This window comes from Superficieibacter electus (assembly GCF_002915575.1).
In the GTDB taxonomy this organism is placed as follows: domain Bacteria; phylum Pseudomonadota; class Gammaproteobacteria; order Enterobacterales; family Enterobacteriaceae; genus Superficieibacter; species Superficieibacter electus.
In genome coordinates this window covers 1-114,482 of record NZ_PQGD01000019.1, presented here as the reverse complement: position 1 = coordinate 114,482, position 114,482 = coordinate 1, and the positions used below count along the sequence as shown (strand labels likewise).

Below are 114,482 nucleotides of genomic sequence, written 5' to 3'. Positions count from 1 at the left end.
ATAGCCGCGAACGGTTGCCGGTGCAATCAGAAAAGGCTATACGATGCAGCACGTGTTGATGGCGATGTTGCAGGATCTGACGGTGTGCACTCTTGCGGGTGTGTTATCCGGATTGTTCCTGATGTATATCGCCCGCCGCCGTAAATAACGGCGGCCGTTAACCGGGCTGCCTGCCGCACCGGCAACGCGCCCGGAGCCGGTCAGGGGGCAACCCCTGACCATTTTCGCTGCCTGAAGGGCCGTTTTTTCCATGGCGCTCTGCCAGACACTTTGCCACGCATCAACTTACCCTGTAACAGGCCGGGAAAAGAGAAATCCGCTAAGCATTTGTTGCTCAAGCCAGACGGCGGAATGGGGGAGTAGAATAGCGTCACGTCAGTATTCATGCTGACCAGGCGCAACGTTGCGGGGGCTTTAACCCTGGCGGCGTGACTGCTGGAAAGAAAAAACCCTCGCACGTTGTTTTTAAGGCAACTGACGAGGGCAATTCTTATCTCCAGACAAGTTAAGAATAGCCGCGAACGGTTGCCGGTGCAATCAGAAAAGGCTATACGATGCAGCACGTGTTGATGGCGATGTTGCAGGATCTGACGGTGTGCACCCTTGCGGGTGTGTTATCCGGTCTTATCCTGCTGTATATCGCCCGCCGCCGTAAATACCGGGGGCGGTTAACCGGGCTGCCTGCCGCACCGGCAACGCGCCCGGAGCCGGTCAGGGGGCAACCCCTGACCATTTTCGCTATCATTATTGAATGACGAGTAGTTTATTACTGCTTCTTGTGATCAACAGAAGCGACTGTCTCTTTCACCCGCGCCATAAAATACGCGTCCACGTATTTACCGTTACGCAGGGCATAGTTCTTACCGGTTCCCTCAATCTCAAAACCAAATTTCTGGTATAGCGCTACGGCCACAGCGTTACTGGTAAATACCGTTAACTCGATTCGATCAATACGTAGCCAGTTATCGCAAAGACTAATCATTTCACGCATCAGGGCCGACCCCACTCCTCGTTTGCGGAAATCAGGCGCGGTGCTGATACCAATACTGGCGACGTGGCCGCGCCGCGCATTTTGTTCCACGCGCAGTGCCAGATGTCCCACAACCCGATCGTCAATGCAGGCCACCAGATGTCGGAGGCCGGGCTGGGGTTTCAGGCGATCCTGCCATAGCTCAACAGAAGGATGAGGAAGTTGTAGCAGATCAGGATACACCTCGGGATGCGCATTGATTTGACGTAATGCTTCTGCGTCGCGTGTTTCAATGTGGCGTATCACTATCTCGCTCATTCCTTTTATCCTCAGTGAGTTATAAGTCCCCTTTAACATCAATGACTTTCAGAGGCCTGTCAACCGCTAAAATTTTCAAAAAAGGGGTAGACAAGTGCGAATGATAATGATTATTATTGTCATGCATTCAGGGAGTCCTTCACGGAGAACCTGAAAGCACGACATTGCTCACATTGCTTCCAGTATTATCTTAGCCAGCCGCGTGCTGGCTTTTTTTTATCTTCAGAAGAGCATTTCCCGTTTCTGCAAAGCGTTAACTTCCCGCCCCCCATGTGGAGGCTGCCCCTGTTGCCGGCAATACGGCGCGACCTGCCGGATGGCGGCTGCACCTTATCCGGTTAACGGTTTAAAAGTCATTTTTTTCGGCGGGTTAAATTCAGCTCAGGCCCGAGCAAGCACCGCGCTGCCGTGCCACGTGATCAAGCGTCAGCTCAGGCGAGCCACCTGATATGCCAGCTTTGTCAGCGCCTCTGCCAGTGCGTGTGGTGTTGGCGAGGTATTTCCCGGCGAGAGGGTGGTCCTGCGCTCCACCAGAGCGACTGGCAGGATCTGCGAGACAGGATCGTCATGCTCCACGTGAATCAACGACATCAGGCGGGCCACGCTTGCCCGGCCCAGCACTTTGAAATCCTGCTTAATGGTGGTCAACGGTGGAATAAAACAGGCGCTGTCTTCGGTATCGTCATAACCAATCACCGACATCTCCTCTGGCACCCGCAGGCCCGCCTCAGAAAATGCCCGCAGCGCCCCCAGCGCCATTTGATCGTTGGCGACCAGAATAGCAGTGGACGGCGTCTTGCTCTGTAGCAGACGCAGGGTTTGCTCATACCCGGACAGCGAGCTCCAGTCACCGTGCAGGACCGCTGCGGCGCGGAGTTGATAATGCGCGAGCTGCTGCTGCCAGCCTTCAAAACGCAGACGAGCAGAAACCGACGCCAGCGGGCCGGTCAGTAACGCGATATCCCGGTGCCCCTGGCTGACCAGATGATCGACACCAAGACGTGCGCCTGCAAAAGGATCGAAAATAATATGAGGTGCCGGAAGCGTGGGGGAAACGTCGAGAAACAGCACCGGTACGCCACCACACGCAGCCTGTACCATCAGCGCATCCTCATCCTCCAGCGGAATATTCACGATAAGACCGTCAACGCGCTGAGAAAGCAGGCTATTTATGGCGGCTTTGCATGCCTCCAGCCCCGGCTTTTCAACCATCGAAATCACCACATTAAACTGCTGCTCTCCCGCTCTGGATTTGATCGCCGCAGCAATCTGCGAGGGCGCATGTAGAGAAAGATTAGTGATCGCCAGCCCGATAGTCTGGCTCTGCTTTCCGGCTAACTGCTGGGCCACCCGGTTGGGCACGTAATGCAGCGCCTGCATTGCTTGCTCAACCTTAAGCCGGGTTTTCTGAGAAACGTGGCTGGCCTGATTGATCACCCGTGAAACGGTCTGATAAGAGACACCGGCATAGTCGGCGACATCGTACAGCGTGACAGATTTGGGTTTCATGCCGGGCTTCCTTAAAGGTACATGACGGACCGGGCTATTTTACACATATTCCGTGGCTGCGCCGGATAATCAACGTGCCATCCCTCGCGAAAATGCATTAAGGTTAATGTTATTCGACGTCAAAAAAAGGATACAGCAATGACCCTGGATTGCGCATTTATCGGATTCGGTAAAAGCACCACCCGGTACCATCTTCCCTATGTGCTCAACCGCAAAGAAAGCTGGCATGTGGCGCATATTTTTCGCCGTCATGCAAAGCCGGAAGAGCAGCAGCCGCAGTATTCGCATATTCATTTCACCAGCGATCTGAATGAAATCCTGAACGATGAAAAGGTCAAACTGGTGATCGTCTGTACCCATGCTGACAGCCACTTCGACTATGCAAAACGCGCGCTGGAAGCCGGCAAAAATGTGCTGGTGGAAAAACCGTTTACGCCGACCATGGCCGAGGCAAAAACGCTGTTTGAACTGGCGAAAAGCAAGGGCCTGACGGTAACGCCGTATCAGAACCGTCGCTTTGACTCCTGCTTTCTGACCGCTAAAAAAGTGATTGAAAGCGGCAAACTTGGTGACATCGTTGAGTTTGAAAGCCATTTTGATTACTACCGCCCGGTGGCGGAAACCAAGCCCGGCCTGCCCCAGGACGGCATGTTTTATGGCCTGGGCGTACATACAATGGATCAGGTTATTTCCCTGTTTGGCCGTCCCGATCATGTCGCGTATGACATCCGCAGCCTGCGTAATAAAGAAAATCCGGACGATACCTTTGAAGCGCAGCTCTTTTATGGCGACCTGAAAGCGATTGTTAAAACCAGTCATCTGGTCAAAATCGACTACCCGAAATTTATCGTCCACGGTACTAAAGGCTCGTTTATTAAATACGGCATCGACCAGCAGGAAACCAGCCTGAAAGCAAACATTATGCCGGGTGATAAAGGCTTTGCCGCCGATCAAAGCGTAGGTCAACTGGAATACGTAAATGATGAAGGGGTAACTGTCCGTGAAGAGATCGTGCCAGAAACAGGAGACTATGGCCGGGTCTATGACGCGCTTTATGCCACCATCACCACTGGCGCGGCGAATTTCGTCAAAGAATCTGAGGTAATGACCAATCTGGAGATCCTCGAACGCGGATTCGAGCAGGCTTCACCGGCTACGATCACCCTCGCCTTATAACGTAAATCGACTCCTCAAAAGTTGTTCATATTTTTTGAACAGAGGAGTCAATTTTCACCCTCTATGATCCTGTCTGCTTTCGGTCCAGACTTACTCCATCGACAGCATACGGGAGTAAACACATGATCTATTTACGCAACGCTCACGATCGCGGACACGCTAATCACGGCTGGCTGGATTCCTGGCACACGTTCTCGTTTGCCAACTATTACGACGCTAATTTCATGGGCTTCTCAGCGCTGCGCGTCATTAACGATGACGTGATTGACGCCGGGCAGGGGTTCGGTACTCATCCGCATAAAGATATGGAAATCCTGACCTACGTACTGGAAGGCGTGGTGGAGCATCAGGACAGCATGGGCAATAAAGAGCAGGTGCCCGCCGGGGAATTCCAGATCATGAGCGCCGGTACCGGTGTACGGCACTCTGAGTACAACCCGAGTGACAGCGAACGTCTGCACCTGTATCAAATCTGGATCATGCCGGAAAAAAACGGCATCTCCCCGCGTTATGAGCAGCGCCGTTTTGACGCCGCGCAGGGTAAACAGCTGGTACTTTCGCCGAATGCCCGTGACGGGTCCCTGAAGGTGAATCAGGATATGGAACTGTACCGCTGGGCGCTGGCAAAAGATGAGCAGTCGATTCATCAGATTGCCGCCGACCGCCGCGTCTGGGTTCAGGTCGTGAAAGGTGAAGTGACTATCAACGGGACCAACGCCTCCACCGCCGATGGCCTGGCGATTTGGGACGAACAGGCCATCTCCGTACATGCCAACAGCAACAGTGAAATTCTGCTGTTTGATTTGCCGCCGGTATAAATAATTTGCTCAACCTTTCCTGATGGCAGGAAAGGTTGAGCGTCGTCCGTGGTAAACTGAGGAAATGTTTCCCTGTTTACTCTTTGCGGACGATGAAAAAGAAAAGACCCGTACTCCAGGATGTGGCCGATCGCGTCGGCGTGACCAAAATGACGGTCAGCCGGTTTTTACGTAACCCGGAGCAGGTCTCCGTGGCGCTGCGTGGCAAGATTGCCGCCGTCCTTGACGAACTGGGTTATATTCCCAACCGCGCCCCTGATATCCTTTCCAACGCCACCAGCCGTGCGGTGGGCGTCCTCCTGCCGTCATTGACCAACCAGGTGTTTGCCGAAGTATTGCGCGGTATCGAAAGCGTGACCGACGCGCATGGCTACCAGACCATGCTGGCACACTACGGTTATAAACCAGAGATGGAGCAGGAGCGGCTGGAGTCGATGCTCTCCTGGAACATTGACGGGCTAATCCTCACTGAGCGCACCCACACCCCCCGCACCCTGAAAATGATCGAAGTCGCCGGCATCCCGGTGGTAGAACTGATGGACAGCCAGTCACCGTGCCTGGATATCGCCGTCGGTTTTGACAACTTCGAGGCCGCCCGCCAGATGACCGCCGCGATCATCGACCGTGGTCATCGCCACGTCGCCTATCTGGGCGCACGTCTTGATGAACGTACTATTATCAAACAGAAGGGCTACGAGCAGGCGATGCTGAATGCCGGGCTGGTGCCTTACAGTGTGATGGTTGAGCAATCCTCCTCCTACTCGTCGGGCATTGAGCTGATGCGTCAGGCGCGCCGCGAATACCCGCAACTTGATGGCATCTTCTGTACCAATGATGACCTCGCGGTAGGGGCAGCGTTTGAGTGCCAGCGCCTGGGGATGAATATTCCACACGATATCGCGATTGCCGGTTTTCACGGCCACGATATCGGTCAGGTGATGGAGCCGAGGCTTGCCAGCGTGCTGACGCCGCGTGAGCGGATGGGACGCATCGGTGCCGAACGTCTGTTGGCGCGTATCCGTGGCGAGGCCGTAACGCCGAAAATGTTAGATTTAGGTTTCACATTGTCACCGGGTGGATCTATTTAGTCTGACAAATTTGACGTAGCTCACACTTATTCACTTCTGGGATCGATGGTTATTGCTTCTCTGATGGTCCGACAGGACAATGTTACCGATAACTGTTACCCGTAACAATTCATTGAATTGGCTAATCAGTCCTTGTGGGAGGGCGCTTTGAGCACAACTAATCATGATCACCACATCTACGTCCTGATGGGCGTCTCCGGCAGCGGTAAATCGGCAGTTGCCAGTGAAGTCGCACATCAGCTTCACGCGGCGTTTCTGGATGGTGATTTTCTTCACCCGCGTAGCAACATTAATAAAATGGCCTCCGGCGAACCGCTGAACGACGACGATCGCAGACCGTGGCTCCAGGCGTTGAACGACGCCGCTTTCGCCATGCAGCGGACTAACAAAGTGTCGCTGATCGTCTGCTCGGCGTTGAAAAAGCACTATCGCGACCAGTTACGCGAAGGCAATCCGAATCTCTCTTTCATCTACCTGAAGGGCGATTTTGCGGTGATTGAAAGCCGCCTGAAAGCGCGTAAAGGCCACTTCTTCAAAACGCAGATGTTGGTTACCCAGTTTGAAACCCTGCAGGAGCCAGGCGCGGACGAGCGCGATGTGCTGGTTGTGGATATCGATCAGCCGCTGGAAGGCGTGGTCGCCAGCACCATTGAGGTAATCAACAAAGGCAGTAATCAGTGAGTACATTAACGCTTGTGTTAACAGCAGTCGGCTCGGTATTGCTGCTGCTGTTTTTAGTGATGAAGGCGCGTATGCACGCCTTCGTCGCTTTGATGGTGGTTTCCATTGGTGCAGGGCTTTTTTCCGGTATGCCGCTCGACAAAATCGCGGCGACTATGGAAAAAGGGATGGGCGGTACGCTGGGATTCCTGGCAATTGTGGTCGCGCTCGGCGCGATGTTCGGTAAGATCCTGCATGAAACGGGCGCGGTCGATCAGATCGCCGTTAAAATGCTCAAATCGTTCGGCCACAGCCGGGCGCATTATGCGATTGGTCTGGCGGGACTGATTTGTGCGTTGCCGCTGTTTTTTGAAGTGGCGATAGTGCTGCTGATAAGCGTCGCCTTTTCCATGGCCCGCCATACCGGCACAAATCTGGTGAAACTGGTGATCCCGCTGTTCGCTGGCGTTGCCGCTGCGGCAGCCTTTCTGTTGCCGGGGCCTGCGCCGATGCTGCTGGCCTCGCAAATGCACGCTGATTTTGGCTGGATGATCCTCATCGGCCTGTGCGCGGCTATCCCTGGCATGATCATCGCCGGGCCGCTGTGGGGCAACTTTATCAGCCGTTATGTGGAACTGCATGTTCCGGCTGACATTACCGAGCCGCACCTGGGCGAAGGCAAAATGCCGTCCTTCGGCTTTAGCCTGTCGCTGATCCTGCTGCCGCTGGTGCTGGTGGGGTTAAAAACCATCGCTGCCCGTTTTGTGCCGCAGGGCTCTACGGCATATGAATGGTTTGAGTTTATTGGTCATCCGTTCACCGCGATCCTCGTGGCGTGCCTGGTCGCCATTTATGGTCTGGCAATCCGTCAGGGCATGGCGAAAGACCGGGTGATGGAAATTTGCGGTCACGCGCTGCAACCGGCGGGCATCATTCTGCTGGTGATCGGTGCCGGTGGCGTATTCAAACAGGTACTGGTGGATTCCGGCGTTGGCCCGGCGCTGGGTGAAGCGTTAACCGGTATGGGATTACCGATTGCCATTACCTGCTTCGTGCTGGCAGCAGCGGTGCGTATTATCCAGGGCTCGGCCACCGTCGCGTGCTTAACGGCCGTCGGCCTGGTGATGCCCGTCATCGAACAGCTCCACTACAGCGGCGCACAGATGGCCGCGTTGTCTATCTGCATCGCGGGCGGCTCGATTGTGGTCAGCCACGTCAATGACGCTGGTTTCTGGCTGTTCGGTAAATTTACCGGGGCCACCGAAGCACAAACGCTGAAGACCTGGACGATGATGGAAACCATCCTCGGGACCGTTGGGGCGATTGTCGGTGCGATTGCGTTTAGTGTGTTGAGTTAAGTAGCCTGCCCGGCGGCGTTTACGCGCGAGCCGGGCTAACACGTTTTACTTCGGCAGGGCACTTATTTCTTCATTAAATAAGGGGCCAGCGTCGAAGCAAATTCCTTAATATTCTTCGACTGCACCAGCAGTTTGCCCCTGCCGGAGAATTCATTCACCACGCCCTCGCCGGTTTTAAAGCCAAAAATACCGGAGGCCATCTTAATATTATACGAGAGCGTATTTTCCCACGCGACAACGTGGAGGTTATCCACCACCAGCGTATCGTTGCCGTCCAGTTCCAGCTCGACGATTTCACCAAAACCGTTCACCAGCAGCGTGCCTGTTCCGGCCGTTTCCATTACGAAAAGCCCACCAGTGCCGCCGAAAATGGCGCGGCCTGCGGACTGGCTTTTCATGCTGTAAGTCACGCTGCTGTCGCAGGCCAGAAAAGCGCCGTCGTTCAGTCGCCAGGTACTTTTCCCCACTTCCAGCGCTTTGATATTACCGATGCTGCCGGAAGAGATGGCCAGTAGCCCGTCATTGGCCGTACCGGTGGCGGTAGTAACAAAAAAACTTTCGCCGCTGACCACCGAGCGCGCAGCAGCTTTGATGATCCCGCCCAGCATGCCTGAGCCATTCTGGTTCATGTGGCCTTCAAGGTTCACCTTACCGTTATGAAAAACCATTGAACCGCGTTCAATACTGACCTGTTCGCCCATGCCGAGAGAAATTAATACCAGCGGGCAGGAGCCTTCGCTTGAGAGTTCATACTTCATAAGTCACTCCGTTAGTGAATAAGTGCATTCCATTACTGAAGAGATGCGCCTGATACATTGCCGTTGAGGATATTACCGGAACAAATCATATCGTTTCACTCGCCTGTATGAATTATTTTTAGCCGATAAGTCCGGTAGTAGACAGCGACATGAATTTATGCATTTTACAGAACGATCGCGACCTGGCCTTAAGGGGAATTTAGCCAGCGTAGCGCTTTCAGGGTATCGGCAAAATAGATGACTAAATCCTGTAGATGCCTGGACACTTTACCCGCTACCAGCATGACGTCATTGCCATCATTCTCTACACTCAGCATGATACTTTTCCGTCGGCATATCAGGAGTCATGATGATTATTGCCCAGCTTTCCGATATACATGCGTCGCCGAATAATGCCAATCTGGCACGGCTTGAACATGCTCTGGCATGGCTGGAAACGGTGGGGCCGGATGTGCTGATCGTTACCGGCGATCTGACAGATGAAGACTGGCATAAGGGCTACGCAACGCTCGCCGGCCAGTTCAACCGTCTGGCGTATCCCGTGTTGATTCTTCCCGGTAACGCAGATGATCGCGAGGCAATGAATCAGATATGGAAGGGAATGTGGGTCAGCAATGCCCCGGATAGCGCGTTAAATCTCGTTATGGATACCGGCGCACTGCGTTTAATCGGTGTGGATACCACGGTCCCGCACAACGGCGCAGGACGTATTCAGCACCAACTTGACTGGCTGGAGAATACGCTGACCACTGGCGGTGCGACTGACTCAATAATCTTTATGCATCATCATATTTTTGCGAGCGGCATTCCCACGATGGATGAAATTATGTGTGATGGTAGCGAAGCGCTGGCCGATATGCTCCTCCGCCTGCCGCATAAACCGTTGGCTATCGCAACCGGACACGTCCACCGGCCAATGGCAAGCCGCTTTGCGGGTATCCCCGTTTATATCTGCGGCTCAGTGTGCCCAGCTAACCCATTATGGTTTGGCGGCGATAAGGTGCCGCCGGTCAACGATCCCGTTATGCTGATGATCCACCGATATCATCATGGTGTGCTGGTCAGCCATACGGTTGCCGTTTGATTTACGATTCCGCGGGCGTACCCTGATGAAACATCATCTGCCAGCATCCCTTTGCCGACAACACCCAGCACGATGAACGAAGCGCGGCGCGGGTGCCGTCAGGCAAAATGGTGCGGTAAATCAGCGTGGCGCTGTCGTCGCCCGTTATAAGAAGGCGAAAATCTGACGCGATCGGCCCCGGCGCATGAGGTTCCTGGCTAAGCGCGTTGATGGTCTCCTCGCGGTTAACCAGAACGCCGGACCGGGTGATTTCGCTAAAATCCGGATGCAGGAGTGCCTCAAGCCAGTTGCGGTCATGGCGCTGCTGCTGATGGAGGCTGCATTCCAGGTGCGTCAATAACGCCAGCAAATCAGCGCAATCCGTTTCCTTGCCCAGGGGCGCAGAATGGTGAATAACCTCCACTTCTGAATCCAGCCGAATTTCCGGGTAGTGCTCTCGCATCCCTTCCAGCAATACGGCATCAGGCCATTCGTCGGATTTGCCGAGATATTCCGCCACTGATGAAAGCGGCATACGTGCGACGCCGGTAACCCGGACGTTGACGATATCCTGCGGATCGTCGGCGTTGATATAGCACAGCGGACCCGGTGAAATCGTACGCTCACGCCAGCGTATCGTATGACGCTTATGGCCGGCGCGGACCTCCGGCAGCAGGCGTGGCACTATCGACAGCGTTTGCATCTTAGCCTTTCATCCACATCCGGATGCCGTCGAGGAACATCTGGGTAGCGAGCATTACCAGGATTAGCCCCATCAGCCGCTCCAGCGCGTTAACCCCTTTCTCGCCCAGCAAACGCAGGAACAGCGAGGATTGCAGCAGGATCACAAACGTGCCGCCCCAGGCCAGCAGCAGCGCGATCACCAGGTGACCCATCTGATTAGGATACTGATGCGACAGTAGCATCAGCGTCGCCAGCAGCGTCGGCCCGGCCACCAGCGGGATCGCCAGCGGCACGATAAACGGCTCTTCGCCCGCAGGTAATCCAGTACTGTTGCCCGAGGCGCTGGGAAAAATCATTTTGATGGCGATCAGGAACAGAATAATGCCGCCGGAGATAGAGACCGTCTCGGCGCGCAGGCTGAGGAAGGCGAGAATTTTTTCGCCCGCGAACAGAAAAATCAGCATCAGTAGCAGGGCGATAAACAGCTCGCGGATCATAATCGCCCGCCGACGTTTTGGTTCCGTGTGCTTCAGCACCGACATAAAAATCGGTAAATTTCCCAGTGGGTCCATAATCAGGATCAACAAAACGGCGGCTGAAATGATGTCATTCATTAACTAATTTCCCTGATAATCAGTGTGTATTTATTTTTCGTTTTCACAACGATGGTGAGCATGATAAGTCGCTCTTCTGATGGTATGACCATCATTGATTAATTTCACTTGCGACTTTGCCTGCTTTTTGTATGGTGAAGGGTATAACACACCAGGTGACTGGCTTGCACAACAGCACACATCTTCGCAGGAAAAACGCTATGAAAAATGTTGGTTTTATTGGTTGGCGCGGAATGGTCGGCTCTGTCCTCATGCAACGCATGGTTGAAGAGCGCGATTTCGACGCCATTCGTCCCGTCTTCTTCTCTACTTCCCAATTGGGCCAGGCCGCGCCGACGTTCGGCGGCAGCCAGGGCGGTACGCTTCAGGATGCCTTTGATCTTGAGGCGCTGAAGGCGCTCGACATTATCGTCACCTGCCAGGGCGGCGATTATACCAATGAAATCTATCCAAAGCTTCGTGAAAGCGGCTGGCAGGGCTACTGGATCGACGCGGCGTCTTCACTGCGTATGAAAGATGAGGCGATCATTATCCTCGATCCGGTCAACCAGGACGTGATCACCCACGGTCTGAATAACGGCGTGAAAACTTTTGTCGGGGGTAACTGTACCGTCAGCCTGATGCTGATGTCGCTTGGCGGTCTGTTTGCTAACGATCTGGTGGACTGGGTCTCTGTTGCCACCTATCAGGCGGCTTCTGGCGGCGGCGCGCGTCACATGCGCGAACTGCTGGCGCAGATGGGGCAGCTTTATCATCACGTGGCCGATGAGCTGGCGAACCCGGCATCTGCGATCCTGGATATCGAACGTAAAGTCACCACCCTGACCCGCAGCGGCGATCTGCCGATGGACAACTTCGGCGTGCCGCTGGCGGGCAGCCTGATCCCGTGGATCGACAAACAGCTTGATAACGGCCAGAGCCGTGAAGAGTGGAAAGGGCAGGCGGAAACCAACAAAATCCTCGGCACCACCACAACCATTCCGGTTGATGGTCTGTGCGTGCGCGTAGGGGCGCTACGCTGCCACAGCCAGGCTTTCACCATCAAGCTGAAAAAAGATGTTTCTGTGCCGACTATCGAGGAATTACTGGCGGCGCATAATCCGTGGGCTAAAGTCATTCCTAACGATCGCGAGCTTTCCATGCGTGAGCTGACCCCGGCTGCCGTCACCGGTACGCTGACCACACCGGTGGGCCGCCTGCGTAAACTGAATATGGGGCCAGAATATTTGTCGGCATTTACCGTTGGCGACCAGCTTCTGTGGGGCGCAGCGGAGCCGCTACGGCGGATTCTACGCCAACTGGCCTAATGACGTAGCATAAACAACGGGGTGTAATAACACCCCTTTTTTTGCGCTAAACAAGGAGTAACGCAATGTTTCATTTTTTTTCGGGAGAGCAATAAGGCGTTGGCTATGCTTAAGCAAGGTGCTTATACACTTTGGCTGAAGGTCGAACGGCGGAGATGGACGCAATTATGCAGCCCCGTTCAGGTCAAAAAAAGTCGCAACCAGGTGTACGTATACCCTGAATAATTCGTTAAGACGGGTATATACCGCAGGAATGAAGCGACACAAATAAAACAGGATGAGATCCATGTCGAATCATGTAGACAGAGACGTGATTAACGCGCTAATTGCCGGGCACTTTGCGGACCCTTTTTCCGTACTGGGCATGCATCGAACTGATGCCGGGCTGGAAGTCCGGGCCTTGCTACCCGACGCCACTGAGGTGTGGGTCATTGAGCCGAAAACGGGCCGCAAGGTGGGTAAACTCGAATGCCTGGATTCCCGGGGCTTCTTCAGCGGTATTCTACCGCGCCGTAAAAATGCATTTCGCTATCAGCTTGCCGTGATCTGGCACGGTCAGCAGAATCTGATTGACGATCCTTACCGTTTTGGCCCTCTGCTTCAGGAGCTGGATGCCTGGCTGCTGTCGGAAGGTACGCACCTGCGTCCATACGAAACGCTCGGCGCGCATGGCGACACGATGGACGGCGTGACCGGCACGCGTTTTGCCGTCTGGGCACCGAATGCCCAGCGCGTCTCTGTGGTCGGCCAGTTTAATTTCTGGGACGGTCGCCGCCATCCGATGCGCCTGCGTAAAGAGAGCGGCGTCTGGGAACTCTTTGTTCCCGGTGCGCACAACGGCCAGCTCTACAAATACGAAATTATCGACGCCCATGGTCAATTGCGCATTAAAGCCGACCCTTATGCTTTTGAAGCCCAGATGCGCCCGGAAACCGCCTCGCTGATTTGCGGCCTGCCGGAAAAAGTGGTGCAGAGCGACGAGCGCAAAAAAGCCAATCAGTTTGACGCGCCTGTCTCCATCTATGAAGTGCACCTCGGCTCCTGGCGTCGCCATACTGATGACAACTTCTGGCTGAGCTACCGCGAACTGGCGGATCAACTGGTTCCCTACGCCAAATGGATGGGGTTCACCCATCTCGAATTGCTGCCGGTCAATGAACACCCGTTTGATGGCAGCTGGGGCTATCAGCCTACCGGTCTGTATGCGCCAACGCGTCGTTTTGGAACCCGTGACGATTTCCGCTATTTCGTTGATGCCGCCCATGCGGCGGGTCTTAACGTGATCCTCGACTGGGTGCCCGGACACTTCCCGGCAGATGATTTTGGTCTGGCCGAGTTTGACGGCACCGACCTCTATGAGCACAGTGACCCGCGCGAAGGTTATCACCAGGACTGGAACACACTGATCTACAACTATGGACGCCGTGAAGTCCGCAATTATCTGGTGGGCAATGCCCTGTACTGGATCGAGCGTTTCGGCATCGATGCCCTGCGCGTGGATGCGGTGGCGTCGATGATTTATCGCGACTACAGCCGCAAGCAAGGGGAATGGATACCCAATGAATTCGGTGGTCGCGAAAATCTGGAAGCTATCGAATTTTTACGTACCACGAACCGCATTTTAGGCGAGCAGGTACCCGGTGCCGTGAGCATGGCGGAGGAATCAACCGATTTTGCGGGCGTATCGCGTCCGGCAGATACTGGCGGTCTTGGCTTCTGGTACAAATGGAACCTCGGCTGGATGCACGACACTCTGGATTACATGAAGCTTGACCCGGTTTATCGTCAGCATCATCACGATAAGCTGACCTTCGGCATGCTATACAACTACACCGAAAACTTTGTGCTGCCGTTGTCGCACGACGAAGTGGTGCACGGCAAAAAATCGATTCTCGACCGCATGCCAGGCGATGCGTGGCAGAAATTTGCCAGCCTGCGTGCCTACTATGGTTGGATGTGGGCCTTCCCCGGTAAAAAGCTGCTGTTTATGGGTAATGAATTTGCCCAGGGACGCGAGTGGAATCACGATGTCAGCCTCGACTGGCATTTGTTGGAAGGCGCAGACAACTGGCACCACGGCGTTCAGCGGCTGGTCCGCGATCTCAACCTGACCTATCGCCATCATAAGGCTTTGCACGAGCTGGACTTTGATCCGTATGGCTTTGAATGGCTGGTGGTGGACGACAAAGAACGTTCGGTGCTGATTTTTGTTCGTCGCGACCAGCAAGGCAATGAAATCATCGTCGCCAGTAACTTTACCCCGGTTCCGCGCCACGATTACCGCTTTGGCGTTAATCAGGCGGGCCAGTGGCGTGAGGTGCTCAATACCGACTCTATGCACTATCACGGTAGCAATGAGGGTAACGGCGGCGCAGTACAAAGTGACGATATCGAAAGTCACGGGCGTCCACATTCACTGAGCCTGACATTGCCGCCGCTTGCCACCATCTGGCTGGTGCGGGAGGCGGAATGATTGCACTGACAACGGGACAACCGGCCCCGCTCGGCGCACGTTTTGACGGCAAAGGCGTGAACTTTACCCTGTTCTCGGCGCATGCCGAACGGGTTGAGCTCTGTGTATTCGACGAGGCGGGTTTTGAGCAGCGTTTCGATTTACCCGCTCGCAGCGGGGATATCTGGCACGGCTATCTTCCGCAGGCCAAACCTGGCTTGCGCTACGGTTACCGCGTCCACGGGCCGTGGGAGCCTGCGCAGGGACATCGCTTCAACCCGGCGAAACTGCTGCTCGACCCTTGCGCGCTTTTGGTCGACGGTCATCCGAAGGACGATCCGCTGTTTCATGGGGGTCATAACGAACCCGATCACCATGACAGCGCGCCGGTTGCACCGCGCAGCGTCGTGGTGGATTTGCGTTATGAGTGGGACGACGACGCCCGACCACACACGCCGTGGGGCAATACGGTAATTTACGAAGCGCACGTTAAGGGGCTGACGTATTTACACCCGGAGATCCCGGAGGAGATCCGCGGTACGTATAAGGCGCTGGCGCACCCGGTGATGCTCCATTATTTCAAAACGCTGGGTATTACTGCGCTGGAGCTGCTTCCGGTGGCGCATTTTAGCAGCGAGCCGCGCCTGCAACGTATGGGCCTGACCAATTACTGGGGCTATAACCCACTGGCGATGTTTGCCGTTGATCCGCGCTATGCCAGTGAGCCGGCAAAAGCGCTCACTGAATTTCGCGATACAGTCAAAGCGCTGCATAAAGCGGGTATCGAAGTGATCCTCGACATCGTGCTGAATCACAGCGCGGAGATCGACCTCGACGGACCGACCTTCTCCCTGCGCGGAATCGACAACCGTAGCTATTATTGGATCAGAGAGGATGGTGACTACGAAAACTGGACCGGCTGTGGCAATACGCTCAATTTGAGCTTGCCGGGCACCGTTGAGTACGCCCACCAGTGCCTGCGATTCTGGGCTGACGAATGCCATATTGACGGTTTTCGCTTCGACCTGGCCTCGGTCATGGGACGTACACCTGAGTTTCGTCAGGATGCGCCGCTCTTTGAAATGATGAAAAACGATCCGCAATTAGCCTCGTTAAAGCTGATTGCAGAGCCGTGGGACATTGGTCATGGAGGATATCAGGTCGGGAATTTTCCGCCGCTGTTTGCGGAATGGAACGACCATTTCCGCGATGCTATCCGCCGTTTCTGGTTACAGCAGGATCTGACGACGGGTGATTTTGCCTGCCGTTTTGCCGCGTCGAGCGATGTCTTCCGCAACAATGGTCGCCTGCCGTCAGCGACCATTAATCTGGTGACCGCGCACGATGGATTTACCCTGCGTGACTGTGTTTGCTTCAATGAGAAGCATAACGAAGCTAACGGTGAAGAAAATCGCGATGGCACTAACAAAAATTACAGCAATAATCATGGTATAGAAGGACTTGACGGCATTCTTGATGTGATTGAGCGTCGACGGGCCAGCGTCCATGCTCTGATAACCTCGTTACTGCTTGCTCAGGGCACGCCAATGCTGCTCGCCGGCGATGAACATGGCCATAGTCAGCATGGTAATAATAATGCGTATTGTCAGGACAGCGCCCTGACCTGGCTTGACTGGAATCAGGCGAATAAAGGATTGATGACATTTACTGCGGCGTTAATCCATCTGCGCCAGCGCATCCCCGCATTGACCCGCGATAGCTGGTGGCAGGAAGGAGACGGCAACGTGTATTGGCTTAATGCACAGGCGCAGCCGCTAAGCGCCAGTGAATGGCAGGGCGGGACCCGGCAGATGCAAATTCTGCTTTCCGACCGCTGGCTCATTACGCTCAATGCCACGCAGAACGTTGTAGATATGGTTTTACCTGATGGGGAATGGCACGCCATTCCTCCGTTTGCCGGAAAGGATAATCCGGTTGTCATGGCTATCTGGCACGGGCCCGCACATGGAGTGTGCGTATTTGAAAGGTCATAAAAAAGGAGTTCGACATGGTTAGGCTTGAAAACGATGATTTGCTGATGCTGTCGCGCCAGTTGCCAATGAAGTCTGTTGCCCTGATCCTGGCAGGAGGACGCGGAACCCGCTTAAAAGATTTAACGGTGACGCGGGCAAAACCCGCCGTCCACTTCGGCGGAAAATTCCGTATTATTGATTTTGCTTTATCTAACTGTATTAACTCCGGTATTCGCCGGATTGGCGTGATTACGCAGTACCAGTCGCATACTCTGGTACAGCATATTCAGCGCGGCTGGTCATTCTTCAGCGAAGAAATGAACGAATTCGTCGATTTGTTACCTGCTCAGCAACGTGTGCACGGTGAAAACTGGTATCGCGGTACTGCTGATGCAGTCACGCAGAACCTCGACGTTATTCGCCGCTACAAAGCGGAGTACGTGGTTATTCTGGCAGGCGATCATATCTACAAGCAGGACTACTCGCGGATGCTGATCGACCACGTCAAAAAAGGGGCGCGCTGCACTGTGGCCTGCCTGCCGGTACCCAAGGAAGAAGCCACAGCGTTCGGGGTGATGCACGTTGACGAAGACGACAAAATCATCGATTTCGTCGAGAAGCCAGCTAATCCGCCGACCATGCCTGGTGACGACACCAAATCGCTTGCCAGCATGGGGATCTATATTTTCAAAGCTGACTACCTGTATGAACTGCTGGAGCAGGACGATCTTAACGAAAATTCAAGCCACGATTTCGGTAAAGACATTATTCCGCAGATTACCAAAGCAGGCCTGGCCTACGCGCATCCTTTCCCGCTGTCCTGCGTGCAATCAGACCCGGAAGCTGAACCGTACTGGCGTGATGTCGGTACTATTGAAGCCTACTGGAAAGCTAACCTCGATCTGGCCTCTGTCACGCCAGAGCTGGATATGTACGATCAGAACTGGCCGATCCGCACGCATATGGAATCGCTACCGCCAGCAAAGTTTGTTCAGGATCGTTCCGGTAGCCATGGCATGACGCTGAACTCACTGGTTTCCGGTGGCTGTATCATCTCCGGCTCGGTGGTTGTGCAGTCCGTGCTATTCCCGCGCGTTCGCGTTAATTCCTTCTGCAATATTGATTCATCCGTGCTATTACCGGATGTGTGGGTAGGGCGTTCATGCCGCTTGCGTCGATGTGTTATCGATCGCGCCTGCGTGATCCCGGAAGGGCTGGTGATCGGCGAAAATGCTGAAGAAGATGCACGTCGTTTCTACCGTTCAGAAGAAGGCATTGTGCTGGTTACAAGAGACATGCTGAATAAACTGAAAAGTCAGAAAGACGAATAATAACCTTGCGCGGAAGGGGTCCGCGCGCTGTTTTACCGCAAGCGCCAGGGGGCCTTGCGGTGGTGACAGGAGCGATAATGCAGGTTTTACATGTATGTTCTGAGATGTTCCCGCTGTTAAAAACCGGCGGCCTGGCAGACGTGATTGGCGCGTTACCCGCAGCACAGAAAGCGGAAGGAATTGATGCACGCGTACTGCTTCCTGCGTTTCCTGATATTCGCCGGGGTATTCCCGACGCGCAAGTGGTCACGCGGCGCGACACATTTGCCGGACATATAACGCTGCTGTTTGGGCACTATAATGGCGTGGGCATCTACCTGATTGATGCCCCCCATCTTTATGACCGCCCGGGGAGTCCCTACCATGACACCAACCTGTACGCTTATACCGATAACGTACTGCGGTTTGCGTTGCTGGGGTGGGTAGGTTGCGAGATGGCCTGCGGGCTGGACCCGTTCTGGCGTCCGGATGTGGTGCATGCGCATGACTGGCATGCGGGGCTGGCTCCTGCCTATCTTGCTGCGCGCGGCCATCCTGCGAAATCCATTTTCACCGTGCATAACCTGGCCTATCAAGGGCTGTTTTATGCGCATCATATGAATGACATCCAACTGCCATGGTCGTTCTATAACATGCACGGGCTGGAGTTCGAAGGGCAAATTTCTTTCCTGAAAGCAGGGCTGTTTTATGCCGATCATATTACGGCGGTTAGCCCGACTTATGCCCTTGAAATCACGCAGCCGCAGTTTGCCTACGGCATGGAAGGTTTGCTTCGTCAGCGGCAGATGGAAGGACGCCTGACCGGCATCCTCAACGGCGTAGATGAACAGATATGGAGTCCGGAAACGGACTTACTGCTTAACTCGCGCTATGGCCGGGATACACTGGAAAATAAGGCTGAAAACAAGCGGCAGTTGCAAATAGCCATGGGCCTGAAGGTAGATGATAAAGTCCCGCTGTTCGCGGTGGTAAGCCGCCTGACCAGTCAGAAAGGACTGGACTTAGTGCTTGAGGCGTTACCGGGGCTGCTGGAGCAGGGGGGACAACTGGCATTGCTGGGCGCGGGCGATCCTGTGCTTCAGGAGGGGTTCCTGGCCGCTGCTGCTGAACATTCTGGTCAGGTTGGCGTGCAGATTGGCTATCATGAAGCCTTCTCGCATCGCATTATGGGCGGCGCTGACGTTATTCTGGTGCCCAGCCGCTTTGAACCCTGCGGTTTGACCCAGCTTTATGGCTTGAAGTACGGCACGCTACCGCTGGTACGACGCACCGGCGGGCTGGCTGATACTGTTGCGGATAGTTCTCTGGAGAATCTGGCGGATGGAGTCGCCAGTGGCTTTGTCTTTGAAGACAGTAATGCCTGGTCCCTGTTACGGGCGATCCGGCGCGCTTTTGTGTTGTGGTCGCGTCCGTCGCTCTGGCGTTATGTTCAACGCCAGGCGATGCATATGGATTTTAGCTGGCATGTTGCGGCACAGTCCTATCGCGATCTCTATCAACGTTTGATGTAATGACAGGAATCATGTTGATGAATGCACCATTTACTTATGCCTCTCCTGTGCACAGTATTGAGGCGTTAAAGCATTCCATTGCCTATAAACTCATGTTCACTATTGGGAAGGACCCGGCTATTGCGAACAAGCATGAGTGGCTTAACGCAACGTTATTTGCGGTACGCGACCGTCTGGTTGAACGCTGGCTTCGTTCAAACCGGGCTCAGCTTTCCCAGGAAACGCGCCAGGTTTATTATCTCTCAATGGAGTTTTTGATTGGGCGTACCCTTTCTAACGCGCTGTTATCGTTAGGCGTCTATGACGACGTGAATAAAGCTCTGGAGGAGATGGGGCTTAACCTTGAAGAACTGATTGACGAAGAGAACGACCCGGGACTGGGTAACGGCGGGCTGGGGCGTCTGGCAGCCTGTTTCCTCGATTCGCTGGCAACGCTTGGCTTACCGGGCCGCGGTTACGGTATTCGTTATGACTACGGCATGTTTAAACAAAACATTGTCGACGGTCGGCAGAAAGAGTCACCGGACTACTGGCTGGAATACGGCAACCCGTGGGAGTTTAAACGCCATAATACGCGCTATAAAGTGCGTTTTGGTGGGCGTATTCAGCAGGAAGGTAAAAAAAGCCGCTGGATTGAGACCGAAGAGATCCTCGCCGTGGCGTACGATCAGATCATCCCCGGCTACGACACCGATGCCACCAACACGCTGCGTTTGTGGAATGCGCAGGCCAGTAGTGAAATCAACCTTGGTAAATTTAACCAGGGCGACTACTTTGCCGCGGTAGAAGACAAAAACCACTCGGAGAACGTATCGCGTGTGCTTTACCCGGATGATTCCACCTATTCCGGACGCGAATTGCGCCTGCGTCAGGAGTATTTCCTCGTCTCTTCGACGATTCAGGATATTTTAAGTCGCCATTATCAGCTGCATAAAACCTATGCCAATCTGGCGGAAAAAACTGCGATTCACCTTAACGACACGCATCCCGTATTATCAATTCCGGAGCTGATGCGCCTGCTCATTGATGAGCATAAATTCGCCTGGGATGAAGCGTTTGAGATGACCTGCCAGATCTTCTCCTACACCAACCATACGTTGATGAGCGAAGCGCTGGAAACCTGGCCGGTAGACATGCTCGGTAAAATTTTGCCGCGCCATCTGCAAATCATTTTTGAAATCAACGATTACTTCCTTAAGACGGTGCAGGAACAGTATCCGGAAGATATCGGCCTGCTGAGCCGCGCGTCGATTATTGATGAGTCAAATGGCCGTCGGGTAAGAATGGCCTGGCTGGCGGTGGTTGCGAGTCATAAAGTTAACGGCGTCTCTGAACTGCACTCCAACCTGATGGTGCAGTCACTGTTTGCCGATTTTGCCAAAATTTTCCCTACCCGCTTTACTAACGTGACGAATGGCGTGACGCCACGCCGCTGGCTGGCGCTGGCGAACCCGTCACTGTCTGGCGTGCTGGATGAAAATATTGGCCGTACCTGGCGCACCGATCTCAGTCAGCTTAGCGAGCTGGAACAGCATATCGACTATCCGCTGGTTAACCAGGCGGTGCATCAGGCGAAGCTGGAGAATAAAAAACGTCTGGCGACGGTGATTGCTCAGCAGCTTAATGTGGTGGTCAATCCGCGAGCGCTGTTTGATGTGCAAATCAAACGTATCCACGAGTACAAACGGCAGTTGATGAATGTGCTGCACGTTATTACCCGTTATAACCGTATCAAAGACGATCCGACGGCAGAGTGGGTTCCCCGCGTCAACATCTTTGCGGGTAAAGCGGCGTCGGCGTATTACATGGCGAAGCATATCATCCATCTGATCAACGACGTGGCGAAGGTGATCAACAACGATCCGCAAATCGGCGACAAGCTGAAAGTGGTGTTTATCCCTAACTACAGCGTGAGCCTGGCCCAGGTCATCATTCCGGCAGCGGATCTCTCCGAGCAGATCTCACTGGCGGGAACCGAAGCCTCCGGCACCAGTAACATGAAATTTGCCCTTAACGGCGCGCTGACCATTGGCACTCTGGATGGCGCAAACGTCGAGATGCTGGAGCACGTTGGCGCGGAAAACATCTTTATTTTCGGTAATACTGCGGAGGAGGTTGAGGAACTGCGCCGGCAGGGCTACAAACCACGCGATTATTACGAAGAAGATGAAGAGCTGCGTCAGGTGCTGACCCAAATCGCTACCGGTGTATTCAGCCCCGATGAACCGGGCCGCTACCGCGATCTGGTGGACTCACTGATTAACTTTGGCGATCACTACCAGGTGCTGGCAGATTACCGCAGTTATGTGGATTGCCAGGACAAGGTCGATGATCTTTATCGTCAGCCAGAAGAATGGACCAATAAAGCGATGCGCAATATCGCCAACATGGGCTATTTCTCTTCCGACAGGACGATTCAGGAGTATGCGGATCAGATTTGGGGTATTACGCCGGTCAGGCTGTAACGGTGACTCTGGTGGTATGGGGCATGAAAATGCCTCTGTACCCCTAATGCCGGGTGGCGGCTTCGCCTTACCCGGCCTACACAAAATATCGCATTATCAGTAAGTTACCCACCGCCTGTAGGCCCGGTAAGCGTAGCGCCACCGGGCCTACAGGCGGTATGGTGTGGTGCTTACCCGGCCTGCGGTTTAATTGCGGTAATTACATTATTTCAGAAAAGTGCCCGGCCCGATCCTGCCTGCTTATTTTATAATTCAGCCCTCTGAACGGACTCAGCAGGCCTGGCATGAAAAAAGCAAAACTAATGGGGTTGTCGCTACTTCTGGCATTCTTTGGCGTGCCAGCGCTGGCGCAGATTATGGCTTTTGCCGCTGGCGTCGTCGCTGCATTCCTGGCACTTATCCTTGATATCACGAATGCCCCTGTATTTATGCATTATCTCGCGAATGGCATGGTGTTAATTCTCGCAGGGGCTGCCATGTTTATTGCTGGCTGGAAATGTAATCCTGTTAATACTGGTACTATCAGGTTGCTATGCGGCGTGGCAGGGAAAGTTACGCGCGGATAAATATCCCACTCAGGACCCACAAAAAAGCGTTGCTGAAACCATCGATACCCGTGATTTTGACCCTTATATAGCTAATAGCGCGCTGGTCAAATTGCAGGGGGAGCCAGCTTTGCACATCAGTGAACGTTGGCCACGTCTGGATGGAGCGACAGCTGCATACCCTCTGTATGCCTCCGCTTTTTATGCGCTAAATAGCTTCCCCCCGGAAATGAAATCGTATGAAATTGAAGCTAACTATCTGAATAATTCCCGCACGCCGCAGGCATATAAAAATCTTATTGCCAGCAGAGCCGATATTATCTTCGTCGCCCAACCTTCAGCCGCGCAGAAAAAACATGCGCAGGATGAAGGCGTAACACTGATTTATACCCCTTTCGCCCGCGAAGCGTTTGTGTTCATCGCCAATAGAAATAACCCGGTAAGTTCGTTAACCGAACAGCAAGTGCGTGATATTTTTAGCGGCAAAATACATCGCTGGGACGAGGTGGGCGGCCAACAGCGTAACATTCAGATCTGGCAGCGCCCGGCAGATTCAGGCAGCCAGACCGTGATGCTGGCGAAGGTTATGAAAGACACGCCCATGCTGCCAGCGCAAGAAACGGAAGTCGCTACAGTAATGGATGGGGTGATCCATAAAGTTGCTGAGTATCAGAATAACCTGCCCGCTATTGGCTACACCTTCCGCTATTACGCGACGCAAATGAACGCCAATAAAAACGTCAAACTCTTAGCCATTAATGGTATTGCACCGACGGTAGAAAATATTCGCAATGGTTCTTACCCCTATACGGTAGATGTCTATATGGTCACCCGCGAGCACCCAACGCCGGAGACGCAAAAGCTGGTGGCGTGGTTTTTAAGCCCGCAGGGGCAGCAACTGGTGCAGGATGTGGGCTATGTGCCGCTGTATCCAGCATTACAAGGAAAGTCATCATCATGGAACCCGCTATTGAACTAACGATTAAGCTCTCAGGAACCGACCCACGCACTGGCGCGGATATTACGATCGCCTGCTGTGATACAGATCGCTGGCAGGAGGATATTATCCCGAAGTTGATCAATGAGGTGCTGGATAAGGCCGAGGTATTTTCCGGGGAAGCAGGATTAAGCGGATTATGCTGTTGGGATGTTCACATTACGATTGGCCTTAATGCCGATGGTATTTATCCTGGTTTACCAGGCTTTCATCTGTATCAGGATGTGATGTTTTATCGCGGCGGATTAAACATTGCGCCATTACTGGATGCCATATTGTCAGTACCGGGATACTGGGCGACGGTATCGCTGGCTTATTTTCTGTATTCTCAGCGGGACGATATGCTCAGCGCCCAGTCTGGTTTTGCGCTGGGCTTCTGGCTCCAGTCGCGCCAGCCGAGTCAGGACCGATGAGGCTGACTAAAACGGGAAGTACAGAAGCGGATTTCCTGGTTATCGACAGAGGGTGCAGAATGGAAACCGGTGTAATACAGGGAGTTGAGAAAGATGAAAATAAAAGCAGTGTTAGCGACGGTTTTATGCGCTGTACTGGTGACGCCAGCCATGGCCGCCCGGCTCACGGATGCAAATGGTCATGAGATTGGTTCGGTAAGCTCAAACGGCAGTGGCGATCGGACTTATCGGGATGGCGATGGTCATGAGCGCGGCACGTCAACCACCCATTCCAACGGTGAAACCACATTCCGCGACGCTGACGGGCATACCCGCGGAACTGCCCGAAGCAATGGCAACGGTGAGACAACCTTCAGAGATGCGAACGGGCATCGGGTGGGAACCGCCGTCAGCAATGGCAATGGCGAAACAACGTATCGGGACGACGATGGCCATGTTATCGGCACGTCCAGAATCGATTCCAGCGGCAATAAAGTTTACCGCGATGCGAATGGTCATGAAGTAGCCAGTCTGACCAAATGACTCCATTAAAGGGGGGAAGCGCGCTTCCCCCTTTATTCCGTTACGATGCCAGCGACAGCTCGCGTTTCGCCGTATGCTGCAACAGCCACTGTGCCACGCGTGACTGCTGGTCGGCGTCCAGCCACATGCCGAGGCGGGTGCGACGCCAGATGGCATCATCCAGACGGCGCACCCATTCATGCTCGACCAGATAACGCAATTCCGCTTCATAAAACTCGTGACCAAAATCCTCGCCCAGGTCGGCAACCGAAGTCGCGTCGCGAAGGATAATATCGCTGTTGCTGCCATAGGTGCGGGCATAGTGGCGTGCCAGCGCCTCGCTGATAAACGGATAACGGCGACGCAGTTTAGCGGCATAGTCATCACGATCGCTGCCGATGTCGCCGCCGGGCAATACGGCGTCTTTCGTCCACGCCGGACCGATGCCTTTATAGTACGGCGTCAGTTTTTCCAGCGCGTGTTCCGCCAGCTTGCGGTAGGTGGTCAGCTTACCACCGAACACTGATAGCAGCGGCGCTTTACCGCCTTCGTCATGCACGTCGAGGGTGTAATCGCGGGTGATCGCCTGCGGTGAATCAGATTCATCATCGCACAGAGGACGCACGCCGGAGTAGGTCCAGACGATATCCTCACGCGTCAGCTGTTTCTTAAAGTGACCGTTATACACGTTGAGCAGGTAATTGATTTCGTTCTCATCGATGGCGACGCTTTTCGGATCGCCTTTATATTCCACGTCGGTAGTGCCGATGATGGAGAATTCATCCATCCACGGGATCACAAAGACAATACGCTTATCTTCGTTTTGCAGAATATAAGCCTGTTTCTGGGTATGCACGCGCGGCACCACAATATGGCTGCCTTTGATCAGGCGGATACCGTACGGTGAGGGCAGATGCATCCCATCGTCAAAGAACTGTTTCACCCACGGACCGGTGGCGTTCACCAGACCGCGCGCCTGCCAGGTGTATTTTTTACCGCTATCAATATCTTCCGCTTCAACGATCCACAGGCCGTTTTCACGACGAGCCGAGGTGGCGCGAGTGCGGGTAAGCACTTTACCGCCTTTCTGCTCGACCATCTGGGCGTTTGCCAGCACCAGGCGAGCATCGTCTACCCAGCAATCGGAATATTCGAATCCGCGCACGATCTCTGGTTTAAGTACCGATTCTGCGCCAAATCGCAAACCGGTTGAGCCTGGCAGGCTGGTCCGTTTACCCAGATGATCGTACATAAACAGCCCGATACGGATCATCCATGCCGGACGCAAATGTGGGCGGTGCGGCAGACGAAAGCGCATCGGGAAAGCGATATGCGGGGCCATCTTCAGCAGCACCTCACGCTCGGCCAGTGCCTCGCTCACCAGACGAAATTCGTAGTGTTCAAGGTAACGTAGCCCGCCATGAATCAATTTTGAACTGGCTGACGAAGTGGCACAAGCCAGATCCTGTCCTTCCAGCATCAGCACGGATAAACCGCGTCCTGCCGCATCCGCCGCGATGCCGGCACCGTTAATACCGCCACCTATCACAATCAGATCTTTGGTTTCCATGCTGCCACCTCGTTACTTTCGTTAAAGCGCATAAATGCTCGATATCGCTCATGATAGCAAGGAATCGCGCTTTTGGTAACATCAAAAAAACAATTTAGAGTGATATGCATAACATAATGGCGCTTCTCTCCACTTACGACGTAAACTGGGAGCAAGTGACACTTCCGCCCCTGCCCGGGCGGGACGACAAAAAGCGCCAGAAAGAGAAACTATGGACCATTTTGAATGTATTAATGTTGAAGAAGCCCACCAGAAACTGCATCAGGCGAGCGCCGTACTGGTGGACATCCGCGATCCGCAAAGTTACGCATTAGGTCATACGCCGGGCGCATTCCATTTGACCAATGACACTCTCGGTGCTTTTATGCGTGACACGGACCCTGAAACGCCGGTGATGGTAATGTGCTATCACGGCAACAGCAGCAAAGGAGCCGCGCAATATCTTTTGCAGCAGGGCTACGATTGCGTTTACAGCGTTGATGGCGGTTTTGACGCCTGGCATCGCCATTTCCCCGCGGAAGTGGAGCGCACGCTGTTTTAGGCATTGAAAGGCTATGCCGCTATACTGTCTCCTTTTGTGTGGAATAAGCGATCGCCTGCATGTTGATGATCACCTCTTTTAGTAACCCGCGCATCGCGCAGGCATTTGTAGACTATATGGCGACGCAGGGCGTGGTGCTGACGATTGAGAAGCACACGCAGTGGGATATCTGGCTGGCGGATGAGCGTCATGCCGAACGTGTCCAGGCTGAGCTGGCGCGTTTTCTGGAAAATCCGGCCGATCCGCGTTATCTGGCCGCCAGCTGGCAATCCGGGCAGACCAACAGTGGGTTACGCTATCAGCGTTTTCCTTTTCTGAGCACGCTCAAAGAAAGGGCGGGTCCCTTTACGCTTGGTATTTTCGCCATCACGGTGCTGATATTTTTGCTGATGAGCATTATTGGCGACCAGCCCGTCATGATCTGGCTGGCATGGCCTTACGATCCCTCGCTGAAATTTGATGTCTGGCGCTATTTTACTCACGCCCTGATGCACTTCTCCGTGCTGCATATTCTCTTTAACCTGCTGTGGTGGTGGTACCTTGGCGGCATGGTGGAAAAACGTCTGGGTAGCGGCAAACTGGTGGTCATTACGGTAATTAGCGCCCTGTTGAGTGGATTTGTACAATACCATTTCAGCGGCCCGTGGTTTGGCGGATTATCTGGCGTCGTATATGCCCTGATGGGCTACACATGGCTGCGTGGGGAGCGCGATCCGCACAGCGGCGTTTTTTTACCGCGCGGGTTAATCATCTTTTCTTTAATATGGTTGATTGCCGGCTGGTTTGATCTCTTTGGGATGTCGATTGCGAATGGTGCCCATGTTGCCGGATTGCTGGTCGGGCTGGCGATGGCATTTGTCGATTCGCAAAATGCGCGAAAACGAACATAATTTTTCCAGGGATTATTCATGAAACAGACACAGCGCCACGGCGCGATTATCGAACTGGTAAAAAAACAGGGATATGTCAGCACTGAAGAGCTGGTGGAGCATTTCTCCGTTAGCCCACAAACCATTCGTCGCGATCTTAACGACCTTGCCGAGCAAAATTTGATCCTGCGACACCACGGCGGCGCGGCGCTGCCTTCCAGCTCGGTCAATACCTCCTGGCATGACCGTAAAGCGACGCAGACGGCAGAGAAAGAGCGTATCGCCCGCAAAGTCGCGGCCCAAATTCCGGACGGCTCGACGTTATTTATTGATATCGGCACTACCCCGGAAGCGGTGGCGCACGCGCTGCTGGAGCACAGCCATCTGCGTATTGTGACCAATAACCTTAACGTGGCAAACACGCTGATGGTGAAAGACGACTTCCGCATTATTCTCGCGGGCGGCGAGCTGCGCAGCCGTGACGGCGGTATTATTGGCGAAGCCACGCAGGATTTCATCGCCCAGTTCCGGCTTGACTTCGGCATTCTGGGGATCAGCGGCATCGACAGTGACGGTTCGCTCCTGGAGTTTGATTATCACGAAGTGCGTACCAAACGAGCCATTATTGAAAATTCGCGTCACGTGATGCTGGTGGTGGATCACTCTAAATTTGGCCGTAACGCGATGGTCAATATGGGCAGTATCAGCATGGTGAATGCGGTGTACACCGATATCATGCCGCCCGCAGGAGTAATGCAGGTGATTTCGGAGCATAACGTGCAACTGGAGCTGTGTTAGTTCGCCATCTCTTTCACGCTTTCCCAGTTAAGAGTAAAGCGCGCCAGGTATTTACGTAGCCGGTCAGCATCATTAACCGTGGCCTTTTCCTGACGAGAGACATCGAAAAGGCGTCTCCCCGCTTCGGAAATCGTGTTTGCCTGTCGACAGACGGTAATCACATTTTCCAGTTGCATACGATCAAACAGATCCAGTGAGGCCGCCTCCGGGCCTAATAACATTTCGAGTACCGAAGGGCGCTCGTCGCACCAGTGATATTGCAAGCGAGCGATTTCATCGTTCACCGTATCGACCGTAATACGTCCGTTTTCTGCCAGCGTTGCCATGCGAGTGACGCTGGCGGAAAGTTCGCGAAAGTTACCTCGCCAGCTGGCCTGAGGCGACAGGGCGAATGCCAGCCAGATGCGGCGTGCTTCCGTATTGAAACGTACGCTATCGCCGGTGCTTGCCGCGTGACGCTCCAGTTCATAATCGAGGTTAGGCTCAATATCTTCCCGGCGCTGCATTAATCCCGGCAGCTCAAAGGTCCACAGATTGATACGGGCATACAGATCTTCACGAAATGCGCCTTCCCGCACCCGCTGACGCAGATTCTGTACCGTTCCGGCGATGAGCTGGAAATCACTACTGACCTGTTGATCGCTGCCAAACGGATAAAAGCGCTTTTCTTCAATCGCTTTCAGTAGCATGGCCTGCTCGTCAGCCCCCAATTCACCGACTTCATCAAGAAATAATAATCCGCCGTTAGCGCTACGTAACAACCCGGCTCGTTCTTCTTTGGCTCCGGTAAACGCCCCTTTTACATGACCAAACAGTGCTGACATGGCGGTATCACCACGCAGGGTGGCGCAGTTTACTTCGACAAATGGACCACTGAACTGATGGCGTGCCAGCTTTAATTCATAAATGCGGCGCGCGAGAAAAGATTTACCCGCTCCGGTGGGGCCATTGAGCAGGATGGGGGCGCGTGAACGCATCGCCACGCGCTCGATTTGCTCGATCATGCGGTTAAAATGAGGGTTACGTGTTTCAATGCCGGATTTCAGAAAAGTAAGGGTTTCCTGACGTTCTTCAGCAAAGCGACTGGCAATGGCGTTATAACGGCTGAGGTCAAGGTCAATCACCGTCACGTCGCCGGTACTGTGCGGTATATCTTTTTTACGTGGTGGCGAAGTTTGTACCAGCCGGGCGGGCAGGTAACGCGCTTCTGCCAGTAAAAACCAGCAGATTTGAGCAACGTGCGTGCCGGTGGTGATATGTACCAGATAATCCTCTTCATCCGGGTGAAAGGTATGACGGCGAGCGAAATCATGCAGGCAGGCGTATACCTCCTCAAAATCCCACGGATTTCGGATAGTGATTTCCACTCCAGTCACTTCAGTTTCCGGCGATACGCTGGTGAGATCCCGTTTTAAGGTTTCAAACAGCGAACGTGAACGTGCGTCATAGAGTAATTCCAGACGATCAATGATCAGCGTTTCCTGTTGGCATAAACAGAGGGTTGGACGCCATTTCTCCCAGCGTTGGTTACCGCGCCCCACATAATCCAGTACCGTACCAACAAAACCAAAAGCCACCGTTTTTCGCATGACGATAATCCTTTATAAATCGCGATAATTTATTATCGCTTTTTGATGGGTTCTGAAAAACATTCTTTGTGCCCTTTTGCGTTGTTATTTTTTATTTCAATTAATATCAATGGTTTATGTTGGATTCTAATTTCTGGCACGCCAGTTGCAATAATTCTGGCATAGAGAACAACGGAAATGGGAAAACAACATGGCGAATCCAGATTTGTTCCGTTCATTGTCCGGGAACGTGCCGCAGGCGGATACCTGCAATTATCAAAACGCACCGGCTTTTGCTTTTACTCCGCGTCATAAGCTGGCGCAGATGGTGATGACCGGCAGCCTGAACGACACGTTTTATGCCAACGCGCAGGCACAGTTAAGCGATGTGCTGGCGGTGGCGGGCGATCTTGACGATCTGTTCCTGGCGCAGGCGGCGATTTATGGTCGCGAGCGGGGGATGATGAAAGATATGCCTGCGCTGTTGACGGCGATCCTGGCGGCGCGCGGCTCGGCGCTGCTGCCGGTGGTATTTGCGCGAGTGATTAACAATGGCCGGATGCTGCGTAACTTTGTGCAGATTATGCGCAGCGGCGTGACCGGACGGCGCTCGCTGGGCACCCGGTCAAAGGCCCTGGTGCAGCGCTGGTTGCAGCAGGCGGATGAAACGCGCTTATTGCAGGCATCGGTCGGCAATGCGCCGTCGCTGGCAGATATTGTGAAGATGGTTCACCCGCGGCCAAAAGCCGCGTGGCAGGACGCCTTTTTTGCCTGGTTGATCGGTAAACCCTGTGATAACGCGCAGTTACCGGAGAAAACGCAGGCGCTGCTGGCGTTTCGGGAAAACGGCGATGCCACGGAACTGCCGGATGTGCCGTTTTTATTGTTGACCAACGAACCGTTGAGCACCGCGCAGTGGACGCAACTGGCGCAGCGAATGCGCTGGCAGACCCTGCGGATGAACCTTAATACGCTGGATCGCCACGGCGTTTTTACCGATAAGGCGATGGTGTATCAGGTGGCGAAACGGCTGGCGGACCGGGAGCAGGTACATCAGTCCCGTGTTTATCCTTACCAGTTGCTGGCAGCGTGGAGCTGTCTGCAAAACACGATGCCGCAGGCCATTGGCAATGCCCTGCAACGGGCGATGGAATATGCGCTGGAGAACGTGCCGCGCTTTAACGGTCGGGTGGTGGTCTGCCCGGACGTGTCGGGATCGATGAGCTCGCCGGTGACAGGCTATCGCAAAGGGGCCAGCAGCCGCATTCGCTGTATTGATGTCGCGGCGCTAATTGCTGCTGCCGTGTTGCGCCGTCACCCGGATGCCCGCGTGCTGCCGTTTGAGTGCGATGTGGTCAACGTGACGCTCGATCCTCGTCAGCCGGTGATGCGCAACGCGCAAAAGCTCGCCTCAATCGGTGGCGGCGGCACCAACTGTTCCGCGCCGCTGCGCAAACTGCTGAACGAACGTGCGCCGGTGGATCTGCTGATTATGGTGTCAGACAACGAATCGTGGATGGATAAATCGCGGCACGGATCGACGGCGACCATGGAGTGCTGGCTGGAACTGAAAAAGCGCAACCCGCAGGCGCGGCTGGTCTGTATCGACCTCCTGCCCTACGGCACAACCCAGGCGCAGGAGCGTCAGGATGTTTTGAACGTCGGCGGGTTTAGCGACGACGTTTTTACGGTGATCGACAACTTTGTTCACGATCGCTATGGCAGCGAACACTGGCTCGACGAGATCGCGTCAGTCACGCTGTAAACCATATTCAGCGCGGCGCGAAATTTCACGCCATGCTGAAGGCACGAATGCCGGTGGATCTACACACTACGAATGTCCAGGTCGCAGGTTCGAATCCTGCCGGAGTCTGACTCCGTAGCTCAGTGGTAGAGCAGGCTGATCCGCCAACCCTTGTCGTGCCGCTTTATTATCGGCGAATGCCTGTGGATCTACATGTGTTGCGGGTTCGAGTCCCGCCAGAGCCTGGCTCTGTAGTTCAATGGTAGAGCGGTGTATTCACATTAACTTGTCGCCACCTTTAACGAATTTCGGCGAATGCCGACGGATCTACATGGGACAGTAAGGTTGCAGGTGCAAATCCTGCCGGAGTTCAACTCCGTAGCTCAATAAGACAGAGCATACTGATAACGATCCGTCACTACTTGTCGCCACCCTTAATTAAAAATGAGTGTAAATGATGACTTACGAAACAATGACCACCTCAAACGCACCTGTGAAAATGTGGACCCACGGGGTACCAGTAGAAGAGGATGCGCGCCAGCAGCTGATTAATACGGCCAAAATGCCGTTTATCTTTAGCCACGTTGCGGTGATGCCTGACGTACACCTGGGGAAAGGCTCCACCATTGGTAGCGTGATCCCCACCAAAGGCGCGATTATTCCGGCGGCAGTTGGGGTGGATATCGGCTGCGGTATGAACGCATTGCGTACCACCCTAACGGCTGCGGATTTGCCGGATAGCCTGGCCGCGTTGCGTAGCGCCATTGAAGCGGCGGTTCCGCACGGACGTACTACCGGGCGCGGACGTCGCGACGTAGGGGCATGGGAAAATCCGCCTGCCAACGTAGATGCGCAGTGGGCCACATTGCAGCCTGGTTTTCAGTGGCTGACCCAGAAGTATCCCCGTTTTTTAAACACCAATAACTATAAGCACCTGGGAACGCTGGGAACCGGTAACCACTTTATCGAGATTTGTCTGGATGAAGCCGATCGCGTCTGGATCATGTTGCACTCCGGATCGCGCGGAATTGGTAACGCCATCGGCAGCTATTTTATTGAGATGGCCCAGAAAGATATGGAGCAGCATATTGCGCATCTGCCGTCGCGCGACCTGGCATATTTTGAAGAAGGAAGCGAACACTTCGCTGATTACGTGAAAGCCGTCGGCTGGGCGCAGGATTATGCCCGCGCCAACCGTGAGGCCATGCTGGAAAACGTGGTAGCGGCGCTGCGTAAGACCATTACTAAGTCTTTCTCGTTCAGCATGGAGGCCATTAACTGCCACCATAACTACGTGCAGAAAGAATCACATTTTGGTGAAGATATTTTTGTCACCCGTAAAGGTGCCGTGTCGGCCCGCGCCGGACAATACGGTATCATTCCCGGTTCGATGGGGGCGAAAAGCTTTATCGTACGCGGGCTGGGTAACGAAGAGGCCTTCTGTTCATGCAGCCACGGCGCGGGGCGTGTTATGAGCCGTACAAAGGCGAAAAAACTGTTTAGTGTCGAGGACCAGATCCGCGCGACATCACATGTAGAATGTCGTAAAGACGCCGCCGTTATTGACGAAATTCCGATGGCGTATAAGGACATTGACGCGGTGATGTCCGCACAATCCGATCTGGTTGAAATCGTGCATACACTGCGTCAGGTGGTTTGCGTTAAGGGATAAAGAGGATGAAAAGGATAATCGCGCTGAACGGCGCACAGGGAGAAGGCGGTGGGCAGATTTTACGTTCGGCGCTAAGTTTGTCGATGATCACCGGCCAGCCGTTTGAAATCACCGGCATTCGTGCGGGCCGGGCAAAACCGGGATTGTTGCGTCAGCATTTAACCGCAGTGCGCGCCGCAGCGGAAATGTGCGATGCAGAGATCAGCGGTGACCACCTCGGCTCGCAGGAACTGCATTTTACGCCGGGGCCGATCCGTGGCGGCGAGTATCGTTTTGCCATCGGCAGCGCGGGCAGCTGCACGCTGGTACTGCAAACGGTTCTGCCCGCGCTGTGGTTCGCCGATGCGCCGGGCCGGGTGGAAGTCAGCGGTGGCACGCATAATCCGTCCGCACCGCCTGCAGATTTTATCTGCCGCGTCTGGGAGCCGCTGCTGGCGCGAATGGGGATTCGGCAGCACACGACGCTCCTGCGCCACGGTTTCTATCCGGCGGGCGGTGGCTGTGTGGCAACCGACGTCACGCCAGTGAAAACACTTCGCGGCCTTCAGCTTGTGGCGCGGGGCGATATCAGCCAAATGAAAACGGAGGTGCTACTGGCGAGTGTTCCCCATCATGTCGGCAAGCGCGAAAATGACACTCTGGCTGCGCATTTTTCACTGGCGGATCAACAGATCCAGACGCTACCCGGCGATCGGGGGCCGGGAAACACCGTATCGCTTGAGATCGAAAGTGCCCACATTACCGAGCGGTTTATTGCCTTTGGTGAGAAACGCATGAGCGCGGAAGCGGTAGCGAATAAGCTGGTAACCGAAGTGCGTCGCTATCTGGCAAGCCCGGCGGCGGTGGGCGAGTATCTGGCGGACCAACTGGTGCTTCCGCTGGCGCTGACGGGTGAAGGCGAGTTCACCGTCGCGCATGCTTCCGCTCATTTGCGGACTAATATTGCTGTTGTTGAGCGTTTTCTGCCGGTGACGTTTAGTCTGGTTGAAGAGGGCGAGATGACGCGGGTGACGGTACAGAAAAAAGGGTAATTTGTGGCGAAAAAACGAATATCTGCATGACGTTGATGGCAAAGACAGATTCACAGCGTGGCGGCCATCGGCGTGCCACTTTGCCCGGTGGCGCTGCGCTTACCGGGCCTGTAGTTTATAATAACTCATTGATTTTAAGTGGCTAATTTGCGGTGCGGATAAAGCGACACCGCCACCCGCAACTCAAACCCCATAACCCATCATCTTCAGCAGCTTCTGGGCGTGCTGAACCGCATCCTGCCGGTGTGCGACGCCGAGTTTCTGATACAGATTGCGGATATGCGTTTTAATGGTCGTAGCGGCCACGTCCAGCTCTCCGGCAATCTGCTCATTGCTGTAACCGGAGTAAATCAGCCCCAGAACCTGCCATTCACGCTGGGTGAGCGGGCTGGTGCGGATCAGCTCTGGCACCTGCGGATGATTCAACAGCCGTTCGACGAAGTTCTCGTCAAAATGCGCAAATTTATGCCGGTGATGCTGGTTAATGTCCCGCAAAATACGCTGCGCCCGGTGCTGCTCCAGCTCCGGCAGCGTATTGAGTTGAATCAACTGGCGCAATTGTTGCGCCATCGCTTCGCCTTCAATAACAAAATGGTTAATAAACCCGGTGCGGTTGGCGAGGGTCAGCGCTTCTATCAGTGCATTCTGCGCTTCGTTTTTGCGGCCCGCCTGCCAGTAAAGCTGATTCAGCAACAGCAAGTTGCGGTTGATGTCGCTCATCAGGCGCAGGTTGCGCGCGTTCTCATTTAACTCTTCCAGCACCATTTCCGCCGGGCCGGTTTCGCCGAGCAGGATCTGTACGCGGGCGATGTTGCGCCACTGGCTTTGCAGGAAATGGTTATTGGCAAACTCCGGCTTCGGCGTCTGGCGCAGCCAGTTGGCGGCGGACTTTTTATCGCCGGTCATCTGCCAGTAAATCACCCGCACTTTATCGGCGTTGGAAACCCAGTCGCTGTGATAAGGACCATTGCCTAACAGGTTTTCCAGACGGTTGAGCTGGCTGCGCGCGTTATCCAGATCGCCGCGTGCCAGCGAGCATTGCACCAACAGCGCCAGACACTGAAGCTGTTGCTGCGGCTGATAAGTGGAGAGAACGGTCATCCCGCTGCGCGCCGCGCTTTCCGCTTCGTCGAGGCGTCCCCATGCCCACAGCAACTGGGCACGAATACGCAGCAAAAACTCATGCATCGGTAGCTGTTCCAGATGCTGATCGTGGATCAACTGGAAGGCTTTCTCCTGCGTTTCCCACGCAGCCTGCAAAAAGCCCTGGGCAAACAGAATTTCACTTTGCTGGATCATGCTCCACAGCGCGTAATGCCAGACGTCGTGGCGGCGCGCCATCTGCTCTGTCTGCTGCATTAACGACAGCGACTCCATCAACAGCCCTTTGCAATGCAGTACCTCGCCGTGAACGGAGGTCGCCACGATGCGGCTGTAAAAACTGGCCACCGGCAGCATATCCAGCGCGATTTTCGCCAGACGCTCGGCTTCATCCGGATCGCCGTCGTTAATCGCTACCTGGGCGCGCAGGGCGTTGAAGTCACCGCTTAATGCCGCGTCGATGGTAATCTGCATCTCCTGCTCGGCGCGTGCCAGCAGGGTATTAACTTCGCTGTAGCGATGCTGGCTTTGCATCAGCCACGCCTGAAGCAGCACCAGACGCGGATTCTCCAGCAGGCTTTCCCACGGTAGCGACGCCAGCGATTCTTCCAGCAGCGTTAGTTCGCTGTGATTAAACAGGCCCCATGCGTGGTTGAGCAGAATATCGCGCAGCATCGGCGCATCACCGGACGCCAGCGCGTGATGGATAGCTTCGGTAGGAAAGCCCTGTACCATCCAGCTTTCGGCGGCGGCACGGTGCAGCTCCGGCAGTTCGGTGGCCAGCTCCCACTGGCAGCGCTGGCGCAGGAAGCTGCCAAACAGCGGGTGATAGCTAAACCATTCACCGGAATCATCCATACGTTGCAGAAACAGACCCTGACGTTCAATCTCTTCCAGTCGCATCTGGCCGTTCTCTTCCCCCGTCACGCGCACAATCAGCGCATCGTTCATCGACCGCAGCAGGGCGCTTTTAAGCAGGAAATGGCGGGTGCTTAAATCAACGTTATCCAGCACTTCATCGACCAGATAATCAGAAAGGTGAGTGGCGTTAATGCCCGACAACCGACGGGCGGACTGATGCGGCGCATTGTTGTTCTGCCGCGCGGAAAGGGCGATAAGCTGAAGCGCGGTGGCCCAGCCCGCGACTTCGTCGCACAGGCGGCCGCTTTCGGAGGCTTCAAGCGGCGACGTCAGGCGGCGCTCAAAGAACTGCCGTGCTTCCTGATGATTAAAGGCCAGATGCTGGCTGCCGATCTCAAGCAGTTGATCGCGAACACGTAAATTGGCAATCCCCAGCTGGGGAAGGTTACGCGACATCACCAGCAGGGTCAGGTTTTCCGGCTGATGACGCAGAAAGAAGTGCATGGCTTCATGGATCACCGGATTGGTGATCAGATGGTAGTCGTCAATCACCAGCCAGAGCGGGCGGTCCCACTCAGCCAGTTCGATAAATAGCTGGGCAAAAAGCGAGGTCAGGCTGGCATACTGGCGCTTTTGCACCATCGCTTCACTGGCATCGCAGTGTCCGCCCGTCGCCTGCTGAACGGCGGCAATAAGGTAGCTGGCAAAACGTTCCTGCTGGTTATCGCCTTCATCCAGTGAGAACCAGCCCAGATCGTTTTTGCCTGCGGCCCACTGAGAAATGAGCGTTGTTTTTCCATAGCCCGCCGGGCTTGTGATCAGGACCAGACGGAAATTGTTCGCGCCGGAAAGTTTAGCCAACAGGCGGTCCCTGACCACAGTATGATCAAGGCGAACCGGGCGACTTAATTTAGACGGAATCAACATAGTTATCACTTTCACTGTGCGTAAAAGAAAGGCGGATTTTTTTTGCGCTTCGTAATTAATAACCCTAAAGTCGTTCAGATTGCAATGTATTGCAAGTTATGTCGATTTTGACTACTCCTTAATTTGCACTGTGTCACAATTTATTAAATGAAGTGAAATATTTTAATGAAACCGGTGCCAGCAGGCATGGCGTCTGGCTTAGGCTAAATTGCGTATTTACCGATAATTACCCTTTCGATGAAAGGATTTTCTTAACTCAATTAAAATTAGAGCAGATAAGCGTTAAAAAATAAGCTGTAACGAGTTTGAGTAAATTCACTGTTGGTATTTTATACGAAAAATCATTTCCTTATTTTACATTTTATTTGCGAAACGGCATTTCAGTTCTTTGACCTACTCCTGAGTTCTGAGCGGCATAATGGTGGAGACTGCGACGTGAGCGAAGGACGGCTCCTCTCTGTTCAAATTGTTAGCAAGGATGGCGCAAGCGGCTAACGTTATAGTGGTGCCGATCACATTTTTCGCTCATCCCTGCTGCTCCTCCCTGCCTAATCGGTGGCGGGATGAGGAAGCCAGATGGGTAGCCCGGCAAACTAGCGCTAACGTTTTCCATTTTTGAACAGGATCTGGTTCCTTTATGTCACAGCCTACGTTCGACAAAGCACAATTTCAGGCTGCCCTGACGCGTCAGTGGCAGCATTTCGGTTTATCTTCTGCTGAGGAAATGACGCCGCGTCAGTGGTGGCAGGCGGTAAGTGGTGCGCTGGCAGAGCTGCTCTCGGCGCAACCTGTAAGCGCCCCCGCTAAAAATCAGCGCCATGTAAACTATATTTCGATGGAGTTTTTGATTGGCCGCCTGACCGGTAACAACCTGCTGAATCTCGGCTGGTATCAGGAGGTGAGCGATGCCATACAGACCTATGACATCAATCTGAGCGATTTGCTGGAAGAAGAGATTGATCCGGCGCTGGGCAACGGCGGTCTCGGCCGTCTGGCGGCGTGTTTCCTCGACTCCATGGCGACGGTAGGCCAGTCGGCAACTGGCTATGGTCTGAACTATCAGTATGGCCTGTTCCGTCAGTCTTTTGCCGACGGCAATCAGATGGAAGCGCCTGACGACTGGCATCGTGGCAGCTACCCGTGGTTTCGCCACAATGAACAACTGGATGTCCAGGTCGGCATCGGCGGTAAAGTGGTGAAAGGTGCCTGGCAGCCCGGATTTATCATTACCGGTCAGGCATGGGATTTGCCAGTGCTGGGCTATCGCAACGGCATTACTCAGCCGCTGCGCCTGTGGCAGGCAACACACGCGCATCCGTTCGATCTCACTAAATTTAACGATGGCGATTTCCTGCGCGCTGAGCAGCAGGGTATTGACGCCGATAAACTGACCAAAGTGCTCTACCCGAACGACAACCACACCGCAGGTAAAAAGCTGCGCCTGATGCAGCAGTACTTCCAGTGCGCCTGCTCGATCGCCGATATTCTGCGTCGCCACCATCTTGCGGGCCGCAAATTACAAGAACTGGCAGATTATGAAGTCATCCAGTTGAATGATACGCACCCGACCATCGCCATTCCTGAACTGTTACGCGTGCTCATTGATGAGCATCAGCTGCGCTGGGACGATGCCTGGGCTATCACCAGTAAAACCTTCGCCTACACTAACCACACGCTGATGCCAGAAGCGCTGGAGTGCTGGGACGAAAAACTGATTAAAGCGTTGTTGCCGCGCCATATGCAGATCATCAATGAAATCAATACCCGCTTTAAAGTGCTGGTCGAGAAAACCTGGCCTGGCAATGACGCGGTGTGGGCGAAACTGGCGGTGGTGTATGACAAACAGGTGCGAATGGCGAATATGTGTGTGGTTAGCGGCTTCGCCGTTAACGGCGTGGCGGCCCTGCACTCCGAGCTGGTGGTGAAAGACTTGTTCCCGGAATATCACCAGTTGTGGCCGAATAAATTCCATAACGTCACCAACGGCATTACCCCGCGTCGCTGGATCAAACAGTGCAACCCGGCGCTTGCTGCGCTACTGGACAAGACGCTGAAGAAAGAGTGGGCCAACGATCTCGACCAGCTGATTGCGCTGGAAAAATATGCCGACGATAAAAAATTCCGTCAGACGTACCGTGAGATCAAACTGGCGAATAAAGTGCGGCTGGCTGCCTTTGTGAAGGCGCGCACCGGAATTGAAATCAGTCCGCAGGCGATTTTTGATATCCAGATCAAGCGTCTGCACGAATATAAGCGTCAACATCTGAACCTGCTGCACATTCTGGCTCTCTATAAAGAGATCCGCGAAAACCCGCAGGCGGACCGCGTGCCGCGCGTGTTCCTGTTTGGCGCGAAAGCCGCACCGGGATATTACCTGGCGAAAAACATTATTCTGGCCATCAATAAGGTGGCGGCAGCCGTAAACAACGATCCGCTGGTCGGCGACAAACTGAAAGTGGTGTTCCTGCCGGATTACTGCGTGTCCGTGGCCGAAATGCTGATCCCGGCGGCGGATATTTCCGAGCAAATTTCCACCGCCGGAAAAGAAGCTTCCGGCACCGGTAATATGAAGCTGGCGCTCAACGGCGCGCTTACCGTCGGTACGCTGGACGGCGCGAACGTTGAAATCGCTGAGAAAGTCGGTGACGAAAATATCTTTATCTTCGGCAATACCGTGGAAGAGGTGAAGGCACTGAAAGCGAAGGGCTACGATCCGCTAAAATGGCGTAAGAAAGACAAAGTACTCAATGCGATACTGAAAGAGCTGGAGAGCGGCAAATACAGCGACGGTGACAAGCATGTGTTCGACCAGATGCTGCACAGCCTCGGCAAGCAGGGTGGCGATCCGTACCTGGTACTGGCTGATTTTGCGGCCTACGTTGAGGCGCAGAAGCAGGTTGACGTGCTCTACCGTGATCAGGAAGCCTGGACCCGCGCGGCGATCCTCAACACCGCCCGCTGCGGCATGTTCAGCTCCGATCGCTCTATTCGCGACTATCAGAGCCGTATCTGGCAGGCTAAACGATAAGGACCGTTATGGAACGCAAACGCCTCGATAAAGCCGCATTGGCGGCGGGGATCAGCCCTGATTATATTAATGCCCATGGTAAACCGCAGTCGATTGGCACAGATACCAAGCGGCGTTTGCTCGATGCCATGCATCATACTGTGACCACGAAAGTGGCAGTAACACCCGTGCCGAACGTGATGGTCTACACCCACGGTAAAAAAATGGCGCTGCAGGTGGAAGGTAGCGGCGAATTTAGCTGGACGCTGGTGACGGAAGAAGGCCGCCAGTATCACGGGCAGACGTCAGGCGGGAGCAAACTCAGCCTGCCAGGGCGGCTGCCTGAAGGTTATCACACGCTGACGCTGACTCAGGATGCGCATCGTTGGAACTGCCGGGTGATTATCGCCCCACAGCGCTGTCATGAGCCTGACGCGCTGCTAAGCGGACGCAAGCTGTGGGGGGCCTGTGTACAGCTTTATACGCTGCGCTCAAAAAATAACTGGGGCATTGGCGACTTCGGCGATCTTAAAGCGATGCTGCCTGAAGTGGCGAAGCGGGGCGGGGCGTTTATCGGCCTCAATCCGATTCATGCGCTCTATCCGGCGAACCCGGAGAGCGCCAGTCCTTACAGCCCGTCTTCGCGCCGCTGGCTGAATGTAATTTACATCGACGTAAACGCCGTTGAGGATTTTCAGCACAGCAAAGAGGCGCAGGAATGGTGGCGCATGCCCACTACTCAGCAGACACTGAACAACGCACGGCAGAGTGAATGGGTGGATTACTCTGCCGTCACCGCGCTGAAACTGGCGGGGCTGAGCATGGCGTGGCGGCAGTTTGCGAAACGCGCGCAGGATGACGCCTCAATGCAGGCGTTTCGTCAGTTTGTCGCCGATGAAGGGGAAAGCCTTTACTGGCAGGCGGCGTTTGACGCGCTGCACGCCGCGCAGGTAAAAGAAGATCCGATGCGCTGGGGCTGGCCGGTCTGGCCGGAAGGCTATCAGTCTACTGATACGCCGGAAGTGAAGCAGTTTTGCCAGCAGCATCAGGATGAAGTGGAGTTTTACCTGTGGCTTCAGTGGCTGGCCTGTACCCAGTTCGCTGCCTGCTGGGCGGAGTGTCAGGATCGCAGCATGCCGATTGGCCTGTATCGCGATTTGGCGGTCGGCGTGGCGGAAGGTGGGGCGGAGACCTGGGGCGATCGGGAGCTATATTGCCTGAAAGCGTCGGTCGGCGCGCCGCCGGACATTCTTGGGCCGCTGGGGCAAAACTGGGGCCTACCGCCGATGGACCCGCACGTCATCACCGCCCGTGCCTACGAGCCGTTTATTCAGCTACTGCGCTCCAATATGCGCGACTGTGGGGCGCTACGTATCGATCATGTGATGTCGATGCTGCGGCTGTGGTGGATACCTTACGGTGAGACGGCGGATCATGGCGCGTATGTGCATTATCCGGTCGACGATCTGCTGTCGATCCTCGCGCTGGAGAGCAAACGTCATCAGTGCATGGTGATCGGCGAAGATCTCGGAACCGTGCCGGTGGAGATCGTCGGTAAGCTGCGCAAGAGCGGCGTTTACTCCTATAAAGTGCTCTATTTTGAAAGCGATCACGAGAAAACGGTCCGTGCGCCAGAAGCATGGCCTGCACAGTCAATGGCCGTGGCAGCAACGCACGACCTGCCCACTCTGCGCGGCTACTGGGAGAGTGGCGATCTGACGCTCGGCAAAACGCTGGGGCTGTATCCGGACCCGGTGGTGCTGAGCGGTTTGTATCAGGATCGCGAACTGGCGAAGCAGGGATTACTGGATGCGCTGCACCGGCACGGCTGCGTGGCGAAAAGCGTCGGCCATAACGCCTCACGAATGTCGATGACGTCGACGCTTAATCGCGGAATGCAGCGTTATATCGCCGACAGCAACAGCGCTCTGCTGGGCCTCCAGCCTGAAGACTGGTTGCAGATGGCGGAGCCGGTGAACATTCCGGGAACCAGCTATCAGTACAAAAACTGGCGGCGCAAGCTTTCCACGGGGCTTGAGGAGATGTTTGCGGATGCGAGCGTGAATAAGCTGATCAAGGATTTGGATAAGCGGCGTAAGGCGCAAGCGAAGAAGGCGTAATTCCCCCTCACCCTAACCCTCTCCCTCAGGGAGAGGGAATAGCACGGCACGCGGTATACGTTTATCCTCCCTCTCTCGCCTGTGGGAACAGCCCGGCACGCGGTATACGTTTATCCTCCCTCTCTCGTCTGCGGAAACAGCACGGCACGCGGTATACGCTTATCCTCCCTCTCTCACCTGCGGAAACAGCCCGGTACGCGGTATACGTTTATCCTCCCTCTCTCGCCTGTGGGAACAACGCGGCACATCGGCAGGCGTTTATCTTCTCCCTCTCCCTCAGGGAGAGGGCCGGGGTGAGGGTGGACCCCGGGTACAGCGCCCACTTCCCCCTCTCCCAGCGAAAGCCTCAGGAGCATAACCCAACCGTGAAAGCTGGGTTAGTTCTGCCTGAAGGGAAGCAGAATCAAACCACCATCCCCAACAACATACATCCAGCCAGACCACATACCGAAATAATGGTTTCCAGCATTGACCAGGACTTAATGGTCTCGCCGATCGTCAGGTTGAAATATTCCTTAAACAGCCAGAAGCCCGGATCGTTCACGTGAGAGAAAATCACGCTGCCGGAGCCGACTGCGATAACCATCAGTTCAGGGCTGACGCCTGTGGTAGCAATCAGCGGTGCGACAATCCCGCCAGCGGTGATGGCGGCTACGGTGGCTGAACCCAGCGCGATACGCAACACGGCGGCGATAGACCAGGCCATAAAGATTGGCGACAGGTTGGTGGCCTGCATCATCGAGGCAATGTATTTGTCCACGCCGCTGTCGACCAGTACCTGCTTAAATGCACCGCCGCCGCCAATGATCAGCAGCATCATGGCGATGATTTTGATTGAGGTGGTGAGCGTGTCGTTAATGTCATCCATTGAGCGGCCACGGTTGAGGCCAAAAGTGAAGACGGCAATGATCACCGCAATCAGCGTCGCCATCACCGGATCGCCAAAGAACTCAGCGTAAGGAAGGATTGCATGACCTTTCGGCAGGATCATCTCTGCGACGGCACGCAGCGCCATCAGGATCACCGGTACCAGCGATGTCCAGACGCTCACGCCAAAGCCGGGCATTTCCGCTTCGCTAAAGGTTTTAGCGTTATAAAGTCCTTCCGGAATAGGCTTATCAATGCCTTTGAGGAATTTAGCGTAAACCGGACCCGCCAGAATCACGGTCGGGATTGCCAGCAGCGTACCGTAGAGAAGGGTCTTGCCCATATCGGCGTGGAAAATCGTGGCGATAGCAGTGGGGCCAGGATGCGGCGGCAGGAAACCGTGGGTAACGGACAGGGCAGCCGCCATCGGGACACCAACAAAAAGCAGCGGGATGCGGGCAGCAGCGGCGATGGTAAAGACCAGCGGTAGCAACAGGACAAAACCCACTTCGTAAAACAGCGCGAAACCGACGGTAAAACCGGTTAATACCACCGCCCACTGGATGTATTTTTGACCAAATTTGGCAATCAGCGTGGTGGCAATGCGTTGCGCGCCGCCGCAGTCAGCGAGTAGTTTGCCGAGCATCGCCCCAAAACCCATGATCAGCGCCAGGCTACCAAGCGTTCCGCCAACGCCTGTTTTGATTGAGGCAATGACCTTATCGACAGGCATTCCCTGCATCAGTCCTACTGCAAGCGCCACCAGGATAAGCGCAATAAACCCGTTTAGCTTGAAACGGATCATTAACAACAATAACAACACAACACCGATAGCAACGATAACTAATGGCATGATTTACTGGCCTTTATTTTGTTATGGGTAACTTTGCTGTCTTAGCAGCAAAGGGCCTTTGAGCTGTGGTTCAGAACAAAAGGCAGTTGGCACTTTAACAAATCGCTTCTTACAGGACGAAAACGCGGATTGTTTCCAGAAGAATAGTGCTTAAAAAGGATGATACGGGTAACATTCATTGAAAGAAAATACCCCAGGAAGGCAAAATTTAAAAAGTGGGAGGCAGGTCAAATTCCAGGGAGAGATGTAACATTTATGACAAAAAGCCCCTTTGCGATGAAAGAGGCTTTTAAGGCACAGAATCAGTAGTAGGAGTGTTCGCCGCGTTGGTGTTCGGTCAGATCGCGCACACCTTTCAGGTCCGGGAACTCAGCAAGCAGTTGCTTTTCAATGCCATCTTTCAGAGTGACATCAATCATCGAGCAGCCGTTGCAGCCACCGCCGAATTGCAGGATAGCGTAGCCATCGTCGGTGATCTCCATTAACGAGACGCGGCCGCCGTGTCCGGCAAGCTGCGGATTCACCTGGGACTGAAGCATATACTCCACACGCTCCATCAGCGGGGCGTCGTCAGAGACTTTACGCATTTTGGCGTTCGGTGCTTTCAGCGTAAGCTGGGAGCCGAGCTGGTCGGTAACGAAATCGATATCCGCATCTTCCAGATAGGGAGCGCTTAACTCGTCCACATAGGCGGTCAGCAGATCAAATTTCAGGGCAGTATCGCTCGCTTCCACAGCATCGGGTGGACAATAAGAAACGCCGCATTCAGCGTTAGGCGTACCGGGATTAATAACAAATACACGGATTTGCGTCCCTTCTTCCTGATTTGCCAACAGTTTGGCAAAGTGCGCTTGTGCAGCATCGGAAATACGGATCATAGCATTGGCCTAATAGTTGACTATTTTAGTCAGTTATAATACGCCCATCGTCGAGGGTCTACAAGGTCCGACAGAGGCACCATACGTGGACAGTCGCCGCGCCGCCTCGTAACAGCAGGCGGGTAATTTCTGCAACGGTGCTGCCCGTGGTGACGACATCATCCACAATAACGATATGGAGTCCGCTAACCGGAAATTCAAGCCGGAAGGCGTTTTTCAAATTGTGCTTTCGTAGCCGGGCGGAAAGATGATGTTGCGTTGCCGTTGGCCGAATACGGGTAATAGCATCCGTGTCGTACTGGCACCCCAGCCAGTGGGCCAGCGGTCGGCAGAGCAAATCACTCTGATTAAATCCCCTGCGCCAGTGCCTTTTCTGCCATAGCGGAACGCTGACAAGGCGATCCGGACGGGGTAGCCCGTATTGTTGCCGCGCCTGTAAATATTCCAGCAGCAGCAGGCGCGCCAGTGCCGGAGCCAGCTCCGCTTTGCCGGAGAATTTAAAGCGGTGGATAAGTGAGCTCAACGGTGCAACGTAATCGTTGACGGCGATGAGCCGTTGCCATTGTGGTGCTTTTTGCAGGCAGCGCCCACAGGCACATCTGGCGTCCTGCGCAGGTAAACCGCACTGCGGGCACACACTAGATTGCCGGGAGAGGGCGTTGACGCAGCGGGAGCATATTCCCCATGACGGGAGTGCAAGCGGCATTCGACATAGCCAGCATAAGCCACAGGCTGTTAACATATTTCACCTCGGATAAAATAAGTGAGAACAGTACCTGATGAATGAGATCTGGTGGCAAACCAAAGGAGAAGGAAATTGTCATCTTGTGCTGCTGCACGGATGGGGACTGAATGCGCAGGTGTGGGATTGCATTACGCCGGAATTAAGTACGCATTTTACGCTGCATCTGGTGGACCTGCCGGGCTTTGGGCGTAGCCGCGGCTATGGCGCGCTGTCACTGGCCCAAATGGCGGAATACGTCCAGGCGCATGCACCGGAAACTGCTATCTGGCTGGGCTGGAGTCTGGGCGGGTTAGTCGCCAGTCAGGTCGCGCTGGCATATCCGCAGCGCGTACAGGCGCTGGTCACGGTAGCCTCGTCGCCATGTTTTTGTGCCGGGGGCGACTGGCCGGGAATTAAGCCGGAGGTACTTTCCGGTTTTCAGCAGCAGCTCAGCGACGATTTTCAGCGCACCGTGGAACGTTTTCTGGCCCTGCAAACGATGGGGACGGAGAGCGCAAGGCAGGATGCGCGTCACCTGAAGAGCACCGTGCTGGCGCTGCCAATGCCGGATGTTGAGGTGCTTAACGGTGGGTTGGCTATTCTCAAAGACAGTGATTTACGTGAACCGCTGGCCACGTTGACCATCCCGTTTCTGCGCATTTACGGCTATCTCGACGGTCTGGTGCCACGCAACGTCATTCCGCTGCTGGATGCATTATGGCCTGCCAGCGAGTCGCTGATCATTCAGAAAGCGGCCCATGCGCCATTTATCTCCCATCCGGCCGAATTCTGTCAGGCACTTATCTCGCTTAAGGCGCGTCTCTGACGGCTGGAAAAAGTGACCCGCTGCAACAATACTTGAGGAGTCATCATGCGCTTTCGCGTGGGCAAAGCCGGGTGGCATATCTTTCAACTTTAAGGAGTAAAGGCTATGAAACTGGTCACCGGTATTGTTGCATCTTTGGTTATAGGCTCGTTGTCCTTTGGCGTGATGGCCGCAGAAGAACTGCATAAAGAGAAAGTTAAAGAGATGAATTTGACGAAAGTGGGCGACATCAGTACTGATAAAGGCACCGCACCGATGGATGCTCAGCGCGAGCTATCGAAAAAAGCTGATGAGCTGGGCGGGAAATACTACGTGATCACCAGCGCGAAGAAGTCCGAGAAAGATATTCACACCACGGCGGAAGTCTATAAATAAACGCTGCGGTCGCTGAATGCCCGGTAAGCTGCACTTACCGGGCCGGGCTGGTGGCTTATCGTCCGCTTCCTGGAAAATATTTTCTCTGTGCAACTGCGCGTGAAACGCATTCCCTCACCCCGACCCTCTCCCTGAGGGAGAGGGAGAAAACCTTCCGGCTCATGCATATATCGAAAGCTACCTGCGGACTCCAGCTTCTCCCTGAGGGAGAGGGAGAAAACCTTCCGGGTTATGCATATATCCAAAGCTACCTGCGGACTCCAGCTTCTCCCTGAGGGAGAGGGAGAAAACCTTCCGGCTTATGCATATATCCAAAGCTACCTGCGGACTCCAGCTTCTCCCTGAGGGAGAGGGAGAAAACCCTCCGGCTCATGCATATATCCAAAGCTACCTGCGGACTACAGCTTCTCCCTGAGGGAGAGGGAGAAAACCTTCCGGCTTATGCATATATCCAAAGCTACCTGCGGACTGCAGCCTCTCTCTTAGCGAGAGGGGAAAACCTTCAGGTTATGCACATATTCCAAAGCCACTTGCGGACTGCTCCCTCTCCCTCAGGGAGAGGGTTGGGGTGAGGGTATTACGATCTGATGCGCTGAAGACAACGAAGCATCACTGAACCTTTTCAGCCCAACGTCCACCACTCCCGCACGCAGGCTTTACCCTCCGGGCAACTTTTGCAGCTTCCGGTCAAACAACTATCCACTTCTTCCTGCATCCGCCGGGCCTTGCCCATGGCTTCCATGCGGTTCAGCATCGCGTCGAGCAGCGGGCGTGACAGATTCAGCGCGGCACTCAACTGGCCTGCCTCCATCCGCCCCTGCAAGGCGAGCATATTGCGCACGTCAATCAGCGAAGCCATTAATGGCAGTCTCCCGTCGGGCTGTCGCAGCAGGTCGCAGGCGTTTTACGCGTCGCCAGCAGATTAACATCGACCCGGCTCCGGGCACGGCGCAGGCAGCCAATGACAACCGTATTAAACAGGATCACCGCCAGGATGCAGACCAAACTGTACTGCGGATGTTGATGAAAACTGGCTACCTGATAAAACAGCGTCGACAGCGAGTACGCGATATTCAGCCCCCACAGAATCGAGAAGCCCATCCATCCCCGGCTGGATTCGCGGGAAATCGCGCCCATGACCGAAATACACGGTACGTACAGCAGTACGAAAATCAAATAACTATAGGCCGCCGCCGCGCTGCCGAATTTGTGGCTCATGACGCCCATGGTGCCGGTTGCCATTTCGCCGTCGCCTTTGCTGGCTTCAATCGGGTTTGCCAGTACGCTCAGGCTGAAGGTGTCTTTCAGGCTCTGCCAGGTTTCACCGGCGGCGTCAGAAAGTTCGCCCACAAGGTTGAACTCTGCCGGGTTGAACTCTTCTTCCTGAATATTTTCGGCGGTATACAGAGTGTTAAGCGTACCGACCACCACTTCTTTCGCCATCGCGCCGGTAAACAGACCCACTGTTGCCTGCCAGTGATCGCGATGAATTCCTATCGGCTCCAGCAACGGCGTAAAGACGCGGCTCACGGAGGCGAGTGCCGAATCGTTAATGTTATTGACCGCTTTGCCGCTGAGCGAAAAGCTGTTCAGTGCGCTGAGGAAAATACTGACGATCACGATGACTTTCCCGGCGCGCAGGATAAAACCTTTCAGACGCTGCCATGTCTGAAGCACCAGGCTTTTTAGTAAAGGCACATGGTAAACCGGTAGCTCCATCACAAACGGCGAGGCTTCGCCACGCATGATGGTGTGTTTAAGCATCAAACCGGTGAGGATCGCCATGACGATGCCCAGCAGATAGAGTGAAAAGACGGCCAGCGCCCCTTGCTGACCAAAGAAGGCGGCCGCAAAGACGGCGAAAATCGCCAGCCGCGCGCCGCAGGACATAAACGGAGCCATCATGATGGTCATTAGCCGCTCGCGCGGTGCATCAAGGGTGCGGGCACCCATGACGGACGGCACATTGCAGCCGAAGCCCACAATCAGCGGGACGAAGGATTTTCCCGGTAATCCTAATGACTGCATCAGGCGATCCATAACAAACGCCGCGCGCGCCATATAGCCAGAGTCCTCCAGGAAAGAGAGGAACAGGTACATCATGCCAATCTGTGGGACCAGCGGTAAAACGGTATTGATCCCGCCGCCAAGCCCCTGCGCGAGGAAAATGGTCAGCCACTCCGGTAAGTGCAGCGTGTAGCCAAGCCACTGAAGACCATGAATAAAAATAGCCACCGAGCCAGCATCAAAAATGGGGGCCAGCGCACCGCCGATGTTGATGGCGAAAAGGAACATCAGGTACATCACCAGCAGAAAAATCGGCAGACCGAGGAAGCGGTTGAGGATGATTTTATCCATCGCGGTGGTGAATCGGCTCGGCTCAGCGGTCAATGAATTGCTGACGGTATCGCAGATGGCAGCAATGCATTGATAGCGGGCGTCAGCAATATGCAGCGCCGGATCATCGATTTCACGATGTAACCGGGCCTGTACCTCGTCCAGTTTTTGCGCGGCGTCCTGCGCATATGCCCGGCTGTAAATATCGCCTTCCAGCATTTGCAGCCCCAGCCAGCGACGCTGCTGTACCGGCATATTTCCCGGCATAGACTGCGACAGATAATCGGCCTCACGCAGCAGCGGCTGCGCATAATGCACCAGTTCGACATTTTCATTACGCGTGTGCCGGTCAATGGCCAGTTTCAACGCGTCGATCCCGCGACCACGCGTTGAAACCAGCGGCACTACCGGACAGCCAAGGCGGGCGGCGAGCGCGTCAATATCAATACGTACCTGCTGCTTTTCCGCGATGTCCAGCATATTAAGCGCCACCACGCAGGGCATTCCCAGCTCCAGCAGCTGTAGCGTCAAATAAAGGTTGCGCTCAAGGTTGGAGGCATCCACCACATTAATCAGCATGTCCGCCTCGCCGCTCAAAATATAGTGGCAGGCGATTTGCTCATCGAGCGACGTTTGCGAAGAGATGGTCGTCAGAGAGTAGGTGCCGGGCAGGTCAACCAGCGTGGCCTGACTATCCGTTGTCTGAAAACTACCTTCCTTACGTTCCACTGTGACGCCAGCCCAGTTACCCACCCGCTGACGCGAGCCGGTCAACTGATTGAATAACGTTGTTTTACCGGAATTAGGATTGCCAATTAAGCCAATGGTTAGCTTCTTCATTTTATTTGACTCACTGTATTAAGAGGAAATCGGTTCCACTTGCAATAATGCTAAATCTTTTTTACGTAATACCAGATTAACGCGCCGCGTTTCGATGTGGACCGGATCGCCTAAAGGGGCAACGCGTACTACGTTAAATGACGAGCCGGGTAACATGCCCAGCGAAAGCAGTTTTTGACGATAGGCCGGGCTGATTTCACGGGAGAATCCGGTGATCTTCCAGGCGCTGAGGGGCGTAAAATGCATAAATCCTACTTATATATCATTAACAAAATACCATCATACGCGGCAGACGCATGAGACCTGGCGATTTGCCTGAATAAAGCGGTTAATAAAACAACAGTACAATGGTAATGATAATAGTTTTTATCTTCAATCTTTAAAATGTGACGAAGTATTCTGTTGATGAGTAAATCGCGACAAATTTGATATGGCGCAAAAATAGTGCTTTTTCATTAGTAGAAAACGGCGCGGGTATATTTACGGAAAGTGAAACAGAAGTGTTCTTTATTTTAATAGTTAGGGCTAGTTGTATTTTAATTGTTAATTAAAAAGCGAGAATAGCTGAAAAAGGCTCTCTTTGCGGGAAAGAGAGCCAGAAAACGCAGAGTGGATTAACGCTTTTTACCCATTGCTGCCGCCAGCGCATCCATCATCGCGCTGTTGCCAGCGGGCTGCGTGTCACGTCCACGCGGTTTGGCCTGCGGGCGGTTATTCTGCTCCCGGGAGCCGCCGTTGCTGCGACGGGCGTTTGTCTCACCCGGCTGCTCGTCCAGACGCATGGTCAGGGCGATACGTTTACGCGGCAGATCGACCTCCAGCACCTTCACCTTCACAATATCGCCTGCTTTGACCACGGTATGCGGATCGTCAACAAACTTCGTTGAAAGCGAGGAGATATGCACCAGCCCGTCCTGATGTACGCCGATATCGACAAACGCACCGAAGTTGGTGACATTCGTGACCGCGCCTTCAAGGATCATCCCCGGCAGCAGGTCGTTCATGGTTTCCACGCCATCTGCAAAGGTCGCCGTTTTGAACTCCGGACGCGGATCGCGACCCGGCTTCTCCAGCTCTTTAATGATGTCGGTCACGGTCGGCACGCCAAAACGCTCGTCGGTAAACTCAGACGGTCTGAGATTTTTGAGGGCGCTACCGTTGCCCATTAAATCACGCAGGGACTGTTCGGTGGCCGCCAGAATGCGTTCAACAATCGGATAGGCTTCCGGGTGGACGGTAGAGGCGTCCAGCGGATTATCACCGTGATTAATGCGCAGGAAGCCTGCACACTGCTCAAAGGCTTTCGGCCCCAGACGCGCCACTTTTAATAACTGTTGACGATTCTGGAACTGACCGTTTTCATCACGCCAGGAGACGATATTTTGCGCCATCATGCGGGTCAGCCCGGCTACGCGGGCCAGTAGCGGCACAGAGGCCGTATTCAGATCCACGCCGACGGCGTTTACGCAGTCTTCGACAACCGCATCCAGCTTACGGGCAAGCTGGGTCTGGCTGACGTCATGCTGGTACTGGCCGACGCCGATTGATTTCGGATCGATTTTCACCAGCTCCGCCAGCGGGTCCTGAAGACGACGGGCAATCGACACCGCGCCGCGAAGGGAAACATCCAGGTCCGGGAATTCCAGCGCTGCCAGCTCCGAGGCAGAATATACCGATGCGCCGGCTTCGCTGACGATCACTTTCTGGGCGGTCACTTTCGGGAATTGTTTCTGCACGTCGAGGAAGAAACGCTCGGTCTCGCGCGATGCCGTGCCGTTACCAATCGCCACCAGTTCAACGTTATGCTTTTCACATAGTGCTGCCACGGCGACAGCCGCTTTTGCCGCCTGCCCGGTATGCGGATAAATGGTGTCGGTGGCGACCAGTTTGCCGGTGCCGTCTACCACAGCGACTTTTACCCCGGTACGCAGTCCAGGATCGAGGCCCATCGTTGCCCGCAGCCCGGCAGGGGCAGCCATCAGCAGATCGTGCAGGTTACGGGCGAAAACATTGATCGCTTCGTCTTCTGCGCGTTCGCGCACCGTGCCCATCAGTTCGGTTTCCAGGTGCATCAGCACCTTGATGCGCCAGGTCCAGCTTACCACTGCGCGACGCCAGCTATCCGCCGGAGCGTTGTTCAGGTGCAGGCCCAGGTGGTCAATAATGATCTGTTCGCAATGGCTCTCTTTCGGCGGCTCATCGAATTGCGGATCGGCATTCAGTGAAAGTTGCAGAATACCTTCGTTACGTCCGCGAAACATGGCCAGCGCACGGTGAGAAGGAACGGACGAAATCGGTTCATGATGATCGAAATAATCGCGGAATTTCGCGCCTTCATCCTCTTTACCGCTGATAACCGTCGCAACCAGATGGGCGTTTTTCCACAGATAATCACGCACTTTCGCCAGCAGCGCGGCGTCTTCGGCGAAACGTTCCATCAGAATATAACGCGCGCCGTCGAGCGCCGCTTTGACGTCGGCAACGCCTTTGTCGGCATCAATATACGCAGCAGCAGCGGTTTCCGGCGTGTGGGAAGGATCGGTCCATAGCAAATCCGCCAGCGGCTCCAGCCCGGCTTCGATAGCGATTTGCCCGCGCGTGCGGCGCTTTTGCTTATAAGGAAGATAGAGGTCTTCCAGCTCAGTTTTACTCAGCGTGCCGTTGATTGCGCTGGTGAGTTCATCGGTCAGCTTGCCCTGATCGCCGATGGATTTGAGAATGGCCTGACGCCTTTCCTCAAGCTCGCGCAGGTAGCCCAGTCGCGTCTCCAGCTGGCGAAGCTGGGTATCATCCAGGCCGCCGGTGACTTCCTTACGATAACGTGCAATAAATGGCACGGTGTTCCCTTCATCAAGCAGGCGAACGGCAGACTCTACCTGTTCAGCTCTGGCCTGAAGTTCACCCGCAATAATGCGGCAGAGCGAATCATTCATCATGGCTAATATCATCTCAGGAGCAAAATCAGCCGATAGTTATACGGACTGACACGCAAAAATGCCAGCCGCACGGGACGGCTTCGGACAGTTCTATTTCACATACTCGATTTCATTGACATACCAGCTTGCTTCACCGACCGGTGTCTGCACGACTGCCAGATCGCCGACCTCTTTTTTCAGCAGCGCCCGCGCCATCGGCGAGTCAATGGAGATGTAATCCTTACGACCAAAAATTTCATCGTAGCCGACGATACGAAAACGCTTCGTGTCACCCTCGTCGTTCTCGATTTCCACCCATGCGCCAAAAAAGACTCTGCCCTCTTGCTGCGGTGAGTAATCGACGATTTTCAGATTTTCCAGACACTTAGTGAGATAGCGCACGCGGCGATCGATTTCGCGCAGTCGCTTTTTGTTGTACTGATAATCGGCATTTTCACTGCGATCGCCAAGGCTTGCCGCCCAGGTCACCTTTTTGGTCACTTCCGGACGCTCTTCCCGCCAAAGGTAGTCCATCTCCTGTTTTAATTTTTCATATCCCTCGCGGGTGATTAATGGCGTTTTCATCGTCTCTTATCCTTTCTTATTCAATCTTGCGCACAATACGTAACGCGCGACACTACCGACAGAATAAATAATATGATTTATGCTTATATGTATACTTAAGCTACTGTTAAATATGCTTTGTAACAATTTAGACTGAAATTTATACCAGATTTCGCTGGTGGCAAGCGTGGCCTTTCTTAAGAATACGTTATCACGACTTTTGCGAACCTTTGGGAGTAAAAACCATGCAAGAGAATTATAAAATCCTGGTTGTAGATGACGACATGCGCCTGCGTGCGCTGCTGGAACGTTATCTGACCGAACAGGGCTTCCAGGTTCGAAGCGTTGCTAACGCCGAACAGATGGATCGCCTGTTAACCCGTGAATCCTTTCACCTGATGGTGCTGGATCTGATGCTACCTGGCGAAGATGGTCTTTCTATCTGCCGTCGCCTGCGTAGCCAGAGCAACCCGATGCCGATCATTATGGTCACGGCAAAAGGGGAGGAAGTGGATCGTATCGTGGGTCTGGAAATTGGTGCCGACGACTACATTCCGAAGCCGTTCAACCCGCGCGAACTGCTGGCGCGTATTCGTGCTGTGCTACGCCGTCAGGCGAATGAATTGCCGGGTGCTCCGTCGCAGGAAGAAGCGGTAATTGCCTTTGGTAAATTCAAGCTGAACCTCGGCACCCGCGAGATGTTCCGTGAAGATGAGCCGATGCCGCTGACCAGCGGCGAGTTCGCGGTGCTGAAAGCGCTGGTGAGCCACCCGCGCGAGCCGCTGTCCCGCGACAAGTTGATGAACCTTGCCCGTGGCCGCGAATACTCGGCCATGGAACGCTCCATTGATGTGCAAATCTCCCGCCTGCGCCGCATGGTGGAAGAAGATCCGGCGCATCCGCGCTATATCCAGACCGTGTGGGGCCTGGGCTACGTATTTGTGCCGGACGGTTCTAAAGCATGAGGCGAATGCGCTTCTCGCCACGAAGTTCATTTGCCCGCACGCTGTTACTCATCGTCACCCTGCTGTTCGTCAGCCTGGTGACGACCTATCTGGTGGTGCTGAACTTCGCCATTCTGCCGAGCCTCCAGCAGTTTAATAAGGTTCTCGCTTACGAAGTCCGTATGTTGATGACTGATAAACTGCAACTGGAGGACGGTACGCAACTGGTGGTTCCGCCCGCCTTCCGTCGCGAGATCTATCGCGAACTGGGCATCTCCCTCTATTCTGACGAAGCGGCGGAAGATGCTGGTCTGCGCTGGGCGCAGCACTATGAATTTTTAAGTCACCAGATGGCGCAGCAGCTTGGCGGTCCGACGGAAGTGCGCGTCGAGGTCAACAAAAGCTCGCCGGTGGTGTGGCTGAAAACCTGGCTGTCGCCGAACATCTGGGTACGCGTTCCGCTCACTGAAATCCATCAGGGCGATTTCTCGCCGCTGTTCCGCTACACGCTGGCGATTATGCTGCTGGCGATAGGCGGCGCGTGGCTGTTTATCCGCATACAAAACCGACCGCTGGTCGATCTTGAACACGCCGCGCTTCAGGTCGGTAAAGGGATTATTCCGCCGCCGCTGCGGGAGTATGGCGCGTCGGAAGTCCGTTCCGTGACCCGCGCCTTTAATCATATGGCGGCAGGTGTGAAGCAGCTTGCCGACGATCGTACTTTGCTTATGGCGGGCGTCAGCCACGATCTGCGTACCCCGCTGACCCGTATTCGTCTGGCGACCGAAATGATGGGCGAGCAGGACGGCTATCTTGCCGAGTCGATCAATAAAGATATTGAAGAGTGCAACGCCATCATTGAGCAGTTCATCGACTACCTGCGCACTGGTCAGGAGATGCCGCTGGAGCTCGCGGATCTCAACGGCGTGCTGGGTGAAGTCGTGGCGGCAGAAAGCGGTTATGAACGTGAAATTGAAACCGCGCTTGAGGAAGGTGAGATCCCGGTACGGATGCATCCGCTGTCGATCAAGCGTGCTGTCGCCAATATGGTCGTCAATGCCGCCCGCTATGGTAACGGCTGGATCAAAGTCAGCAGCGGCAGCGAGGCCAACCGCGCCTGGTTCCAGGTCGAGGACGACGGCCCCGGCATTAAACCTGAGCAACGCAAACACCTGTTCCAGCCGTTTGTTCGCGGCGACAGCGCCCGCACCATCAGCGGGACAGGGCTGGGTCTGGCGATTGTGCAACGTATTATAGATAACCATAACGGCGTGCTGGAGCTGGGTTCCAGCGAGCGGGGCGGTTTATTGATCCGCGCCTGGCTCCCGGTGCCGGTAATACGCTCGGGCGGGGTGGGGAAAGAGAGTTAACGCGGCATTTTATCCGTAATGCCGGGCGGCGGCTTCGCCTTGTCCGGCCTACAAGACCCTATGCCGTTCTACCCTGTAGGCCCGGTAAGCGAAGCGTCACCGGTCAGGTGTTCCGCGCTAATCAGACAATACTGCCTGGCAAAACCACACGAAAAGGATTTTTATGATGTCTTTAACTGGCGCAGATGATTCCCGGACTACACCTGCCAAATATCCTTGTCCATGCTGCGGATATTATACTTTTCCCGTATCGGCAAACACCAACCATGGCTTTATATGCCGGGTTTGCTTTTGGGAAAATGATGCTTTTGTCAGAAACACTCTTGATCCAAGCGTCTGTAATCACGGCATGACGTTGCAAAAGGGCCGGGCAAATTTTAAAAAATTTGGCGCTTGTGTAGATGACATGTTGCAGCATGTCAGGCCGCCTGAAGAAGATGAACTCAGTGGCGTGGATGAGGGCGTGAATTTTTAGTGCAGTCAGGGTTAGTACACTTCATCGCGGGATTATGCTTGATTGCCCGGTCTACAATGGCTGGTATGAAACATCTATCATGGGATAATTATGGATTATTTACTACCTATCAGGGCTGCCATATCAGAAGCCATTACCCGGCAAGACAGCGATATGCTTGATAGTGCCATTGAGCGCTTGCTGGCCGCTGGGCGTGAGTTGACTACTGGTAAGCCAGATACCAGGCTCGATCTTTTTCATCAACTGTTAGTGATGCCTGGCCATCATTGTCATCAGCAGGTGGCTTTCGAGTTACAGACAATAGCCGATCCTGCCACGCTTCCCTATATCCGCCAGGTATTCGAGCAAGGTTTTGATTACCTTGATTATACCTGTTCAGACTCTGATGCTATCGCTAAATGGTTCAGTCATCTGCTATGGAGGATTGATACCCCTGAAGCGCTGGCTTTGATTAAAGAGTACGCCCGTCATCCAGATGAAGGTATCCGTAACGAAATGCAATATCGCCTAAAACGTATTACGCAACTACGTCTTAAAATTGAATAATACGCGAAAATTCTGACTGACAGCATTGTAGTTTGGATGAGGTGTAGCCGTAATCCCACAGGGATATATCTGGCAAATCTTAATGTCAGATTCCGCTTCGCTTATTCGGCCTACAGACTGGCCGGAAATTAATCTCACTCAATTTCCATATTGCCACTGACGTTGCAAAATCCAACCTGATGCAGGCGCGCCAGTTCGCGGACTTTGTCCCACGCTTCATCCGCGACAGACCAACTGAATGCCATATAAATAATATCTTTCCCAATCGAATAGTCAGTGAGATAAGCATCCAGCCCCTGTTCTTCGAGCTTATCCAGTTGGTCATCATCAGGCGCATCCGGGCCATTCATATTGGGGAATACCTGTATCATTGCCCTGTAAAAATTTTGCAAAGCCGGGGTGGTGACATCCGGATTATCATAATCATGAGGCTCATCCCACTCAGTTTGCTTTTCGTACCATTCCATAAACGCAGTTGCATCCTGCGGAGCCGCATGTCGTTCAAAGACCATTAAATCGTAACTCATGAAAATTCCTTTCTCCCTAAAACAAACCCCCTTCCCAAAGGAAGGGGGCACTTACAACGTCCTTTAATTACAGCTTCGGCCCTGCGCTCACCAGCGCCGCGCCTGCTGGCGTATCGGTGTACTTCTCGAAATTACTGATAAACAGTTTCGCCAGCGCGTTGGCTTTTTCCTGCCACTGTTCTGGTGATGCGTAGGTGTTACGCGGATCGAGAATGTGCGTATCCACTCCCGGCAGGCTGGTTGGCACTGCGAGATCGAATATCGGCAGGGTGAAGGTTTCGGCATCGTCGAGGGAACCATTAAGAATGGCGTCGATAATGGCACGCGTATTTTTAATGGAAATACGTTTGCCCGTGCCGTTCCAGCCGGTATTCACCAGATAAGCCTGGGCACCCGCAGCCTGCATACGTTTCACCAGCACTTCAGAATACTGAGTCGGATGCAGCGACAGGAACGCCGCGCCAAAGCAGGCAGAGAAGGTGGGCGTCGGTTCGGTGATACCACGCTCGGTCCCGGCCAGTTTGGCAGTAAAGCCAGACAGGAAATGATACTGCGTCTGGTTAGCGGTGAGACGGGATACCGGCGGCAGCACGCCAAACGCGTCGGCGGTCAGGAAGATGACCTTCGTGGCATGCCCGGCTTTGGATACCGGCTTAACGATATTGTCGATATGGTAAATCGGGTAGGAAACGCGGGTGTTCTCGGTTTTCGAACCGTCATCAAAATCGATTGAGCCATCGTCACGTACGGTGACGTTTTCCAGCAGAGCGTCGCGGCGGATCGCGTGATAAATATCCGGTTCCGCTTCTTCAGACAGCTTGATCGTTTTGGCGTAGCAGCCGCCTTCGAAGTTAAACACGCCGTCGTCGTCCCAGCCATGCTCGTCATCGCCAATCAGACGGCGCTTCGGATCGGTAGAGAGCGTGGTTTTACCCGTGCCGGAGAGACCGAAGAAGACGGCGACATCACCCTCTGCGCCGACGTTAGCCGAGCAGTGCATGGACGCGATCCCCTTCAGCGGTAGCAGGTAGTTCATCATCGAGAACATCCCTTTCTTCATTTCGCCGCCGTACCACGTCCCGCCAATAAGCTGGATGCGCTCCGTCAGGTTGAAGGCGACGAAGTTTTCAGAGTTGAGGCCCTGCTCTTTCCACTGCGGGTTAGTGCATTTCGCACCGTTCATGACGATAAAGTCCGGCGTAAAATCCGCCAGCTCTGCATCGGTGGGGCGAATAAACATATTTTTCACGAAATGCGCCTGCCATGCCACTTCAGTGATAAACCGTACTGACAGGCGGGTGTCTGCGTTAGCACCACAGAAAGCATCGACGATGAAAAGCCGTTTACCCGAGAGTTGCCGGGTGACGAGTCCCTTCAAATGTTGCCAGGTTTCCGGCGTGAGCGGTTTGTTGTCGTTCTTGCCTTTACCTTTATCGGACCACCACACGGTATCGCAGGTAGTGTCATCACGAACAATATACTTATCTTTCGGCGAACGGCCGGTGAAAATACCGGTGTCGACGGCGATAGCACCAGAATTCGTCACCACTCCGCGCTCATAACCTTCCAGGTGAGGGTTTAATTCCTCCTGATACAGCGTGTCATAGTCGGGGTTGTAAACGATATCCTGAACGTCGTTGATACCATAAGCCTTGAGATCTTGCGGGGTTAATTCTTTAACGCGCATGTCACTGCTCCTTAGCCAATATGTACTGCCTCGAATTGTAGGGTTGTTCTGGGTCGATTAACCGCGACGGGGCTCATAGATTTACGTATCCGGACAAAACCCTTCTTGACGTAAAACGCTGCCACCCGGGATATAAAACGGTGATGATTATGGCAGTAAATGTGCTTTCCTTACCGTATATGTTTTTAAAACGTTAAATGGCAGAGAAAAAATCTAGTAGTTTGTGAGTGTAATCGCATTCATGTAAGTTAATTACGTAAGCATTTCATTAACACGTTGTTGATGTGGCCGTGCTTTTATCTACAACCACTCATCTTTTTGATCTACAGGTGAGACATCATTTTTTCTCAGCAAATTCGGATATCGCTATGGACAGGATTGCACCACTTTCATCGACCACCCGGTGGGGTATGATTGCCGCAGGTCTGCTTCAGGGGCTGCTGTGTTATGTTTTGCTGCGCGTGATTGAGGCACATGAGCTGCCCGCCGTTAACGGTTACATGCTGTATGGCGTAATGGGATCTATCGCACTGTCGGGAACGTTGTTATTTACCGTCACACGCTTTAGCCAGCCTGCGCTATGGGCCGGGCTAAGCATTGTACTGGCGGTGGTGTGCGCAATGGGCTGGTGGGTAAGCTGGAATTTTAAACACGCTGAAAGCTGGCAGTTTCAGGAAGCGCTGTTGCTTTATAGTTTCCTGCTGGTACTCATGACTATGCTGATGCTGCCCTGGTTTCAGGCCCGTTTACAAACCGGAGCATTTCGCGCGGGATACGCATTTTTTTATCAACGTTTATGGCAAAACAGCCTCTCACTACTGCTGATCTTTCTGGCAACGGGGCTATTGTGGCTGGTGCTCACCCTGTGGTCAGAACTCTTCAAGCTGCTGAACCTGAATTTTTTCCACTGGCTCTTTTTTGAAACGAAGTGGTTTTTTTATCTCTCAACCGGGCTGGTATGCGCCCTGGTGCTCATTCTCGCCCGCAGCGAGTCACGCCTGATCCTGGCGGTACAAAATTTGCTGGCGTTGATCGCGCGTGGTTTACTGCCTCTGGTCGCGCTGGTGGTCCTGCTGTTTATCCTCACGCTGCCCTTTGTCGGTATTGGCACGATTTCTACGCGTATCTCAGCGGCAGGTCTGTTAAATAGCCTTGTCCTGATGCTGCTGATATTAGTGGCCGTGGTCTGGTCACCGGAGAAAAATCAGTTACCTTATCCGCTGGCGCTACGCTATCTGGTCCGCGTATCGCTGTTCGTTTTACCGCTGCTCGCCCTCCTGGCTGGCTGGGCGATGTGGGTGCGTATTGCTCAGTATGGCTGGACGCCGGAACGACTTTATGCCGTACTCATCACCGGCGTTGCGCTGGTATGGGCCTGCGGTTATGCCTTTAGCATCCTCCGGCATCAACCGCTCTCTGTACAAGGGGCGGTGAATCAGGGGGTAGCGTTGCTGATGCTGACCTTGCTGGTTTTGTTACATTCACCAGTACTTGATCGCTACCGCATCAGCGTTAATAGCCAGATGGCGCGCTACTACAGTGGCCAAACAAGTGCCGATAATCTCAGTCTGAGCATGCTGGATGGTGCCGGACGACGTGGGCATAGGGCATTGCTGGCGTTACAAAACGATCGGGCGTTTATCAACGATGGTGCTCGCAACCGCATTTTGAAAAATATGTTAAATATCAGCCGCCAGAATGAGGTTGTCGTCAACGTCCCGTTCCTGCAACAGAATATCCTGCTAATTACGCGCGATAGGGTTCCGGATAAGGCGTTATGGGAGCAATTGATAAGCCGGCGAGAAAGCGTATCCGGATGTCTGGCCGCACAAAAAAACTGCTGGTTGATGGCGCAGGATTTGAATCAGGATGGCGTTATGGAATGGCTGTATTACAACCTTGATGAAAGGCAGATTACGGCATTTCGGCAGGATAAGGCAGGCTGGGCAACCAACGGCAATGCCTGGGATTTACCCGCGTCGCTGGATAAGGCGGCTTTGGTACAGGCCCTTGAGCAGGGACAGGTGAAGTTAACGCCGAAGGTGTGGCAGGATCTCAGCATTAACGGTGAGCGCGTAAAAATGAATTATTATTCGGAGGAATAAGGAATAAGGGGCAGGAAGATTCCTGTCGGGCAGACATGGCACGGTGCTGCGCCCGGGAGACGCGTTGCCGGGTGGCAGCTTTGCCTTACCCGGCCTGCAATTTATTTTATATCAATCAGTTGTATTGAAATCGTAGGCCCGGTAAGCGCAGCGCCACCGGGCAGGGCGGGTTAATCCTGCCGCGGAAATCAATGTACCTGCGGATCGCCTGGCGACGCATTATTACGGATGCCAGCAATATCCATGGCATCAAAGACATAATGGCTACCGCAATAATCGCAGCTCATGTCGATTTCACCGTCTTCCGCCAGAATGCTGTCGAGTTCCTCGTCCGGCAGCGTTTTCAGCGCGGCGGCGCAACGCTCACGGGAGCAGGTGCATTTAAACTCGACTTTCTGCGGCTCATACAGCGTGACTTCTTCTTCATGATAAAGCCGCCACAGTACATCGTTCGCCGGTAGCGTGAACAGCTCGTCGGCCTTAATGGTGTCGGTCAGGGTCGCCAGATGTTCAAAATCATCGATCTGGGTTTCCTGCGCCGGAAGCACCTGCAACAGCATCCCGCCTGCCGCCGGTTTACCGTCTGCTTCACCGGTACGGATAAACAGGCGCGTTGGCAACTGTTCAGAACGCATAAAATAATCTTCCAGGCAGGCTGCCAGCGTATCGCCTTCAAGCCCTACCACGCCCTGATAGCGCTCGCCCTCTTCCGGCGTAATGGTGATAACCAGATAGCCGTTGCCAATCAGTGTCTTCAGGTCGGCATTTTCCGGGATCTCTGCCTGAGTACGCGCCACGCCGCGCAACTGCAGGCGATTATTCCCGTTAATCACCGCCAGATTCATCGGGCCATCGCCCTGAAGCTGAACGGTAATATCACCGTCAAATTTCAGCGTTGCCGTCAGCAGGCTGGTGGCGACCAGTAGCTCGGCGAGGATAGTCTTCACCGGCAGCGGATAGCTATGGTTGGCAAGGATCTCTTGCAGGCTTTCCGACACGGTTACCAGCTCGCCGCGCACGGCGTAATTTTCAAACAGGTAACGGTGAAGTTGATCGTGTTGAGTCATAGTGGTCTCTCTTGCGGGCAAACGTTATTCGTTTTCGCCGTGTTTAAATCTCATCAGGTCGCGACGTTCTTTTTTATCCGGTCGCCTGTCAGGATGCGGCATGGTCAGGGCATTCATTTTACGCGCCAGCGCAATCTTCTCACGCTTTTCCACGCTTTCTGCCGTCTCTTCATACAGCGTCGTAGCTTCCGTTGCGGGGCGGCGCTGTTCAGTAATGGCTTTCACAATGACCGTTCGCTCATCGTTGCCCTGACGCAGCGTGAGAGTGGCGTTAAGCTCCACGATTTTACTCGGTTTGCTGCGCTGGCCGTTGTAGTGCACTTTGCCACCTTCAATCATGTCGCGCGCCAGCGCACGCGTTTTATAAAACCGGGCTGCCCACAGCCATTTATCCAGTCTGACGGTCTCAGAGGGCTTTTCTTTCATGGCAACTCCTTCACATTAAGTGAGGGGATCAAACGTCGGTAGTCATTGAGCGATGGATGGCGCTGATAGCACTTCTCCGCTAATCCGGAGTCCGGATTCGTGACGCCAAGGCAATAGCGAATGCCAAAGTGCGCTGCGGCATCCAGAATCGGTTCGCTGTCATCAATAAATAGCGTTTTCTCAGGGTTCAAACCGGTCTTTTGGGTGACCGCCTGCCAGAGCCGCTGATCCTCTTTCGGATAACCAAATGTGTGGGTGGAAAGTAATAAATCAAGGTGCGCACCCAGACCCGTATGTTCCAGCTTGACTGCCAGGTTATGCGGATGGGCATTGGTCAGCAGAATGCGCTGTTTCCCACACGCCTTTAGTGCATCAAGAAAAGGGATGGTGTCCTCGCGTAACAGCGCGCGTGGCCCCTGCGCGGTGGTCATTGCGCAGATATCCAGCCCCAGGCGTTCACTCCAGTAATCCAGACAATACCAGTTTAGCGTATGCTGCACTGCGCTGTATTCCTGACGAATAAGCGCCTGCGCCTCCTGCGGACTCACGCCACGGGCCGCGCCATAGGTTTCAGGAACCAGGTGCTGCCAGAAATAGTTGTCGAAGGCGAGGTCGAGCAGAGTGCCGTCCATGTCCAGCAGGACGGTATCGACGTCCTGCCAGCGAATATCGGGTTGCATATCACTCTCCAGGCACAAGAAAGGCGACAGCGTATCACAACTGTCGCCGTTCAGAATCAGGCATGCTTATCCGGTGAGGGAATTAAGACCGGATTCAGGCAACTGTCATAATAGCTGTGAATTCTGGCCAGGCGAGTGCGATTGCGTTGATAGCGCCGAATGGCCTGTACGCCGTTGTAAATGACGCAGACGATCATCGCCAGCATCAGTAGCGTCGTTGCCAGATAGCGCCACAGACCCGCCCGATCGGGCATGCGGTGCAGGCTGATATGCTGAGTGCCGTTCGCATCGGTAAACAGCCTGGTCACAATACCCTCTGCGGTAAATGGCGTATGCATCAGCATTTCAGCCAGGCGCTGAAACTCTCCCCATTGCTCATGCGCCGGGTAGTCATATAACGTCACCGGAGGATAGGGTTGATTCACCAGATCGCTGCCTTCGTCACTGGAGATCAGAAAACCGCCGGGGGCCGGGCTATTGAGCGCCTGCGCCGCGCGCGAGGTTTCGCGTGTCACAAACGGTGCCGCCGTGGTCGTGACCATGTTTTCCAGCGATTCTGCGCTGACCGGGCGCAGCAGAACGTTAACGCCGTCAAGCCTCCCGGCACTGGCACGTTTAGTCAGCGTGTCCCAGTCTTTGGTATTGCCGAGGTTAACCAGCGCGTTTTTTAGCCTGATGCATTCATCAGCCGCCGCGCAGAGTTGTTGCGTCTTAAGCACAATATCTGCGAAATCATCCAGCAGTACCATCCCTGACTTTTGAATCGCCGAGCGTAGCGCCGGGCTCACACGGGTAACTTCATCAGGGCCCGGGTGCAATTGTTGATTAATCGCCTGCATTAATGCCGTCGCGTTGTTAACCGTGTCGGATTCCGGCAGCGGAAGCGGTGGCGCATCGTTCCAGACGATTTGAGAGCAGTCAAAGGGCATAAATGGTGAACTGGAGCGGCCCCCCCAATTTCCACCCGGATGAATATTGCACATACCGCTGCCCTGAATACGCAGCGTATCACCGGTGCGGACGCCTTTTTCCTCCAGTTGTTTAACGCTGGTGGCTTCTATGGTTTGCGCGCCCTTAAGCCAGGAAAGGGTAAATTTAAACGGCATCTCCAGCGGCACACTGGCATACAACATAATCACAACTAACAGGGCACCTGCTGCGATCACCGTGCTACGCAGCCAGTGTTGAAGCGGGAAATTCTTGACCTCATCATGCAGCGACAAAAAACGTCCCTGCCGGACGACGTGACGGTCGAGATAGATATCAATATTAGTTTGCTGACCTAAATCCTGAGTAACCCATGGCTGCCAGTGGCGCGGATAGATAAGGTCGATAATGCCCAGCGAGATGTTATTGACCTGTTCTAGGTTGTTTTCGCCAAAAAGTCCCCAGCGCTTAGGTGTGCCGCGAAGGCAGTGGATTTCACGGCGCATACTCTTCATCGGTGGCGCGAAAAGCCCCCATAACCCGGCGGCCAGCAGCAGAATAGCTCCACCCATCAGCCAGGGTAAAAACACATCCGGGGCAATCAGGCAGAAGAACATAAATAAAAAAGAGGCGACGATCAGTAATGCCTCGCGCAGACCGTCCGGGCGGCTCAGGATATATTCTTCACGCGTTTGCTGACGAATATTAAGCAGTTCAATCTGCTCGCTTTCTTCACCACGTATCGAAGTTTCCGTTGATGCTGGCCGCTCCAGGGCATAGCTGTGCGCCTCCTGAACATACTCGCCAATAGTATGGCCATTGAGCGCAATAACCAGCGGCAATGAACTGGTATAGATCAGCTCTACGTTATTCTCATCATTAATGTACTGTTCCCAGAAAGGGGGGAGATGAACTTCAACAGAATCAAGAAAATAGCGCCATTTATTAGGGTCATCCGTCGTAATGCCATAACGGGTAATTGAGCGCGTCAGGGCCATAACGGTATAACTTTGCGCATTAAGGCTCAGCGACACCGGCGGTGCGCTGGCACCGGATACGGGCAACTGCTGGATGCGGCTGAGGCTATCCAGATAATTTTCTACGGCACTCTGTTCTTCAGCCGTCAGCTTACGCGTTGTGGCACTGGCAAATGTATGCAACCAGGGCAGATGATGGCGATGAAATTTATGTCTGAAAAACCATCCTGCAAGCAGCACGCAGGCCAGCACAGCAGCAAAAAAAATTAAAAAGGTGCCCATGCTTTTCCTATCTTACTTTTCTTACAGGTCGTATGGATGAGTTACGTAAATGCGTGGCAGCCCGGCACCCAACGTAGTGCGTAAGAATTAGCCTGCTATTCCGCAACGCGCGATGGTAACAAACTGGTTTCAGGGCGTGTATCAGTTTATTCTCAATTGCAATTCAACCTCTTGACTTTTGTGGGCAAAAAGGAAAGGCATATTGACGTTACGAAAATGTAAAGAACCAGCAATATGGATTGCCGAAACCGTGCGGTATGTCGCACAATAATGCCTGTTACCACAGCAAAGATCTGGCCCCATGAGTAAACCATTACAAAAACCGACCATCCTGCACGTTGAAACCGTCGCCAGTTCACGCCTTTTTAACGTCGAAAGTGTCGATCTGGAATTCAGTAACGGTGTGCGCCGCGTTTATGAAAGGATGCGTCCTTCAACGCGAGAGGCGGTCATGATCGTGCCTATCGTGGACGACCATGTGATTCTGATCCGTGAATATGCAGTCGGCACCGAATCCTACGAGCTGGGTTTCTCAAAGGGGCTTATCGATCCGGGTGAAACTATTTTTGAAGCGGGCAACCGGGAACTGAAAGAAGAGGTCGGTTTCGGTGCGAATAATCTGACTTTCCTGAAAAAACTCAGCATGGCTCCCTCCTATTTTTCCAGCAAAATGAACATCCTGGTGGCGGAAGATCTCTATCCGGAGTCGCTGGAAGGTGACGAGCCTGAGCCGCTACCGCAGGTCCGCTGGCCGCTGGCGCATTTAATGGATTTGCTGGAAGAGCCGGACTTTAATGAAGCGCGCAATGTCAGCGCGCTGTTTCTGGTCCGTGAATGGCTGAAGGGGCAAGGGCGATTGTAGCCCCGCCTGCCCGGTGGCGCTGCGCTTACCGGGCCTACAATAGCGAGTGCAACATAACGGCGCAATTCTTGTAGGCCGGGCAAGGCGGAGACCGGAATGACACGCGCTGATGTCAGGGTCAGGCGACCTGCCCGGTGGCGCTGCGCTTACCGGGCCTACAATAGCGAGTGCAACATGACGGCGCAATTCTTGTAGGCCGGGCAAGGCGAAGACGCCGCCCGGCATGACATGCGCTGATGTCAGGTCAGGCGATCCTATATCAAAACAGCTCGTGCGTTTCGCCGTTATCAATAATCGTTGTGCCCACTTCATGCACCGCCTGCTGCGTAGGCTGGGTGCCTTCAATGAAATACTCCGCGCGGCTATTGCCGCCGTTGGCGAGCTGCCCGGTACTACGATCGATATTCACCGTGATAACCCCTGGTGGCGGGGTCAGCGGGTCTTCTGGCACGCCGTCCAGAATCGACTTCATAAAGGCATCCCAGGCGGGCTGGGCGCTCTTCGCGCCGCCTTCATAACCGGAAATCTGATCTTTAATTGCGCCGGAGGCGGTAGTGCGTCCTAAATCGCGGCGATGATCGTCAAAGCCAATCCACACGGACGTCACCGCACCAGGACCATAACCGGAGAACCACGCATCCTTAGAACTGTTCGTCGTACCGGTTTTGCCACCTATATCATGGCGCTGTAAATCGCGCCCCGCGCGCCAGCCCGTCCCCATCCAGCCCGGTTCGCCAAAGATATTAGAGTTCAGCGCGCTTTTGATCAAAAAGGCCAGCGGCGTGTTGATCACGTGCGGCGCGTACTGCTGGCTGCCGGTACGGGCGACCAGATCCTGATTCGCCTGTTCCAGTTGCGGCATCGGCACCGCCAGATTTTTTTGCTCCTGCGAGGTGGCAACGTTTTCAACATCCTGGTTTTCCAGCACGTTTGATTTCTGTGTCTCGCCGTAAATCACCGGAATATCACACTCCGCACAGGCGACTTTCGGGTTAGCCGTAAAAATCACACCACCCTGGTCATTTTCGATCTTAGTAATAAAGTAAGGATCGACGAGGAAGCCGCCGTTCGCCATCACCGCATAGCCGCGGGCGACCTGCATTGGCGTAAAGGATGCGGAACCCAGTGCCAGCGATTCGGTATGCACAATGTTCTGTGCCGGGAAGCCGAAACGCTGCAAATATTCCGCTGCGTAATCCACGCCCATCGCCCGCATGGCGCGCACCATCACCACGTTTTTCGACTGCCCCAGCCCCTGGCGCAGGCGGATAGGCCCGGCATATTCGGCAGGGGAGTTCTTCGGCCGCCAGTCGGAACCGGCACCGGCATCCCAGCGGGAAATCGGTACATCGTTCAGAATACTGGCCAGCGTCAGACCTTTATCCATCGCAGCCGTATAAAGGAACGGTTTAATATTCGACCCGACCTGACGCAACGCCTGCGTGGCGCGGTTAAATTTGCTCTGATTGAAATCAAAACCGCCCACCAGCGCGAGGATTGCGCCATCGTGCGGATTGATAGACACCAGCGCCGAGTTAACGTCCGGCACCTGTGCCAGCCACCAGCTGTCGTTCACCTTACGTACCCATACCTGCTGACCGGTTTGTACGACGTCGGTAACTTTCCCTGGCGTACGTCCCTGCTGGGTATCGGAAATCCATGGCCGCGCCCAGCGAACCCCTTCCAGACGCAACGAAACCGTCGTCCCGTCGCCCAGTATGGCGGTCGCTTCCTGCGGCGAGGCGGAGGTGATCACTGCCGGAGCCAGCGGACCGTAGGAAGGTAGTGCTTTCAGCGAGTCGGTGATTTTTTTGTTATCCCACGCGGCTTCGCCTATCTTCCACAGCACATTTGCCGGGCCGCGATAGCCGTGGCGCATATCGTAATCCAGCACGTTATTGCGCACCGCATCCTGCGCGGCCTGCTGATTTTTACGGCTGATGGTGGTGTACACGCGATAGCCATCTTCATACGCTTTTTCGCCGTAGCGGGTAAACATCTCCTGGCGTACCAGTTCAGTCAGGTAAGGCGCTGAAAACGCGATTTCAGGTGCATGGTAGTTGGCGTCAATAACGTCATTACGTGCCTGCTCGTATTGATCCTGCGTGATATAGCCTTCGCTTAACATCCGCGATAACACCACATTACGACGCGATGTTGCGCGATCCAGCGAGTACAGCGGGTTAAATGTTGAAGGCGCTTTTGGCAGGCCGGCAATGGTGGCCATCTCGCTCAGGGTCAGCTCATCGACGGTTTTACCAAAATAAACCTGCGCCGCCGCACCCACGCCATACGCCCGATAGCCGAGGTAAATTTTGTTCAGATAGAGTTCGAGGATCTCATCTTTACTCATTAACTGCTCAATACGGATCGCGAGAAATACTTCCTTAATTTTACGCATCAGGGTGCGTTCCGGACTAAGGAAGAAGTTTCGCGCCAGCTGTTGAGTAATGGTACTGGCCCCCTGCGAGGCGTGACCGGAAAAAAGCGCGATGCTGGCAGCACGGAAGATCCCTACTGGATCGACGCCGTGATGCTCATAAAAGCGGCTGTCTTCCGTGGCGATAAAGGCTTTCACCATTTCCGGCGGCATCTGGGCGAGGGTGACCGGGATACGACGTTTTTCGCCGTACTGCGCCATCAGTTCACCGTCAGCGCTGTAAATCTGCATTGGAATTTGCAGGCGCACATCTTTGAGCGTGGCAACGTCAGGCAGCTGCGGCTCAACAAATTTATAAAGGCCATAAATCGAGCCTGCTCCCAGCAGAATGCAAAAAACTGCAAGGATGAATAAATACTTTACGAACTTCACCGGAGATTTCCCATTTAGTTTGGTCTGGGCAGTTTATAAACAACCGCGCGGTAGTATAAAGGCAAGCCAGATGCATTGATATAGCCGTCATTTGGCACAGGATAAGGAGATCGTTTTTTATGGCATTTCGGCTTTGGCAAACTGGTTTACATATCCAGCAGGATCAAGTGGTTATTGTTGCGCTTGAACATGTTCGCTCACGCTGGTCGCTACGCCGCTGGTGGCAGATCCCGCTGGTTTCCGGCATCGTTTCACAGGGGCAAATTTTACAGCCAGAGGCGCTGGCTGACGCACTGCGCAACTGGCGTCGTGAACTGCCAATACAGCACTGCGTGCGCATCTCTCTCCCCGCCGACAGAACGTTACAAAAAAGGCTTTCTCGTCCGGCGTTGGTGCTGCGTGAAAGCGAACAGGCTGAGTGGATCACCCACTCTATGGCACAATCTCTGGATATGGAGCCTGAAGTGCTCTGTTTTGACTATCTTGAGCACGAACAGGACAACCTCTACTGCGTCACCGCTGCTCGCCAGCATGATATCGCCAGTCTCTCCCGGCTGGCGGCCATGCTGCGTTTACGCCTGACGGCAATTACGCCCGACGCCTGCGTACTACAACACTTTCTGCCGTGGCTTAAAGCCGGAGAGCAGTGCCTGGCCTGGCAGCATGACGAGCGGTGGCTATGGGCGACACGGGATGCGTGGGGATGCTGCAATGTGTGCGAAGTACCTTCTCCTGTGCAGCTTGCCCGACATCTGGCTTGTGAAACCCACCAGGTGGTGCAGTGTACGTCGCAAACCCTGACGACACCCCAACTGGACCCCTGGAGCACAGTGAGCCTGCAGCACCCGCCGCTACCTGCCTGTGGCGATCGATTTACCATTGCCCTGGGCCTGGCGCTGGGGGAGCAATAGCCATGGTCGCGGCGGTCAATTTTTTACCCTGGCGGAGGCGTCGTCGCCGGCAATGTCTGCGCCTCTGGGGCCTGTGTTACGTAAGCTCGGTGCTGTGTATAACCTTCGTGTTTTTTTGCCTGCGCGTTGGCGTGAGCACAACCAATGCCACGCAGAATCTCCGCTACCAGGCCGATACCGCACTGGCCAATGCCCTGGACCAACGCCTGGTGCAGTGGAAGGCGCAGCAATTAGCGCAGGCGCAACGACGTGCACGTCAAAAACAACGCGAGCTGACGCAACGCTGGCAACAGGTGTTATCTGATATGGCAGCAGATTTACCGGAACAAGCCTGGTTTACGCAGCTAAGCGTTCAGCAACAGGTGATGACGGTTATGGGCCGCGCCAATACATTTGCGGCGCTAAAAGCCGTGGACAGTGCGCTACAAGGTTTATCCGGCTTTCAAACAGGCACGCCTGGTAAAACCGGACGTGATGAGCAAGGGTACTGGCAATTTTCCTATCAGCTTGTTCAGGAGACGGGTAATGATGCTCAACCCTGAGCGCTTCTATGCGCTACCCGCAGCCGCGCGCGGCGTATGCTGGTTGCTGTTTACGCTCATATTGGGAGGACTGGCGTGGTGGGTTGTTCTTCGACCACTCTCTCAGCAAAAGCAGGCCGGGGAGGCACAAATGACGCTTTTGCAGCAACGTCTTATTACACGCAAGCGTGCACTGCGGTTATTAACTCCACCAGATGCGCTGATCGAGCAGCAGGTACCATCAAGGGCTTTTTCACCGCTCGACTTTCAGGTAGACGACGCCCGATTTGTAAGCTGGCAGCCTGCAATAAAGGGGGGAACCCTGGTACTGGATAGCAGTTGGCAACCGGTTCCAGATATCTTTGCCCTGCTGGCACAGCAGGATATGACTGTAACGGCATTCACGCTGGAGCCGGTCGCCGGGAGACTGCATTTTACGCTGCAACTGGAACCAAACGATGGGCGTTAAACGCGGAGCTTTGCTCCTCATTATGCTGCCGATGGCAATCGGTATGCGCGATCCTTTTCAGCCCCCGGAAGACCATTGTCACATAGCGCAGTTAAGTCAGTGGCGTTATCAGGGCACGATCGCGCGTGCTTCCCGGCAGGTGGGTTTATTACGAGATGCGCAGGGTAAATGGCGACGGGTGGAGATGAATAGCCAGTTGCCCACCGGCTGGCGGGTCGTGCAACTGAGTACGCAGGCAGTAGAAATTGAAACCGGGTTGGGATGTGAGCCCGCCCGCTGGTCCTGGTCACGGGAAGGAGAACCGCATGAAGACAGGGATAAGCATTCTGTTACTAATGTTAATGCCATTAGCATGGGCGCAAAAACTGCAGCCGGTCTCGTTGGTGGTGGATGATGTCCCCGTCGCGCAGGTGCTGCAAACGCTGGCCGATCTCGAACAGCAAAATCTGGTCATTGCTCCCGACGTCACCGGTACATTGTCTTTACGTTTGGTAAATGTTCCCTGGAAACAGGCACTGCAAACCGTACTTAATAGCGCCGGGCTGGTGCTACGCCAGGAAGGAACAGTGATGCATGTGCATTCGCAAGCCTGGCAAACAGCAAGGCTGGCAAAGCAGGAAGCGGAGGTTATCAGACAACAGCAAAATCTTCCCCTCGTCGGACAAAGTATTACGCTGCAGTACGCCGATGCGGAAGAGCTGGCAAAAGCAGGGGCAAAACTGCTTAGCCCACGAGGTACCATGACCGTCGATAAACGTATGAACCGGCTCTTACTGCGCGATGATAAAGCCAATCTGCAGGCGCTTTCACGCTGGGTGGCCGACATGGATCTGCCGGTAGGTCAGGTTGAACTGGCCGCGCATATTGTAACTATCAATGAAAAAAGCCTGCGTGAACTGGGCGTAAAATGGAGTCTGGCAGAGGCTACGCAAACGCCCGGAGCAGGTAAAATCACCACGCTGAGTAGCGATTTATCGGTCGGCTCAGCGACTACGCGTGTTGGGTTTAACATCGGGCGTATTAACGGTCGTTTGCTGGAACTGGAGCTGTCCGCACTGGAACAAAAGCAGCAACTGGATATTATCGCCAGCCCACGCCTTCTCGCTTCTCATCTTCAGCCGGCCAGTATTAAGCAGGGGAGTGAAATTCCCTATCAGGTCTCCAGTGGAGAAAGCGGTGCAACCTCGGTTGAATTTAAAGAGGCCGTGCTGGGTATGGAGGTCACGCCAACGATCATGCAGCAGGGAAGAATTCGCCTTAAGTTGCGAATCAGTCAGGATATGCCGGGACAGGTACTCCAGCAGGCCGATGGCGAAGTGCTGACCATTGATAAACAGGAAATTGAAACCCAGGTAGAGGTAAAAAGCGGCGAAACGCTGGCGCTGGGCGGTATCTTCTCACAAAAAAATAAATCGGCCCGGGATAGCATTCCGCTGCTTGGCGACATTCCCTGGGTTGGGCAACTTTTTCGTCATGATGGCAAAGACAATGAACGTCGGGAACTGGTAGTATTTATCACTCCACGTCTGGTCCCGGGAGCCTGAACGCCCATTTTTACAATGACGCTTTTGTGTTAAATCCGCGTCAGGCGTTTGACGTGAGAGAGGATTTAGCATACAAGGAGTACCGATTTGAGAGTCAGTCTCGCGGTGTGCGTCGGCAAGAGGATTACCTGAACAAGGTAATTTATTCAGTTGCCAAACCCCTCAGAGTATTGAGATAATTTTTAGTCTGACTCTCGCTCTATCGCATAAGAGGTTTCAGTTCATTTCCTGCACCGCTGGAAGTCTGCAAAGCAGGTTTATCATTAACGAATAGTCTTAGTAGTACCGAAAAAATGGCAGAGAAACGCAATATCTTTCTGGTTGGGCCTATGGGTGCCGGCAAAAGCACTATTGGGCGTCAGTTAGCTCAACAGCTTAATATGGAATTTTACGACTCAGACCAGGAGATCGAGAAACGCACTGGTGCTGATGTAGGTTGGGTCTTCGATGTTGAAGGTGAAGAAGGTTTCCGCGATCGTGAAGAAAAAGTTATCAACGAATTGACGGAAAAACAGGGCATTGTGCTGGCAACTGGCGGCGGCTCTGTAAAATCGCGTGAAACGCGTAACCGTCTCTCCGCTCGCGGTGTTGTGGTGTATCTGGAAACCACGATCGAAAAGCAGCTGGCCCGTACGCAGCGTGACAAAAAACGTCCCCTGTTACAGGTCGAAACGCCGCCGCGTGAAGTTCTGGAAGCCCTGGCGAATGAACGTAATCCGCTGTACGAAGAGATTGCTGACGTCACCATTCGCACTGACGACCAGAGCGCGAAAGTGGTCGCAAACCAGATTATTCATATGCTGGAAAGCAACTAATTCTGGCTTACTACACAGGCCAGCGAGTATAAGCAACTAAGGTAGACGTCGCGTTATGGAGAGGCTTACAGTTACTCTCGGGGAACGTAGTTACCCGATTACCATCGCGGCTGGTTTGTTTAACGATCCAGCTTCCTTCTTGCCGCTTAAATCGGGCGATCAAGTCATGCTGGTCACCAACGAAACGCTGGCTCCGCTCTGGCTGGACAAGGTAAGTTCTGTCCTGCAACAGGCGGGTGTGAAAGTCGATAAGGTGATCCTTCCTGATGGCGAGCAGTACAAAAGCCTGACGGTTATGGATACAGTCTTCACGGCACTACTGCAAAAACCGCATGGTCGCGATACGACGCTGGTTGCCCTTGGCGGCGGTGTTGTAGGCGATCTTACCGGTTTTGCTGCCGCCAGCTATCAGCGTGGCGTGCGCTTCATTCAGGTCCCTACCACCTTGTTATCGCAGGTGGATTCCTCGGTTGGCGGCAAAACGGCCGTTAATCATCCGCTCGGCAAAAACATGATTGGCGCGTTCTGGCAGCCAGCCTCTGTGGTGGTCGATCTCAACTGTCTGCAAACCTTGCCGAAGCGTGAACTTTCTTCCGGTCTGGCTGAAGTAATTAAATACGGCATCATTCTTGATGGCGATTTCTTCGTCTGGCTGGAAAATAATATTGATGCCCTGCTGGCGCTTGATGAAAAAGCGATGGCGTACTGCATTCGCCGCTGCTGCGAAATCAAAGCCGATGTTGTGGCTGCCGATGAGCGGGAAACGGGATTGCGTGCGCTGCTCAATCTTGGACACACATTTGGTCATGCTATCGAAGCCGAGATGGGTTACGGTAACTGGCTGCACGGTGAGGCGGTTGCTGCCGGGATGGTGATGGCGGCAAAAACCGCAGAACATCTCGGACAGTTTGCAGCGCAGGATACGCAGCGTATTATCACTTTACTGGAGCGTGCAGGCCTGCCGGTCCACGGGCCGCGAGAAATGTCTGCCGAGGCGTATTTGCCGCATATGCTGCGCGACAAAAAAGTGCTGGCCGGTGAAATGCGTCTGGTGTTGCCGCTCGCAATGGGTAAAAGTGAGGTTCGCGGCGGTGTATCGCACGATATTGTGCTGCGTGCCATTGCTGATTGTCAGTAAGTGTAATAAATAAGAAGTGTCTGCCACGTTTTACGTGGCGTTTTAACGTTGGGCGATATGCAATCGTAGTGGGCATAAGCCTTTTAGTGGGGTGTTAAATGGATGAATTCAAACCAGAAGACGAGCTGAAACCCGATCCCAGCGATCGTCGTACTGGTCGTTCCCGGCAGGCTTCCGATCGCGACAGCGATCCGCAGATCAATTTTGATGAGGTGGAGCTGGATGCCGATGAACCTCGCTCCACGCGTGCAACGCGTCGAGCGCGTGAAGAAGATGATTATGAGGCCGATGACGAGGCTTTCGCTGATGAAGAACCGGTAGAGCGTCGCCCGCGCAAACGTAAAAAAGCGCCCGTCCGTAAACCCGCTTCCCGTCAGTACATTATGATGGGTGTCGGCATCGTAGTACTGCTGTTGCTGATTGCGGGCATTGGTTCTGCGCTCAAATCTCCGTCGAAGAGTGAACCGTCTTCAACGGCCGAGAAAAATATCTCCCTTTCCGGCGATCAGGAAAACACGGCTCCGCCTGCATCTGGTCAGACGGCAAACACCGCATCGCAGGACGTTTCACTCCCTCCTATTTCTTCAACGCCGACTGAAGGGCAAGCCCCGTCTACGCCTGAAAATCAGCAGCGTGTTGAAGTGCAGGGCGATCTGAATAACGCATTGACACAGCAGCAGGGACAGGTCGATACCGCAGTGAATTCAACGCTGCCAACAGAGCCTGCTACCGTTGCCGCGGTACGTAATGGTAATGCTCCTCGCCAGGCGACGTCTGGTGAGTCAACTGAACGACATAACGCGACCACGCGTCCGGAGCGTAAACAGGCGGTAATCGAGCCGAAACCTCAAACGAAACCGCAGCAAACCGCGAAACAGACGGTTACCGAGCCTAAACCGGTTGCTCAGCCGAAGCGCACTGAAACGACCACTGCGCCAGTGAAAGCACCGACGGCAACAGCCCCGGCTCCGAAAGCGACGGCCACGACTACGGTACCGACCACGACTGCGCCTGCCGCAACAGCACCAGCCGCCACGGCGTCTACACCAGCCGCTACTACGGCTCCAGCAGCGACAGCGGGAGCTAAATCGGCGGGTAATGTAGGCTCACTCAAATCTGCGCCATCCAGCCATTACACATTGCAGCTCAGCAGCTCTTCGAGCTATGACAACCTGAATGGTTGGGCGAAGAAAGAAAATCTGAAGAACTACGTGGTGTATCAGACGACCCGTAATGGGCAGCCATGGTATGTGCTGGTCAGCGGCGTTTATGCATCGAAAGACGATGCCAAACGCGCTGTTACCGAACTGCCTGCTGATGTGCAAGCGAAAAACCCGTGGGCAAAACCGCTGCATCAGGTTCAGGCCGATCTGAAGTAATGGTGGGGCATAGACAAAGCGCAGTATGCTGTCGGAGCGTTCTCCACAGCCGGAGAAAATGTAATCAGCCAGCATGAAAAAGAATCGCGCTTTTCTGAAATGGGCAGGGGGGAAGTACTCCCTGCTCGACGATATCAAAAAGCATTTACCGCAGGGTGAATGCCTCATTGAACCCTTCGTGGGTGCAGGGTCGGTGTTTTTAAACACCGACTTTTCTCGTTATATCCTGGCGGATATCAACAGCGACCTGATAAGCCTGTACAACATTGTTAAGTCGCAAACGGAAGCGTATGTGGTGGCGGCGCGCGAGATGTTCACGCCTGACACCAATGCCGCAGAACGGTATTATCAGTTACGGGACGAATTTAACCAGAGCCAGGACCCCTTCCGGCGAGCGGTGCTGTTTTTATATCTGAATCGCCATGGGTATAACGGGCTATGTCGCTATAACCTTCGTGGTGAATTTAACGTTCCTTTTGGCCGTTATAAAAAACCCTATTTCCCGGAAGCAGAGCTGTACCATTTTGCCGAGAAGGCGCAGAACGCTTTCTTTTTCTGCGAAACCTATGCAGAGAGCATGGCGCGTGCCCATGGGATAAGCGATTCGGTGGTCTATTGCGATCCACCTTATGCACCGCTTTCCACCACGGCGAATTTTACTGCTTACCATACCAACAGTTTTAGTCTGGAGCAGCAGGCGCATCTGGCGCAGTTAGCTGAAGGGCTGGTAAATCATCAGATCCCGGTGCTGATTTCGAATCATGAAACGGCACTCACGCGCGAATGGTATAAGCTGGCGGCAAAAACTACGGTGATTAAAGTTCGCCGCAGCATTAGCAGTAACGGTGGAACACGTAAGAAGGTAAACGAACTGCTGGCGCTGTATCATCCAGAGATCGTTTTGCCTGACCTCAAATAAATTTCAAGGAGATGCGGATGAGCCAGTACTTAATTGCCCCTTCGATACTGTCAGCGGATTTTGCCCGTCTGGGTGAAGATACCGAAAAAGCGCTGGCGGCAGGTGCGGATGTTGTTCATTTCGATGTGATGGACAATCACTATGTACCCAACCTGACTATCGGGCCGATGGTACTGAAATCCTTACGCAACTATGGTATTACCGCGCCCATCGATGTTCATTTAATGGTGAAACCCGTCGATCGCCTTATCCCTGATTTTGCGGCCGCCGGTGCCAGCATTATTACCTTCCACCCGGAAGCGTCTGAGCACGTGGACCGCACGCTACAACTGATCAAAGAGCACGGCTGTAAAGCGGGGCTGGTGTTTAACCCGGCGACCTCGCTGAGCTATCTGGACTACGTGATGGATAAGCTGGACGTGATTCTGCTGATGTCGGTGAATCCGGGCTTTGGCGGGCAATCGTTCATTCCGCATACGCTGGACAAACTGCGTGAAGTGCGTCGTCGTATCGATGCCTCTGGCTTTGATATTCGTCTTGAAGTGGATGGCGGGGTAAAGGTCAATAACATCGCGGAGATCGCAGCGGCGGGCGCGGATATGTTTGTGGCCGGTTCTGCCATTTTCGATAAGCCTGATTACAAGCAGGTTATTGATGAGATGCGCCGCGAGCTGGCGAAGGTGAGCCATGGATAAGCTAACAGCGATTCGCGGTGTCGCTTTCGACCTCGACGGCACGCTGGTGGACAGCGCGCCGGGCCTGACCTCTGCGGTTGATAGCGCTCTGTATGCGCTGGAACTGCCGCAGGCGGGGGAAGCGCGGGTGATCACGTGGATCGGTAACGGCGCAGACGTACTGATGGAACGGGCGCTGACCTGGGCACGTCAGGAGCGCGCCAGCCAGCGTGCTGCCTCGGGCAAGCCCCCGGTCGATCACGATGACATCCCGCAGGACGAGCAGGTACGCATTTTACGCAAGCTATTTGACCGCTATTATGCGCAGTTCGCCGAAGAGGGCAGCTTCCTGTTCCCTGATGTCGCCGATACTCTCGGCGCGCTCCATGCCAGGGGCCTGCCGCTGGCGTTGGTGACCAATAAACCGACGCCGTTTGTCGCGCCGCTGCTGGACGCGCTGGATATCGCGAAATATTTCAGCGTCGTGATCGGCGGTGACGACGTGCAGAATAAAAAACCGCATCCGGAGCCGCTGCTGCTGGTCGCCAGTCGACTGGGCATAGCGCCGCAGGAATTGCTGTTCGTCGGTGATTCACGTAATGATATTCAGGCCGCTGCTGCCGCTGGCTGCCAATCCGTCGGGTTAACCTACGGCTATAACTATGGCGAAGCCATCGCGTTAAGCTCGCCGGACTAATTTTCGAACATTTTAATGAACTTCTGCCCGCATTCGGGCTTTTGCACAGTGAAAATCAGGAATTGAAAAATGACTAAGCCCATCGTCTTTAGTGGCGCACAGCCCTCAGGTGAATTGACCATTGGTAATTATATGGGTGCGCTGCGTCAATGGGTAAACATGCAGGATGATTATCACTGCATTTACTGCATCGTTGACCTCCATGCTATTACCGCGCGTCAGGACCCTGAAAAGCTGCGTAAAGCCACGCTGGATACCCTGGCGCTGTATCTGGCCTGCGGGATCGATCCGGAAAAAAGCACCATTTTCGTTCAGTCGCATGTGACCGAACATGCGCAGCTTGGCTGGGCACTCAACTGCTACACCTACTTTGGCGAACTGAGCCGCATGACTCAGTTCAAAGATAAATCTGCCCGCTACTCGGAAAACATCAACGCCGGTCTGTTTGATTACCCGGTTCTGATGGCGGCCGATATCCTGTTGTACCAGACCCATCAGGTGCCGGTCGGCGAAGATCAGAAGCAGCACCTGGAGCTGAGCCGGGACATCGCCTCTCGCTTTAACGCGCTGTATGGCGAGGTGTTTAAAGTACCGGAGCCGTTTATTCCAAAATCTGGCGCGCGCGTGATGTCGCTGCTCGATCCGACGAAGAAAATGTCCAAGTCAGATGACAACCGCAACAATGTGATTGGTCTGCTGGAAGATCCCAAATCAGTAGTGAAGAAGATCAAACGTGCGGTGACAGATTCCGAAGAGCCGCCGGTCGTGCGCTACGACGTGCAGAACAAGGCGGGCGTTTCCAACCTGCTGGATATCCTCTCCGGCGTGACCGGTCAGAGCATTGCCGAGCTTGAGCAGCATTTTGAAGGCAAAATGTATGGTCATCTGAAAGGCGAAGTTGCAGAAGCCGTCTCAGGGATGCTAACTGAATTGCAGGAGCGTTATCACCGCTTCCGCAATGATGAAGCCTTCCTGCAAAAAATCATGAAAGAGGGTGCGGAAAAAGCCAGCGCCCGTGCTTCAGAGACCCTGAAGAAGGTTTACGAAGCGATTGGGTTCGTGGCGAAACCCTGATCTTCCTCGCCCTCTCCCTTTATCGGGAGAGGGCCGTCTTCCTCCCGGCGTGCTTCTTTCTGTGATCCCCTTCGCTTTTTACCCTTTTCCCGTTTGCCATTTATATTCATTTTTATGAAGATAAAAGTATTCAATAAATTGAAGATTAATCATGAGTCGTAGCTTTATCAAAAAAGAGGGCCTTGCTCAGGCCACCCTGGCACGTTACCTGCTGGGAGAAAAAAAAGGTAACAGACTGAAAACCATCGACGAACTGGCAACTGAATGTCAGTTTTCAGTCGGGCTCACTCAGGCGGCGTTAAAAACGCTGGAGAATGCAGGAGCCGTTACCGTTGACCGGCGCGGACGTAACGGCAGTTATCTCGTCAGTATGGATAACAAAGCCCTGCTGGCGTTTGCGGATATCGGCAATGTCGTGTGTGCAATGCCCCTGCCGTACACCCGCTTGTATGAAGGATTAGCCAGCGGGCTGAAAGCGCAGTTCGACGGCATTCCGTTTTATTACGCGCATATGCGCGGTTCAGACGTGCGGGTGGAATGCCTGCTTAATGGCGTGTATGACCTGGCGGTCGTGTCCCGGCTGGCGGCGCAAAGCTATCTGGATAATGGCGAGGTTTGCATGGCGCTGGAACTGGGCGCGCACACCTATGTCGGCGAGCATACGCTGATCTGCCGGGCAGACTGCGCCGATATTCGCCGGGTGGGCCTCGACCCGCGTTCAGCCGATCAGCGCATCATGACGGAGATCTGTTTTGGCGCTCGTCAGGTTGAACGGCTGGACGTGCCGTACCACGACTGCCTGAGCCATATTGCGCGGGGCGACATTGATGCGGCGATCTGGAATGTGGCTAATGAGGCCGATCTGGCATCGCATGGTTTGGTGGCAAAACCGCTTACCGGCGATGTGCGCTTTGTTCAGGCGTCGGAGGCCGTAGTGCTGACGCGTCGCGATGACATCCCCATCCAGCAACTGTTGCGCACGGTGGTGGATAAAAGCGCGCTCCTGAATCATCAACAGCGTGTGCTTAGCGGCTTACAGGAGCCGAGTTATTAGGAGAGCCGATGGAAGAGCGATTAACCCTGCTGTGTGAGGCGGGCGTAATTGATAAGGATATTTGTGACGGCATGCTGACGGTGGCCGCTCAACTGGAAAGCGTATGGGCAATTCCCGTGCGTAACGAGCAGGGGGAAATGGCGATTACCCACATGGCGAGCGCGTTGATGCGTAGCCGCCATGGTGAAATCATCAGCCCGCTCGATGAGGAGTTGATGGAAGAAATCCGCTCCTCAGAAGCTTATGACCAGTTGTTAATCATACATCAGGCGCTGCTGGACCCGTTCGAAGTGGTTCTGCATCCTCATGAAGAGGGCTATCTGCTGGCGAACCTTTATAGCCTGTGGATGGTGGCTAAAGCGTAGCGGCCCTGCGCGATGTTACGGGTTTAGGTTAAATATTCAAAAAAATGATTATTTAGAAAGATTTCATCAACGGGTCGTCGAGAGGCAAGGATATGTTTATTGAAGCACTCAAGGCACAAAATCCGGCGCTGATACAGGCCGCGCGCGAATTATGGCAGCAGGGAGCCATACTGCCGGATACCTGGGTCATTGATGTCGATCAGGTGATGGAAAATGGTCGCCAGCTCCTTGCGGTGGCGGAACGCTACGGAATAACGCTGTATTTGATGACCAAACAGCTTGGACGCAATCCGTGGCTGGCTAATAAACTCATTGCGCTCGGTTTTCATGGGGCAGTAGCGGTCGATTTTAAAGAAGCTCGTACCCTGCGTAGCGCCGGGATTGCGGTGTCGCACGTCGGTCATCTGGTGCAGATCCCACAAAGCCAGATTGATGAAAACGTTACGGCCTCCCCCGACATCATCACCGTTTTCTCCCTGGAAAAAATCAGCGCGATTTCGGCTGCGGCCAGGCGTAATCATTATGTTCAGCCGATTATGCTTAAGGTGTTCGCCGAACATGACATTCTCTATCCAGGCCAGGAAGCGGGATTTTCCCTGCATGAACTTGACCGCGTGGTTGAGATAATAAAAACGCTGCCGGGTGTGCAACTGGTTGGCCTCACCCATTTTCCCTGTTTGCTCTGGGATGACGAGACTCGGCAAACAGTACCTACGCCTAATCTCCAGACGCTGATTCAGGCGCGGGATCGTCTTGCTGAACAGGGCATCCGCATTGCGCAGATCAACGCGCCGTCAGCCTCAAGCTGTAGCACATTGCCGCTGCTGGCTGAATATAGCGTCACGCATGCCGAACCGGGCCATGCGCTGACCGGTACCATTCCGGCGAACCAGCATGGCGATCAACCGGAGAAGATCGCCATGCTATATCTCACCGAGATTTCCCATTCTTTTCGTGGCAACAGCTACTGCTTCGGCGGCGGTTACTATCGCCGGGGCCACGTACAAAACGCGCTGGTCTATCCGGGCAATGAAAATAGCCGCGTTGCGGCCAGGCTGTTACCCGTCGATGACAGCAGCATTGACTATCACCTCCCGCTGGCAGGTGAATTCCCGGTCGGCAGCCCGGTGGTGATGTGTTATCGCACTCAGATTTTTGTAACCCGCAGCGACGTTGCGCTGGTTTCCGGTATTCATCACGGTAAACCGGTGCTTGAGGCGCTGTATGACAGTCTCGGCAATCCCGTTTCCGGAGGTCTGCATGAGTAAGTTTGTGGTGGTGGTGATAGACAGTTTTGGCGTCGGCGCGATGGACGATGTGCCACAGGTCAGGCCGCAGGATCGCGGCGCTAATACCTGCGGGCATATTTTACAGCATCTGCCGCAACTGCACCTGCCGGTACTGGAAAAGCTCGGACTGATTAACGCGATGGGCTTCCCGGTAGGCGCGATGACGACGTCAGCGAGTGCGGTTTACGGTACGGCGGATCTGCAACATGAAGGCGGAGATACGTTTATGGGGCATCAGGAGATCCTCGGCACGCGTCCGCAACCGCCGGTAACCACGCCGTTTTCCGCCGTTATTGATGATGTTGAACAGGCGCTGGTAAGCCGGGGCTGGCAGGTCGCTCGCGTTGGAAGCACTCTGCAATATCTGTGGGTAAACGAGGCGGTGGCAATTGGCGACAACCTTGAAGCCGACCCCGGTCAGGTCTTTAACATCAGCGCCAACCTGAATGCCATTACCTTTGATGAAGTACGCGCTATCGGTGAGGTGGTCCGCCACTGTGTTCGGGTGGGGCGGGTCATTGCCTTTGGCGGACGACTTAAAAATAGTCAGCAACTTCGCGATGCCGCTGAGGAGAAAGAGGGCGTCTACATCGGCATCAATGCGCCACGTTCGGGCGTTTATCTGCACGATTTCCAGGTGGTTCATATGGGCTATGGCGTGGATGCCAGCGTTCAGGTACCGCAGAAGCTGCACGACGCGGGCATTAAAACCGTGCTGGTGGGGAAAGTCGCCGATATCGCCAGCAATCCTCACGGCGTCAGCTATCAGAATCTGGTGGATACCCAGCGCATCATGGATATCACCCTGAAAGAGGTACAGCAGCAGGGCGACGTATTTATCTGCACCAATATTCAGGAAACCGATCTTGCGGGTCACGCGCAGGACGTGGCGCGGTACGCAGAGCGCCTGCAACTGGTCGACAGCAATCTTGAGCGGTTAATGCAGGCTATGCAGCCAGACGATTGCCTGGTGGTAATGGCCGATCACGGTAACGATCCAACGATTGGTCACAGCAAGCATACCCGTGAAAAGGTGCCGCTTCTCGTCTGGCAGCCGGGCATCACGCCTGCCAGTCTTGGCGCAAGAACCACGCTATCTGATGTTGGGGCCACGGCCTGCGACTTCTTTGCAGCGGCTGCTCCCCAGAACGGCACTTCCTTTCTTCCCCTGCTGAAGCTCCGCTGTGGAGCCACCGGAGACCATCATGGCTGAGTTTTCACACATTGATCCATCAGGGTATACCTTTGCCCACGAGCATCTGCATATCGACCTGTCGGCGTTTAAAAACACTATCGACTGCCGGCTGGATCAATACGATCTTATTTGCGCAGAAATGAAGACCCTGTACGCCCTGGGCGTACGCAATATTATCGAAATGACCAACCGCTATATGGGACGTAATCCGCAGTTTATGCTGGATATTATGCGCGATACCGGCATCAATGTAATGGCCTGTACCGGTTATTATCAGCATGATTTTTACCCGCCACACGTTGCCACTACCTCAACGCAAGCGCTGGCGCAGGAAATGATTGACGACATTGAGACTGGCATTGACGGGACTGAACTGAAAGCCGGGATCATTGCGGAGATCGGCTCCAGCGTGAATACCATCACCCCGGATGAGGCAAAAATGTTTGCCGCCGCCGCGATAGCGCACCGGGAAACCGGACGTCCCATTTCCACCCACACCTCTTTTAGCACGATGGGGCTGGAGCAACTGGCGCTGCTGAAAAATCACGGCGTCGATCTTTCGCGTGTGGTGATCGGCCACTGCGATCTTAAAGACAATCTCGACGCTATCTTTCGCATGATCGATCAGGGCGCTTACGTTCAGTTCGATACCATCGGCAAAAATAACTACTACCCGGACGAAAAGCGCGTCGCCATGCTGAGCGAAATCGCCAGTCGCGGCCTGCTCGACCACGTCATGCTGTCCATGGATATTACCCGCCGTTCCCATCTGAAAGCCAACGGTGGCCCCGGCTTTGATTATTTGCTGACGACGTTTGTGCCGCTATTGCTGGAAGCGGGATTGACCCAGGCCGACGTTGATTTGATGTTACGTGACACTCCCTCTGTCTTCTTTAAATAAGGATTTCCCATGAAAAAGATCGGTGTTGCTGGCTTACAGCGCGAACTTATGAAGAAAACGATCGAAACCGCCGCGCCGGGCTGTTTTGAGGTCTTTATTTACAACGACATGGAGGCGGCGATGAAAGTGAAATCCGGACAGCTGGATTATTACATCGGCGCGTGTAATACCGGCGCAGGGGCGGCGTTATCCATTGCGATCGCGGTTATTGGTTATAACAAAAGCTGCACCATTGCCAAACCGGGCATCAAGGCGAAAGACGAGCAGATCGCCAAAATGGTTGCGGAAGGTAAGGTTGCCTTTGGTCTGTCGGTAGAGCATATCGAACATGCGATTCCGATGCTGGTTGCCCACTTAAAATAGGACGCCACGATGGATTTCTATATTCAGATTCTGATCGTTGCTTGTCTGACCGGAATGACCGCGCTGCTGGCGCATAAATCGGCGGCGGTTTTTCATGACGGTATCCGTCCCATTCTGCCACAGCTGATAGAAGGCAATATGAACCGCCGGGAAGCGGGTAGTATTGCCTTTGGTCTGAGCATTGGCTTTGTCGCCTCAGTAGGGATCTCCTTCACGCTAAAGACCGGTTTGTTGAATAGCTGGCTGTTGTTTTTGCCCACCGACATTCTTGGCGTACTGGCGATTAACGGCTGGCTGGCATTCGGGCTGGGCGCGGTGTGGGGCATTCTGATCCTCACCTGTCTGATCCCGGTGAACCATCTGCTCACCGCACTGCCCGTGGATGTGCTCGGATCGCTGGGCGAGCTGAGTTCTCCGGTGGTGTCGGCTTTTGCCCTGTTTCCGCTGGTGGCGATTTTTTATCAGTTCGGCTGGAAAAACAGCCTGTTTGCGGCGGCGGTGGTCTTGATGACCCGCGTTCTGGTGGTGCGCTTTTTCCCGCACCTGAACCCGGAATCGATTGAGATTTTCATCGGCATGGTAATGCTGCTGGGCATAGCGATTGTGCAGGATCATCGTACCCGCAGCGAGCGTGAACAGGATGATACCGGTGTATCGGTGTTTGAGGAACGAACGTCGCGGATCATTAAAAATCTGCCGTTTATCGCCATTGTCGGCGGGCTGATTGCCGTTGTGGCCAGCATGAAAATTTTTGCCGGTTCAGAGGTCTCCATCTTTACACTTGAGAAAGCCTACACTGCCGGACTGGACCCGGCGGAATCGCAGACCCTGATCCATCAGGCCGCGCTGGCGGAATTTATGCGCGGTCTGGGATTTGTGCCGCTGATCGCCACCACGGCGCTGGCGACGGGTGTTTATGCAGTGGCGGGTTTCACCTTTGTGTATGCCGTGGGCTATTTAATCGCCAATCCTTTTATGGCTTTTATCGTGGGGGCGGTGGTGATTTCTGCCGAAGTTCTGCTGCTGCGGTCGATTGGCAAATGGCTGGGACGCTATCCTTCCGTGCGCAATGCCTCAGACAACATCCGTAACGCGATGAATATGCTGATGGAAATGGCGTTGCTGGTTGGTTCGATTTTTGCCGCCATTAAAATGGCGGGCTATACCGGTTTCACGATTGCGGCGGCGCTCTATTTCCTCAACGAATCACTGGGACGTCCGGTGCAAAAAATGGCTTCGCCGGTGGTGGCGGTGCTGATCACCGGGATCGTATTAAATATTCTGTACTGGTGCGGGCTGTTTATCCCGGTCTGAGGAGGCGAAAATGGAAACGTACCCGCTACAGAGTCTAACGCTCACAGAGGCACAGCATAAACAGTTTGCGCTGGTAGACGCCATCTGTCGCCATTTTCCCGACGCGGAGTTTCTGCGTGGCGGTGATATGGGCTTGACCCCAGGTCTTAACCAGCCGGGAACGACTCAGCGTGTTGAGGCCGTGCTGGCGGCTTTTTTTCGGGCGCAGGCGGCTGTGCTGGTACAGGGCGCGGGCACCGGGGCGATACGCGCCGGGCTTGCGGCGCTGATCCCTGCCGGTGGGCGGTTGCTGGTTCATGATGCACCACTCTATCCGACCACGGCAACCATCGCGCAGCAGATGGGGCTGGCGTTGGTGCGAGTGGATTTTAACGATTCGCAGGCGTTAGCGCAGGCGGCGCGTCATCATCCGCATGCCGCGCTGGTTCAGCACACCCGGCAGCAACCAGAGGATCGGTATCAGCTGGCTGACGTGGTAAAAAGCCTTACGGCACAGGCCATTCCGGTTCTTACGGATGATAATTATGCGGTCATGAAAGTCGCGGCTATCGGCTGCGAGTATGGTGCCACGCTGTCGACCTTTTCCTGCTTTAAGCTCTTTGGTCCGGAAGGCGTGGGAGCAGTAGTGGGTAACCATGAAGCCATCATGCGTATTCGCGCGACAATGTATTCCGGCGGCAGTCAGATCCAGGGAGGCCAGGCGCTGGAGGTATTACGGGGAATGGTCATGGCACCCGTAATGCATGCCGTTCAGGCTGGCGTCACGGAACGCCTGTGTCTGATGTTGAATCAGGGGGCGATAGCGCAGGTGAAACATGCCGTGATAGCCAACGCGCAATCTAAAGTACTGCTGGTCACTTTTCAGAAACCTATCGCTCGTCAGGTGCTGGAAAACGCGCCGCGTTTTGGCGCTTTACCGTGGCCGGTTGGTGCGGAATCGAAATATGAAATTCCGCCGCTGTTTTATCGACTTTCTGGAACGTTCAGGGAAGCAAATCCGGGAGCGGAGCATGATACGATCCGTATTAATCCGAATCGAAGTGGTGAAGAAACCGTATTACGAATATTACGTGAGAGTTGCCTGACGTTATAAAAAAAACCGGGCAAGCCCGGTTTTTTATGTATGCAATAATGCTGTCGATTACTGATCGGCAGCCGGGCCGCAACCGCCAATAATTTTGGAAATAGAAATAGCCGGATGCAGCAGGTAATCGTAGCTACAGTTATTTTTTTTGTTTTCGATGTGACCAGTACAAGCGGTCAGTGTTGCCAGGATACCAGCTACAACAGCAATTTTAACAACTTTTAACATAACAAAATCCTTCCTGGAGAAGTATCTATATAACGAGAAAATAAATGGAAAAAATCCATTTCGCGCTTGATACCATAACAATAAACACCAGGTAGAAATAGTCCAGATCAGGACTTTGTTGTGGGGGTAAATTGTGATTCGAATTAAACGGGAAATAACAGAAGATTAAATAGCCCAGCGAAAAACGCTCGCCGGGCCGTGGTAGTTAATTAACGGAATGTTTTTTTGATATTCAACATAAAGCCTTTGTCGCTAATATTGTCTTCTTTCCACTGGTAAGCATCCAGGTGCAGCGTGGTGTCGTTGCTGCTGTACTTCACGCCCACCGTCGCCAGACCGTTAACGCCGCCGCCTTTCTGGCCGTCATCCACGCTAAAGGACTGGCCTGCTGCCCCTTGCAGAGACGCGTTACGCTGGCTTTTGCTGTAGCTCAGGTTCGGGCCGCCTTCCAGCATCGCCGTTGCGCTCCAGCCGTTATCCCCTGCGTAATCCAGTTTCAGGCCGACAACGGAATCAACCGCCGTTTCGCTACCCGCGCTCATGCTCAGGTTGAAATCCCCGGCGCTGCGCTCTTTGTAGCCATCTTCCAGCGTATGACGGAATTTCACTCCAGCATACGGCGTCACTTTCAGCGCATCTTCCATCAGCGTAAAGGTTTTTGCCCCTTCGCTGCGGAACTCAAGATACTGTTGACGGGTATCCGAATCGGCGGTTTTGTTGACATCGCCATACGAAACAGAGCGGCTGCTGTCGAGGTTATGCACGTCGTAGCGCAGAGCGTTATTCCAGCTCAGGCCGTTATCGAACGTCATGCTGTGCTTCAGGCCGAAGAACTGGCTGTAGCCGCCGGTCAGGCCGTTATCGCCCGCGTTCTGCGCACCGTCGCCGTCCAGACGGGCGATACCGTATTCCAGCGTCAGGTTCTGGCTGGCGGTTAAATCCAGCTTCTGGCGCAGCGCCAGCATGTCGTACTGGGTGTCGTTGCCCAGTTCTGCACGCGGGTCGCCTTTTGCCACCACGTTAAAGGCCAGACCTTCTTTCACCTGCGGCGCGGCGTCGGCCAGCATGTTGAAGCGGTTGCTCAGCACGCGGGCCTCACGGAACACGGTGGTCGCCTGGCTGCCGCTCACCTGCTTCAGTGCGTTGTTCAGTTCGGCGGAGGTGCCCACGTTGAGGCTGGTGTACAGCTCGTTGTTGGTATAACCGGCATCCAGCGCCTGCGCCACGCTGTCTACGCTGCTGTCGGTCGTGACATCGACGTAGGCGTTTTTGGTCATGGTGACGTCGACGTTGCCGTCGGCGTCGGTGCTGCCCTGGGCGTTCCAGACCACGCTGGTGGAGGTGATATTTTCCGCGCCCTGGATATTGCTGCCGGTAAAGGCGTTATCGACGACGACTGTCGTGTCAGCTGTGCCGGCGGTAAAGCCGGTGCCGACCGCCACGTTGTCGCCAATCACCAGATTGTTGGCGTTCAGGGTGCCGGAGCTGCCGTCGGCGTTGGTGCCGACAATGTAGTTGGAAAGCTGCTGCGGCGCGTTTGGATCGGCCGGGGCGTCAGGAACGTTGCCTTCGGAAGGCGCCGTACCGGCAGCCGGGATGGCAATATCCGCCGTACCGTTATGATCGTTTTGCGTACCGGTAGTGCCCGGCGCGTAGATGCCGCAGCCGGTATCACATAGCAGGTTGATCTCGCCGTTGTTGATGATGGCTTTGGTTTTGCCGCCAAAAGCGTAAGAGTTATCGGCATAGACGTTGATCACTCCATCCGCAGTGTTGTTGATGGTGGTCGCATTACCATTACCTTTGATGCCGATAAGCCCGGTGCCGTTGGTACCCTCCGCTTTGCCCTGTTCGGTACCGACGTTGATGGTGCCAGCGTTAACGAGATTTACCATATAGCTGGTTGTACTGCCGTTGATGGCGATAGCGTTGTCGCCCTGGATATTGATGGTGCCTTCATTGCCGAAGTTGTAGCCGCGCCCGAGGTTAATCAGCGGCGCATCCGGGTTGATGCCGTTGATAACGCCAGTTTCGGTGTTCCAGATCCATTTAGGGCTTTCGCTGCCGTTGGCGGTAGTGATGGCGCTGTAGCCGTTGGTGGCGGTGATGGTGCCGCTGTTAACCTGAGTCAGTGATTCGTTGGCGCGGGTCATATTGATGATGGTGTTTTCACCACCCTTTACCGCGTTGCCGCTGTTGGTAAGCGTCGCACCTTCCTGGTTATAGAAGTAGAAGCTGCCGGAGACCAGCGATTTTCCGTCTTCCGCCACGGTCATATTGCCGGTGTTAACGATCTCCTGTTTGTAGCTGTTCGTTGCGATAGAGCCGGTAAAATCGCCTTCGTTAAAGAAGGTGCTGTCGCCATTAATGTAGAGCCGATCGGTGGTGATGCTGCCGCCCGCACGGTTGTAAAGACTGTAACTGGTGTTGATAGTATCGGCATTCAGCGTCCCCTTGTTCTCCAGACCACCGCTGCCAATCGCCAGTTCGCCGTTGACCGTCAGGCTGGCGTCCGTTTCGTTGTACAGCCAGTCGTTGGCGTACAGATCGCCGTTAAGCGTTTCGTTACCGTAGTTCGCCAGCGCCTCCGTGGTGAGGAATCCGGGGGCGGAGGTTTGGGTGTCGCTGTCGCCGCTGCCAGGGAGAGATGGTATCCAGATTTTATCGGTGGCTGTGGCGCCCATATGCGGATCGTTGGCATCCATATTTGCGCCGTTAAGGTTGATAGAACCATTGTTGATGATATAGCCGGTACCATCGTTGTAGAACGCCTGGCCGTAGTCGGCGTCAATATTGATGACGCCTGTCGTATCGTTGACGACCGTACCGCCCCAGAACGCCGCCATACCGACCAGTTGGTTAGTTACACCGGTAACGCCTTTATCCGCGTTCAGGGTGATAGTGCCCTGGTTAATAGCCGTACCGCCGTACATGGCGGTCATGCCATAGCCAGCGTTATGCACGGTGATGTCGCCCGTATTAATGACGGTGGCGTCGCCGCTGCTGCTGCTATCATCGGAGCCTGCAATCATCCCTGCGCTGGGAAGTTCATGGTGGCTGGTTGACCAGTAACTTTCACCGATGATGTTACCGTTTTCATCCAGTTTCTGCTTAAAGCCGTCAACATAAATATCGCCTGCGTTGACCGCGGTGCCTTTGCTGGCGCCCATACCGTAAAGCCCAGCGCCATACACCGATATCGATGCGTCTTTATCATTCTTTACCGCACCGTAGTCATAGGCCAGCATGCCGTAGGCGGTATTGTTATACCAGGCCTGGGGATAGGTGACGATCCCTCCGATGTACGAGGGGGCTGTACCACTTACCAGCGTAATGTCGCCGCCCGCGTTATTTTCCGCCGTCGATCCTTTTCCGCTAGCGACCATAGCTGACGTTCGTCCAAAATTGTCGTTATTGGTCACCGAGGTAATACTGCCGCTATTGCTGCTCTGTGCGCCATTGCTGGCGCGCATAAACGTCATCATGCCCTCAGAATTGATCGTGCCCTGATTATCAATGGAAGAGCCTTCTCCTTTGGCCATCAGCAGTGCGGCATCTGTATAGATATAATTAACGATGATGTTATAACGAACGTCAATGACGGAGCTGTCGCTCAATACCATTGAGCCGCCGTTTTTCACATTAACCATCACGGTATTCCCACCTAATACATCGGTGAGATCCACCTGAGAATGACCGTTTAGGGTAACGTCGCTGTTGCCATCAATATTGATACCGACGATGGGGGAGGCAGAGTAGTCCTGGGCGGTATTGCGGGTAATATTAAAACCGCCCGCTAAATTGACACTGTTGCCGTCGCCTTCAACGTTCAGACCGATGGTATCTAAGTACTGATCGTCGACGCTGCTGAGATCGTTCATATTAATCGCCAGCTCGCCGTTCAACGCCACCTGATTATTATTGCCGTTGATAGTGATGCCAGACAGCGTATCGCTGGAATCTATCATGCTATTGCTGGCATAGTCGGCGTTGAGGGTGAGGTTGCCGTCAATGGCCGTTGTGGTGTTGTTTCCTGTAATCTCGACGCCCGTGCCGCCATGATAGACGCCATTGCTGTCCTGTACTGAATCGACATTGATATTGCCATCAAGCGTGACCTGCGCCCCATCGCCGCTGACCAGCGTGCCGGTGCCGTTCAGGCTGATGTCGATATCGCCTTTGTTTTTAAAGGTGTTATCTTTGCCTGCGACAATAAAGCCGGTAGAGCCATCATCGCGTATCGTGACATTGCCAGTGTTTGTCGTGGTGCTATTTGTGCCGTAGGTAATAATGCCGGTTGCGCTATTGGTGACCAGCATATCGCCGGTTTGCGTCAGGCTGGAATCATTGCCGTCGATAATGGCGGCGATACTGCCTGTACCATCGACGAAGATATCCCCCGTGTTGGCGATACGAGTATTGTTACCGTCAATGTATGTACCTATTGCGCCATTTTGAATGGTCTGTGCGCCCTGGCTGAGGATAAGCGCGTAATCCCCGTCGACATACAAGGCCGTTGAGCCTGTGCCGTCGACCGTAATATCACCTTCATTATCGATGGCCGCGTGATCGCCAGTGATTTTTGCGCCAATGCCGCCGTCGGCAACGTCCAGTTTCCCTTCATTGGTCAGACGCGTGTAATCACCCGCGACAGTGGTGCCGGTGGAACCCTGGCCCGTAATGGTGGAATTGCCGGTGATCTTCACTTTTGCATCGTTACCGTCAATACGCATGGCTGTACCGCTGCTGTCGACGGTGATGTCACCGGTGATCATTGCCTTCGCATCGTCGCCGTTGATATCGATACCGGTTGCGCCATCGGAGATATTTTGGGTCCCCTCACTAATAATGGTGGTGTAATTGCCCTCAACGTCCAGTGCGACGGAACCCTCACCGCTGACGGTGGAATTCCCTTCGTTAGTGATGTTGGTGTTATCGCCGTTGATGATCCCGCCAATGGCACCGTTGGTAACAACCATCTCACCTTTATTGTCGATCTGCGCGCCATTGCCATTGATGACGGAACCTCGGGAATCCTTACCGTTGATCTCCGATTTGCCGGTGATATCCACTTTCGCGTTGTTACCGTCAATAATCATGGCGGTGCCGCCGCTGTCGACGCTGATATCTCCTGTCATTGCCACGCTGGTGTTATCGCCGACAATATGTGTGCCGGTGGCGTGATCGGTGATAATTTGCGTGCCTTCACTAGTAAGGGTGGTGCCATCGCCTTCGACGTACAGCGCGGTGGAGTTTTCGCCGCTGATGGTGGTATTGCCCAGGTTTTCAATAATGGCGTCATTACCAGTGATTTTCCCGCCGGTAGCGCCATCGGTGATGGTCATCTCGCCGTCATTAATCACATGCGCGCTGTTACCGTAAATAATGGAGCCGGTAGAGCCTTCCCCGCTGAGATCTGAAATGCCGGCGTTGTCGAGGGTGATATTATCGCCATCGACCACCAGACCTGTTCCGCCGCCGCGAACGGTAATCCCGCCTGAAATTTTGGTTTGTGAGCCATTGCCGGAAATCAGCGCGCCGGTGGCACCGTCCACGGTGGACTGACCCGCAATGGTGTTGGCGGTGTTGTCGCCGGTAATGACCAGCCCAACGGCACCGTCGGTGACGGTTGAGCCGCCATTGAGGGTATTTTTCGTGCTATCGCCGCTGATGATGACGCCAGTTTTACCCTGGCCGCTAACAGTCATTCCGCGATCGGTGGTGGTTTCAGCCTGATCGCGAATGACCGTCGTCTCTTCATCCGCGAGGATCAGATAGCCCCGGCTGTCGTATTTCCAGTACAGGCCGTTCGGCTGGGTGCCTTCAATCACGGCGGCGTTGTCATCGGTGACGTTCCAGCCGCTGACGTTCAGCGTTTTAGTACCGTCCGCAGTGGTCAACAGCCATTGTTCGCCCTCTTTGGAATAGGTCAGGACTGCGCCGCCGATGTGTTTGCCGTTATCTAATTTAATATCGCTGAATGTTAAGCTATTTTGTGTTTCATCCAGCGTTACGCCGTTGATAAAGGTTTTGATTGCGGTGCCGCCGCCGTCCGGATCGGGCGGGGTCACGTCGTCGTCGCCACCGTCGTCGGGCGGAACTACATCGTCATCGCCACCGTCGTCGGGCGGAACCACGTCATCGTCGCCGCCGTCGTCGGGCGGAACTACATCGTCATCACCACCGTCGTCCGGTGGAACTACATCACCTCCGCCACCGCTGGGCGGCACCACATTATCATCGCTACCATCGTCAGGAGGGGGAACATTTCCACCGTCATCTGGCGGGAGCGGTGACGGATCAGGATGTTGAGAGCTATCACTGTCACTGTGGTTTATCCCTGCCGCTACCCCGGCTATTATCGCGGCGGTGCCACCGGCGATCCACATCCAACGGTTATCGTTTTCCTCTTCCTCGATCAGGCAGGTTGGGGAGAGTTTGTCTCGTTCTGCTTTGGAAAGGGCGGAAATATTCGCAGGGCAATGCTTATCATCATCATTGCTCTCAGCAGCGACGGCCGGGTAATAATAGGTTTGCAGGGCTATCGCAACAGCGGCAGTGATAACTTTCTTTTTCATGGAGAGCGTCCTTACTGAATATCAGTCCTTATGAAAATCACAACAGAGGCGAAAACAACGACAAGGAGTGGTGAGGAGTAAAATTTAAAAAGACAAGTGATTTATCGCTTAATTGTCGCAGTTCGTCAAATGGCTGGCGGGTCAATAATATTGCGCATCTTTATGTTTATTATTTATGGGGGAATATAGAACAATGACTTACGGATATTTTTTGGTATTTATTATTAATATGGTGAATGTATTTAGGGTGAGTTAATTATATTTTAAGAATTTATAAAGTTTTTGGGTGTATTCATTTACTACATGAATAATATTTTTGACGGCAAACCGGCACTGCAGTCGGCACATAAAGGAGGGACTTACCCACAGCCAGTTGATGGCAAGGCTTAGCTAATACGGCAACCCCGATAAAAAACACAGGTGCGATCTTTTGTGAGTAATAAAAATGAACTTGTTCATAAAGTCTGCGCTTATTTTTATACCGCGGCTCCGCTGATTTTATAAATAGAATGGTCAGGAAGATAATGTCAGGAGCATGTTTTATTTTTGTTCTTAATATTCCGTTCGGATGGCAAGAGGGGAGGGTGTCAACAGCACGATGGCGGCTTTTAGTATTTTTTTTCATGAGGTTATCTCTTGATTAATAAACGCCTGAACTTAACGTTGGCTGTGCCGGACCAAGTGGCTTTTATTTAACGCTATCCGGCGGGAAATAGATAATTGATTAACTTAAAAAGGTGTTAAATATTAATAATTATAAGAGTCATATGTTTGTATTGTGCATGGGCGCGAAAAGTATTCGCGCCCGAAGAAGGGCTTAATGATTTGAAAACCAGTTTAATTTCTGGCGTAGCGCCACTACCTGGCCCACGATAATTAACGCCGGGCTTTGCATCTGCAGGGCCATCAGCCCGAGCTGCGCCAGCGTACCATCAACCACGCGCTGCTCAATTGCCGTCCCGTTTTCCACGATGGCTACCGGCATTTCGGCAGACATACCGTGTTCAATCAGCTTTTCCTGAATCGCCGCCGCCTGATTGAGCCCCATATAGAACACCAGTGTCTGTTTTTCTGCCGCCAGATTTACCCAGTCCAGCTCGCCGCCGGTTTTCAGATGGCCGGTGACCAGACGCACGCTTTGCGCGTAGTCGCGGTGGGTAAGTGGAATGCCCGAGTAGGCTGAACAGCCTGAAGCCGCAGTAATGCCCGGCACAACAGAAAACGGAATACCAGCATGGCACAGGGTTTCCAGCTCTTCACCGCCGCGCCCGAAGATAAACGGGTCACCGCCTTTCAGGCGCACGACGCGCTTCCCTTTTTGCGCTTCCCGCAGCAGGATCTGGTTAATCTCATCCTGTGGCACACAGTGAAAACCCGCCCGTTTGCCGACAAAGACACGATCGGCGTCGCGACGCACCAGGTTCATAATGTCGTCAGAGACCAGCCGATCGTAAACCACCACATCAGCCTGCTGGATTTGCTGCAACCCTTTGAGCGTTAAAAGCCCGGCGTCGCCCGGTCCGGCACCGACCAGCACCACTTCGCCACGGTGGTCCAGCGGTTCGGCAAGCAACTGCTCGGTTGTTTGCGTGACTGCTTTCGGATCGTTATTCGCCAGCGACTGCGCCAGGCGGTCGTTAACAAACAGTTTTTCCCAGAAGCGGCGACGTTCGCCAACGGTCGCAAACTGCTTTTTCACACGCGAACGCAGCTGGCCGGCATAGTGTGCAACCTGGCCCAGATGCAGCGGCAAGAGCGATTCCAGCTTCTCACGCAGCAAACGCGCCAGCACCGGAGACGTACCACCGGATGAGACGGCTACCATCAGCGGTGAGCGGTCGATTATGGAAGGCATGATGAAACTGGCCTGCTTAGGCGCATCCACAACGTTACAGAAAATGCGCCGAGCTTCGGCGGCCTCGCTGACATGCTGGTTAACGTCTTCATCATCCGTGGCGGCAATGACCAGCCAGCACTCATCCAGCAGCGATTCGCTAAAGGCCCCCCTGGCCAGCGTTACCATCCCCGCCTCTTCCCAGACCGCAAACTGCGGTACAAAAGCGAGCGCGTTTACGGTAAGTCGTGCACCCGCCTCCAGCAGCAGCCGCGCTTTACGTTCAGCAACGTCACCGCCGCCGACGAGCAGACAGGCGCGATCGCGTAACTGACAAAAAATGGGCAAATGGTCCACGGCGTTTCCTTAATTTACTGGCTGACGGTTGTTTGTGTAGCCGGGGTGGCAGGTTCGGGGCGTTCGGCGCGCGGCGTAGCATACCAGTAACCCAGGCCCATAAATACTGCGCCGGAAAAAGTATTGCCCAGCGTGACCCACAGCAAGTTATGGCCAATACCGGAGAGCGTATAGGCGTCGCTATGGTGCCCAAACCAGGAGAGCGCAAACAGGGTCATATTGGCGACGGAGTGTTCGTAACCGGAGGCGATAAAGGCCAGCAGGCACCACCAGATTGCAAGGAATTTTGCTGCACCTTCCGTACGAATCGCCATCCAGATAGCGAGGCACACCAGCCAGTTACATAGCGCGCCTTTAAAAAACAGCACGGTAGCGGGTGCTGCGGTTTTTGCCAGCGCGACGGTATGCACCAGGCTGGTATCAACCGGCAGCAGGCTACCGCCGCCCCAGTGGTACAGCAGCGCAACCAGAACGGAGCCAATTAAATTGCCAAGCCAGGTCTGCGGCAGGATCGCCCACATCTGGCCGTGGCTGATAGTGCCTGCTTTCACGCCCAGCGTCAGGAACATGGTGTGACCGGTAAAAAGCTCGGACCCGGCGATAATCACCAGGGTTAAGGCGATACCGAACGTTGCACCCATCACCAGCGGGCGCACGGCGGGATCGAGCAGATTGCCGAGGGTAAAGATGAGGATGATCCCCAGTCCCACATAAGCGCCCGCCATGGCGGAGCTTATCCAGAAACCAAGAGGACTATTGCTGTTGAGGCGTGCGATGCGCGCAGCGTTGGCCGCACACTTGTTAATCGTGTCGGTAAACATGTTGATTATCCTGAAGGTAATGAAAAATAAAAAAGCGAAAAGCGAAAACAACCCTCACCCTAGCCCTCTCCCTGAGGGAGAGGGGACTGCCCGGCGTTGTCCTTGTGTCCTGCATTCCTCGCGTGACTGCCCGGCGTTGTCCTTGTGTCCTGCATTCCTCGCGGGACTGCCCGGTGTTGTCCTTGTGTCCTGCATTCCTCGCGTGACTGCCCGGCGTTGTCCTTGTGGCCTGCATTGCTCGCGGGACTGCCCGGCGTTGTCCTTATGGCCTGCATTTCTCGCGGTCAGCGTTTGTCCGCGGGCGGTTTTTCTCCCTCTCCCTGAGGGAGAGGGCCGGGGTGAGGGGGGGGAGCCTTACAGCCGAATCTGAACCGCCCCGTCTTTAACGCGCGTATCGTAGTGTTTCACCGAATGGCTTTCATCTTCCATGCACAGCCCATCGCGCAGGCGGAAGCGCTGTTTTTTTAGCGGGCTTGCCACCCATAGCTCCTCCTGATGTTCGGCGATCAGCCCGCGAGACAGCACGCGGGCGTTAAAAAACGGGTCGATATTGCTGATAGCAAATACCTGCTCATCAGCGCGAGGGCGAAAAATCGCGACCTGCTCCGTTCCTGCTAATGCGCAGACGCCGGTTGCCGGGATGATATCGTCAAGTTTGCAGATAGTGTGCCACTGGCTCATGCGGTTTCCTCCACCAGAGTGACGGGGATACGTTCATACGGCGTTGCCGGACGATGTTGCGCGCGTTCCGGGACCACCTGAACGTTCGGATCGCGCTGGTCGCTGTTGATAAAGTGTCTGAAGCGAACCTGCGCCGCCGGGGTATTTACGGTCTCGGTCCATTCGCAAATCACTGCCTCACGCAGGCGTGCCATTTCCGCTTCAAGCTGCGTGTTAATGCCCAGTTTGTCGTCGATAATGACGCTGCGCACGTAGTCAATGCCGCCTTCCAGGCTATCCAGCCACGATGCAGTACGGGTCAGCTTATCCGCGGTGCGGATATAGAACATCATGAAACGATCGAGGTAATGCAGCAGCGTTTCGCGATCCAGATCGGCTGCCAGCAGGTCCGCATGACGGGGTTTCATTCCACCGTTGCCGCAGACGTACAGGTTCCAGCCTTTCTCAGTGGCGATGATGCCCACGTCTTTGCCCTGCGCTTCCGCGCATTCACGCGTACAGCCGGAGACGCCGAACTTCATTTTGTGCGGGGTACGGATGCCTTTATAACGGTTTTCCAGCTCGACGCCGAAGCCGACGCTGTCGCCGACGCCGTAGCGGCACCAGGTGCTGCCGACGCAGGTTTTCGCCATTCGCAGCGCTTTCGCATACGCGTGGCCGGTTTCAAAACCTGCTTCGATCAGTTGACGCCAGATTTCCGGCAGATCGTCTTTCTGCGCACCAAACAGGCCGATACGCTGCGAGCCGGTGATTTTGGTGTAGAGGTTAAATTCACGGGCAATGCGGCCCACTTCCATCAGCCCTTCCGGGGTGATTTCACCGCCGGCAGAGCGCGGGATCACCGAGTAAGTCCCGTCTTTCTGGATGTTGGCGAGGAAGTTATCGTTCGTATCCTGCAACGAGGTGTGCTCCGGTTGCAGGATATAGTCGTTCCAGCATGAGGCCAGCAATGAACCGACGGTGGGTTTACACACTTCACAGCCGTAGCCTTTACCGTATTTGTTCAGCAACTCATCGAAGGACTTAATGCCTTCCACGCGGATCAGGTGGTACAGCTCCTGACGGGAGAAGGCAAAGTGTTCGCACAGGTTGTGGTTCACTTCGATGCCCTGTTTCGCCAGCTCTGCATTTAGCACCTGGGTGACCAGCGGGATACAGCCGCCGCAGCCGGTCCCGGCTTTGGTTTCCGCTTTCAGCGCGGCAACGGTATGACAGCCTTTATTAATGGCTGAAATCAGCATGCCTTTGGTGACGTCAAAGCAGGAGCAGATTTGCGCGCTATCCGGCAGTTTATCCACGCCGATGGACGGTTTGCCGCCCGCCGCGTGAGCGGGAAGGATCAACGCATCCGGGTTTTCCGGCAGTTCAATGGCGTTCAGCACCAGTTGCAGCAGGTTGCCGAAATCGCTGGTATCGCCGACCAGCACCGCGCCGAGCAGTGTTTTGTTATCCGGGCTGACGATCAGACGTTTGTAGACTTCTTTGCTTTCGTCGAGATAAACGTAGCTGCGCGCGCCCGGCGTGCGGCCATGCGCATCGCCGATGCCGCCCACATCCACGCCCAGTAGTTTCAGTTTGGCGCTCAGATCGGCCCCGGCAAACACGTTTGGCGTGCCGAGAATATGGTCAACCGCCACCTGCGCCATTTTGTAGCCCGGCGCTACCAGCCCATAAACGCGATTGGTCCAGCTGGCGCATTCACCAATGGCGTAGATATCCGGGTCAGAAGTCTGGCAGGTATCGTTAATGATAATGCCGCCGCGCTGTGCGACGGCCAGACCACACTGGGTCGCCAGTTTGTCACGTGGACGAATACCGGTTGAGAAGACGATAAAGTCCACTTCCAGATCGCTGCCGTCGGCAAAGCGCATGGTTTTACGCGCTTCAGTGCCTTCCTGCACGATCTCTTTGGTGTTTTTGCCGGTGTGCACCCGCACACCCATGCTCTCAATCTTACGGCGAAGCTGTTCACCACCCATCTGATCCAGCTGTTCCGCCATCAGCATTGGGGCGAATTCAATCACGTGGGTTTCGACGCCAAGATTTTTCAGCGCCCCGGCGGCTTCCAGGCCCAGCAGGCCACCGCCCACCACCGCGCCGCGTTGACTGCGACGGGCGCAGGCTTCAATGGCATTCAGGTCTTCAATAGTGCGATAAACAAAACAATCCTGCGTCTCTGAGCCTTTAATCGGCGGGACCCACGGATAAGAACCGGTCGCCATGATCAGCTTGTCGTAAAAAACGGTACGCCCGGCGCTGGAATGGATGACTTTCTCCTGGCGGTTGATGGTAATGGCGCGCTCGCCAGTCAGCACCTTAATGCCATGTTTTTCATAAAAGCCTTCGCGCACCAGCGAAAGCTCCTCAGCGGTATGATGTGAAAAATAAGAGGACAGGTGGACGCGATCGTAGGCGACACGGGGTTCTTCACAGAATACGGTAATGTCGAACTGATCCGCCGGGGCTTTATCAAGAAGATCCTCAATAAAGCGATGGCCGACCATGCCGTTACCGATAATTGCGAGTCTGACTTTGCTCATTTTTGCCTCGATTTCTATTCTAATACCTCTACCTTAACGATTCAGCAACCGCACTTATTGATGTAAATCAAATACGCCTTTCACTACTCCTTAATGGGTAGATGACTGATTTGTCAGTATTTTTATAAGTGCCGGAAAACGCTGGCTTTTCAGGATTGATTAATTTGCAGGCAAATTGTGAGCTTTTTAAGCAATGACGATTACTCCCGCAGTTAACAGGAAGTACACATTTAGAGGGAGAAAAATGAAACCCCTTTTCAGGACGAAAAGGGGCGAAAGCGATTAGTGCGACGTTGCGACAGCGTGCTGACGATGACGGGTGACAAAACCCAGCGCCAGACACATAGCGAAGACGACAGCATACAGGCCATTAGCCGTTAACAGCGCCGCCTGTGGGCCGCTATGCGCCACGATAGGACCCGTTACGATAAAGGTCAGCATGGTGCCGATGGTTCCGCAGGTCAGAATAAAGTTCACCAGCTTCGGCGACGGTAACTTCGTTTGCTGCGATCCGAGCGTAATGATGGTGGTATAGATGGCGCTGGAGAAGAAACCGAGCGACAGAATAAACCACGGCATATGTTCGGGCTGCGCTTTAATGAAGAAGTACATCAGTACCGTCGCTACACCGGCAAGGACCACCAGAATACGTTGCAGATCAAAGAAGCGCAGGACAAAACTGAATACCCACATGCCTACCATGTATGACATCCAGAAATCACTGACCAGCTTACTACCATCGTTCAGGTTCATGCCAAGGCCTTTGGCGTATTCCGGCACCCAGGAGATAAAACCCAGTTGACCGAGGATATAGCACAGCGCGGCGATGGAGAGAAACAGCACGCCGATACCCCATTTTTCACGGGCTACCGGCTGGCTGTCTTTCGGCGCATGTTTGCCCAGTGCCGGGAATTCGCAGCCGAACGTCAGAATGAAGATGGCGACGTAAACCAGTCCGATACAGGCATAAACCCAGTACCATTCAATGCTGCGCGCCAGCAGATATGCGGCAACCATCGGGAAAATCATCCCCGCCATGCTGAAGAAAGAGTCGGTAAACAGCAGGCGTGAACCGCGCTGACGACCCTCATACATTTGCGTCACCAGAAACGTACCAATCGACATGGTGATCCCGCTCACCAGCCCCAGTACAAACATAGCGGCGGAGAAAAGGGCGAGGCTGTGGCTGAGCATCAACCCGGCAACAGCCAGCACCATCAGCACGAAGCCAAAGCGTAACTGTGTTTTCAGCGGTACGATTTCCATCAGCCAGGCATTGAGAAAAATGGAAATGAGGATACCTGCATTAAGAAAAGTGAAGGTGTTGCTCATGCTGGACACGGGCAAATTAAAATAGTTTGCGATATCTCCCATCACCACTCCGGTGACGATCACCAGCGCACCGGTAAGGGCGTAGGAGAGGAAGCTGATCCATGTGAGCTTAATTCGATTGCTGTTAGTCATGACTGGCCTGTGAATAGATATGTAAAGCGCATTGACTTTGCGCTGGGCGGATAGATTTTATGCAATCGAGTGATGTATTTAAATCTTTATTACAAAAAGTTTGCATCATTACATTCGTTATCGTGATGTTAATCACATTATATTATGCGGTAAACCGTGGTCCGGTCGGTTACAACTGTTTCAGCATCGTAAAATTAAGTAAAAGGCTGGCCTGGGGGGGAAAGCCTCTTTAGAATCAAGCCACTTGCTTTCGTTGCTGCCCCCGTTAAGGAAATCACATGCTCAAAACCACTCTGGCTGCGGTTGTTACCGTTTTCACACTCTCAGCACTCTCCCCGGCAGCGCTGGCCGCCAAAGGCGACCCGCACGTCCTGTTGACCACTTCAGCGGGTAACATTGAGCTGGAGCTGGACAGCCAGAAAGCGCCGGTGTCAGTTAAAAACTTTCTTGATTACGTTAATAGCGGCTTCTATAACAACACGACCTTTCACCGCGTGATCCCCGGTTTTATGGTGCAGGGTGGCGGCTTTAACGAGCAGATGCAGCAAAAGCAGCCGAACCCACCGATTAAAAACGAAGCCGATAACGGGCTACGTAATACGCGTGGTACTGTGGCAATGGCGCGCACTGCCGATAAAGACAGCGCGACCAGCCAGTTCTTCATCAACGTTGCCGATAACGCCTTCCTCGATCACGGCCAGCGCGACTTTGGCTACGCGGTCTTCGCAAAAGTAGTAAAAGGGATGGACGTTGCCGATAAAATTTCTCAGGCTCCCTCGCACGATGTTGGCCCTTATCAAAATGTGCCCACAAAACCGATTGTGATCCTCTCAGCGAAAGTCATGCCGTAACGGTTTCCGACGCGGATCGCCCGATCCGCGTCATCTTGCTTCCCTGCGTAACCTGAAAATGATGCTTATACTTGAGGCACATAAGGGCACAATCAGGGAGGTCAGTATGAAAAAGCTCACCGACAAGCAAAAAACCCGTCTCTGGGAACATCTGCGTAATGAAAACTTCCAGGCCAGCCGCCGACTGGAAGGGGTTGATATTCCTTTGCAGTCGCTGACGGCGGAAGATGCGCTGGCGCGTCTTGAAGAACTCAGGAGGCACTATGAGCGATAAATACGGCGACGGGCGCGACCCTTATCTCTATCCCGGTATCAACGTACTGCGTAACCGGCTGGGCATTCGTCAGGATAAACGGCTGGAGCAGGCGGCATATGAACTGACCGCGCTCCGGGCAGCCACCATTGAACTGGGGCCGCAGGTGCGTGGGCTACCGCATCTTTGCGCGATTCATCGCCAGCTTTATCAGGATGTATTCGACTGGGCCGGTCAGCTACGCGAAATTGACATCTACAAAGATGATACCCGCTTCTGCAATTTTCAGTATATCGAAAACGAAGGCAACGCCCTGATGCAGGCGCTGGAAGAGGAAGAATATCTGGCGGGGCTGGAGAAAAGCGAATTCATCGCCCGGCTGGCGCACTATTACTGCGAGATTAACGTCCTGCATCCTTTCCGCCTCGGTAACGGCCTGGCGCAGCGTATTTTCTTCGAGCAGCTGGCAATTCATGCGGGCTACGTGCTTGACTGGCGCGGTATTGATGTCGAGGCCTGGCGGCAGGCTAATCAGAGCGGGGCAATGGGCGATCTTGCGCCGCTGGAAGCAATCTTTACTGACGTGGTAAGCGAAGCAGCCGAAGTGGCGTGATGGCTGCTTTCATTTCATACGGCCCGGCGATATGTTGGGCCGTACAGGATAGTAAGCTTCATGCCTCGCCGCCCGGCGTGGTGTTTTGCCAGCAATTTGTTACCCTGTCGGCCTTCTTTCACTCGCGTGTCGAACTATGCTGCTCCTCATTGATAACTACGATTCTTTTACCTGGAACCTGTTTCAGTACTTTAGCGAACTGGGAGCCGAGGTGCTGGTGCGCCGCAATGATGAGCTGACGCTGGCACAGGTTGCCGCGCTTAATCCGCGTAAAATAGTGATTTCTCCCGGTCCTTGTACGCCGGATGAAGCCGGTATCTCGCTGGAAATCATTCATCGTTACGCCGGACAAGTGCCTGTGCTGGGCGTTTGCCTGGGTCATCAGGCTATTGCCCAGGCGCTGGGGGCCACCATTGTGCGGGCAGCGAAGGTGATGCACGGCAAAACGTCCCCGGTTACGCACAACGGCAATGGCGTATTCCGCGGGCTGAATAACCCGCTGACTGTCACGCGCTACCATTCGCTGGTTATCGACCCGCCGACGCTGCCGGAATGTTTTGAGGTAACGGCGTGGAGCGATAGCGGAGAGATTATGGGCATCCGCCACCGGCAGTGGGATCTGGAGGGCGTACAGTTTCATCCGGAAAGCATTCTGAGTGAGCAAGGGCATCAGCTACTGGCGAATTTTCTGCATCGCTGATTTATAGTTGCCATTGAGTGATTTTTTATGCATATTTTGTGATTATAATATCACATTCATTTCTGCATGAAGAAGGGTGGGCATGACATGGCAACTGAACAACCAGCAATAACGCGCGCAACGTTTGATGAAGTGATCCTGCCGATTTATGCACCGGCTGAGTTTATTCCGGTCAAAGGACTGGGCAGCAGGGTGTGGGATCAGCAGGGCAAAGAATACGTTGATTTTGCGGGCGGAATTGCGGTGACTGCGTTGGGGCATTGCCATCCGGCGCTGGTTGAGGCGCTGAAAACCCAGGGTGAGACGTTGTGGCATACCAGCAACGTGTTTACCAACGAGCCAGCGCTGCGTCTGGGACGCAAGATTGTCGATGCCACTTTTGCCGAGCGGGTCGTCTTTATGAACTCCGGCACGGAAGCCAATGAAACCGCGTTTAAACTGGCGCGGCATTATGCCTGCGTGCGCCACAGCCCGTTCAAAACCAAAATTATCGCTTTTCATAACGCTTTTCACGGCCGCTCGCTGTTCACCGTTTCCGTCGGCGGACAGCCAAAATACTCCGACGGCTTTGGGCCAAAACCGGCAGACATTATTCACGTACCGTTTAACGATCTCCACGCGGTCAAGGCGGTAATGGACGATCATACCTGCGCGGTGGTGGTAGAACCGATTCAGGGCGAAGGCGGGGTGATGGCAGCGACGCCGGAATTTTTGCAGGGATTGCGCGACCTGTGCGATCGCCATCAGGCGCTGCTGGTGTTTGATGAAGTACAGTGCGGTATGGGACGTACCGGCGATCTCTTCGCCTATATGCATTATGGCGTGACGCCGGATATCCTCACCAGCGCCAAAGCGCTCGGCGGTGGTTTCCCGATCAGCGCCATGCTTACCACCCATGAGATTGCCAGTGCATTTCATGCCGGTTCGCACGGTTCAACCTATGGTGGTAATCCGCTGGCCTGCGCGGTGGCCGGTGCCGCGTTTGATATTATTAACACGCCAGAGGTATTAAGCGGCATCAATACCAAACGTCAGCGCTTTGTGCAGCACCTGCAACAGATCAATGAGAAATACGCGCTATTCAGCGACATTCGCGGGATGGGGCTATTGATTGGTGCCGAACTGCAACCGCAGTTCAAAGGCCGGGCGCGTGATTTCCTGTACGCTGCCGCAGATGAAGGCGTAATGGTGCTCAACGCCGGGCCTGATGTCATGCGCTTTGCGCCATCTCTGGTGGTAGAAGAGGCGGATATTGACGAAGGCATGGCGCGATTTGCCCAGGCGGTGGGGCAGATTGTTAGCGCTTCTCGCCGCTAAGCGTTCTGTTTAACCAGATCCCATGATGCGGACGCTGACGCCAGGCTACCGACGAGATGGTATGCATGGTGTTCAGGTGTCCGATAATGCGCTCAAGGTGCCGCTCCATCGTACTGAGCGGCCCTTGTGGCGCGGCGTCAGGCGCTTCCAGAATATTAGCGTCCCCCGTGCTGCCCGCACCTTCTGAGTTTAAGCGCTGCTGGCAGCGCTGAATGCCGATTTCGCAGGATTGCAGATAGCGCTCCGCCAGATCCGGCGTCAGCATATTATGCTCGCGCGCCAGGGTGGTCATGGCATTGATATGCTCGACGATAAACTGGCTGTGCGTTACCCACAATTTCATGTCTGCCAGATACCGGGTGTTAAAGCCCGGCTCCTGCATGGCCTGATTTAATGAGTTAAACAACGTGTTATGCGCCTGATTAACCCGCATACGGTGATACGCGAGCGTCGGGGCCTGCGGGTCGTCGCTTAATATCAGCCGCAGCGCATCCTGGTCTGCCTCCAGCGCCGCGTGGGCATTTTGTCTCAGCAAGCCGCTTTGCCACTGCGGCCATAACCAGACCATTCCGCCGAAGGCAATCAGGCAGCCCAGCGCCGTGTCGATCATTCGTGGCAGAATAAACTGCTCACCGTTAAGGTTGATCAACTGAAGGGTATATACCGCGGTAACGGTAAAACCAATCATCGCCCAGCCGTAATTTTTTCTCAGGATCAAATAACTGAGGAGGGTGATGGCGAGCATTGCGCAGAGGGTAAAACCATCCGGCACCTTAAAATGCAGGGTCGCGCCCGCTATCATTAGCCCGACCAGCGTGCCCAGCGTCCGGTGGAGAATGCGCACTCGCGTCGCACCATAGCCGTTCTGCGTCACAAACATAATGGTCATTAAGATCCAGTATGGCTTGGGCAGATGCAGCACATTTCCGGCAAGACTGGCGATACTGAGCATGACGCTAAGCCGGGCGGAAGTACGCAGCGCGGGAGATTTCAGCGACAGGTAACTTTTTAAGGCGGACCACAGCGGCAGGCGGCGCTGGCGGTCGGCCATTAAATCGCGCGGGTAAAGCGGACGCAGCGTCTTCAGCACGCGGGCGATGCGGCTGAAATGCCAGGCGCAGAACTGACCCACGGGATTTTCCGGGTTTTGCCGGGCAATTTTCTCCAGCGCGCCAATCTGTTTTTCCATCGTAAAACGGCCAGAGTAGCGATGATAGAGAATATCGTCGGCCATCACGCGCAGCCGCGTGGCAATGGTCTGCGCATTCCAGCGGATCACCGCTTCTGCATGGCTTTGCTCCACCAGCTTTTGCACCTCTTCTGGCTGGTGAAGACTGACGGAAATATGCTCCTGCAAATCCAGCGCCATCTGGAACATCCAGCGCAGCCGCTTGTAGTTGTGATGCTTTTTTTCTGACAGCATGTACAGCTGCTGGTAGCACTGGGTAATTAGATCTACCGTTTTCTGCTGACGCGCCAGCAGTGGGGGCAGCGCATTTTCCGGATCGGCGTGCTGCGTTAACAGGCTGTATTTTGCTTCACAGTAATCCCCAAGCTGGCGATAAAGCAGGCTTAATGATTCGCGCAGTGGCTGTTCGCGCCATAGCCAGAACCAGAACCAGTTAAACAGACCGTACCAGAGCGTACCGGTGGCATACAGGAGCATCGGTTGCCATACCGGCATGGAACCCGCCAGACTGAGGGTGAAAATAGCGGCAATGAGTGAGGCGGGGAGCAGACGCGCGTGCAAGGGACTGATTTCCGCCGTCACACCCAGGATCAGTGCCAGCGCGGTCAGGACCAGCGGTAACGGTGCGCCCTGCGCCAGCAGAAGTTGAACGGCCAGGCTGCTGCCGGCGAATAGTGTTCCGCCAATAATAAGGCGTTTAAAAAATCGCTTATGCGGCGTATCGAGACCGGCAATATTGCAGCAGGCAGGGACAAGCGAAAAAAGCAGGCCATACTGGAGCTGGCCGACGATCAGGCCAATAGCCACGGGCAAACACAGCACCAGCGTTTGTCGTAGTGCATAGTTCACTTCCGGGTGATAGATAAGCCTGCGCCACATAGAAGGTGATCGGCGCATTACAATGAATGCGCCGACTGTCGAGCTTAGCGGGTGCCGTAGACGACGATAGTTTTACCGTGCGCGGAGATCAGGCTCTGATCTTCCAGCATTTTCAGGATACGCCCCACCGTTTCGCGAGAGCAACCGACGATCTGGCCAATCTCCTGACGGGTGATTTTGATTTGCATGCCGTCCGGGTGGGTCATAGCATCCGGCTGTTTTGCAAGGTTAAGCAGCGTCTGCGCAATACGGCCGGTGACATCGAGGAAGGCGAGGTTGCCCACTTTTTCAGATGTGACCTGTAAACGGCGCGCCATTTGCGCGGATAGCCGCATCAGAATATCCGGGTTAACCTGGATAAGCTGACGGAATTTCTTATAGGAGATTTCCGCCACTTCACAGGCGGTTTTTGCACGTACCCAGGCGCTACGTTCCTGGCCCTCTTCAAAAAGGCCCAGTTCACCGATGAAATCGCCCTGGTTGAGGTAAGAAAGGATCATCTCTTTCCCTTCTTCATCCTTAATCAGTACTGCCACGGAGCCTTTGACGATGTAATACAGCGTCTCCGCCTTTTCACCCTGGTGAATTAGCGTGCTCTTCGATGGGTACTTATGAATGTGGCAATGAGACAAGAACCATTCGAGAGTCGGGTCTGTTTGCGGTTTGCCAAGCACCATGCGCGGTTATCCTCTGTTATAAGCTATCTCCGGCGGCTAACGGCGTCGCCTCCGGGGTTGCAATCGTATTCTTCCCTCTGACGGGAAGTTGACTGTCGGTATGCTCCGCAGCCGTTAATCTAAAGTCCTTTGCATACATGCGCCAAAGTCAATATATCACTGTAGCATCCCGTCTGTTTTAGCATAGCTTTTGCCGCCTGTCTCCTGGTGTCTCGCTTCAGCATGATGTAGGTCGCCTTACGTTGCGAGAATTGTTATGTGCGCGTAATCTGTGAAGAAAATTACCATGCTGGAGTGGATGTTTATGCAAGCGCGAGTGAAATGGGTAGAAGGGTTAACATTCTTAGGCGAGTCGGCGTCCGGGCATCAGGTTTTAATGGACGGCAACTCGGGTGATAAGGCTCCCAGCCCAATGGAAATGGTGTTAATGGCGGCGGGGGGATGCAGCGCAATCGACGTTGTCTCCATCCTGCAAAAGGGACGTCAGGAGGTCACCAACTGCGAGGTGACGTTGACCTCAGAGCGCCGTGAAGAAGCCCCGCGTTTGTTTACCCATATCAATCTGCACTTCATTGTCACCGGTAATGACCTGAAAGATGCTGCGGTGGCGCGGGCGGTGGATCTCTCTGCCGAGAAGTATTGTTCAGTGGCGCTGATGCTGGGTAAGGCCGTGAATATTACCCATTCCTATGAGGTGGTCGCCGCATAGGATAGGGCCAGCAGCGGCGGTCTAATGCCGGGTGGCGCTGCGCTTACCCGGCCTACGGGCCGGGGTAAAATCATACAATATCAACCGATTGTAATGCCGGGTGGCGCTGCGCTTACCCGGCCTACGAGCCGGGGTAAAATCGTACAATATCAACCGATTGTAATGCCGGTTGGTGCTGCGCTTACCCGGCCTACGGGACGGATGATGGCGTACACTGTCAATAATGAATGTAGGCCCGTGCAAGCGCCAGCGCCGCCGGGCAAAGGTGCGCCGGGGCCGTAGCAGGGGGATTTTACCCTGATACTATTCGATCTTTTTGCCTTCCATCAGCCGTTGCACCAGCGGCAGCATAATCAGTTCCATGGCCAGACCCATTTTTCCGCCGGGCACCACCAGGGTGTTAATGTGGGAAATAAACGATCCCTGAAGCATTGCCAGCAGCCACGGGAAATCAATGCCTTCCAGATTGCGAAAATGGATCACCACAAAACTTTCGTCCAGCGAGGGGATGCCTTTGGCGGCGAAAGGATTCGAGGTATCCACGGTCGGTACCCGCTGGAAGTTAATATGGGTGCGGGAAAACTGCGGAGTGATGAAGTTAATATAATCTTCCATTGAGCGTACCACGGAGTCCATCACTGCCTCACGAGAGTGGCCGCGTTCGCTGGTGTCGCGGATCAGTTTCTGAATCCATTCCAGGTTGACGATCGGCACCACACCGACCAGCAAGTCAACATGGCGTGCCACGTCATGTTGAGGGGTGACCACACCGCCGTGTAATCCTTCATAAAACAGTACGTCAGTGGGTTCCGGCAACGGCTGCCACGGCGTAAATGTGCCAGGCACCTGATTCCACGGCACCGCTTCGTCATAGGTGTGAAGATACTTACGCGCCTGGCCTGTGCCTGAATGGCCGTACTCAATAAAGGTGTTTTCCAGCAGGCCGAAGTCGTTAGCCTCGGGTCCAAAGTAGCTGATATGCCGTCCCAAATCGCGCGCTTTGCGGATCGCCATATCCATTTCCGGGCGGGTATAGCGATGAAAGCTATCGCCTTCGACTTCCGCCGCATGCAGGTTGAGCTGGGCAAAAATTTTACGGAAGGCAAGGCTGGTGGTGGTGGTTCCCGCACCGCTGGAACCTGTAACCGCAATCACCGGATGTTTGGCAGACATAGCAACTCCCTGAGTAATCAGTAAAATCAGTCGCGGAACTGTTTACGAGGCATAATATTGACCGTCTCATGCAGTTCTGACCACACCAGCACGGCGTCGCCCGTTTGCAGCTGATGTTTGACGTCGGCGACTTTTTGCTCGAGCGAACGTTCATGTTCACCATAATCGGTGCCTTCGCGCAAGACAAAGCTTTCAATCAGGCTGTCGAGGGTATCAGGGGCGAGATCCTGCCAGGGAATAATCATCTCAGGCTCCGAGGTATGTTTTTAGCCAGTCGGGGATACGTTTTTCCAGCCACATTTCCGGGTGCCGCAACGTACCGCCGACAAATCCCACATGACCACCATGCTCGGTGAGCTGGTATTCCACCTGCGGCGGCAAAGTGTCGGGGTCGGGAATAACGTGGTGATCCATAAACGGATCGTCTTTAGCATGGATGATCAGCGTCGGTTTGGCGATCTGATTGAGCAGCGGCATCGCGCTGCACTGACGATAATAGTCGATAGCATCGGCAAAACCGTGAATACGCGCGGTGATCAAATCGTCAAACTCACGCAGGCGGCGGACCTGTTTGAGCTGGGCCAGTTCAATGGGGAGCGTGCCGGGATACGCCTTCAGTTTGCGGGTTGCATTCCCTTTGAGCAGGTTAAGCAGGTAGCGCTGATAGACGCGGGAAAAGCCTTTTTCCATGTGATAACTGCAGGCTTCCAGCACGAAGGGCGCGGAGACGATCGCCGCTGCATCCAGCGGAGCTTGCGCACCTTCTTTTGCCAGTAGGCACGCCAGCATATTGCCCCCCAGCGAGTAGCCCACCGCCGCTGTAGGCACGTTGCCAAATTCGCGCTGCAGCCAGTGTAAAAACCAGGTGCCGTCTTCGGTTTCACCCGAATGATAAATGCGATTCAGACGGTTGGGTTCGCCGCTACAGCCGCGAAAATGCATCACTACGCCGAGCCAGCCACGCGCTTTCGCGGCATTGATCAGGCCGTGCGCGTAGGGGCTGTGCAGGCTGCCCTCCAGGCCGTGAAAAACCACCAGCCGGGGTTTATGTCTCGCCTGATGCGGATCTTCACTCCACGCAAGATCGACAAAATCACCATCCGGCAAATCCAGGCGGTGCCAGACGGGCGTAAACAGCACACGGCGGCGCAGCAGGCGCGGCAGCATGGTTTGCAGATGCGGATTCCGCGCCCACGGCATGGGGTGGAAAAATGGCGTATCGTTTTGCCCGATGAGCGTTTCTTCAGATGAAATTTGAGCCATGACCGAGGTTTGTATAAGAAAGTTGCGTCACACTATAACCCGTAATCATTAGTGCGGTTTATGCATTTAAGGGGCTGGCCTTTATTCAGCCAGTAGATTACGGGAAAAAAGATGGATATCCACGCCGGGCTTGCGCCGCCACAGCCGTGCCTTGCGTGCGCCGGTCGCCACGCTTTCGCCGGTCTCTTCCAGCATGCCCGAAGCCTCAATACGGCGGATCAAACTTTTCCGCTGAATAGGCTGGCCGAGGATGATTTCCGTTGCTTCCTGAAGCTGCGCATGAGTAAACGTCTCAGGCAGGCAATACACCGGCAGCAGGGAATACATGGTTTTTTGCCGCAGGCGGTGCAAACCGGCCTGGACGATAGCGGCATGATCAAACGCGAGTTCATAGCCAGCGAGCGAACGTACCGGGAGCCATTTCGCATCGCTGACGGTGGCAATATGCGGCGCGCAATCCACCCAGGAGATAAGTGCAAACCAGCTAACCGTCAGACTCCAGCCGCGCGGATCGCGCTCTGGCCCTGAAAACGTGTCGAGCTGTTCCAGCCACGATGGTGAGATACCCGTTTTTTCGGTCAGCTTGCGCAGCGCGGTATCGCGTGTCGAGGCGTCACGCTTGATGTCGATGAAACCGCCCGGCAATCCCCAGCGCCCCTGCTGCGGCTGACTGGCGCGCTCCACCAGCAACACACAAAGCTCGCCCTGATGCAGGGTAAACAGCACACTATCTACCGTCACCAGCGGCGACGGGAAACGGCTGGCATCGTAGTTTTTCAGGTATTCCGCTTCTGTCGTCATTTACCGGGGCCGCTCGTAGTGGAAAGAATGTCCCAGTTTACCAGCCCGGTCCGCACAACACAGGCGCTTTTTTTATTTCGGTTATCAGGCAATTAAGGCTATTTTGCTTTTTGGTCAAAAAATAACTTGCATAATATGTGTCTTAGGGACATTATTAAATTGTCGCAGGGACAATAATTGATTGAGAGGGCGAACAAATGGAAAAACGGTTGCAGTTATTCATTGATAATCAAGAAATTGCCATCACAAACGGCGTTTTTCCCGATGGCGCAGTATGGCTGAAAGTAACGGGTGCGCTACCGGACACGGCGCGGTTGATGCGCATCCGTGCCGCCGCGATGCGTGATATGAATGACTTCATGCTGCTGGCGCAACTGGTGGATGCCGTGCACCATACCACCGATGTGCTGGTCAGCCATCTGGAATTGCCGTGGCTGCCATGGGCACGTCAGGACCGTTATATGGTGCCGGGCGACAGCTTTGCGCTGAAGGTTTTCGCCCGCCAACTCAACACCCTGCGTTTTGATAAAGTGAAGGTGCTTGATCCGCATAGCGACGCGGCAGGCGCGGCGATCGATAATTTTGTCACTGTACCGCAAGAAGTCTGTTTGCTGCACAGCCCCACTCTGGCTCGTCAATTTCAGCAGCAGGCGCTGATGCTGGTCGCTCCCGACGCTGGCGCGCTGAAAAAAATAGATGCGGTTGCCAGAGCGGTTGGCGCATCTGACTATGCGGTATTAAGCAAAAAGCGCGATGTGGCGAGCGGCAATCTGACTGGCTTTGCGCTGGTTTCCGGCGAGGTGAAGGGCAGGGATGTGCTGATTGTTGATGATCTGTGTGACGCAGGCGGCACGTTTATCGGCTCCGCTCAGGTACTGCGCGACGCTGGCGCACGTAGCGTCAGCCTGTACGTGACGCACGGCATCTTTTCTAAAGGCGTGGAGCATCTGCTCGAAAATGGCATCGACGCGATTTACACCACTACGTCAATAACCTCACCCACGCTGGCGCATCCAAAACTCGAACTGATTGATATTGCGGCTATTTACGGCGCTTAACGGAGAAGACATCATGAAAATGAACCCCATTCTGGCTATCGATGGCTACAAGGTATCGCACCGTGTGCAGTATCCGCAGGGCACCACGAAGGTGTACTCCAACTTTACGCCGCGCAGCGATCGCTTCTTTCAGTCCCCGCTCGCCGATGGCAAGCTGGTGTTCTTCGGTTTGCAGGGTTTTATGCAGTGGTTTCTGGTCGATCTGTTTAACGACGCCTTTTTCTCCCGCCCGGAAGATGAAGTTGTCAATGAATACAAACAGGTGATGGACAGCTATCTGGGGCGTGATGCCGTGGCCGTCGATCATATTCGTACCCTGCACCGTACGGGCTATCTTCCGCTGCACATTAAAGCGCTGGATGAAGGCAGTAAAGTGCCGATGAAGGTGCCGGTGCTGACGATTACCAATACCCGCGACGATGCGTTCTGGCTGGTAAATTACCTGGAAACGGTGCTTTCAGCGGAGCTATGGAAAGCCTCGACTAATGCCACCATCGCACACCACTACCGTAAGATTTGCGAAAAGTGGGCGGCGAAAACCTGTACGGATGTTTCACATCTCGATTTTCAGTGCCACGACTTTTCTTTCCGGGGTCTGTCCGGGTTACAGGACACCATGCAGTCAGGGAGTGGTCACCTGCTGAGCTTTAAAGGCACCGACAGCATTCCTTCCATCCTGTATGCGCGGGATTACTACACCGACGGTGAAGACTATTTTATCGGCGCGAGCATTCCGGCGACGGAGCATAGCGTAATGTGCATGGGTCAGCACGACGGGGAAATTGAGACGTTTCGCCGCCTGATTGCCGACCTTTATCCGCAGGGATTTGTCTCAATCGTCTCGGATACCTGGGACTACTGGCGCGTACTGACCGAATATACCCGCGAGCTGAAAACGTTAATTATGAACCGTGAAGGACGCGTGGTGTTCCGGCCTGACAGTGGCGATCCGGTGGAAATCCTTTGTGGTACCGGGGCGGATGATGATACTCGCGCTGAGCGCAGTCCGGAAGAGAAAGGTTCTGTCGAAGTGTTATGGGACATTTTTGGCGGCACGGTGAATGAGAAAGGCTATAAAGTGCTCGACCCGCATGTTGGGCTGATTTACGGTGATTCCATTACCCTTGAACGGGCGAATGAAATCCTGCGCCGTCTGGAGGCAAAAGGCTTTGCCAGTTCTAACGTGGTGTTTGGTATTGGATCTTTTACCTATCAGTACAACACGCGTGATACTTTCGGTTTTGCGATGAAAGCCACGTGGGGGCAGGTAAATGGGGAAGGCCGCACTATCTTCAAAGAGCCGAAAACCGATAACGGCATGAAACGCTCTGCCCGTGGTCTGCTGCGTGTTGAGCGCGATGCGCAGGGCGAACTGATGCTGCATGACGAGCAAACCTGGGATCAGGAGCAACAGGGTGAGCTCAAAACCCGGTTTCTCGACGGTAAGCTGGTGAATCGTGAACATTTTGAGCAGATCCGCCAGCGTCTGGCGGCGCAAGGTTAACGCTGCCTGTGACATGCCGGGCACACCCTCACCCCGGCCCTCTCCCTGAGGGAGAGGGAGTACTCCGTACACCCCGCAGGCCCGGTAAGCGCAGCGCCAC

97 protein-coding genes and 2 pseudogenes are annotated in these 114,482 nt (G+C 54.3%); 61 read left to right on the top strand and 38 right to left on the bottom strand.

Annotated elements, in window-relative coordinates:
* Positions 1-554 precede the first annotated feature (554 nt).
* Positions 555-755 (top strand): hypothetical protein, encoded by a 201-nt coding sequence (locus tag CHU32_RS21055; RefSeq protein WP_103750925.1) that lies wholly within the window; start codon positions 555-557, stop codon positions 753-755.
* 11 nt (positions 756-766) lie between these two features.
* Here CHU32_RS21055 and yhhY read toward each other — a convergent pair whose 3' ends face one another.
* Both yhhY and CHU32_RS21040 read right to left on the bottom strand, forming a co-directional pair.
* On the bottom strand, positions 767-1,288 hold the full coding sequence (gene yhhY / locus CHU32_RS21050; protein ID WP_103677284.1) for an N-acetyltransferase: 522 nt from the start codon (positions 1,286-1,288) through the stop codon (positions 767-769).
* 426 nt (positions 1,289-1,714) lie between these two features.
* On the bottom strand, positions 1,715-2,797 hold the full coding sequence (locus CHU32_RS21040) for a LacI family DNA-binding transcriptional regulator (protein ID WP_103677282.1): 1,083 nt from the start codon (positions 2,795-2,797) through the stop codon (positions 1,715-1,717).
* Between the two features lie 138 nt (positions 2,798-2,935).
* Between CHU32_RS21040 and CHU32_RS21035 the strand changes: the two genes are divergently transcribed.
* The 5 genes from CHU32_RS21035 to gntU all read left to right on the top strand — a co-directional run bounded on the left by CHU32_RS21035 (position 2,936) and on the right by gntU (position 7,897).
* Complete coding sequence (locus tag CHU32_RS21035) at positions 2,936-3,973, top strand: oxidoreductase (protein ID WP_103677281.1); 1,038 nt, start codon at positions 2,936-2,938, stop codon at positions 3,971-3,973.
* Positions 3,974-4,095: 122 nt separating this feature from the next.
* Complete coding sequence (locus CHU32_RS21030) at positions 4,096-4,791, top strand: pirin family protein (protein ID WP_103677280.1); 696 nt, start codon at positions 4,096-4,098, stop codon at positions 4,789-4,791.
* Positions 4,792-4,883: 92 nt separating this feature from the next.
* On the top strand, positions 4,884-5,879 hold the full coding sequence (gene gntR / locus CHU32_RS21025; RefSeq protein WP_103677279.1) for a gluconate operon transcriptional repressor GntR: 996 nt from the start codon (positions 4,884-4,886) through the stop codon (positions 5,877-5,879).
* A gap of 147 nt (positions 5,880-6,026) precedes the next feature.
* Entirely contained in the window at positions 6,027-6,560 is a 534-nt protein-coding gene (gntK, locus tag CHU32_RS21020; protein ID WP_103677278.1) for a gluconokinase, read from the top strand.
* Positions 6,557-7,897, top strand: coding sequence for a gluconate transporter (gene gntU / locus CHU32_RS21015; protein ID WP_103677277.1), 1,341 nt, complete (start codon positions 6,557-6,559; stop codon positions 7,895-7,897). The genes gntK and gntU overlap by 4 nt, the downstream gene beginning before the upstream one ends.
* 62 nt (positions 7,898-7,959) lie before the next feature.
* On the opposite strand, the gene CHU32_RS21010 is transcribed toward gntU, so the two are convergent.
* Both CHU32_RS21010 and CHU32_RS28805 read right to left on the bottom strand, forming a co-directional pair.
* Positions 7,960-8,655 carry a TIGR00266 family protein gene (locus CHU32_RS21010; protein ID WP_103677276.1) on the bottom strand — a complete coding sequence of 232 codons (696 nt, stop codon included), beginning with the start codon at positions 8,653-8,655 and terminating at the stop codon, positions 7,960-7,962.
* Between the two features lie 188 nt (positions 8,656-8,843).
* Entirely contained in the window at positions 8,844-8,972 is a 129-nt protein-coding gene (locus tag CHU32_RS28805; protein WP_256098365.1) for a hypothetical protein, read from the bottom strand.
* 29 nt (positions 8,973-9,001) lie between these two features.
* Here CHU32_RS28805 and CHU32_RS21005 point away from each other — a divergent pair, with 29 nt between their 5' ends.
* Complete coding sequence (locus tag CHU32_RS21005) at positions 9,002-9,739, top strand: metallophosphoesterase (RefSeq protein ID WP_342749269.1); 738 nt, start codon at positions 9,002-9,004, stop codon at positions 9,737-9,739.
* Position 9,740: 1 nt separating this feature from the next.
* Here CHU32_RS21005 and CHU32_RS21000 read toward each other — a convergent pair whose 3' ends face one another.
* Positions 9,741-10,421 (bottom strand): DUF4440 domain-containing protein, encoded by a 681-nt coding sequence (locus tag CHU32_RS21000; RefSeq protein ID WP_103677274.1) that lies wholly within the window; start codon positions 10,419-10,421, stop codon positions 9,741-9,743.
* A gap of 1 nt (position 10,422) precedes the next feature.
* A complete protein-coding gene (gene yhgN, locus CHU32_RS20995; RefSeq protein WP_103677273.1) occupies positions 10,423-11,016 on the bottom strand; it encodes an NAAT family transporter YhgN in 594 nt (197 codons plus the stop codon).
* Positions 11,017-11,216: 200 nt separating this feature from the next.
* On the opposite strand from yhgN, the gene asd reads away from it, so the two are divergent.
* From asd to CHU32_RS20950, 10 genes and pseudogenes are all read left to right on the top strand, one after another.
* On the top strand, positions 11,217-12,323 hold the full coding sequence (gene asd, locus CHU32_RS20990) for an aspartate-semialdehyde dehydrogenase (RefSeq protein ID WP_103677272.1): 1,107 nt from the start codon (positions 11,217-11,219) through the stop codon (positions 12,321-12,323).
* A 286-nt stretch (positions 12,324-12,609) separates the two neighbouring features.
* Positions 12,610-14,796, top strand: a complete 2,187-nt coding sequence (gene glgB, locus CHU32_RS20985; protein WP_103677271.1) for a 1,4-alpha-glucan branching enzyme — start codon at positions 12,610-12,612, stop codon at positions 14,794-14,796.
* Positions 14,793-16,769, top strand: a complete 1,977-nt coding sequence (gene glgX, locus CHU32_RS20980) for a glycogen debranching protein GlgX (RefSeq protein WP_103677270.1) — start codon at positions 14,793-14,795, stop codon at positions 16,767-16,769. The genes glgB and glgX overlap by 4 nt, the downstream gene beginning before the upstream one ends.
* Positions 16,770-16,783: 14 nt before the next feature.
* Positions 16,784-18,079, top strand: coding sequence for a glucose-1-phosphate adenylyltransferase (gene glgC, locus CHU32_RS20975; RefSeq protein WP_103677269.1), 1,296 nt, complete (start codon positions 16,784-16,786; stop codon positions 18,077-18,079).
* 77 nt (positions 18,080-18,156) lie between these two features.
* Entirely contained in the window at positions 18,157-19,590 is a 1,434-nt protein-coding gene (gene glgA, locus CHU32_RS20970) for a glycogen synthase GlgA (RefSeq protein ID WP_103677268.1), read from the top strand.
* A gap of 17 nt (positions 19,591-19,607) precedes the next feature.
* Positions 19,608-22,055 (top strand): glycogen phosphorylase, encoded by a 2,448-nt coding sequence (gene glgP / locus CHU32_RS20965; protein WP_103677267.1) that lies wholly within the window; start codon positions 19,608-19,610, stop codon positions 22,053-22,055.
* A 284-nt stretch (positions 22,056-22,339) separates the two neighbouring features.
* On the top strand, positions 22,340-22,621 hold the full coding sequence (locus CHU32_RS28085; protein WP_133159268.1) for a hypothetical protein: 282 nt from the start codon (positions 22,340-22,342) through the stop codon (positions 22,619-22,621).
* Positions 22,518-23,579: pseudogene (locus tag CHU32_RS20960) on the top strand (PstS family phosphate ABC transporter substrate-binding protein); the annotation flags it as partial. The gene CHU32_RS28085 and the pseudogene CHU32_RS20960, both read left to right, overlap by 104 nt.
* The gene (locus tag CHU32_RS20955) at positions 23,558-24,010 is read left to right on the top strand and encodes a YbbD family protein (RefSeq protein WP_103677265.1); all 453 of its coding nucleotides are present in this window, start codon (positions 23,558-23,560) and stop codon (positions 24,008-24,010) included. The pseudogene CHU32_RS20960 and the gene CHU32_RS20955, both read left to right, overlap by 22 nt.
* A 93-nt stretch (positions 24,011-24,103) precedes the next feature.
* A complete protein-coding gene (locus CHU32_RS20950) occupies positions 24,104-24,532 on the top strand; it encodes a hypothetical protein (protein ID WP_103677264.1) in 429 nt (142 codons plus the stop codon).
* Positions 24,533-24,572: 40 nt separating this feature from the next.
* Here CHU32_RS20950 and glpD read toward each other — a convergent pair whose 3' ends face one another.
* A complete protein-coding gene (gene glpD, locus CHU32_RS20945; RefSeq protein WP_103677263.1) occupies positions 24,573-26,081 on the bottom strand; it encodes a glycerol-3-phosphate dehydrogenase in 1,509 nt (502 codons plus the stop codon).
* Positions 26,082-26,292: 211 nt separating this feature from the next.
* Here glpD and glpE point away from each other — a divergent pair, with 211 nt between their 5' ends.
* The 3 genes from glpE to CHU32_RS20930 are packed head-to-tail and all read left to right on the top strand — an operon-like array spanning position 26,293 to position 28,289.
* Complete coding sequence (glpE, locus tag CHU32_RS20940) at positions 26,293-26,622, top strand: thiosulfate sulfurtransferase GlpE (protein ID WP_103677262.1); 330 nt, start codon at positions 26,293-26,295, stop codon at positions 26,620-26,622.
* 59 nt (positions 26,623-26,681) lie between these two features.
* Complete coding sequence (gene glpG / locus CHU32_RS20935; RefSeq protein WP_103677261.1) at positions 26,682-27,512, top strand: rhomboid family intramembrane serine protease GlpG; 831 nt, start codon at positions 26,682-26,684, stop codon at positions 27,510-27,512.
* Positions 27,513-27,530: 18 nt separating this feature from the next.
* On the top strand, positions 27,531-28,289 hold the full coding sequence (locus tag CHU32_RS20930) for a DeoR/GlpR family transcriptional regulator (protein WP_103677260.1): 759 nt from the start codon (positions 27,531-27,533) through the stop codon (positions 28,287-28,289).
* Here the strand turns inward: CHU32_RS20930 and rtcR are convergent.
* On the bottom strand, positions 28,286-29,878 hold the full coding sequence (gene rtcR / locus CHU32_RS20925) for an RNA repair transcriptional activator RtcR (RefSeq protein ID WP_103677259.1): 1,593 nt from the start codon (positions 29,876-29,878) through the stop codon (positions 28,286-28,288). The two genes, CHU32_RS20930 and rtcR, sit on opposite strands and share 4 nt — an antisense overlap.
* Before the next feature lie 190 nt (positions 29,879-30,068).
* Here rtcR and CHU32_RS20920 point away from each other — a divergent pair, with 190 nt between their 5' ends.
* The 3 genes from CHU32_RS20920 to rtcA all read left to right on the top strand — a co-directional run bounded on the left by CHU32_RS20920 (position 30,069) and on the right by rtcA (position 34,304).
* The gene (locus CHU32_RS20920; protein WP_103677258.1) at positions 30,069-31,622 is read left to right on the top strand and encodes a vWA domain-containing protein; all 1,554 of its coding nucleotides are present in this window, start codon (positions 30,069-30,071) and stop codon (positions 31,620-31,622) included.
* Between the two features lie 436 nt (positions 31,623-32,058).
* The gene (locus CHU32_RS20915) at positions 32,059-33,273 is read left to right on the top strand and encodes an RtcB family protein (protein ID WP_103677289.1); all 1,215 of its coding nucleotides are present in this window, start codon (positions 32,059-32,061) and stop codon (positions 33,271-33,273) included.
* Between the two features lie 5 nt (positions 33,274-33,278).
* The gene (gene rtcA, locus CHU32_RS20910) at positions 33,279-34,304 is read left to right on the top strand and encodes an RNA 3'-terminal phosphate cyclase (protein ID WP_103677257.1); all 1,026 of its coding nucleotides are present in this window, start codon (positions 33,279-33,281) and stop codon (positions 34,302-34,304) included.
* 183 nt (positions 34,305-34,487) lie between these two features.
* On the opposite strand, the gene malT is transcribed toward rtcA, so the two are convergent.
* Positions 34,488-37,193, bottom strand: a complete 2,706-nt coding sequence (malT, locus tag CHU32_RS20905) for an HTH-type transcriptional regulator MalT (protein WP_103677256.1) — start codon at positions 37,191-37,193, stop codon at positions 34,488-34,490.
* 637 nt (positions 37,194-37,830) lie between these two features.
* Here malT and malP point away from each other — a divergent pair.
* Positions 37,831-40,221 carry a maltodextrin phosphorylase gene (gene malP, locus CHU32_RS20900; protein WP_103677255.1) on the top strand — a complete coding sequence of 797 codons (2,391 nt, stop codon included), beginning with the start codon at positions 37,831-37,833 and terminating at the stop codon, positions 40,219-40,221.
* An 8-nt stretch (positions 40,222-40,229) separates the two neighbouring features.
* Entirely contained in the window at positions 40,230-42,320 is a 2,091-nt protein-coding gene (gene malQ / locus CHU32_RS20895; protein WP_103677254.1) for a 4-alpha-glucanotransferase, read from the top strand.
* A gap of 403 nt (positions 42,321-42,723) precedes the next feature.
* Here the strand turns inward: malQ and gntT are convergent, their stop codons facing one another.
* The 3 genes from gntT to gntX all read right to left on the bottom strand — a co-directional run bounded on the left by gntT (position 42,724) and on the right by gntX (position 45,660).
* Positions 42,724-44,040: a gluconate transporter gene (gene gntT / locus CHU32_RS20890; RefSeq protein ID WP_103677253.1), complete on the bottom strand. Its 1,317-nt coding sequence runs from the start codon at positions 44,038-44,040 to the stop codon at positions 42,724-42,726.
* Between the two features lie 302 nt (positions 44,041-44,342).
* Complete coding sequence (gene nfuA / locus CHU32_RS20885; RefSeq protein WP_103677252.1) at positions 44,343-44,918, bottom strand: Fe-S biogenesis protein NfuA; 576 nt, start codon at positions 44,916-44,918, stop codon at positions 44,343-44,345.
* Positions 44,919-44,976: 58 nt separating this feature from the next.
* Complete coding sequence (gntX, locus tag CHU32_RS20880; protein ID WP_103677251.1) at positions 44,977-45,660, bottom strand: DNA utilization protein GntX; 684 nt, start codon at positions 45,658-45,660, stop codon at positions 44,977-44,979.
* A gap of 37 nt (positions 45,661-45,697) precedes the next feature.
* Between gntX and bioH the strand changes: the two genes are divergently transcribed.
* Positions 45,698-46,468 (top strand): pimeloyl-ACP methyl ester esterase BioH, encoded by a 771-nt coding sequence (bioH, locus tag CHU32_RS20875; protein ID WP_103677250.1) that lies wholly within the window; start codon positions 45,698-45,700, stop codon positions 46,466-46,468.
* 105 nt (positions 46,469-46,573) lie between these two features.
* Positions 46,574-46,843, top strand: a complete 270-nt coding sequence (locus tag CHU32_RS20870) for a YdgH/BhsA/McbA-like domain containing protein (RefSeq protein WP_103677249.1) — start codon at positions 46,574-46,576, stop codon at positions 46,841-46,843.
* Between the two features lie 622 nt (positions 46,844-47,465).
* Here the strand turns inward: CHU32_RS20870 and feoC are convergent.
* The 5 genes from feoC to greB form a co-directional block, all read right to left on the bottom strand.
* Positions 47,466-47,702 (bottom strand): [Fe-S]-dependent transcriptional repressor FeoC, encoded by a 237-nt coding sequence (gene feoC / locus CHU32_RS20865; protein ID WP_103677248.1) that lies wholly within the window; start codon positions 47,700-47,702, stop codon positions 47,466-47,468.
* A complete protein-coding gene (gene feoB / locus CHU32_RS20860) occupies positions 47,702-50,020 on the bottom strand; it encodes a Fe(2+) transporter permease subunit FeoB (protein ID WP_103677247.1) in 2,319 nt (772 codons plus the stop codon). Before feoB ends, feoC begins: the two co-directional genes overlap by 1 nt.
* Positions 50,021-50,038: 18 nt before the next feature.
* Positions 50,039-50,266 (bottom strand): ferrous iron transporter A, encoded by a 228-nt coding sequence (feoA, locus tag CHU32_RS20855; protein WP_103677246.1) that lies wholly within the window; start codon positions 50,264-50,266, stop codon positions 50,039-50,041.
* 368 nt (positions 50,267-50,634) lie between these two features.
* The gene (locus CHU32_RS20850) at positions 50,635-52,956 is read right to left on the bottom strand and encodes a Tex family protein (protein ID WP_103677245.1); all 2,322 of its coding nucleotides are present in this window, start codon (positions 52,954-52,956) and stop codon (positions 50,635-50,637) included.
* Positions 52,957-53,046: 90 nt separating this feature from the next.
* Complete coding sequence (gene greB / locus CHU32_RS20845; RefSeq protein ID WP_103677244.1) at positions 53,047-53,520, bottom strand: transcription elongation factor GreB; 474 nt, start codon at positions 53,518-53,520, stop codon at positions 53,047-53,049.
* A 224-nt stretch (positions 53,521-53,744) separates the two neighbouring features.
* On the opposite strand from greB, the gene ompR reads away from it, so the two are divergent.
* The 4 genes from ompR (at position 53,745) to CHU32_RS20825 (ending at position 56,834) form a co-directional block, all read left to right on the top strand.
* Complete coding sequence (gene ompR, locus CHU32_RS20840; protein ID WP_001157751.1) at positions 53,745-54,464, top strand: osmolarity response regulator transcription factor OmpR; 720 nt, start codon at positions 53,745-53,747, stop codon at positions 54,462-54,464.
* Positions 54,461-55,813 (top strand): two-component system sensor histidine kinase EnvZ, encoded by a 1,353-nt coding sequence (gene envZ, locus CHU32_RS20835; protein WP_103677243.1) that lies wholly within the window; start codon positions 54,461-54,463, stop codon positions 55,811-55,813. Before ompR ends, envZ begins: the two co-directional genes overlap by 4 nt.
* Before the next feature lie 163 nt (positions 55,814-55,976).
* On the top strand, positions 55,977-56,288 hold the full coding sequence (locus tag CHU32_RS20830; protein WP_218113780.1) for a CPCC family cysteine-rich protein: 312 nt from the start codon (positions 55,977-55,979) through the stop codon (positions 56,286-56,288).
* Positions 56,289-56,378: 90 nt separating this feature from the next.
* A complete protein-coding gene (locus CHU32_RS20825) occupies positions 56,379-56,834 on the top strand; it encodes a hypothetical protein (protein WP_103677241.1) in 456 nt (151 codons plus the stop codon).
* A gap of 134 nt (positions 56,835-56,968) precedes the next feature.
* Here the strand turns inward: CHU32_RS20825 and CHU32_RS20820 are convergent, their stop codons facing one another.
* Both CHU32_RS20820 and pckA read right to left on the bottom strand, forming a co-directional pair.
* The gene (locus CHU32_RS20820) at positions 56,969-57,361 is read right to left on the bottom strand and encodes a hypothetical protein (protein ID WP_103677240.1); all 393 of its coding nucleotides are present in this window, start codon (positions 57,359-57,361) and stop codon (positions 56,969-56,971) included.
* A gap of 67 nt (positions 57,362-57,428) precedes the next feature.
* Complete coding sequence (pckA, locus tag CHU32_RS20815) at positions 57,429-59,048, bottom strand: phosphoenolpyruvate carboxykinase (ATP) (protein WP_103677239.1); 1,620 nt, start codon at positions 59,046-59,048, stop codon at positions 57,429-57,431.
* A gap of 368 nt (positions 59,049-59,416) precedes the next feature.
* On the opposite strand from pckA, the gene CHU32_RS20810 reads away from it, so the two are divergent.
* Positions 59,417-61,153 carry a DUF4153 domain-containing protein gene (locus CHU32_RS20810; protein WP_103677238.1) on the top strand — a complete coding sequence of 579 codons (1,737 nt, stop codon included), beginning with the start codon at positions 59,417-59,419 and terminating at the stop codon, positions 61,151-61,153.
* Between the two features lie 188 nt (positions 61,154-61,341).
* On the opposite strand, the gene hslO is transcribed toward CHU32_RS20810, so the two are convergent.
* From hslO to CHU32_RS20790, 4 genes are read right to left on the bottom strand one after another with little or no spacing between them, the layout of a single operon-like run.
* Positions 61,342-62,220, bottom strand: coding sequence for an Hsp33 family molecular chaperone HslO (gene hslO / locus CHU32_RS20805; RefSeq protein WP_103677237.1), 879 nt, complete (start codon positions 62,218-62,220; stop codon positions 61,342-61,344).
* Between the two features lie 24 nt (positions 62,221-62,244).
* Positions 62,245-62,646: a ribosome-associated heat shock protein Hsp15 gene (gene hslR, locus CHU32_RS20800; protein ID WP_103677236.1), complete on the bottom strand. Its 402-nt coding sequence runs from the start codon at positions 62,644-62,646 to the stop codon at positions 62,245-62,247.
* Positions 62,643-63,326 (bottom strand): GMP/IMP nucleotidase, encoded by a 684-nt coding sequence (yrfG, locus tag CHU32_RS20795; RefSeq protein WP_103677235.1) that lies wholly within the window; start codon positions 63,324-63,326, stop codon positions 62,643-62,645. Before yrfG ends, hslR begins: the two co-directional genes overlap by 4 nt.
* A gap of 56 nt (positions 63,327-63,382) precedes the next feature.
* On the bottom strand, positions 63,383-65,512 hold the full coding sequence (locus tag CHU32_RS20790) for an intracellular growth attenuator family protein (RefSeq protein WP_103677234.1): 2,130 nt from the start codon (positions 65,510-65,512) through the stop codon (positions 63,383-63,385).
* Positions 65,513-65,813: 301 nt separating this feature from the next.
* Here CHU32_RS20790 and nudE point away from each other — a divergent pair, with 301 nt between their 5' ends.
* Positions 65,814-66,374: an ADP compounds hydrolase NudE gene (gene nudE / locus CHU32_RS20785; protein ID WP_103677233.1), complete on the top strand. Its 561-nt coding sequence runs from the start codon at positions 65,814-65,816 to the stop codon at positions 66,372-66,374.
* A gap of 259 nt (positions 66,375-66,633) precedes the next feature.
* Here the strand turns inward: nudE and mrcA are convergent, their stop codons facing one another.
* Positions 66,634-69,186, bottom strand: coding sequence for a peptidoglycan glycosyltransferase/peptidoglycan DD-transpeptidase MrcA (mrcA, locus tag CHU32_RS20780; protein WP_103677232.1), 2,553 nt, complete (start codon positions 69,184-69,186; stop codon positions 66,634-66,636).
* 119 nt (positions 69,187-69,305) lie between these two features.
* On the opposite strand from mrcA, the gene CHU32_RS20775 reads away from it, so the two are divergent.
* The 20 genes and pseudogenes from CHU32_RS20775 to CHU32_RS20675 all read left to right on the top strand — a co-directional run bounded on the left by CHU32_RS20775 (position 69,306) and on the right by CHU32_RS20675 (position 86,901).
* The gene (locus CHU32_RS20775; protein WP_176691685.1) at positions 69,306-70,097 is read left to right on the top strand and encodes a type IV pilus biogenesis protein PilM; all 792 of its coding nucleotides are present in this window, start codon (positions 69,306-69,308) and stop codon (positions 70,095-70,097) included.
* A 131-nt stretch (positions 70,098-70,228) separates the two neighbouring features.
* Complete coding sequence (locus CHU32_RS20770; protein WP_133159267.1) at positions 70,229-70,639, top strand: PilN domain-containing protein; 411 nt, start codon at positions 70,229-70,231, stop codon at positions 70,637-70,639.
* Positions 70,623-71,087, top strand: a complete 465-nt coding sequence (locus CHU32_RS20765; RefSeq protein WP_103677229.1) for a HofO family protein — start codon at positions 70,623-70,625, stop codon at positions 71,085-71,087. The genes CHU32_RS20770 and CHU32_RS20765 overlap by 17 nt, the downstream gene beginning before the upstream one ends.
* Entirely contained in the window at positions 71,077-71,481 is a 405-nt protein-coding gene (locus CHU32_RS20760; protein WP_103677228.1) for a HofP DNA utilization family protein, read from the top strand. Before CHU32_RS20765 ends, CHU32_RS20760 begins: the two co-directional genes overlap by 11 nt.
* On the top strand, positions 71,393-72,631 hold the full coding sequence (hofQ, locus tag CHU32_RS20755; RefSeq protein ID WP_103677227.1) for a DNA uptake porin HofQ: 1,239 nt from the start codon (positions 71,393-71,395) through the stop codon (positions 72,629-72,631). The genes CHU32_RS20760 and hofQ overlap by 89 nt, the downstream gene beginning before the upstream one ends.
* Before the next feature lie 293 nt (positions 72,632-72,924).
* Entirely contained in the window at positions 72,925-73,446 is a 522-nt protein-coding gene (gene aroK / locus CHU32_RS20745) for a shikimate kinase AroK (RefSeq protein ID WP_103677226.1), read from the top strand.
* A 55-nt stretch (positions 73,447-73,501) separates the two neighbouring features.
* Positions 73,502-74,584, top strand: a complete 1,083-nt coding sequence (gene aroB, locus CHU32_RS20740; protein WP_103677225.1) for a 3-dehydroquinate synthase — start codon at positions 73,502-73,504, stop codon at positions 74,582-74,584.
* 98 nt (positions 74,585-74,682) lie between these two features.
* Positions 74,683-75,963 (top strand): cell division protein DamX, encoded by a 1,281-nt coding sequence (gene damX / locus CHU32_RS20735; RefSeq protein WP_103677224.1) that lies wholly within the window; start codon positions 74,683-74,685, stop codon positions 75,961-75,963.
* Positions 75,964-76,036: 73 nt separating this feature from the next.
* The gene (gene dam / locus CHU32_RS20730) at positions 76,037-76,882 is read left to right on the top strand and encodes an adenine-specific DNA-methyltransferase (protein ID WP_103677223.1); all 846 of its coding nucleotides are present in this window, start codon (positions 76,037-76,039) and stop codon (positions 76,880-76,882) included.
* A gap of 17 nt (positions 76,883-76,899) precedes the next feature.
* Complete coding sequence (rpe, locus tag CHU32_RS20725) at positions 76,900-77,577, top strand: ribulose-phosphate 3-epimerase (protein WP_103677222.1); 678 nt, start codon at positions 76,900-76,902, stop codon at positions 77,575-77,577.
* Positions 77,570-78,330 (top strand): annotated as a pseudogene (gph, locus tag CHU32_RS20720) (phosphoglycolate phosphatase). Before rpe ends, gph begins: the two are co-directional and overlap by 8 nt.
* Positions 78,323-79,327 (top strand): tryptophan--tRNA ligase, encoded by a 1,005-nt coding sequence (gene trpS / locus CHU32_RS20715; protein WP_103677221.1) that lies wholly within the window; start codon positions 78,323-78,325, stop codon positions 79,325-79,327. Before gph ends, trpS begins: the two are co-directional and overlap by 8 nt.
* A gap of 151 nt (positions 79,328-79,478) precedes the next feature.
* A complete protein-coding gene (gene yhfZ, locus CHU32_RS20710) occupies positions 79,479-80,381 on the top strand; it encodes a GntR family transcriptional regulator YhfZ (protein WP_103677220.1) in 903 nt (300 codons plus the stop codon).
* An 8-nt stretch (positions 80,382-80,389) separates the two neighbouring features.
* Positions 80,390-80,746, top strand: coding sequence for a PRD domain-containing protein (locus CHU32_RS20705; protein ID WP_103677219.1), 357 nt, complete (start codon positions 80,390-80,392; stop codon positions 80,744-80,746).
* Between the two features lie 92 nt (positions 80,747-80,838).
* A complete protein-coding gene (locus CHU32_RS20700; RefSeq protein ID WP_103677218.1) occupies positions 80,839-82,014 on the top strand; it encodes a YhfX family PLP-dependent enzyme in 1,176 nt (391 codons plus the stop codon).
* Complete coding sequence (locus tag CHU32_RS20695; RefSeq protein ID WP_103677217.1) at positions 82,007-83,248, top strand: phosphopentomutase; 1,242 nt, start codon at positions 82,007-82,009, stop codon at positions 83,246-83,248. The genes CHU32_RS20700 and CHU32_RS20695 overlap by 8 nt, the downstream gene beginning before the upstream one ends.
* A complete protein-coding gene (locus CHU32_RS20690; RefSeq protein ID WP_103677216.1) occupies positions 83,241-84,131 on the top strand; it encodes a phosphotriesterase-related protein in 891 nt (296 codons plus the stop codon). The genes CHU32_RS20695 and CHU32_RS20690 overlap by 8 nt, the downstream gene beginning before the upstream one ends.
* A 9-nt stretch (positions 84,132-84,140) precedes the next feature.
* Positions 84,141-84,494, top strand: coding sequence for a DUF2620 domain-containing protein (locus CHU32_RS20685; RefSeq protein WP_103677215.1), 354 nt, complete (start codon positions 84,141-84,143; stop codon positions 84,492-84,494).
* A 9-nt stretch (positions 84,495-84,503) separates the two neighbouring features.
* The gene (locus CHU32_RS20680) at positions 84,504-85,808 is read left to right on the top strand and encodes a YhfT family protein (protein ID WP_103677214.1); all 1,305 of its coding nucleotides are present in this window, start codon (positions 84,504-84,506) and stop codon (positions 85,806-85,808) included.
* Between the two features lie 10 nt (positions 85,809-85,818).
* Positions 85,819-86,901: an aminotransferase class I/II-fold pyridoxal phosphate-dependent enzyme gene (locus CHU32_RS20675; protein WP_103677213.1), complete on the top strand. Its 1,083-nt coding sequence runs from the start codon at positions 85,819-85,821 to the stop codon at positions 86,899-86,901.
* Between the two features lie 48 nt (positions 86,902-86,949).
* On the opposite strand, the gene CHU32_RS20670 is transcribed toward CHU32_RS20675, so the two are convergent.
* The 8 genes from CHU32_RS20670 to tsgA form a co-directional block, all read right to left on the bottom strand.
* Complete coding sequence (locus CHU32_RS20670) at positions 86,950-87,120, bottom strand: YhfL family protein (protein WP_103677212.1); 171 nt, start codon at positions 87,118-87,120, stop codon at positions 86,950-86,952.
* A 209-nt stretch (positions 87,121-87,329) separates the two neighbouring features.
* Positions 87,330-93,698: a BigA/YdbA N-terminal beta-barrel domain-containing protein gene (locus CHU32_RS20665; protein WP_245880249.1), complete on the bottom strand. Its 6,369-nt coding sequence runs from the start codon at positions 93,696-93,698 to the stop codon at positions 87,330-87,332.
* A 292-nt stretch (positions 93,699-93,990) separates the two neighbouring features.
* Positions 93,991-94,323, bottom strand: coding sequence for a hypothetical protein (locus CHU32_RS28080; RefSeq protein ID WP_133159266.1), 333 nt, complete (start codon positions 94,321-94,323; stop codon positions 93,991-93,993).
* Between the two features lie 192 nt (positions 94,324-94,515).
* Positions 94,516-95,889, bottom strand: coding sequence for a siroheme synthase CysG (cysG, locus tag CHU32_RS20660; protein ID WP_103677211.1), 1,374 nt, complete (start codon positions 95,887-95,889; stop codon positions 94,516-94,518).
* 14 nt (positions 95,890-95,903) lie between these two features.
* The gene (gene nirC, locus CHU32_RS20655; RefSeq protein ID WP_103677210.1) at positions 95,904-96,710 is read right to left on the bottom strand and encodes a nitrite transporter NirC; all 807 of its coding nucleotides are present in this window, start codon (positions 96,708-96,710) and stop codon (positions 95,904-95,906) included.
* Positions 96,711-97,064: 354 nt separating this feature from the next.
* A complete protein-coding gene (gene nirD / locus CHU32_RS20650; protein ID WP_103750924.1) occupies positions 97,065-97,391 on the bottom strand; it encodes a nitrite reductase small subunit NirD in 327 nt (108 codons plus the stop codon).
* Complete coding sequence (gene nirB / locus CHU32_RS20645; protein ID WP_103677208.1) at positions 97,388-99,931, bottom strand: nitrite reductase large subunit NirB; 2,544 nt, start codon at positions 99,929-99,931, stop codon at positions 97,388-97,390. The genes nirD and nirB overlap by 4 nt, the downstream gene beginning before the upstream one ends.
* Positions 99,932-100,213: 282 nt before the next feature.
* The gene (tsgA, locus tag CHU32_RS20640; RefSeq protein WP_103677207.1) at positions 100,214-101,395 is read right to left on the bottom strand and encodes an MFS transporter TsgA; all 1,182 of its coding nucleotides are present in this window, start codon (positions 101,393-101,395) and stop codon (positions 100,214-100,216) included.
* Between the two features lie 278 nt (positions 101,396-101,673).
* On the opposite strand from tsgA, the gene ppiA reads away from it, so the two are divergent.
* The 5 genes from ppiA (at position 101,674) to argD (ending at position 105,129) form a co-directional block, all read left to right on the top strand.
* A complete protein-coding gene (ppiA, locus tag CHU32_RS20635) occupies positions 101,674-102,246 on the top strand; it encodes a peptidylprolyl isomerase A (RefSeq protein ID WP_103677206.1) in 573 nt (190 codons plus the stop codon).
* A 106-nt stretch (positions 102,247-102,352) separates the two neighbouring features.
* Positions 102,353-102,520 (top strand): YhfG family protein, encoded by a 168-nt coding sequence (locus CHU32_RS20630; RefSeq protein ID WP_103677205.1) that lies wholly within the window; start codon positions 102,353-102,355, stop codon positions 102,518-102,520.
* Positions 102,510-103,112: a putative adenosine monophosphate-protein transferase Fic gene (locus CHU32_RS20625; RefSeq protein ID WP_103677204.1), complete on the top strand. Its 603-nt coding sequence runs from the start codon at positions 102,510-102,512 to the stop codon at positions 103,110-103,112. Before CHU32_RS20630 ends, CHU32_RS20625 begins: the two co-directional genes overlap by 11 nt.
* A 136-nt stretch (positions 103,113-103,248) precedes the next feature.
* Positions 103,249-103,812, top strand: coding sequence for an aminodeoxychorismate synthase component 2 (pabA, locus tag CHU32_RS20620; RefSeq protein WP_103677203.1), 564 nt, complete (start codon positions 103,249-103,251; stop codon positions 103,810-103,812).
* An 87-nt stretch (positions 103,813-103,899) separates the two neighbouring features.
* Entirely contained in the window at positions 103,900-105,129 is a 1,230-nt protein-coding gene (gene argD / locus CHU32_RS20615) for a bifunctional acetylornithine/succinyldiaminopimelate transaminase (RefSeq protein ID WP_103677202.1), read from the top strand.
* Here argD and CHU32_RS20610 read toward each other — a convergent pair.
* Both CHU32_RS20610 and crp read right to left on the bottom strand, forming a co-directional pair.
* Positions 105,110-107,197 carry a YccS/YhfK family putative transporter gene (locus tag CHU32_RS20610; protein WP_103677201.1) on the bottom strand — a complete coding sequence of 696 codons (2,088 nt, stop codon included), beginning with the start codon at positions 107,195-107,197 and terminating at the stop codon, positions 105,110-105,112. The genes argD and CHU32_RS20610 overlap by 20 nt on opposite strands.
* Positions 107,198-107,241: 44 nt before the next feature.
* Positions 107,242-107,874, bottom strand: a complete 633-nt coding sequence (gene crp / locus CHU32_RS20605) for a cAMP-activated global transcriptional regulator CRP (protein WP_103677200.1) — start codon at positions 107,872-107,874, stop codon at positions 107,242-107,244.
* 304 nt (positions 107,875-108,178) lie between these two features.
* On the opposite strand from crp, the gene CHU32_RS20600 reads away from it, so the two are divergent.
* On the top strand, positions 108,179-108,583 hold the full coding sequence (locus CHU32_RS20600) for an OsmC family protein (RefSeq protein WP_103677287.1): 405 nt from the start codon (positions 108,179-108,181) through the stop codon (positions 108,581-108,583).
* Positions 108,584-108,886: 303 nt separating this feature from the next.
* Here CHU32_RS20600 and CHU32_RS20590 read toward each other — a convergent pair whose 3' ends face one another.
* The 4 genes from CHU32_RS20590 to CHU32_RS20575 all read right to left on the bottom strand — a co-directional run bounded on the left by CHU32_RS20590 (position 108,887) and on the right by CHU32_RS20575 (position 111,820).
* Positions 108,887-109,756 carry a phosphoribulokinase gene (locus tag CHU32_RS20590; protein ID WP_103677198.1) on the bottom strand — a complete coding sequence of 290 codons (870 nt, stop codon included), beginning with the start codon at positions 109,754-109,756 and terminating at the stop codon, positions 108,887-108,889.
* Positions 109,757-109,782: 26 nt separating this feature from the next.
* On the bottom strand, positions 109,783-110,001 hold the full coding sequence (locus tag CHU32_RS20585; RefSeq protein ID WP_103677197.1) for a YheU family protein: 219 nt from the start codon (positions 109,999-110,001) through the stop codon (positions 109,783-109,785).
* Between the two features lies 1 nt (position 110,002).
* Positions 110,003-111,019, bottom strand: coding sequence for a hydrolase (locus CHU32_RS20580; protein WP_103677196.1), 1,017 nt, complete (start codon positions 111,017-111,019; stop codon positions 110,003-110,005).
* A gap of 81 nt (positions 111,020-111,100) precedes the next feature.
* Positions 111,101-111,820, bottom strand: a complete 720-nt coding sequence (locus CHU32_RS20575) for an NUDIX hydrolase (protein WP_103677195.1) — start codon at positions 111,818-111,820, stop codon at positions 111,101-111,103.
* A gap of 197 nt (positions 111,821-112,017) precedes the next feature.
* Here CHU32_RS20575 and prs point away from each other — a divergent pair, with 197 nt between their 5' ends.
* Together prs and CHU32_RS20565 are read left to right on the top strand one after the other, a co-directional pair.
* Positions 112,018-112,878, top strand: a complete 861-nt coding sequence (prs, locus tag CHU32_RS20570) for a ribose-phosphate diphosphokinase (protein WP_103677194.1) — start codon at positions 112,018-112,020, stop codon at positions 112,876-112,878.
* Between the two features lie 13 nt (positions 112,879-112,891).
* Positions 112,892-114,382 (top strand): nicotinate phosphoribosyltransferase, encoded by a 1,491-nt coding sequence (locus tag CHU32_RS20565; protein WP_103677193.1) that lies wholly within the window; start codon positions 112,892-112,894, stop codon positions 114,380-114,382.
* The last annotated feature ends 100 nt before the right edge of the window (positions 114,383-114,482 follow it).

What these genes read in the sequence shown, in the direction of transcription:
- CHU32_RS21055 (WP_103750925.1), top strand. Translation starts at nt 555, where the DNA reads ATGCAGCACGTGTTGATGGCGATGTTGCAGGATCTGACGGTGTGCACC.
- yhhY (WP_103677284.1), bottom strand. Translation starts at nt 1,288, where the DNA reads ATGAGCGAGATAGTGATACGCCACATTGAAACACGCGACGCAGAAGCA.
- CHU32_RS21040 (WP_103677282.1), bottom strand. Translation starts at nt 2,797, where the DNA reads ATGAAACCCAAATCTGTCACGCTGTACGATGTCGCCGACTATGCCGGT.
- CHU32_RS21035 (WP_103677281.1), top strand. Translation starts at nt 2,936, where the DNA reads ATGACCCTGGATTGCGCATTTATCGGATTCGGTAAAAGCACCACCCGG.
- CHU32_RS21030 (WP_103677280.1), top strand. Translation starts at nt 4,096, where the DNA reads ATGATCTATTTACGCAACGCTCACGATCGCGGACACGCTAATCACGGC.
- gntR (WP_103677279.1), top strand. Translation starts at nt 4,884, where the DNA reads ATGAAAAAGAAAAGACCCGTACTCCAGGATGTGGCCGATCGCGTCGGC.
- CHU32_RS21010 (WP_103677276.1), bottom strand. Translation starts at nt 8,655, where the DNA reads ATGAAGTATGAACTCTCAAGCGAAGGCTCCTGCCCGCTGGTATTAATT.
- CHU32_RS28805 (WP_256098365.1), bottom strand. Translation starts at nt 8,972, where the DNA reads ATGCTGAGTGTAGAGAATGATGGCAATGACGTCATGCTGGTAGCGGGT.
- CHU32_RS21005 (WP_342749269.1), top strand. Translation starts at nt 9,002, where the DNA reads ATGATGATTATTGCCCAGCTTTCCGATATACATGCGTCGCCGAATAAT.
- CHU32_RS21000 (WP_103677274.1), bottom strand. Translation starts at nt 10,421, where the DNA reads ATGCAAACGCTGTCGATAGTGCCACGCCTGCTGCCGGAGGTCCGCGCC.
- yhgN (WP_103677273.1), bottom strand. Translation starts at nt 11,016, where the DNA reads ATGAATGACATCATTTCAGCCGCCGTTTTGTTGATCCTGATTATGGAC.
- asd (WP_103677272.1), top strand. Translation starts at nt 11,217, where the DNA reads ATGAAAAATGTTGGTTTTATTGGTTGGCGCGGAATGGTCGGCTCTGTC.
- glgB (WP_103677271.1), top strand. Translation starts at nt 12,610, where the DNA reads ATGTCGAATCATGTAGACAGAGACGTGATTAACGCGCTAATTGCCGGG.
- glgX (WP_103677270.1), top strand. Translation starts at nt 14,793, where the DNA reads ATGATTGCACTGACAACGGGACAACCGGCCCCGCTCGGCGCACGTTTT.
- glgC (WP_103677269.1), top strand. Translation starts at nt 16,784, where the DNA reads ATGGTTAGGCTTGAAAACGATGATTTGCTGATGCTGTCGCGCCAGTTG.
- glgA (WP_103677268.1), top strand. Translation starts at nt 18,157, where the DNA reads ATGCAGGTTTTACATGTATGTTCTGAGATGTTCCCGCTGTTAAAAACC.
- glgP (WP_103677267.1), top strand. Translation starts at nt 19,608, where the DNA reads ATGAATGCACCATTTACTTATGCCTCTCCTGTGCACAGTATTGAGGCG.
- CHU32_RS28085 (WP_133159268.1), top strand. Translation starts at nt 22,340, where the DNA reads ATGAAAAAAGCAAAACTAATGGGGTTGTCGCTACTTCTGGCATTCTTT.
- CHU32_RS20955 (WP_103677265.1), top strand. Translation starts at nt 23,558, where the DNA reads ATGGAACCCGCTATTGAACTAACGATTAAGCTCTCAGGAACCGACCCA.
- CHU32_RS20950 (WP_103677264.1), top strand. Translation starts at nt 24,104, where the DNA reads ATGAAAATAAAAGCAGTGTTAGCGACGGTTTTATGCGCTGTACTGGTG.
- glpD (WP_103677263.1), bottom strand. Translation starts at nt 26,081, where the DNA reads ATGGAAACCAAAGATCTGATTGTGATAGGTGGCGGTATTAACGGTGCC.
- glpE (WP_103677262.1), top strand. Translation starts at nt 26,293, where the DNA reads ATGGACCATTTTGAATGTATTAATGTTGAAGAAGCCCACCAGAAACTG.
- glpG (WP_103677261.1), top strand. Translation starts at nt 26,682, where the DNA reads ATGTTGATGATCACCTCTTTTAGTAACCCGCGCATCGCGCAGGCATTT.
- CHU32_RS20930 (WP_103677260.1), top strand. Translation starts at nt 27,531, where the DNA reads ATGAAACAGACACAGCGCCACGGCGCGATTATCGAACTGGTAAAAAAA.
- rtcR (WP_103677259.1), bottom strand. Translation starts at nt 29,878, where the DNA reads ATGCGAAAAACGGTGGCTTTTGGTTTTGTTGGTACGGTACTGGATTAT.
- CHU32_RS20920 (WP_103677258.1), top strand. Translation starts at nt 30,069, where the DNA reads ATGGCGAATCCAGATTTGTTCCGTTCATTGTCCGGGAACGTGCCGCAG.
- CHU32_RS20915 (WP_103677289.1), top strand. Translation starts at nt 32,059, where the DNA reads ATGACTTACGAAACAATGACCACCTCAAACGCACCTGTGAAAATGTGG.
- rtcA (WP_103677257.1), top strand. Translation starts at nt 33,279, where the DNA reads ATGAAAAGGATAATCGCGCTGAACGGCGCACAGGGAGAAGGCGGTGGG.
- malT (WP_103677256.1), bottom strand. Translation starts at nt 37,193, where the DNA reads ATGTTGATTCCGTCTAAATTAAGTCGCCCGGTTCGCCTTGATCATACT.
- malP (WP_103677255.1), top strand. Translation starts at nt 37,831, where the DNA reads ATGTCACAGCCTACGTTCGACAAAGCACAATTTCAGGCTGCCCTGACG.
- malQ (WP_103677254.1), top strand. Translation starts at nt 40,230, where the DNA reads ATGGAACGCAAACGCCTCGATAAAGCCGCATTGGCGGCGGGGATCAGC.
- gntT (WP_103677253.1), bottom strand. Translation starts at nt 44,040, where the DNA reads ATGCCATTAGTTATCGTTGCTATCGGTGTTGTGTTGTTATTGTTGTTA.
- nfuA (WP_103677252.1), bottom strand. Translation starts at nt 44,918, where the DNA reads ATGATCCGTATTTCCGATGCTGCACAAGCGCACTTTGCCAAACTGTTG.
- gntX (WP_103677251.1), bottom strand. Translation starts at nt 45,660, where the DNA reads ATGTTAACAGCCTGTGGCTTATGCTGGCTATGTCGAATGCCGCTTGCA.
- bioH (WP_103677250.1), top strand. Translation starts at nt 45,698, where the DNA reads ATGAATGAGATCTGGTGGCAAACCAAAGGAGAAGGAAATTGTCATCTT.
- CHU32_RS20870 (WP_103677249.1), top strand. Translation starts at nt 46,574, where the DNA reads ATGAAACTGGTCACCGGTATTGTTGCATCTTTGGTTATAGGCTCGTTG.
- feoC (WP_103677248.1), bottom strand. Translation starts at nt 47,702, where the DNA reads ATGGCTTCGCTGATTGACGTGCGCAATATGCTCGCCTTGCAGGGGCGG.
- feoB (WP_103677247.1), bottom strand. Translation starts at nt 50,020, where the DNA reads ATGAAGAAGCTAACCATTGGCTTAATTGGCAATCCTAATTCCGGTAAA.
- feoA (WP_103677246.1), bottom strand. Translation starts at nt 50,266, where the DNA reads ATGCATTTTACGCCCCTCAGCGCCTGGAAGATCACCGGATTCTCCCGT.
- CHU32_RS20850 (WP_103677245.1), bottom strand. Translation starts at nt 52,956, where the DNA reads ATGATGAATGATTCGCTCTGCCGCATTATTGCGGGTGAACTTCAGGCC.
- greB (WP_103677244.1), bottom strand. Translation starts at nt 53,520, where the DNA reads ATGAAAACGCCATTAATCACCCGCGAGGGATATGAAAAATTAAAACAG.
- ompR (WP_001157751.1), top strand. Translation starts at nt 53,745, where the DNA reads ATGCAAGAGAATTATAAAATCCTGGTTGTAGATGACGACATGCGCCTG.
- envZ (WP_103677243.1), top strand. Translation starts at nt 54,461, where the DNA reads ATGAGGCGAATGCGCTTCTCGCCACGAAGTTCATTTGCCCGCACGCTG.
- CHU32_RS20830 (WP_218113780.1), top strand. Translation starts at nt 55,977, where the DNA reads ATGATGTCTTTAACTGGCGCAGATGATTCCCGGACTACACCTGCCAAA.
- CHU32_RS20825 (WP_103677241.1), top strand. Translation starts at nt 56,379, where the DNA reads ATGGATTATTTACTACCTATCAGGGCTGCCATATCAGAAGCCATTACC.
- CHU32_RS20820 (WP_103677240.1), bottom strand. Translation starts at nt 57,361, where the DNA reads ATGAGTTACGATTTAATGGTCTTTGAACGACATGCGGCTCCGCAGGAT.
- pckA (WP_103677239.1), bottom strand. Translation starts at nt 59,048, where the DNA reads ATGCGCGTTAAAGAATTAACCCCGCAAGATCTCAAGGCTTATGGTATC.
- CHU32_RS20810 (WP_103677238.1), top strand. Translation starts at nt 59,417, where the DNA reads ATGGACAGGATTGCACCACTTTCATCGACCACCCGGTGGGGTATGATT.
- hslO (WP_103677237.1), bottom strand. Translation starts at nt 62,220, where the DNA reads ATGACTCAACACGATCAACTTCACCGTTACCTGTTTGAAAATTACGCC.
- hslR (WP_103677236.1), bottom strand. Translation starts at nt 62,646, where the DNA reads ATGAAAGAAAAGCCCTCTGAGACCGTCAGACTGGATAAATGGCTGTGG.
- yrfG (WP_103677235.1), bottom strand. Translation starts at nt 63,326, where the DNA reads ATGCAACCCGATATTCGCTGGCAGGACGTCGATACCGTCCTGCTGGAC.
- CHU32_RS20790 (WP_103677234.1), bottom strand. Translation starts at nt 65,512, where the DNA reads ATGGGCACCTTTTTAATTTTTTTTGCTGCTGTGCTGGCCTGCGTGCTG.
- nudE (WP_103677233.1), top strand. Translation starts at nt 65,814, where the DNA reads ATGAGTAAACCATTACAAAAACCGACCATCCTGCACGTTGAAACCGTC.
- CHU32_RS20775 (WP_176691685.1), top strand. Translation starts at nt 69,306, where the DNA reads ATGGCATTTCGGCTTTGGCAAACTGGTTTACATATCCAGCAGGATCAA.
- CHU32_RS20765 (WP_103677229.1), top strand. Translation starts at nt 70,623, where the DNA reads ATGATGCTCAACCCTGAGCGCTTCTATGCGCTACCCGCAGCCGCGCGC.
- CHU32_RS20760 (WP_103677228.1), top strand. Translation starts at nt 71,077, where the DNA reads ATGGGCGTTAAACGCGGAGCTTTGCTCCTCATTATGCTGCCGATGGCA.
- hofQ (WP_103677227.1), top strand. Translation starts at nt 71,393, where the DNA reads ATGAAGACAGGGATAAGCATTCTGTTACTAATGTTAATGCCATTAGCA.
- aroK (WP_103677226.1), top strand. Translation starts at nt 72,925, where the DNA reads ATGGCAGAGAAACGCAATATCTTTCTGGTTGGGCCTATGGGTGCCGGC.
- aroB (WP_103677225.1), top strand. Translation starts at nt 73,502, where the DNA reads ATGGAGAGGCTTACAGTTACTCTCGGGGAACGTAGTTACCCGATTACC.
- damX (WP_103677224.1), top strand. Translation starts at nt 74,683, where the DNA reads ATGGATGAATTCAAACCAGAAGACGAGCTGAAACCCGATCCCAGCGAT.
- dam (WP_103677223.1), top strand. Translation starts at nt 76,037, where the DNA reads ATGAAAAAGAATCGCGCTTTTCTGAAATGGGCAGGGGGGAAGTACTCC.
- rpe (WP_103677222.1), top strand. Translation starts at nt 76,900, where the DNA reads ATGAGCCAGTACTTAATTGCCCCTTCGATACTGTCAGCGGATTTTGCC.
- trpS (WP_103677221.1), top strand. Translation starts at nt 78,323, where the DNA reads ATGACTAAGCCCATCGTCTTTAGTGGCGCACAGCCCTCAGGTGAATTG.
- yhfZ (WP_103677220.1), top strand. Translation starts at nt 79,479, where the DNA reads ATGAGTCGTAGCTTTATCAAAAAAGAGGGCCTTGCTCAGGCCACCCTG.
- CHU32_RS20705 (WP_103677219.1), top strand. Translation starts at nt 80,390, where the DNA reads ATGGAAGAGCGATTAACCCTGCTGTGTGAGGCGGGCGTAATTGATAAG.
- CHU32_RS20700 (WP_103677218.1), top strand. Translation starts at nt 80,839, where the DNA reads ATGTTTATTGAAGCACTCAAGGCACAAAATCCGGCGCTGATACAGGCC.
- CHU32_RS20695 (WP_103677217.1), top strand. Translation starts at nt 82,007, where the DNA reads ATGAGTAAGTTTGTGGTGGTGGTGATAGACAGTTTTGGCGTCGGCGCG.
- CHU32_RS20690 (WP_103677216.1), top strand. Translation starts at nt 83,241, where the DNA reads ATGGCTGAGTTTTCACACATTGATCCATCAGGGTATACCTTTGCCCAC.
- CHU32_RS20685 (WP_103677215.1), top strand. Translation starts at nt 84,141, where the DNA reads ATGAAAAAGATCGGTGTTGCTGGCTTACAGCGCGAACTTATGAAGAAA.
- CHU32_RS20680 (WP_103677214.1), top strand. Translation starts at nt 84,504, where the DNA reads ATGGATTTCTATATTCAGATTCTGATCGTTGCTTGTCTGACCGGAATG.
- CHU32_RS20675 (WP_103677213.1), top strand. Translation starts at nt 85,819, where the DNA reads ATGGAAACGTACCCGCTACAGAGTCTAACGCTCACAGAGGCACAGCAT.
- CHU32_RS20670 (WP_103677212.1), bottom strand. Translation starts at nt 87,120, where the DNA reads ATGTTAAAAGTTGTTAAAATTGCTGTTGTAGCTGGTATCCTGGCAACA.
- CHU32_RS20665 (WP_245880249.1), bottom strand. Translation starts at nt 93,698, where the DNA reads ATGAAAAAGAAAGTTATCACTGCCGCTGTTGCGATAGCCCTGCAAACC.
- CHU32_RS28080 (WP_133159266.1), bottom strand. Translation starts at nt 94,323, where the DNA reads ATGAAAAAAAATACTAAAAGCCGCCATCGTGCTGTTGACACCCTCCCC.
- nirC (WP_103677210.1), bottom strand. Translation starts at nt 96,710, where the DNA reads ATGTTTACCGACACGATTAACAAGTGTGCGGCCAACGCTGCGCGCATC.
- nirD (WP_103750924.1), bottom strand. Translation starts at nt 97,391, where the DNA reads ATGAGCCAGTGGCACACTATCTGCAAACTTGACGATATCATCCCGGCA.
- nirB (WP_103677208.1), bottom strand. Translation starts at nt 99,931, where the DNA reads ATGAGCAAAGTCAGACTCGCAATTATCGGTAACGGCATGGTCGGCCAT.
- tsgA (WP_103677207.1), bottom strand. Translation starts at nt 101,395, where the DNA reads ATGACTAACAGCAATCGAATTAAGCTCACATGGATCAGCTTCCTCTCC.
- ppiA (WP_103677206.1), top strand. Translation starts at nt 101,674, where the DNA reads ATGCTCAAAACCACTCTGGCTGCGGTTGTTACCGTTTTCACACTCTCA.
- CHU32_RS20630 (WP_103677205.1), top strand. Translation starts at nt 102,353, where the DNA reads ATGAAAAAGCTCACCGACAAGCAAAAAACCCGTCTCTGGGAACATCTG.
- CHU32_RS20625 (WP_103677204.1), top strand. Translation starts at nt 102,510, where the DNA reads ATGAGCGATAAATACGGCGACGGGCGCGACCCTTATCTCTATCCCGGT.
- pabA (WP_103677203.1), top strand. Translation starts at nt 103,249, where the DNA reads ATGCTGCTCCTCATTGATAACTACGATTCTTTTACCTGGAACCTGTTT.
- argD (WP_103677202.1), top strand. Translation starts at nt 103,900, where the DNA reads ATGGCAACTGAACAACCAGCAATAACGCGCGCAACGTTTGATGAAGTG.
- CHU32_RS20610 (WP_103677201.1), bottom strand. Translation starts at nt 107,197, where the DNA reads ATGTGGCGCAGGCTTATCTATCACCCGGAAGTGAACTATGCACTACGA.
- crp (WP_103677200.1), bottom strand. Translation starts at nt 107,874, where the DNA reads ATGGTGCTTGGCAAACCGCAAACAGACCCGACTCTCGAATGGTTCTTG.
- CHU32_RS20600 (WP_103677287.1), top strand. Translation starts at nt 108,179, where the DNA reads ATGCAAGCGCGAGTGAAATGGGTAGAAGGGTTAACATTCTTAGGCGAG.
- CHU32_RS20590 (WP_103677198.1), bottom strand. Translation starts at nt 109,756, where the DNA reads ATGTCTGCCAAACATCCGGTGATTGCGGTTACAGGTTCCAGCGGTGCG.
- CHU32_RS20585 (WP_103677197.1), bottom strand. Translation starts at nt 110,001, where the DNA reads ATGATTATTCCCTGGCAGGATCTCGCCCCTGATACCCTCGACAGCCTG.
- CHU32_RS20580 (WP_103677196.1), bottom strand. Translation starts at nt 111,019, where the DNA reads ATGGCTCAAATTTCATCTGAAGAAACGCTCATCGGGCAAAACGATACG.
- CHU32_RS20575 (WP_103677195.1), bottom strand. Translation starts at nt 111,820, where the DNA reads ATGACGACAGAAGCGGAATACCTGAAAAACTACGATGCCAGCCGTTTC.
- prs (WP_103677194.1), top strand. Translation starts at nt 112,018, where the DNA reads ATGGAAAAACGGTTGCAGTTATTCATTGATAATCAAGAAATTGCCATC.
- CHU32_RS20565 (WP_103677193.1), top strand. Translation starts at nt 112,892, where the DNA reads ATGAAAATGAACCCCATTCTGGCTATCGATGGCTACAAGGTATCGCAC.